This is a genomic window from Pseudomonas sp. CLCA07 (assembly GCF_053615335.1).
The window spans coordinates 686833-802175 of sequence record NZ_CM132131.1 but is presented as its reverse complement, the minus strand read 5'-3'; the positions used below and the strand labels follow the sequence as shown (position 1 = coordinate 802175).

Genomic DNA, 115343 nt, shown 5'->3' with positions numbered 1-115343 from the left:
TGGGTGTGTAAGCGCTGTGAGGCGTTGAGCTAACCAATACTAATTGCCCGTGAGGCTTGACCATATAACACCCAAGCAATTTGCGAACTCGAAAGAGGCCAGATTGCGGTGTGTGAAGACGAAAGAACCGAAAGTTCGAAACGAAACACACAAATCTATTACATACCCATTCGCTGGAGCGTTATGCACATAACGACCTGGCTACCGAATTTCTTGACGACCATAGAGCATTGGAACCACCTGATCCCATCCCGAACTCAGCAGTGAAACGATGCATCGCCGATGGTAGTGTGGGGTTTCCCCATGTGAGAGTAGGTCATCGTCAAGATTAAATTCCGAAACCCCTATCTGCGTATGCAGGTAGGGGTTTTGTTTTGTCCTCGAAAAAAGCATCCGGAAAGTAAGCGTCCGGCGAAGTCACCTACCCTATCCCTGCGATAAGAGCGATGTTCTCCACTTAAAAATACGTGGACACCATCGCCCTTATCGTCAGGATTACCATGCGCCAACGAACCTCTTATCCCAAACCCTTCAAAGCCCAAGTCGTCCAGGAATGCCTGCAACCAGGCGTCTCGATGGCCAGCGTAGCTTTGCGCCACGGCATCAACACCAACCTCGTTCGTAAATGGATACCCGCTTATCGTGATCATTAACCGCCGGCGTTGCCCGCTTTCGTTCCAATGAAGCTTGAGTCCCAAACCCAGCCCGATCAGCAAACATCTGTAAGCATCGAGGTTCCTTTTGGCCAGCAAAAACTCACTGTGAAGTGGCCATCCTCAGATCCTGATGGGTGCGCCCGTTTTATCCGTGAGCTTGCCCAGTGATCCGCATCGACGCCATCTGGCTCGCCACCGAGCCCATGGATATGCGCGCCCGTACCGAGACCGCATTGGCCCGAGTGATTGCCGTATTCGGTGCGGCAAAGCCGCACTGTGCTTATCTTTTCGCCAACCGCCGAGGCAACCGGATGAAAGTCCTGGTGCATGACGGCGTGGGCATCTGGCTGGCGGCGCGACGATTGAATCAAGGCAAGTTTCACTGGCCCGGCATTCGGCACGGATCGGAGGTCGAACTCGATAACGAGCAACTTCAGGCTTTGGTACTGGGCTGCCATGGCAACGGGTCGGTGCTGGCGGCTTGATCACAGTGCTGTAACGCCTGCCATTAGCCCATCGGTTTTTCGCTGCTGACTTCCGGCTCTGGCACAATCAGCGGCATGACTTCCTCGCCCAATCTCGATCAAATGACGCCGGAGCAGCTACGTGCCTTGGCCGAACAGGCCTTGCAGTTGCTGTCCCAGGTCGACTCGATGGGCCAGAAAATCCACCGCCTTGAAACGGTCAACGAGCAACTCGCTCATGAGATCGCCATCCTCAAGCGGCACAAGTTCGCCAAGCGCAGCGAACAGCTAAGCCCTGACCAAGGTAGCTTGCTCGACGACCTGCTCGACACTGATATCGCGGCCATCAAGGCCGAGCTGAAGGCGGTCAATCCGCCACCTGCACCGGCCGAGCTACGTCAGAAACCCAAGCGTGCGCCGCTGCCACCGCAGTTCCCACGTACAGTGATCCGTCACGAGCCAGAAAACACCCAGTGCGTCTGCGGCTGCCAACTTCAGCGCATTGGCGAAGACGTCAGCGAGAAGCTCGATTACACACCCGGCGTGTTCACCGTCGAGCAGCATGTGCGTGGAAAATGGGCCTGCCGCCAGTGCGAAACACTGAGCCAGGTACCAGTACCGGCCCAAGTGATCGACAAAGGCATCCCGACCGCAGGCCTGCTGGCTCATGTGATGGTGGCGAAGTTCGCTGACCACTTGCCGCTGTACCGGCAAGAGAAAATATTTGGCCGCGCTGGACTGATGATCGCCCGCTCGACGCTGGCGCAGTGGGTTGGACAAACCGGCGTGCAGCTTCAGCCTTTGGTCGATGCGCTGCGCGAAGCGGTGCTGTCCGAGGGAGTGATCTACGTCGATGAGACCCCGGTTCAAATGCCGGCCCCGGGTGAGAAGAAAACTCACCGCGCGTATGTTTGGGCCTACAGCACCACGCCGTTTTCGGCGCTCAGGGCCGTGGTTTACGACTTCAGTCCAAGCCGTGCCGGTGAGCATGCGCGTAACTTCCTCGGCTCTTGGAATGGCAAGCTGGTGTGCGACGATTTTGCAGGCTACAAAGCCGGTTTTGAGAAAGGCATGACCGAGATTGGCTGCATGGCTCACGCACGCCGGAAGTTTTTCGATCTGCACGTGGCGAACAAAAGCCAGTTGGCCGAACAGGCGCTGCACTCGATTGGCGGCTTGTACGAAGTTGAACGCCTGGCACGAGACATGAGCAATGAGGATCGTTGGCGAATACGCCAGGAAAAGGCAGCACCGATAATCAAAACGCTGCATGACTGGATGTTGGCCCAGCGTGATCTGGTGCCCAACGGATCAGCAACAGCCAAAGCCCTGGATTACAGCCTTAAACGCTGGGTAGCGCTGACGCGCTACCTGGACGGCGGGGCTGTGCCCATTGACAACAACCAAGTCGAAAACCAGATCAGACCGTGGGCACTTGGGCGCTCCAACTGGTTGTTCGCCGGATCGCTACGCAGCGGCAAACGGGCGGCAGTAATCATGAGCTTGATCCAGTCTGCGTGCATGAATGGGCATGATCCGTATGCGTACCTGAAGGACGTTTTTACTCGCCTGCCAATGCAGCGGGCGAGTGAGATCGCTCGACTGCTGCCGCATCAGTGGGGCACTGTTAATTTATCGGGGATGGCAAACTCGTTTTAGAGTGGCTGAAAGCGAAATGACAAAAGAGACGGCACGTTACATCTTGATCACAGGCGCGGCAGGTACCGGCACCTCGACCTTAGCGGATGCTTTAGCAAAGGAACTGAGCACAACTCACCTGGAAGCAGATGATTTTTTGTGGCTACCGAGTAACCCGCCATATCAGCATCTGGCAGACAAAACGCAGCGAGGAGAGCGCTTGCTACAAGAAATGCGCTCTCATAGCCGTGCCGTGGTTGCCGGATCAGTAATGGGCTGGGGTCAACCGCTTGAGAATGAATTTGATCTTGTGGTGTTCCTTTATCTTCCTGTTGAACTCAGGTTAGAGAGACTAAAAGGTCGAGAGGTAAAACGCTTCGGTCAAGCAAAGCCGGAGTTTCTGGCTTGGGCAGCTCAGTATGATGAGGGAGGCGTCCCTGGACGGAGCTTGGCCAGGCATCAGGAGTGGCTGTCTGTGCTTACTTGTGCTGTCTTAAAGCTTGAGGGGGACATGTCCGTTACAGATCGGGTACGGCAAATACTGGATGCAGTCGACGGGCTGAACCACATACCGTCGGTCATGTGAACGTGTGTTGGCTATACGCTTACTCCGGAAACTGGTACGAACCCGCTGGGTTTGCGCCAGCTGTTGATTTCTTCTTGCCCGTCTTCCCATCGAAAATCACGGGTTCTTACCAGCTTGGAGATATTATGGCCGACTGATTCGCCCCTGAATCTGTCGACACCCGATGTCTGCTTTTTTGCTGTGGATTCAACCGGTCGATGCAACAGACTGACTAAATCTTTTAGCCGCATATGGCTGCCACGGAACGGCTATCAGGCGCGAGCAATATCGAGCCAGACCAGGCCGTCGGGATATTGATATCGTTCCAGGGATTGAGCGGTCATTTCGATGCTATAGTCCGGGCGCCGCGCAGGCATGTAGCGGCCGTGGCGGATCACGACTGGGTCAAGGAAGTGCTCGTGCAGGTGGTCGACGTGTTTGGGCGGTATCTGTCTTTGCAGGCGCAGGAGCGGGGCATGATCAACCGAACGATGGGAGATGTACTCGCATTCTGCCCATCCTCGATCTCTACAGAGAAGGATATCAACGAAATCCTTGGAACCTTTGAGACGTCTCTGGATGCTACTCAACACTAGTAGTAGTTAACGTCAGGTGCTACAGGCGACGACTGGAACGTAACGTCGTCTGGCCTGTAGCGTTTTACACTCGCTTAGTCCTTGGCCAGATGAGGCTCAGGACGGCATTCCCGGTCAGGATGGAGTCTCATCGGGACAAAGAACCTTTTTTACCCTCTTTGGGCCGCATCACGAATATCAGCACGAATCCGTAAGCGCTGGTCGTAGGCGATCGGGACGATGCGCGGGCGAGGCCAGCGGGCGCAATGGTGGCTACCGCGCCGTGAAACGAGGAGCCGCTGGCGGTCTCCTCATTGATGACACTGCGAGTGTTACTGAGCTTCGCGAGTAGCTTGGCCATTGACCAGGCGGGATATGCCTAGGGGGTTGGCAGCTTTCAAGGCGTCGGGCAGCAGGCTGTCGGGGTAGTTCTGAAAGCACACTGGGCGCAGGAAGCGATCGATCGCAAGGGTGCCCACCGACGTGCCGCGCGCATCCGAAGTCGCTGGGTACGGCCCGCCATGGACCATCGAGTCGCAGACTTCCACACCTGTCGGATAACCGTTGAGCAGAATCCGTCCGACCTTCTGTTCCAGCAACGCCGTCAGCTCGCCGAACCGTTCAAAGTCCGCCGGCTCGCCGATTATGGTCGCCGTCAACTGCCCGTGCAGGGCGTTCAATGCGGCACTGAGTTGTGCATGGTCCGCGACTTCGACGAACACCGTGGTCGGGCCGAAGACTTCTTCCTGCAAGACTTCATCGCCGTCGAGCAACAGGCTGACATCCGCCTTGAATAGCTGCGGTCGGGCCTGATTGCCCTGTTGCGGGCTGCCGGCGAGGTGCTGTATGCCCGGATGAGCGAGCAGTTTTTGCAGACCTTTGCCATAGCTGCTCAAGGTGCCGGCATTGAGCATGGTTTGCGCCGGCTGATCCCCCATCAACCCAGCCACCTGCTGTACGAACACACTGAACTGCGGTGAGCGAATACCGATCACCAAGCCAGGGTTGGTACAGAACTGACCACAGCCTTGTACCACTGAAGCGGTCAGGTCACGGGCCACGCTTTCGGCGCGCACTTCCAGGGCTTCGGGTAACAGGATTACCGGATTGATGCTCGACATTTCAGCGAACACCGGAATTGGCTGAGGACGGGCAGCGGCCATGTCACACAGCGCGCGGCCACCCTTGAGCGAGCCGGTGAAACCCACCGCCTGGATGGCCGGATGCTTGACCAGCGCCTCACCGACACCGCCGCCGTAGATCATGTTGAACACACCGGCGGGCATCGCGGTTTTTTCTGCGGCGCGGATGATCGAGTCGGCAACGAGTTCGGCCGTGGCCATGTGACCACTGTGCGCCTTGAACACCACCGGGCAGCCAGCCGCCAATGCCGAGGCGGTGTCGCCGCCCGCTGTGGAGAATGCCAAAGGAAAGTTGCTCGCACCAAATACCGCGACTGGCCCAAGGCCTATGCGGTATTGGCGCAGGTCCGGACGTGGCAGTGGTTGGCGATCCGGCAGTGCCTGATCAATCCGCGCACCGTAGAAATCACCGCGACGCAGCACTTTGGCGAACAGGCGCATCTGGCCGCTGGTGCGACCGCGTTCGCCTTGAATCCGTGCCGCCGGCAACGCGGTTTCGCGGCAGACCAGCGCTACAAAGGCATCACCCAACAGGTCCAGCTCATCGGCAATGGCATCGAGAAATTGCGCCCGGCGTTCGGCACTCAGGTTGCGATAGGTCGGGTAGACGGCAGCGGCAGCCTTGGCTGCGGCATCGACTTCTTCCAGGGTGGCCTGATAGAAGCTGTAAGGCAGGTTTTCGCCAGTGCTGGCATCAACGCTGTTGACGATGATATTGCCGGCAGCGCTGCGCTGACCGGCGATGTAGTTGTGGCCGATGATCGTGGGCATTTCTGGCTCCAGAAAAGAATGTTCGAATCCCCCTTGCGGGGATTTCAGGCAATAGGGGAGGAGAGAGGGATTCAGGTGACTGCGCCGATCTGCCAGGGCACGAATTCGTTCTGCCCGTAACCGTGCTGCTCACTCATGCTGCGTTCGCCCGAAGCGATGCGTAGCATGAGTTTGAAGATGGCTTCACCGCATTCTTCGATGGTCATGGTGTCTTCGGCGATCTCGCCGCAGTTGATGTCCATGTCTTCGCGCTGGCGGTTCCACAGGGCGCTGTTGGTCGCCAGTTTGATCGATGGTGTGGGGGCGCAACCGTAGGCCGAGCCACGTCCGGTGGTGAAGGCGATCAGGTTGGCGCCGCCGGCGACCTGGCCTGTGGCCGATACAGGGTCGTAGCCGGGGGTGTCCATAAACACCAGACCTTTGGCGCTGACCACCTGGGCATACTCATAGACATCAACCAGATTGCTGGAACCTGCCTTGGCCACGGCACCCAGGGACTTCTCCAGGATGGTGGTCAATCCTCCGACTTTGTTACCGGCCGAAGGGTTGTTGTTCAGCTCTGCGCCCATGCGCTCGCAGTAGGCCTCCCACCAACGGATCCTGGCGATGAGCTTTTCGCCCACGGCGCGGTTGACGGCCCGACGGGTCAGCAGGTGTTCGGCACCGTAGATTTCCGGGGTTTCGGAAAGGATGGCCGTACCGCCACAGGCGACCAGTCGGTCCACGGCATTGCCTAGCGCCGGGTTGGCCGTGATACCGGAATAACCGTCCGAGCCGCCACATTGCAATCCAATCACGAGATGCCTGGCACTCACGGGTTCGCGCGTGACCTGGTTGGCCTCCTCAAGCAACGCCTTAACCTGGGCGATGCCGCTGGCGACCGCTTTGGAGGTACCGCCACTGTCCTGGATGCTGAAAGTACGTAGCGTATCGCTTCGGCTCAGGCCCTGGGTGCTGAGCAGCCCTTCGATCTGGTTGGTTTCGCAGCCCAGTCCGATTACCAGTACCGCGGCGAAGTTGGCATGGGTGGCGTAGCCGGCCAATGTTCGACGCAGCAAGGCCAGGCCTTCGCCGGCGGGGTCCACGGCGCAACCGGCGGAATGGGTGAGGGCGACCACGCCATCGACGTTGGGGTACGCCAGCAACGCGGCAGGATTGATGTCCCGGCGGAAGTGGTCGGCAACGGCGCGGGCCACGGTGGCCGAGCAATTGACCGAGGTCAGGATGCCGATGTAGTTGCGCGTCGCCACTCGGCCATCCTGGCGCACGATCCCCATGAACACGGCCTCGTCGTTCAAGGGTTTGTCGGGTTTCACATCGACGCTGAAGGCATAGTCACGGGCGAAATCGCCCATGGTCAGGTTGTGCACATGCACGTGATCGCCGGCTTCGATAACCCCGGTGGAAAAACCGATGATCTGTCCGTAACGACGCAAGGGCTGGCCGGCTTCGACACGGCGTGCGGCGATCTTGTGGCCGGCGGGTATCGGCTGGCGCACGGTCAGGCCTTCCTGCTCGAGTACTTCACCCCCCAGCAACGGCCGACGGGCGATCAATACATCGTCCAGAGGATTGAGGCGCAGTACGGCGGCTGCACCGGTTTTCATGATCAATTCCATCGCAAACTCTCTGGCTATGAAGCGTTGGAGGTCGCTGGCGAACAGGCCGCGCCTTACCTTTGTTGCTGCACTATAAGAGCCGCCGCGGTGGCTGCCTAATGAGACCTTTGGATTGATCGATAACCTTTTCTCATTGGTTCAGGGTTTTTTGAGTGAAACATCGCTCAACGATCGCCAGCTTCCCGTCGCAGCCTGGCGAATTCCAGCAAGGTATCGGCGAATTCCCGGGCAGCTTCGCTCAGCGGTTCGTCCTTGCGCGTGATGATGCCGTAGTCCTGGGGCTCGACCTTGAACGGCGTGTTAAGCACTTTGAGCAAGCCGCTCTGAACCTGCGACTGGACCATGGATTCGGGCAGCATCGCGAGCATCGGTCCCGATTGCAGCAGTTGCAAGAAGGTTGGCATCGAGATGGTCTCGACCGTATTGGTGGGCGTGCGCACATTGAACTCGGCGAAGGCACTTTCCATTCGTCGCCGTATGGGGGCATTGAAGGGGTACATGACCCAGGGCCAATCGCCGAGCTGATCGGTCGCCACTTCATCGAACTGCGCCAGGGGATGGCGACTGTTGACCACCAGACAAAAGGGCTCGGGCCCGAGCGCACGAAACTCGAAGGGCTGCTGATAACGCTCATCGGTGAAGCGGGCAATGATCAGATCGAGTTTTTTATGTTCGAGCATTTCCAGCAGTTGATTGCTGGTTTGCTCGATCACTTCGATGGACAACATCGGGCGGTCCAGCTTGATCCGGGTGATGGCCTCGGGCAGCACGACCGAGGTCGCGGCGAAAATTGCGCCGACTTTCAAATGGCCATGTCCACCTTTGCGCAGCTTATTGAGCTGATCGACGAAAGATTGCGTGTCATCCAGGGTCATCCGCGCATAGCGGACCACGAACTCGCCGAGCTCGGTCAGGACCATGCTGCGGGTCTGCCGTTCGAACAAGGCAAAGCCGAGCAACAGTTCGATGTCGCGCAACATCTTGCTGATGGCGGGCTGGGTCAGGTTCATCAGCTCGGCGGTGGTATGCATATTGCGGGTCCGAGCCAGGGTATCGACCAGCATCAGGTGCTTGATCTTGAGCCATTTGCTGACGCTGGCGTAGGAAATCTCGTCGTTTTCCATAAGTCGCTCAAATCTGATTGATAACGAAACGATATCAAATGCTGAAAATATGTCATTGGGATTTATCGACCCAGTCCACTAGTTTTGCCCGGTCGTTACCGAATTGACCTGGATCTGCATATGCCGAAGCTGAATTTGACTGGTAAAAACACCCTCCCGATCGACGGCCTGGAAGGCACGCTGATTGGTCGCGCCTGGGTGCCGGGGGAGACCGCAGGCCCGTCACCGGTGGTATTGCGCGCCGATGGCGTGTTTGATGTGTCGCAGGAGTTTGCGACATTGAGCGATCTGCTTGAGAGCCCGTCGCCGCTCGAGGCTGTTCGCAGCGCTCGGGGTCGATACATTGGCAGTGTTGACGAATTGTTGGCCAATACGGGGATGGGCGCCGACCCCACCAAGGCTTTCTTGTTGCCACCGGCTGACCTGCAAGTGATCAAAGCCGCCGGCGTAACATTCGCCTCCAGCATGATCGAGCGCGTGATTGAAGAGCAGGCCGGTGGTGATGCGGTCAAGGCCGAGAGCGTGCGCAACGTGGTCAAGGTGGCTATCGGCGACAACCTGCGCTCGATCAAACCCGGTTCGACCGAAGCCGCCCGGCTAAAGGGCGTATTAATCGAGCAGGGGCTGTGGTCACAATACCTGGAAGTGGGGATCGGCCCTGATGCCGAGATATTCACCAAGGCGCCGGTTCTCGCTTCCGTCGGCAGCGGCAACGAGGTCGGTATTCATCCTCAATCCAAATGGAACAACCCTGAACCGGAAATCGTCCTGGCGGTGAGTAGTCGTGGCCAGATACTTGGTGCAACCCTGGGTAACGACGTTAATCTTCGCGACTTCGAGGGCCGTAGTGCCTTACTGCTGAGCAAGGCCAAGGACAACAACGCGTCTTGCGCGATCGGCCCGTTTATTCGCCTGTTCGACGAAGGCTTTTCTCTGGATGATGTGCGCTGCTGCGTGGTCGACCTGATCGTCGAAGGTGATGACGGTTTCATCCTGCGCGGCAGCAGTTCGATGGAGCAGATCAGTCGCGACCCGCTGGAGCTGGTAGCCCAGACTGTGGGCAGCAATCACCAGTACCCGGATGGCTTCATGCTGTTTCTGGGTACCCTGTTTGCTCCGACACAGGATCGTGAAGAGCAGGGCAGCGGTTTCACCCACAAGCAGGGCGATAGCGTCAGCATCGGCAGCCCATTGCTGGGCACGCTGCACAATCGCGTCACCTACAGCAATCAAGCCACGCCATGGACGTTTGGCCTGCGTGCATTGATGGGCAACCTGGCTGCTCGCGGCCTTGAGGCAGGTAAATCACTCCACTGATTTGCCTGCCAGAGGTTCCTGGCAGATAAAAACAGTGGTCGCTGGACAATAATAATAAGGCCCCCAAATGATGACCAAAAATACAAAAAGACCGGATCACGCGGCAGCCATCGAGAGCGCCATCGCCAAATGCAGATGGAAGCTGTTGCCGTTCCTGGCATTGATGTTCGCGCTGGCAATGATTGATCGCTCCAACGTGGGCTTCGCCAAGGCGGCACTGCAAACCGATATTGGCTTGAGCAATGCTGCCTTCGCCTTGGGCGCGGGTATTTTCTTTATCGGTTATGCGATCTTCGAAGTCCCCAGCAACCTGATGTTGCACCGGGTCGGCGCGAGAGTCTGGCTCAGCCGAATCATGATCACCTGGGGGCTGGTTTCCGCCGCCATGATGTTCACCCGGGATGAAACAACGTTTTACGTACTGCGTTTTCTCCTCGGCGTGGCCGAAGCCGGGTTTTCCCCGGGTGTCATCCTGTACCTGACCTACTGGTTTCCGGCCCAGCGTCGCGGCCAGGCCATCGGCATCTACTATTTCGGCTTGCCAATGGCCCTGATGCTGGGCAGTCCGCTGTCGGGCTGGTTGCTGGAAATGCATGGCATGTTCAACCTGACCAACTGGCAGTGGATGTTCCTGGTGGAAGGCCTGGCGGCTGTTGTCGTGGGGATCATTGCGCTGTTCTACCTCAAGAGTAAGCCACAGGATGCCAACTGGCTTACAGCAGAGGAGAAAGCCGCGCTGACTCAGGAACTCAAGGCTGAAGATAAGCTCAAGCTTGCCCATGGACCGAACAGCCTGCTGGACCTGGTCCGCAACAAGCGAGTGCTGAAGTTCATCCTGATCTACTTCAGCGTTCAGGTCAGTGTGTACGGGGTCATCTTTTATCTGCCAACCCGAATTGCAGAGCTTCTGGGGACCAAGGTCGGCCTCGAAGTTGGCATGTTCATCTCGCTGCCGTGGCTGTGTGCAGCCATCGCCATGTACTTTGTGACGCGTTATGCCGACCGACATGGGGCGCACCTGAAGATGGCTATGTGCATGCTCGGCATGGCGGCCCTTGGTATTGCTGCTTCGGCGTTGCTCAACAGCTTTGCCCCGGTACTGCTGGCTTTCTGTTTTGCAGCGGCTGGTTTCGTGACTGTTCAACCGCTGTTCTGGACGCTGCCGACCGGCTACCTCGGCGGGGTCGCCGCGGCAGGTGGTATAGCCCTGATTGGCTCCATGGGCAACATCGGCGGCTTCGTCGCGCCAATGCTCAAGGCCAATATGGAAGTCTGGTTCACCGATCCACGGGCGGGGATGTTGTCGCTGTCGGCAGCCGGACTGGTCGGGGTTTACCTGCTATGGACGTTGCGCGTGCCGAAGTTGCAACCGTTGGTCAATCAAAGTCCACTGGAAGGGGGGGCGGGTAATTCCCAGGCACCTTCGAACCCTTGAGATCACAGCGTCGAAAATAGACCGAGACCAACAGCCGAAGCCTGGTAAAGGCTTCGGTTTTTTTTTGCCCGTTAATCCTGCCAACAGCATCTAGCTTCGTGATGGGTTGTGAAAACACGCTGGACGCATTTAAAACAGGGTTTTGCTCGGCTCGTCAGCGGCTACGGCATCACAGGGATGTCGGCAACACTGATTGCTCAGGTTGAGCGTGGGCGTTTTGAGGGTTGAGCCAGCGCCTTCGAGCAACCCTGCGGTCGCTCAAAGGCGCTCTTGTTACTTCAGGTTGCCGCTGAGGAATTGCTGCAGGCGCTCGCTTTTGGGGTTGCCCAATACGTCCTCGGGCGCACCCTGCTCTTCGACTCGCCCCTGGTGCAGGAACAGCACCTGGTTCGACACTTTGCGCGCAAAGCTCATTTCGTGGGTCACCATGATCATGGTGCGACCTTCTTCGGCCAGCCCCTGGATCACCTTGAGCACTTCGCCCACCAGTTCCGGGTCCAGGGCCGAAGTCGGCTCGTCGAACAGCATGATCTCCGGTTCCATGCTCAGGGCACGGGCAATGGCGACCCGTTGCTGCTGACCACCCGAGAGAAACGCCGGGTACTGATCGGCGACCCGTGCCGGCAAACCGACCTTGTCCAGGTAGCGCCGGGCGCGATCCTCTGCGTCCTTCTTGCTGACGCCCAGCACCCGGCGTGGGGCCATGGTGATGTTTTCCAGCACGGTCATGTGGCTCCACAGGTTGAAGTGCTGGAACACCATCGCCAGGCGAGTGCGGATGCGTTGCAGTTCATTGGCGTCGGCCACGCGCATGCCGTGGCGATCATGGACCATTTGAATCGGCTGGTTGTCCAGGCTCATGGCGCCATCGTTGGGCGTTTCCAGGAAGTTGATGCAACGCAGAAAGGTGCTCTTGCCCGAACCACTGGCGCCAATCAGGCTGATCACATCGCCGGTCTTGGCGTTTAGCGAAACGCCCTTGAGGACTTCATGGTTGCCATAACTTTTGTGCAGGTTTTCAACGGTCAGTTTGTACATGAACAAGCATCCTGAATTAGTGAGCTGGGCCGAGGAAAGACAACCAGCGGCGTTCAGCCAGGCGGAACAGGCCGACCAGGGAGAAAGTGACTGCCAGGTAGATCAACGCGGCGATGCCGAACGACTGGAAGGTCAGGAAGGTTGCCGAGTTGGCGTCTCGCGCGACTTTCAGGATGTCCGGGATGGTCGCGGTGAAGGCCACGGTGGTTGAGTGCAGCATCAGAATCACTTCGTTGCTGTAGTAAGGCAGCGAGCGACGCAGGGCGGACGGCATGATCACGTAGGTGTACAGCTTCCAGCCGGTCAGTCCGTAGGCTTTGGCCGCTTCGACTTCACCGTGGTTCATGCTGCGAATGGCCCCGGCGAAGATCTCCGTGGTGTAGGCGCAGGTGTTCAGGGCGAAGGCGAGGATGGTGCAGTTCATCGCATCGCGAAAGAACGCATCCAGTACTGGCTGAGCACGCACCGCGGCCAGGCTGTAAATTCCGGTGTAACAAATCAGCAGCTGAATATAGAGAGGCGTACCCCGAAACAGATAGGTGTAGAACTGCACCGGCCAGCGCACCCAGACATTGGTCGAGACCCGGGCAATCGACAGCGGGATCGACATCACGAAGCCGAAGAAGATCGAGGCACTGAGCAGCCAGAGGGTCATGGCCAGCCCGGTGATGTGATTGCCGTCCTGGAACAGGAAAGGTTTCCAGTACTCCTGTAGAAGTTCGATCATCGCACGGCCTCCCGGGTGCCTGCGGCGTAGAAGATTTCCATCCTGCGCAAGACGTAGTTCGAAACGGTGGTTATCACCAGATAGATCAAGGCGGCCAGAATCAGGAAGAAGAACAGCTGATAGGAGCTCTTGCCCGCGTCCTGGGCCACCTTGACCAGATCGGCCAGGCCAATGATCGACACCAGCGCGGTGGCCTTGAGAATCACCATCCAGTTATTACCGATGCCAGGCAGGGCAAAGCGCATCATTTGCGGGAACACCACGATGCGAAAGCGCTGAGCGCGGGTCAGGCCGTAGGCGGTAGCCGCTTCCATCTGCCCTCGCGGTACGGCGAGGATCGCGCCACGGAAGGTTTCGGTGAAATACGCTCCATAGATGAAGCCAAGGGTGATGACCCCGGCGCTGAACGGGTTGATCTCGATGTATTCCCATTCCATGAAGTCGGTGAACGACGTCAGCCAGGTTTGCAGGCTGTAGAAGATCAACAGCATCAGCACCAAGTCCGGCACGCCGCGAATCAGCGTGGTGTAGGCCTGCGCAGGGACGCGCAGCAGTGATGATTTCGAAAGCTTGGCGCTGGCGCCGATCAGTCCCAGGCCAACGCTCACCAGCAAGCACAGAAAGGATAATTTGACAGTCATCCACGAGCCTTGCAGCAACAGCGGGCCGAAACCCTTAAGGCTGAAGCCTGACAGCCCAAGAATCTGCAATAGGTTTTCTAGCATTGAGCAGCCCTACGTCAATCAATAAAGTGCCCATCCGGAAATGGGCGCAGGGTCATTATTTGCCGCTGTAGAGATTCAGATCGCCAAAGTGCTTCTGCTGGACGGCCGCATAGGTGCCATTGTCGTGCAGCGCCTTGATACCTTTATTCAGTAAGGCCTGGAGCTCGGCGTTGCCTTTGGTGAGACCCACGGCGGTTTTGGCTGGCAGCAGGGGGCTTTCGACTGGCTCGCTGACTTGGAAGTCGGCGCCTGGTGGCGACTTCAGGAAGCCCAGTTCGGCTTGCAGCATGTCCTGGATTGAGGCATCGAGGCGTCCGGAGATCAGGTCAGCGTACACCTGGTCCTGGTTGGCGTAGGCCTGGGTCTCTACCCCGGCTTTGTCCAGCACGGCCTTGGCGTAGGCTTCCTGGATGGTGCCTTGCTCGTAGCCGACTTTCTTGCCCTTGAGGGAGGCCGGATCGGCGCCGATGGCCGCGCCTTTCTTGAATACCAGCGCGGTCGGGCCAGAGAACAGCTCGCTCGAGAAATCGATAACTTTCTCACGCGCTGGCGTGGCGGTCATGGAAGAAATCACGCCGTCGAACTTGTTGGCCTTGAGGCCTGGAATCATGCCGTCGAAGTCACTTTCGACCCATTTGCACTTGACCTTCAGCTCAGCGCAGATCGCGTTGCCCAAGTCGATATCGAAGCCCACCAGGCTGCCATCGGCGGCCTTGGATTCGAACGGTGCATAAGACGGGTCGACGCCAAAACGCAACTCCTTGTACTCCTTGGCCAGCGCAGAACCGGCAGCCACACACAAAGCCAATGCAGAAAGGGTGAGAAATGCTTTTTTCATTATTTTATTCCCAAGGACCATCGAAAGCGCTTGTGCCACAAGAGCGCGTGTACTGCGTGGCGAAATGTCTTATGCACACGCAGATACTTGTACAGACAAGCATATGCAATCACCCGGCCAATTCGCCGATTGGGCGTTTGAGAAAGCGCGTACAGCGCTCTGGGATGGGCTTTACAGGCAGATGAGCGCAGGGGGGAGGCAGCCTGCGCGGCTGTTACCAACGCAGGTTTTTTACACCCCGCTGGGGTATGTGGTAACAAAGTGTGTGATTAAGTGCGCCGACTTTCCTGGCATCAATCCTTGATCTTCATCTTGAGAGTGGAGTATTAGGCGGATCACAGGTAGCGATCCGCGAGAATGCTTACTCTGGCATTGTCCAGGAATGTAGCTTGTAGCCCTCCTGGCTCAACTCGGCGCGCACCTCTTCCAGCAGGCTTTCCAGCTGAGCCGGGTCGGAATAGGCACTGCTTGGAATCTGTTTGCGACAAATACGAGTGTTGGCCCGGTCGATGACGGTCAGGCTCAGTTCGCCATTACCGTCTTGCGGAGCCCAGGCGACGCATTGAAAAGGTTCGAATGCGTGGCCGGCAATCAAAAGTGCTTCGTTGATACGGAACGGGGTGCTCATGGGTCGTCTTTCCTTGTACCCAAACAAATGATGTGCCGTCGGTTGGGCCTACCGGTCGGCTGTTTATTGGTAGGGGTTAGGCGGGTCACACGTAATAAGAAGTTGGCGCTGATTGAAAACTGACCCAGGGCGGATTGCTGATTTTGCAGCAGCAATAGTGGATAAACTTTGCAGCGTGCCGATCATATGAGCCGCAGTAGACCTGCTGCATGCAGTCATGCAGCAGGGTATTTCAGTCTTTCATTGCTTTACATAACTGCCTGGCGCCGGCTCCAGAGGTGGGAATTTGTCATTCCCTATGCGCGCAACCGCTGGTTGGCGCTCGCCGGAGTGTCCCTCCAGCCAGTTGAACCAATCATTCCACCAGCTACCGGGTTGCTGCTCAGCATTCTTGAACCAGGTCTCCGGGTTTTTCGTGACCCGATTATTGGTCCAGTAATGGCGCTTCTGCTTGGCCGGTGGATTGATGACGCCGGCAATATGCCCTGAAGCTCCTAATACAAAACGCTTGGCCCCGGAGAGCAGGTTGGTGCTGGCGTAGGCGCTTTTCCAGGGCACGATGTGATCGTCATGGGTGGCGAGGATGTAAGCGGGAGCGTCAATTGCACGCAAATCCAGCTTGACCCCACAGCACTCCAGCTCGCCTGATTTCAAATCGTTCTGCAGATAGGTGTGGCGCAGATACCAGCAGTACATCGGCCCCGGAAGGTTGGTGCTGTCGTTGTTCCAGAACAGCAGATCAAGCGGGATCGGCTTCTGCCCCTTGAGGTATTTGTCGACGTTGTAGTTCCACCACAGCTCGTTGGGGCGCAGTAGGGAAAAGGTATTGCCCATGTCCTCACCACGAAACAGACCGATGGGACCATTCATGCCGCCGATGGTGCGCTCTCGATAGGCCACCAGTTCTTCGTCGACGAATATGTCGATGGGACCGGTATCCAGGTAGTCAAGGAACGTGGTGAACAGGCTCACGCTGGCGATCTCTCGGTCGCCGCGTGCAGCAAGTACTGCCAGCGCCGTGCTCAGCAGGGTGCCGCCAATGCAGAAACCCACGCAATTGAGTCGCTGCTCGCCACTGATCTCGCGGGTTACTTGCAGGGCGTCGATCACCCCGTGCTCAATCAGATCATCCCAGGTGGTGCCAGCGTGTTCCTCGTCAAAGTTGCGCCAGGACATCAGGAATACGGGATGTCCCTGTTCCAACAGGTGGCGGACCATCGAGTTGTCCGGGCGCAGATCAAGGATGTAGTACTTGTTGATCGACGGAGGTACGACGAATACCGGGTGTCGGTACTGGGTTTCGCTTTGCGGGTAGTACTGAATTAGCTGGAATAGGTGATTCTCAAAGACGATTTCGCCGGGGGTGTTGGCCAGATCGACGCCAACCTTGAAGGCGCCGCTATCGCACTGGCGCATTTTGCCTTCGTTCATGTCGCTGGCCAGATGCTGCATACCTGTTAGCAGGCTGGCACCTTGAGTCTCAACCACACGCTGGAGCGCATCAGGGTTACTGACCAGGAAATTGCTTGGCGCACTCGCGGCAATGGCTTGCTCCACCAGATAGCGCAGGCGTTGGCGCGGTTTTTTTTCGTCGATCAGCAGTTTGTCGAGCAGTTTCAGGAGAAAGCTGGAGTTGAGCAGGTAAAACGCAGCCAGGGAGCCGAACAGTGGCTCGCTCCAGTTACCGCTAGAGAAGCGTCGATCATCGAAACTGAAGGGTTGGCCGGTCAGAAGTTTTTGGCCAAGTTGGCTCCATTGAACCTGGTAGTCCGCTTGAAGGCTGTCCAGGGTTTCGCGAGGCAGATCGAACCAGGTGCCGTGCTCATGCCCGGAAAACCAGGGATTAGTGCTGACCCATAGGCGTAATTGTTGCACTGCAAAGGAAGCAATGAACGGAACCTGGCCTGACCAATAGGTTTTGAATGTATGCGCGTTGTTGTCCATAAAGTTCCTTGCCCATACAGATGAGCCGGGCAGAAAAAAAAGCCGCGCTTTGCCGGACTCCGGCGTAGCGACGGCAGGAATGCGGGCAGCGTTGTTTGACGCCAATCTGATGCGCGGAACAAGGGTCCCAAGTCCGCGCATGGGCTACTCAGATGCCGTTGGTTAGCGCTCGATAGCCAGGCCGACGCCTTGTCCGCCGCCGATGCACAAAGTGGCCAGCCCCTTCTTGCCGTCGCGACGGATCAGTTCGTGCACCAGCGACACCAGAATCCGTGCCCCCGACGCGCCAATCGGATGGCCAAGGGCGATCGCGCCGCCGTTGACGTTGACCTTGCTGGTGTCCCAACCCAACTCTTTACCAACCGCCAGCGACTGGGCAGCGAAGGCTTCATTGGCTTCAATCAGGTCCAGGTCCTCGACACTCCAGCCGGCCTTTTGCAGGGTCAGACGTGTAGCCGGGACTGGGCCGATGCCCATGATCGACGGGTCCACGCCGGCGCTGGCATAGGCTTTGATCCGTGCCAGTACCGGAAGGCCCAGTGCTTGTGCTTTAGCGGCGCTGGCCAGCAACAGCACGGCCGCACCATCGTTGAGGGTCGAAGAGTTGCCGGCGGTCACGCTGCCGTCTTTCTGGAATGCCGGTTTGAGTTTCGCCAACGCTTGCGCAGTGCTGTCGATACGCGGCTGTTCGTCGGTGTCGAAGACTAGCGGTTCGCCCTTGCGCTGAGGAATCAGGATCGGGGTGATTTCGCTCTGGAAACGCCCGCCCTCAATGGCTGCGGCGGCCTTCTGTTGCGAGGCGGCAGCGAAGGTATCCTGTGCTTCACGAGAGATCTCGTACTTCTGCGCCAGATTCTCGGCGGTGATACCCATGTGATAGTCGTTGAAGGCGTCCCACAGGCCATCCTGGATCATGCTGTCTTGCAGTTGCGCATGGCCCATACGCAGGCCGGTGCGTGCCTTGGGCAGAACATAGGGCGCCAGACTCATATTTTCCTGACCGCCAGCGATTACCAGTTCCGCGTCGCCACAACGGATTGCCTGGACGGCGAGATGGACCGCCTTGAGACCGGAGCCGCAGACCTTGTTCAAGGTCAGGGCAGCCGTGGTGTGTGGCAAGCCAGCCTTGATCGCTGTCTGGCGTGCCGGGTTTTGCCCAGCGCCGGCAGTGAGTACCTGGCCGAGTATCACTTCATCAATCTGAGCAGCATCGATACCCGTCTGCTCCAGCAAGCGGCGAATCACTGCGGCACCCAGTTCGGTCGCGGGAATTGCAGACAAAGCACCCTGGAAACTGCCAATGGCGGTACGAGTAGCGGCAACGATTACGACTTCGTTCATGCGTGACCTCATCGAAAAGACAAAATTCGTCGAGCAAACCAGGGCATTCCTGCCCTGATCGGGGTTATTGCATGTTCATGCCGCCGTTTACCGAGAAATCGGCACCGGTGCTGTAGGCGGACTCATCGGAAGCCAGCCAGGCCACGATTGAGGCGATCTCTTCGGGTTGGCCAAGGCGACCAACCGGAGTTGCAGCGATCATGCCTTCGAGAATGTCCGGGCGAATTGCCGCGGTCATGGAGGTCTGGATGTAGCCTGGGGATACGGTATTGACGGTCACGCCCTTGCCGGAGACTTCCCGGGCCAGTGCCATGGTGAAACCATGAATGCCAGCCTTGGCGGCGGAGTAGTTGGTCTGACCGAACTGGCCACGCTGACCGTTGATCGAGGAGATATTGATGATCCGCCCCCAACCGTTGGCCAACATGCCTTCAATGACTTGCTTGGTAGTGTTGAACAAGCCCGTCAGGTTAGTCCCGATCACGCTGTTCCAGTCTTCCGGGGTGAGCTTGCGAAAAGAGGCGTCGCGAGTGATGCCGGCGTTGTTGACCAGCACATCGATCGGGCCGAATTGTTCACGAGCCATCTCGAAAGACTTGCGGGTCGTCTCCCAATCGGTGACGTCGCCATAGATGCATTCGAATTGATAACCCGCTTCCAGCTGGCTGGCAATCCAGTCGTTCTTGCGGCTGGAATCAGAGCTGCAGCCGACGATTACCTTGAATCCTTCCTTGTATAGACGTTGGCTGATTGCCGTACCAATGCCGCCCATACCACCCGTTACCACAGCAATACGACTACGCGACTCCATACTTCTACTCCATTTTCTTTTGCGCTGCAGGAGAGAAGATTGTTGGTTATCGACGGTCCGTGCGGAAGTGTTTGAAGGTGACGTTCTCCTGTCCTTCGGTGCCACGCGGGGGAGGTACCCGCTGCAAAAAGTGAGGAATACCTATACTGGGATCAATACTTAAAACTGAATGGATAGTTAATATTTCTGCAACACAGTTGAAATATGTTCAACGCATGTCAGTATCGGCTCCGGACAGGACGTTCGGTTCCACTGGTCATTGAGGACGCCATGTATAGAATGAGTTCAGGTTATGCCAGCATGCTGGCGAATACGTTTTTGGCCCAAGGACTGGACCTTGCCGGTCTGTGCCAAGAGGCGGGACTGGATGTCGAGTTCGTGAATAAACCAGGAGCATTCTGCGAGCGAAGCGTTATCTATCGTCTTTGGGACCTGGCTGCTCAGGCTTCGGATGATCTGAATATCGGTTTGAAAGCCTACGGGGAGTTCCATCCCAGTAGTTTTCAGATCGTGGGCTACACGATGATGTCCAGTTCGAACCTGAAAAGGGCGCTTGAACGTCTGGTTCGTTTCAGCCCGTTGATCGGTACCGGATTCAGCCTTTTCCTTGTCCAGGAGCAGCAGCATTACCGATTGGCCAGTCTCGATCATCAGCAACATGACTCTGTCAAACCCCGGCAATACACGGATGCAGCCTTGGCTTCGCTGCTGGGTTTCTGCCGTTGGCTGGCAGGTGGCAAGTCACCGCAACCGTTGAGTGTGGAGTTCACTTATCCCGAACCTGAAGACACGTCGGAGCATCAGCGACTTTTTGGTTGTCCGCTGAGTTTCGGGGCGGCATATGACAGCATCTTGTTCGATGGCCAGGAGCTTCTGAGTCCGTTGAGTATGGCCAACGAGGCATTGGCCACACTCCATGACAGTTTTGCCATGGCTCAATTGGACCTGTTGTCCGGTTACTCCATTGTTGGCAGGATTCGCGCGCTGGTTACCGAGCGCTTGAGCCAGGGACAAGGCCAAGGGCAATGTGATATGGAATCGATTGCGGCAGCACTGAACATCAGCAAGCGAACGCTTCAACGAGGACTTGAGAAGGACGGCACGCAATTCAAGGATGTCCTGAACGATGTGCGCCGGCAGATGGCCGACTTCTATTTGCGCCATTCTCATTTCAACCTGAAGCATGTGACTCACCTGCTCGGCTTTCATGATCACAGCAGCTTCCATAAGGCATGCACCCGTTGGTTCGGTATGACCCCAGGTCAATATCGAGCCCACGAGTTGTTGCTTGTGCACAAGGAAGTCGCGCCGGTCCGAACCATGAACCTCGTCGGTCTGCGCAGAGATCATAAGATCGCAGGTTTCGCCAACGACTACGCCGAACGGATGCACCGCTAATCCCTTGTGAAGGGTCATTGAGGCTTGGGGCCTGTTGTCCCTTTGCTCGCTTTGCGCTTCGGGGCTTTAACTACGATGGCGGGAGCGGGCAGTGGTGTGATCTGCGGCGACAGCGTTACTGCAAGCGGAGATGGCTCCAAAGGGGTCTCCTGCGGGATGACAACTGTTTCACTGGGTGGTTGGGTCAGGCTGAAGCCCGGCAGGGGGACTTCGAGCAACGCGTGCAGTTCACGCCAGAATTCGCCTTCAGCTCCAACGGTCGCTAGCAGTTCAGGCATCAATTGCCCAACGGCTGTCAGTACCTGGTGGCGTTCCTTTGCCTCTGGTAGCAACAAGGGCAGGCTGTGCAAGCTTTCTTGTGGGTAGGCAAAAACCAGCAGGTTCTGCAATCGGATGGCTTCGCGCAGCGCCGTGGGCTCATTGCTGTAGTCCTGGACCAGCAGATGCACCTGCTGGATCAATTTTTCGATGCTTTCCTTGCCCGCCTTGTCGCTGTCGCGGCCCAGCAAAAACAGAATCCGCACCAACGCTTCCAGGGGGCCACCATGGGGCAGCGAATCCTGCAGGCGTTCGATCAGGGCCTGGTCCTGCTGGTCGGCATGTGCCTGGAGATTTCGCGCAGGCTTGTTGCTGGTGAGGGTGCTCAGTGCGCCGTAAATACCGTAAAAACATATTTCTTGAGTGGCGTCACGCGCATCGCGGTACGCATTCAGGGTGTCTTGCATCTGGTTGGAGAACAGCTCCTGCCAGGCCAGCAACGGGTTGTCTTTGCGTGCGGGACGACGATCACTGCTGACTTTTGATTTGGTCCCGGCTAACCACCACAGCGCCGGATTCAGGCTACTCCATAGCAATTGCTGCTGGTGGAAGGGGTGCGTCCTGCGCATCAATTCGGCAATGGGCTCGTTGACTATCTGACGCAGCCACGGACGTATCAATTCGTCGTAAAACGCGCTGTTGATTTCAGAGGCGCGCTCTACCAGAGAGAATTCGCGATCGTCATCACGGGCCGGTTCGATGTCATCATGGATATCGGCAATTAGCCTTGATTCGAAACGCACTCGATATTGCACGTCACTGCTGCCTGAAGGGGTCGGCAGATCGTCAATCAGCATTTCATACAACCCCGCCGGCAGCGCATTGATGGCTTCGACCGCGCCGAGCAACCCTCGGTGTTCGCGCCGCGCCACCTGGCCGGAGACAAAAATACCTAAATGGCCGATGCTGGCGTGCCGAAGGTAGACGATGGTACGTCCTGCCTCATGCAAAGCGAGATCGCTGGGATAGACATCGGCGATCCAGTTCAATGCTTGCTGGGGAGGGGTGATGTTGTCTCCGTAGGAACAGAACACCACCACCGGTACTTCGATCCGTTTCAGGTCAATACCGCTGCTCTTGCGGTCGAGACCGCCGGACAATTGGTTGCCGATGAAAAGATCATCGACAATCATCTCGATCTCTTCGCCATTGAGCAGGGTCGGGCTACCCCACCAGCGTTCGAAGTCGAGGAAGCGCGCAGCCTCGCTGTCGACCTGGCTGAACAACTGGTAGTACTTGCCCCAATAGGTGTTGGCCGGGTCCAGGTTTTCGAAGTTGCTGACCAGCCAGGTACCGTCAAAACGGCCATTGCCCAAGTCGCTGCCAAGGTGAGCCATCCAGCCGCCACCGAGCAGGCCACCGGTATAGCGCATCGGATTGCGTCCATTGACACCGGCCCAGTATGACAGGGGGGCGCCATTGATAATGATCAATCCCGGCAGTTCCGGTCGTGTTGCCGCCAGTCCCATCAAGGCCCAGCCGGCTTGGCAGTTACCGATGATGATCGGCTTGCTGTTGGCCGGGTGAAGGGCGCTGACGGCTTCGATGAACCGGGCCTGGGCTTCGACGATATCGGCCAGGGTTTGCCCAGGCTGTGGCGAGTGACTGAAAGAGATGAAATAGGTGGGGTGGCCGGCTCTGAGGCTTTCACCTAATACCGAATCCTGTTTGAAGCCGCCGATTCCCGAGCCATGGCCGCCGCGTGGATCAATGATGACCACCGGCTGGCTGTTGCTGTCGATTTTTTGCTCTGGTCCGGGGAGGATTCGCAGCAGTGAAAAGTTGACCGGGCGTGGAAGATCAGAGCCTGCGATCAAGGTTTCATGATCGAACTTGAGCAGCAGCGGATACCCGGCGCGCTCATGGGCCAGCATATTGTCGCCGCGCTGGCGCAGGGTGTCCCAGAACAGTAGGCAGCGTTGGCCGAAGTCGATGACATATTCCTGCCATTCAGCGGGTGTAGGTTGTCTGAGTTGACCTCGTTTCAGAGGCGCGAGGGTTTTTTTCTGGCGCTGGCGCAAAGCATCAAGGAGGTTCAGCGTGTTGAGGCGTTGCAGGTGACTCAGGTGTTCCCATAGGCCGCGTTGTGAGGAAGGCTTTTCATGTTGCGATGCAATAATGTCTTCCTGGCCCATGGTGATCTCCTGATGATATGCATGAGAAGCAGGTGCCTGCAGCTCATTAACAAACAGAGCTTTGGCTGTCCGTTCGATGTCAGGAGTCTATAGCGAATATTGGCAGGAGGGGAAAGTCTTTTGTGCGCTGCACAAAAAATCATTGCCAAAATGATTTGTGCACTGCAATATCAAGTCTAGCGCGATGATCGGCAGGATCGCTATCGCGTCCTCAGGCCCATGTCGGCCTTCCAGTATCAGGAGATTCAAGCATGTCTTTTTTCAACTCGGAAAAATTGCAAGACGCTCAGAAAGCCAATCTCGACCTCCTGCAGCAAATCAGCGGCAAAATCTTCTCCAGTGTTGAACAGCTGAGCCAGTTGCAGTTCAAGACCCTGCAAGCCTCCACCGAGGAGCAGTTCGACGGCTTTCGCAAGCTGCTTGCGGTACGTGATCCACAAGGATTCGCAGAGCTGCAGGCTTCTTTCACCCAGCCAAATGTGCAAGCCGAACGCCTGGCTGAGTTCAATCGCCAAGTGCAAGCGTTGATTGTCGGCACTCACTCGGAAATCGCCAAACTGACCTCGCGTCAGATCGAGGCGGGCACCCAGCAGGTGCAAGAGTTCGTTGAAGTGATCAGCAAGAATGCACCGGCTGGCTCCGAGCCTGTTGTGGCCGCGTTCAAGTCGTCGCTGGCGAATGCCGGTACCGTTTTTGAAAGCGCACAGAAAGCCGTAAAACAGGCTGCTGACGTTGCCCAGAGCGGTTTTGACGCAGCGACCGCCGAAGCCGGCAAAACCGCTCCTGGTGCCAAGGCTACAAGCGGTAACAAGTAAGTCACATTAGAGCAGTTACGCTGATGGCGATGGGTTTACTCCCCATCGCCATTTTTTTTCGGCCCGTCACCGGCACCTGGCTTGCCTGGAGGCATGCCGCCGAACAGGCCGAAGAGGTTCTGAGTGTTCAGGTAGAGGGCTTTTGACTGGTCGACATACTGGCGCATCAAATCCTGCATGACAGGTGCCTGCTGGTGCATGAACTCGCTCCAGGTTTCGGAGGACTGAGCGCCGGTCTGGGACTGGATGTCGATGACCGTCTGGATGCTTTTATCCAGGTAGCTGCCGAGGACGCTCTGGTAGGGACCGTAGAACTGGATAATCCCCATCAGCATCTCACTGGAGAATATCGGCTCACCGCCACTTTCGGCTTCCAGAATGACCTGCAGCAAAATACTTCGGGTCAGATCCTCGCCAGTCTTGGCGTCGACCACCTCGAACGGGATTCTATCGACGACCAATTGGCGTATATCCGCAAGGGTCAAATGACTGCTGGTGTGCGTGTCATACAGACGGCGATTCGGGTACTTCTTGATCAGACGGGTGGTGTTCCGACTGTTATCTGTCATGCGGGGCTACTCACAGCGAGCCTGATTTGCAGGCATCTTATCCTACTCTGACCACTGCCACTCCAATGCGTCGCCTCACGCGGCACGCGCTGGGTGGTCAGCGTAAGAACTTTCGGATGCTTTGTGCGCAGTGCCGGGTCGGCAGCTTCGCCAAGGCCGCTTGATGCATGAGCGATATCAACTGCGGGGCAAAGAGTGTCGCCAAGCTGGAGGTTTGCTTCAGAATGCGGCTGTTCAGCGCAGCACCGCGAAAATTCCTCTAGCAATGGCACGACATCACGACATAAAACATTTTACACACGGCGCCCATGCTGGCCTTTAACGTTCCCGTGACATGGCTGGCTATGGCTGGCTGATTCCATTCTTAATGAAAAGAATTCCAATCGAAGTGAAAACTCATGAAAAAACCCTTTGTGCACAGGAGGGCCCATGCGCGCCCTTGCCAAGGGCTGCTGCACATTTCGATCATTAAGTTGTCAGTTTCGGTCATTGAGTGACAACGACGCGACTCTTAGTCTGTGCCACATGACTGACAGGGGCCAAAGAGCTCCTGCATTTTTTCCGTGAACGCTCGATGTGGAGTTACAAATGGCCGCCGCTCATTACCCGCACCTCTTGGCCCCGCTGGACCTGGGTTTTACCACGCTGCGCAACCGCACCCTGATGGGTTCGATGCACACCGGTCTTGAGGAGAAACCCGGCGGTTTCGAACGCATGGCGGCGTACTTTGCCGAACGTGCGCGCGGCGGGGTTGGCCTGATGGTTACCGGCGGCATTGGCCCTAACGATGAAGGCGGGGTGTATTCCGGGGCGGCCAAGCTGACCACTGAGGAAGAAGCACTCAAGCACCAGATCGTGACTCGTGCCGTGCATGAAGCGGGCGGTAAGATCTGCATGCAGATCCTCCACGCCGGGCGTTATGCCTACAGTCCGAAACAGGTCGCGCCGAGCGCCATCCAGGCGCCGATCAACCCGTTCAAGCCTAAAGAGCTGGACGAGGAAGGCATCGAGAAGCAAATCAGCGATTTCGTGACTTGTTCGACCCTGGCGCAACAAGCCGAGTATGACGGCGTCGAGATTATGGGCTCCGAAGGTTATTTCATTAACCAGTTCCTCGCGGCCCACACCAACCACCGCACCGACCGTTGGGGTGGCAGCTACGAAAACCGTATGCGCCTGCCGGTGGAAATCGTCCGTCGCGTGCGAGATGCGGTGGGGCCGAACTTCATTATTATCTTCCGCCTGTCGATGCTCGACCTCGTGGAAGGTGGCAGCACCTGGGAAGAAATCGTCACCCTGGCCAAGGCCATCGAGCAGGCCGGCGCGACCATCATTAACACCGGTATCGGCTGGCACGAAGCGCGGATTCCGACCATCGCCACCAAAGTACCCCGTGCGGCGTTCAGCAAAGTCACCGCCAAACTGCGTGGCTCGGTGAGCATTCCGCTGATCACCACCAACCGCATCAACACCCCGGAAGTGGCCGAACAAATTCTGGCTGAAGGTGACGCCGACATGGTGTCGATGGCGCGGCCGTTCCTCGCCGATCCGGACTTCGTCAACAAGGCCGCTGAAGGGCGTGCCGATGAAATCAACACCTGCATCGGCTGCAACCAAGCGTGCCTGGATCACACCTTCGGCGGCAAGTTGACCAGTTGCCTGGTCAACCCGCGCGCTTGCCATGAAACCGAGCTCAACTACTTGCCGGTGCAGCAGATCAAGAAAATCGCCGTGGTCGGTGCCGGTCCTGCGGGGCTTTCCGCTGCGACGGTGGCCGCCGAGCGTGGGCATCAAGTGACGCTGTTTGATTCGGCCAGCGAAATCGGCGGTCAGTTCAACGTTGCCAAGCGCGTGCCGGGCAAGGAAGAGTTCTTTGAAACCCTGCGCTATTTCAACCGCAAATTGCAGACCACCAACGTTGAGGTGTGCCTGAACACCCGCGTTGACGTGGCGCAACTGGTCGAGGGCGGTTACGACGAGATCATCCTCGCCACCGGCATCGCGCCAAGAACCCCGGCGATTCCCGGCGTGGAAAACGCCAAGGTGTTGAGCTACCTGGACGTGATCCTTGAGCGCAAACCGGTGGGCAAGCGCGTCGCGGTGATCGGCGCTGGCGGTATCGGTTTCGACGTGTCGGAATTCCTGGTGCACCAGGGCGTGGCCACCAGTCAGGACCGCGAAGCGTTCTGGAAGGAGTGGGGCATCGATACTCACCTTGAAGCGCGCGGTGGCGTGGCGGGCATCAAGGCTGTGCCGCATGCACCGGCCCGTGACGTGTTCCTGCTGCAACGCAAAAAATCCAAGGTCGGCGACGGTCTGGGTAAAACCACTGGCTGGATTCACCGTACCGGGCTGAAGAACAAGCAAGTGCAGATGCTTAACAGCGTCGAGTACCTGAAGATTGACGACGAAGGCCTGCACATTCGTATCGGCGAAACCGGCGAGCCGCAAGTGCTGCCAGTGGACAACATCGTGATCTGCGCCGGGCAGGATCCGCTGCGCGAATTGCAGGACGGGTTGGTGGCGGCGGGGCAGAACGTGCATTTGATTGGCGGCGCGGACGTGGCGGCGGAGCTGGATGCCAAGCGCGCGATCAACCAAGGGTCGCGGTTGGCTGCTGAGTTGTAATCAACCCCTGTGGCGAGGGGGCTTGTCGGAACGCCGCATCGCCCCGTTGGGCAGCGCAGCGGCCCCAAAAACATCCAGAGCGGTGTTTCAGAAGTATTGTGTTGAATGATTTACGGCTGCTTCGCAACCGAACGGGGGCAAGCCCCCTCACCACAAGTTGACTGCTAAGATGCCAGCTCTTTACCCAGAGCCGGCATCGATGCTTCTCCCTCCCAACGACTGGCTACCCCAAGCCCCCCTCGAACCCCTCAAGCTCGACTGGCTCACCGCCGCCGGTATCGAAGTCGCCACCCTGCGCCTCGACCAGATCGACCCGCTGATCAGCGGCAACAAGTGGTTCAAGCTCATCGAACACCTCCACGCCGCTGACCTCGCCGGTGCCAACGGCATCATCAGCCTGGGCGGTGCGCACTCCAATCATCTGCACGCATTGGCTGCTGCCGGCAAACGTTTCGGTTTCCGCACCGTCGGCCTTTTGCGCGGTCACCCTCAAGAAACCCCGACGGTGAAGGACTTGCAGGCATTCGGCATGCAATTGCACTGGTTGGGTTACGGCGGCTACCGGGCGCGGAATGAGCCAGGTTTCTGGCAACCCTGGCAGGCGCAATACCCCGATCTGCATCCGGTACCCGAAGGGGGCGGCGGCCTACGAGGTGCGCGCGGCTGCATACCGTTGAAGGCAATGGTTGACGATCAACTGAGTCATTTGGATTGGAGCGACTACGACGGCTGGTGGCTGGCCTGCGGAACCGGCACCACCCTGGCCGGCCTGGTGCTGGCCGAGGCTGGCGAACGCAAGGTGTACGGTGCGATGGCGGTGCCCGACGATCACGGTGTTGCGCAACACGTCGAATCGATTCTGCAAGAAGCGGGTGTAGCGCTGCGCAACTACGAACTGCTGGACGCCAGCCGTGGTGGCTTTGCCAAAGTCGATCAGCCGTTACTCGACTTGATCGATCAAACCGAACACGTCAGCGGTATGCCACTGGAGCCGTTGTACACCGGGAAAGCGCTGCTGATGCTCAAGCAGCAAATCGAGGCTGTAAATTTCAAAAAGGGTACACGCTTGATCTTCATCCACACTGGCGGCTTGCAGGGCCGCCGGGGATTTCAATAACTACGCCACCGTGGCGCAAAGACGCCTCGGCTTGGGCGAGTCCATCCAATTACAGGACCGCGTTCAACCGTGCTCATTTGCTTTTAGGCATCATCCGCAGCAAGGTGTTATCCCCCACCACATAGTGGTGATAGATCCCGGCCACGGCGTGCAGGCCGATCAGCCAGTAGCCGATGGTGCCACCGAGCACGTGCCAGCCCTGGAGCTGTTTGGCGAAGTCCTTGTCTTCCGCCACCAGCATCGGGAGGTCAAAGCCGTAAAACATCACTTGATTACCCTTGGCGCTGGTCACCAGCCACCCGAGAATCGGCATTGCGATCATAAAAATGTACAACGCCCAGTGCATCAACTTCGCGAGTGTGGTTTGCCAGTGAGGCGAGGCGGGGAAGATCTGCGGTGCGGGCCCCAGGCTGCGGGCGAATAACCTGAACCAGACCAACACGAACACGGTCAGGCCCAGCATGAAGTGCGATTCGACGATCAGCGTTCGGCTGCCACTGCCTTTGGGAAAGAGCCCGCGAAACTCGATAGAGGCGTACACCAGCGCCAGCAAGACCAGCATCAACCAATGCAGCGTGATCGATACGGTGCTGTAGCGTGATTCCGAATTCTTCCAGGGCATACGGTGTTCCTCACAGGTCTGGTCTAAAGCCACCGTTCTTGTCCGACGGTGTTCCATTACTGTAATCCGATTTGGTGGATTTGCCTGTGGCTATTTAAGTGTTCAAGGCTCTGGATCAAGTGATTGGCAATAAAAAAGCGCCCGTTCCTTTGGGGGACGGGCGCTTTTTATGCGCAGAGAATCGCGATCAACTGCTTTGCGGCATCTCACCATTGGCCAGGCGCTTGTTGATGTCGGCAATCACTTCCGGCAAGTCGGTGATGGTGTCGATCATGTAGTGCGGGCGTGAGCTTTCGAACATCGCATGGATGCGCTTGCGTTCGCTGTCCAGTCTATCGCTGCCGAGGGCGCGATAGCCTTCGTAGTCCAGGCCCAGCGCGTTGCCCGAGCAGATCAGCGCCACGGTCCACATGCCGGCACGACGACCTTCAAGAATGCCCGGTACGGTGTCGTCGATCTTCACGCAGGCGGCGACATCGTCAATGCCCAGCGCAATCACATTCGCTAAAGCCTGAGCAGGCCACGGACGACCGTTGGGGACTTCATCGGTGGCGACGACGTGGTCGGCAACGTAACCATTGGTGGCGGCCAGCTCGACCACTTTATCCATGACCTGTTTCGGGTAACCGGAGCACGAGCCGATCTTGATCCCTTGTTGGCGCAGGTTGGCGATGGTCTCCAGTGCGCCCGGAATCAGGGCCGAGTGTTCGGCGATTTTTTCGATTTGCAGCGGCATGAAGCGTTTGTAGATGGCGGTGACATCGTCGTCGGTCGGTGCGCGGCCGAACACGGCGCGATAACGCTCGGCGACTTGCGGCTGATCGCACAGGGTGCGGATGTGGTCCCACTTGCCCATGCCCATCGGCCCGCGGGCTTCTTCGATGGAGACCTGAACGTCGAACTCGGCGAAGGCTTCGACAAAAATCTGAGTGGGCGCGAAGGAACCGAAGTCAACGACGGTGCCGGCCCAGTCGAGGATGGCGGCTTGCAGTTTGGTTGGGTTTGCGTAGTTCATGTCTCAAATCCTGTCTGTTGGAATGATGAGCAAATCTGTGTAGCAGCTGTCGAGCCTGCGAGGCTGCGTTCGGCTGCGAAGCGGTCGTGAATTCGGGCGCTGCGGTCTTTCAGGTAAACCCTGTGTAAAGGGTTTACGACTGCTTCGCAGCCGAACGCAGCCTCGCAGGCTCGGCAGCTGCTACAGATTGTTGCGAGTCAGATTTCGAGGACTTCCATCTCGCGCAGTACTTCGGCAACCGCCGCCACGGCCGCGTGCATCTCGGCCTGATTGACGTGGCCGATGCAGCCGACACGAAAGGTTTCAACCTGAGTCAATTTGCCGGGGTAGAGAATGAAACCCTTGGCCTTGACCCGTTCGTAGAATTCCTTGAACTGGTAACGCGGATCTTTCGGTGCGTGGAACGTGACGATGATCGGCGCCTGAATCGCGGCGGGCAGGAAGCTGCGAAGACCGAGCTTGGCCATGTCATCGAGCAGCACTTTGCAGTTGTCGGCGTAGCGTTGATGCCGCGCCGGCAAGCCACCTTCTTCGTTGTATTGCAGCAAGGCTTCGTGCAGCGCCGCGACCACATGGGTCGGCGGAGTGAAGCGCCATTGGCCGGTCTTGGCCATGTAGGTGTGCTGGTCGAACAGGTCCATCGCCAGCGAGTGCGAGTTGCCGGCGGCGTTGGCCAGGGATTCTTTTCGAGCGAAGACGAAACCCATGCCTGGTACGCCTTCCAGGCATTTGCCGGATGCGGCGATCAGGGCGTCGAACGGCACCTGTTGCGCATCCACCGGCAGCGCGCCGAAAGAACTCATGGCGTCGATGATCAGGCGTTTGCCGTGTTGCGCAATGACATGGGCAATTTCCGGCAGCGGGTTGAGGATGCCTGTGCTGGTTTCGCAGTGAATCAGTGCGACATGCGTGATGCCGGGGTCGGCGTGCAGCAGGCGGTCGACGTCGGCAGCGGTGGTCGGTTCGTCTTCAGCGGTCTCGAAAGTGCTGAAGGAGCGGTCCAGGACTTCGCAGATTTTCGCCAGGCGTTTGCCGTAGGCGCCGTTGATCAACACCAGCACTTTGCCGTCGCGGGGCACCAGCGTGCCGATCGCTGCCTCGACCGCGAAGGTGCCGCTGCCTTGCAGGGGCACGCAGTGGTGGCTGGCGCCGCCGTTGAGGATGGCCAGCAATTGCTCGCACAGGCTGGCGGTCAGTTGATTGAAGCGGTCATCCCATGAACCCCAGTCGACCATCATCGCCTGACGGGTGCGGCTCGAAGTGGTCAGTGGGCCGGGGGTGAGCAGGATGGGTTCGGCAGTACTCATTCTCGTGTCCTCGCATTTGATGGGATGAAGCTACGGGACATAAATTGCAATTTGCCGTGCTATCAATCAAATTGTTTGTTGTTATGCCAACCATCAGTGAGAGTTATTCATGAACCTGTTCCAGCTTCGAGCCTTTGACGCCGTGGCCCGCGAAGGCAGCTTCACCCGAGCTGCGACGCGGTTGTTCATCAGCCAGCCGGCGGTGACCGGGCACATCAAGGCCTTGGAGGAGCATTACCAAATCACCTTGTTGCGCCGTACCGCACGGCGAGTGGAGCTGACGGAAGAAGGCACCAAACTGGCCGCGATCACCCGGGCCATGTTCGGCCTGGCGGAAGAGGCGCAGGTGATGCTTGAAGCGAACCGGCAGTTGCTGACCGGGCGCCTGGAAGTGGCGGCAGACGGACCGCACATGGTCATGCCGATGTTGGCCAGCTTGCGGGCACGTTATCCGGGCATCACCGTGAACCTGCGGCTGGGCAATGCCCAGGAAACCCTGGCGGCGTTGTTGTCCGAGCATGCTGACGTGGCGGTACTGACCGAGGTTGAACCGCGCAAAGGCCTGCATTTGCAGGCGCTGAGTGAATCGCGGATTTGTGCGTTGGTGCCTGAAAGCCATCCTTGGGCCAAGGCGAACAGCGTGAAGCTCAAGGAACTGGATCAGGTGATCATGGTGTTGCGTGAACCGAGTTCGATCACCCGACGCACGTTCGATGAAGCCTGCGCGGCGGCGGTGGTCAATCCACGGGTGTTGCTGGAGCTGGACAGTCGGGAAGCGGTGACCGAGGCAGTGGCGGCGGAATTGGGGGTGGGCGTGGTGTCGTCGGTAGAAGTCAGCCATGACCCACGGGTGGCGGCGGTGCCGATTGTGGGGGAAGGACTGGTGAACCGACACATGATCGGGTGCATGGAGCGGCGGCGGGATTTGCGCTTGATACGGGCGTTTTTTGATTTGGCGCCAGTCGGCTAGACCGAGGTGCAGCCTTCGCGAGCAGGCTCGCTCCCACAGGGTTATGTGAACACCGCAGATCCAATGTGGGAGCGAGCCTGCTCGCGATGGGGCCAGACCTGCCTACACAAGACTCTCGCGAACCATCTCCAGAAACGTCGCCACCACCCGCCGCGAGCTCTGCTCGCGCAAGCACACCAGTGTCTCGGTCAATCGCCGTGTGCAATCGGTAATCGGCAACGCACACACCCGCGAGTCAGCACCAAACTCCGCCGCCGACACCACCCCAACGCCAATCCCGACCACCACCGCCTCCCGCGCCGCTTCCCGTCCTTCCACCTGGATCGCCGGGCGAATGCGAAACCCCGCCCGGGCCATTTCCTCTTCCAGTGTCTGGCGCGTCACCGAACCGATTTCCCGCAGCACCAACGGCGTGTCATCCAGGTCCGCGAGACAGATCGACTCGCGATCCGCCCACGGATGATGGCGTGAAACAAACGCCACCATCGGGTCATTGCGCAGTGGCAATGAGATCAGCCGTTCATCGCTGACATCCCGCCCCAGCAAAGCGAGGTCAGCCTGATAGTTGAACAGGCGAAACAGCGACTCATCGGTGTTGCCGGTTTCAATCTTCACACTGATGCCCGGATAGCGTTCGCAGAACCGCGCGATCTGCGGAAGCACGTGCACCGGTGCATCCACCGCGAGGATCAGGCTGCCGGTCTGCAGCGCCTGGGAGTCCTGCAACAGCTCCTGCGCTTCGGCCTCAATCACGAACAGTCGCTGCGTGATGGCGAGCAAGCGCTCGCCTAGATCCGTCAGGCGCACCGAGCGTTTGTTGCGGTGGAACAGCAACACACCGAAGCGCTCTTCGAGTTTGCGTACCTGGTCGGAAATGGCCGGTTGCGTGAGGAACAACCGCTCGGCGGCTTTGGTAAAGCTTCCGTGGACGGCCACGGCGTGGAAGGCTTTGAGTTGGGCGTGGGAAACCGACATCGAAACCTCCAGTAACAAGTTGAGCTTATTTTTGAAATACGATAAATCGATTTCACTTATTAATCAGTAATTGTTTTTATCCACCTCAGCCCCGGTGACTGGTCAGTCGAACAGCATCGGTGGCCATGAGCCTGTGCGCGCAACAGCAGGACTCATCTGACCGGTATCGCCACAGGGAAACAGCGATATCGCAGTGCTCAACAATAAAAACACAGGCGTTTCTACCCATTCTGCCGGCACACTCACACCCTGAGGTCAGAACCACAATGAACAATCCCATCGGCACCATCAAGCGTTGGCGCGTGCAGATCTTTGCGATCACCTGGCTCGCCTACGCCGCTTTCTACTTCACCCGCAAAGCGTTTTCCGTGGCAAAACTGGGGATCGCCGAAGACCCCACCTTCATGCTCGACAAAATGGCCATGGCCAACCTCGACGCGATCTACCTTGCGGCGTACGCCTTTGGGCAGTTCACCTGGGGCATGCTCGCCGACCGCTTTGGCCCGCGGGTCGTGGTGCTCGGCGGGTTACTGATTTCGGCGGCGGCAGCACTGGTGATGGGCACTTACGCGACACTGCCGATCTTCGCGACCTGCATGTTGATTCAAGGTTTGGCGCAGTCCACTGGCTGGTCCGGGCTGTGTAAGAACCTCGGCAGTTTCTTCCCCGCGCAACAGCGCGGCAGAGTGCTGGGGTTATGGAGTTCCTGCTATGCCTTTGGTGGGCTGGTGGCATCGCCGTTTGCGGGCTGGTGGGCGTATACGCTGATCGGCACCTGGCATGCGGCGTTCATTTCCAGTGCGGCGGTGGTTGGGCTGGTCGCCGTGCTGTTTTTTATTTTTCAACGCAACAAGCCGCAAGACGTGGGTCTACCGGCGGTAGACCTCGAACCCGAGTTGACGGCTGAAGAGGCTGACGCCCAAAGCAAGATCAGCATTCTGGAGCCCTTGAAGGAAATCCTGCGCAACCGGACGGTGCTGGTGCTGGGCCTGGCGTACTTTCTGCTGAAACCGGCGCGCTACGCGATTTTGCTCTGGGGCCCGGTGATCGTCTTCGAGCAAATGCCGTCGGTGGGCAAGGTTGGCGCGGCGATCATCCCGACCGCGTTTGAACTGGCCGGGCTGCTCGGACCCATTCTGCTCGGTCTGGCCTCGGACAAGGTGTTCGGTGCCCGACGCATGCCGGCCTGCGTCCTCAGTCTGTTGGCGCTGACGGTGACCCTGGCCTTGTTCATGGGCGCCTTGCACACCGGCAGCGTCTTGTTGGTGGTCGTGCTGTTGTTTGTCATGGGCCTGACGCTGTACGGACCGGACTCGATGATCAGCGGTGCGGCAGCGATTGATTTCGGCACCGCCAAGGCGGGCGCGACGGCGGCGGGTTTCGTTAATGGTTGCGGTTCGGTCGGGGCGATTCTCGGCGGATTGCTGCCGGGTTACTTCGACTCGGTCACCGTGTTCATTGTCTTCGCCGGCTGCGCCTTGTTCTCGGCCCTGGTGTTGATCCCCCACTGGAACAGCCGCCCGGCTGGCCTGCGTACCAACTATCCATTCGTGCCCAATCGGGCGATGGCCATCAAACCCCTGCGTACCTGAATCCTGTCCCTCGCAGCCTGCTGCACTGGCGGCGGGCTAGCGTGTGGGCTTCTGACTGGAGATTTTCCCCATGAGACCCTTTTGGCTGGACCAGGCCTTAAAGGCTGAGACGTCTGACACCTGCCCGGCGCTGGACGGCGACACCCGCGCGGATGTGTGCATCGTCGGTGGCGGCTACACCGGTTTGTGGACCGCGATCATGCTCAAGGAGCAGAACCCCGAACTCGATGTGGTGCTGATCGAGGCCGACATCTGCGGTGCCGGCGCCAGTGGCCGCAACGGCGGTTGCGCGTTGTCGTGGTCGGCCAAGTATTTCACCCTGGAGCGGCTGTTCGGCGTCGAGGACGCGGTGCGCCTGGTCAAGGAATCCGAGCGCAGCATTTACGCGATTGGCACCTTCTGCGAACAGTACGGCGTGGATGCCGATTACCGTCTCGATGGCACGCTCTACACCGCGACCAATCGCGCCCAGTGTGGCTCGACCGATGCAGTGATTGCCGCGCTGGAGCGCAACGGCATCAACTCGTTCACCCAGCGTCCGGTCGCCGACGTGCAACGCATGGCCGGTTCCAGCAAGCATTTGGAGGGCTGGTTTTCCCCGGCGGCAGCCAGTGTGCAGCCGGGCAAACTGGTGCGCGGCTTGCGGCGGGTGGCGTTGCAGCTGGGCGTGAGAGTTTACGAGAACACCGCGATGACCGGGTTGGAGGAGGGCAAGCCGGCGGGGATTCAAACCCCCAACGGCACGGTTCGCGCGGATCGGGTGGTACTGGCGATGAACGCCTGGATGGCCCGGGCGTTCCCGCAGTTCGAGCGCAGCGTGGCGATTGTCTCCAGCGACATGCTGATCACCGAACCACGCCCTGATCTGCTTAACGAAATCGGCCTGACCAGCGGCGTCACCGTGCTCGATTCACGGATTTTCGTGCACTACTACCACAACACCCCGGACGGCCGGATCATGCTCGGCAAGGGCGGTAACACCTTCGCCTATGGCGGACGGATGTTGCCGGTGTTCGATCAGCCGTCGCCGTACGCCGGGTTGTTGAAAGACAGCCTGAGCGAGTTCTTTCCAGCGTTCGCCGACGCCAAGGTCGAGGCGACCTGGAACGGCCCGTCGGATCGCTCGGTCACCGGTCTGCCGTTCTTTGGCCAGATGAGCGCCAGCGGGAATGTGTTCTACGGGTTCGGCTATTCCGGCAGCGGCGTTGGCCCGTGCCACATGGGTGGGCAGATTCTGGCTTCGATGGTCTTGGGGCTGGACAACGCCTGGACCCGTTCGCCGTTGGTGAACGGCCCCTTGGGGTTTTTTCCGCCGGAGCCGATTCGTTACCTCGGCTCCTTGATGGTGCGCAACGCTATCCGCCGCAAGGAGCGCGCCGAAGATCACGGGCGCCGGCCGCGGCACCTGGACGTGCGTCTGGCCAAATTTGCCGCAGCGGCCGGCAAGGCTGACAAGGGCTAGCGATTGATCAGCCAATCGAGCAACAAACGCCCATCACGGCGTGATGGGTAAGCGGCTGGAGGCTTTGGCGGGCTGCCTGCGGCGGCACACAACACCGGGCGGTCCGGGTCGCTGTCGAGAAAGCTGATGAGCACCTCGGTGCCGGCGATAGGCAGCCTGGAGTGATCAATCCGACCGTCCGCCGTGGCGAGGGCCACGGGAAGCCATAGGCCGGTGGATTTATCCGCGTCATCTTCCAGTGTTGGCCACAGCCGCACGTGTATTCGATTGTGTTCATCCAGCGCTGCCGGTTGCCCGACCGCGCCCAGCACTAACGCTGTCTGATAGCCCGGAATGTTCGGCCGGGGCTGTGTCAGTGCGGGCCTGAATTCCGTTGACCATGGAATGGCGGTGAATCGGTTGCTGTAGCGCCGAGGTCGTTGGTCGATGAGGATTGAAGGCTGTTGCCCCTCGTGTTGAACATCGGTGATCAGCCACTGATCGTTGAAATCCGAAAGTGGATGCTCCGCCACTTGTACGATGCTTCCACTGCGCAAGTCAGCTTGATTGCTTCGACCTTCAATCTGCCGATGATGGCAGCGCAACCGCTCCAGTCCCCGACGACTGAGCTGCTCGCGGTGTGCCTGCTCGGGGATGGGGCGTGTGGTCGAAACGGATGATTTGGCGAAGGTGTGGTTGGCTGCGCCGTCACCAGTGGCTTGAGGGCAGCGATTGTGGGCGATTCGGCGTTCAGGTCGGGCGAGCGCGTCATGACGTTGGAACAGCTCATGGATGACTGGCAACAAAGTCTCGTGACTGGTATCGGCCTGAAAGGGCAGCAACAGCGGCTCCCCGGGGAATTTCTGAGTGTCATCGGCCAGCACCATCACATGCCCGTCTTGCCGATGTTCGAAGTGAAAGTGGATGCCTTCTTCCTCGCAGAGTCGCTGCATCAGCGTCAGGTCGGTCTCTTCGTATTGAATGCAAAACGGCCGGGGCGGGTAGTGCACGGAGGCCAGTTCCAGGCGATAGCTGGCCTCAGGCAGCGCATGTTCCTGGAACAATTGACGCAGGATTGCCGGCACGCTGAGGCGATGAAACACCCGACGGCAACGGTGACGATCGAGGTTTTGAACGTAAGGCACCAGTACCAGGTTGTAGCCGATGCGATGCAAGCCGCGATGTTCACGGCTGGCGCTATGAACAATGCCGTGAATGCCGGTGTAATCGCCCATGCTCAGATAAGCCGGTTGTTGCAGCAGGGGGGCGAGGTTCATCGCCGGCACCAGGCCAATCACTTCAATGTCGAATCGATAGGGCTGGTTCAGGCCTTCAGCGCCACTGAACTGCAATACCTGCAGGCTCAATCCGCTGTCGAGGAGGGTCAGGGTGTAGAGACTTTCCTTGTCGTTGTGCATCGAACGCGCTTCTGCCATGGAGTACGGACGCGAAGGGTACGAAACCACGCCCCTCAATAGTCACCGCAAATCGGCGTTTCAGAATCGCCCTACGAGTACTGGCGAAAATGTCGATCCGTGAGGCCGGTGAGTCAGTCCGCATTTTTTGGTCGATTGCCAACTTTAGGCCGTATAAACTTGCGCAACGCGTCGGCCAATAGATGTCTCGGCGCCACAGATCAAGAGAGTGAGTAATGGGCGCACAGTGGAAGGTTAAACACAAAGAAGCGGCATCCAACGCCAAGGGCAAGATTTTCGGCAAACTGGTGAAAGAAATCACCATTGCTGCGCGCAACGGCGCCGATACCGCCACCAACGCACACCTGCGACTTGTGGTTGAACAGGCCAAGAAAGCCTCGATGCCCAAGGAAACCCTCGATCGTGCGATCAAGAAAGGCGCGGGCCTGTTGGGCGAAACCGTGCAATACCATCGCGTGACTTACGAAGGCTTCGCACCGCACCAAGTGCCGCTGATCGTTGAATGCGTGACCGACAACATCAACCGCACCGTGGCTGAAATCCGCGTGGCGTTCCGTAAGGGCCAATTGGGCGCTTCGGGTTCGGTGTCGTGGGACTTCAACCATGTCGGCATGATCGAGGCGTCCCCGGACAGCCCGGACGCCGATCCGGAAATGGCCGCCATTGAAGCCGGCGCCCAGGATTTCGAGCCAGGTGAAGAAGAGGGCACAACCCTGTTCCTGACCGAGCCAGCGGACCTGGATGCGGTGCAAAAAGCACTGCCAGAGCAAGGTTTCACCGTGTTGGCGGCGAAACTGGGTTATCAGCCGAAGAACCCGGTCAGCGGTTTGAGCGATGAACAAATGGCTGAAGTCGAAGCGTTCCTGGAAGGCCTCGACAACCATGATGATGTGCAGGATATGTTTGTGGGTCTGGCGGGTTAAGCATTCCAGCTGGGACGAATTTGTCGTCTGACAGACCGCCTTCGCTGGCAAGTCGAATCGTCGCACCGCAGCTCCTACAGTTGAATGTAGGAGCTGCGGTGCGACGATTCGACTTGCCAGCGAATGGCCGCGCAGCGGTCACCGATCTTGCAGCTCCCGCACAATCTCGCTAAACCCCGGTCGCTTCAATACCTCTGGCTGACAGCAACGCTCCTGCAACACTTCCAGCTCCTCGCGCGCAACATCGCTCAGCCCCGAGTCGATACGTTCCAGCAATTCCCCCAGCAACACACCAAATGCCCGCACCTCGATCCGTTGCAGCGCTCGGCTTTCAGGGCTGTCGCAGGTTGCGTGGAAAGACGCCGCGCCAAAATCCCCCAGCAGGCAATCACCGTGCTCGTTCCACAGAATATTGTGGCCATAGAGGTCGCCGTGGGTAATGCCTTGGCGGTGCAAGTGTTTGGCCACCGAGGCGACGCCATGGGCAATGCGCAATGCCACGCCCGCGCTGAAACGGGTGTCATCGGTGTAGATGTCGCGGGTGCAGGAGGCCAGGCTCGGCAGCGCGGCCAGGTTGCGATAACTCGGATCGATCAATTGCATGACTAGCCCGGCTTGCTGGTCGGGATGATCGACGATTCGGCCTTCGACCCGGATCAGGTTAGGGTGAAGACCGGCGGTGATGCAGGCGTTCATTTCGTGCAGGGGTGAACCGTCGCTGGTCATTTCGCCCTTGTAGAGCTTGACCGCGACCGGCATGGCCGGTTGCCCCGGTTGTTGCCATGTGGCCCGATGAATCACCCCCGAAGCGCCTTCGCCCAGTTGCTGCTCCAGACGCAATTGATCCCAGGGAATCTGGGCCGTGGCTTCCAGTGCAGCCGCATCGGCTTCGGTTTCCAGCGGGTTACCGGCATACGCCAGCCAAGTCAGGCTGGGCAAGGCCAGCAGCCATTCGGGCAGTTCACTGAGCTGATTGGCGGCGATGCGAATCAGTTCGAGCCGATGGCACTGACTCAGGCTGCGGGGCAGGCGCTGCAAGCGGTTGCCGGCGAGCATGAGTTTTTGCAGGTACGGTCGGTCGCCCAGTTCGGTTGGCAGTTCGGTGATGCGGTTGTCGGTCAGGATCAACCAGCGCAGCAACGGCGGCAGCGCGGCAGCAGGGACGGTTTCGATGGCATTGGCCTTGAAACCGATCATCGTCAACGCGGCGCATTGGCCCAGGCACGCAGGCAGTTCGGTGAACAGGTTGTCCGAACAGAACAGCACCCGTAAGCGGGTCAGGCGATGGAGGTCATCCGGCAGGCTGCGCAAGGCGTTGCCGCTGAGGTTGAGCACTTCCAGCGAGTCTGCCAGGTCGAAGATTTCCCGGGGGAATTCTGTCAGGCCGCAAGCCAGGTCCAGGCGGGTGATGCCAGTCAATTGGCCGGCGCGCAGTTGGGCGAGGGTATCCATGAGCGAGTTCGCTTTTGATCAAGGGAAGGCGCAGGGGCCTGGAAATGGGCGACATGATAGCGGTAAAGCAGACTCGCCTGTCAGGTGGGTACGCGTACCTCCAGCAACTGCCCCAAACGGCTGCGCGTACGCGCCAGATCGATGGCATCGCCACCCAGGCTTTCACGCAACGACTGTTGGCCGAGCAGTGTCAGGTGCTTGTCCTGATCGTATAAAACGTCGATCAAATTGATAAAACGCTGCTGCGCGGCGATCGAACAGTCGGCCAGGTTGGGCAGTTCGTCAATGATCCAGTGATCGAAGCGCCGGCACAGCTCCAGATAATCCATGACCGCCGTGGGGTGATCGCACAGATCGCCAAAGGTGAAGCCAATGGTCCTTGCTTCACAGTGCCGCGCTTGAAAATGCCGGGTGCCGACCGGCAGTTGCAACGGCAGGGCGTCGCGTTCGGGCAGGTTCAACGCCTGGCGTTGCGTCACGCTACCCGGCCAGACATAGCGCCCTTGAGTAAACACCTGCTGCGCATGCGTTCTCACCTGACTGCGGTAGTCATGCGGGCCGCCGACCTCCATCACGTGCATGCGGGCATGGATCAACTCGATGACCGGTTTGAAACGCGCGTGGTAGAGCGGGTTGGGTAACAACCCTTCCGGCGGATAGTTGGACGTCACCATCAGCAGAATGCCGCGACGGAACAGCGCCTTGAACAACCGCGTGATGAGCATCGCATCGCCGATGTCATGGACGTGAAACTCGTCGAAACACAACACCTGGCAATCGCTCAGCAGTTCATCGAGGGTGACTGCCAGCGCATCGGGTTGATCGCGATGGGTGAACATGCCCTGATGCAACCGGGCAAAGAACTCGTGGAAGTGCAGCCGCTGTTTTTTCTCGATCGGGATCGCCTGGAAGAAGCCGTCGAGCAACCAGCTCTTGCCGCGTCCAACCGCGCCATGCAGGTAAAGACCGGGGAGCGTTTTCGCCGACTCGCCGAGCAGTGCGGTGGCGTGCTGCGCCATGCAGTCGATCACTCGCTGCTGGCTGTGGCTGAGGGTGTAGCCCTGGGCATGGGCCTTTTGACGGAAGTAATCGTGGACGACTTTGCCCGCCGAGATGCCGCTGGCCGGCGCCGCAAGCGCTTTGCGCAAAAGGCTGCGCAAGGAAGGCAAGCGTGATGTCAGTCGCGAACGGTTGGGCGGTCGAGCGGCCATGGTCATAACATCCAGAAATCGTCAGGCCGGCTCCCCCGAGCAGCAGCGGCGGCGTAGTGTAACCAGATGGGTAGTTTTCCTTCTAGTCGTGTCGACGGACAAAGCAGGTTTGATCGGGCTGCCGGCCTTCGCAGGTGTTTGGGCAAGGCTGAACACAATCGCCAAGACACAACAGATCCCCTGTGGGAGCTGGCTTGCTCGCGAAGGCGATGTGTCAGACACATCAAACCGACTGATACACCGCTTTCGCGAGCAAGCCCGCTCCCACAAGGGGTTGTGGGTGATCAAAACTGTGCGGTTTGCTTGAGCATCTGCGCCGCCGGCGTGTCGCTCGGGCTGACCATCGCATAGTTGTAGCCGCTGCCGGACCAGTACTCGGCCTGCAACTCGCCATCGCTGCGACTTCCCCGTGGCAGCAAGTTGTTTTTCGGTCCCGGTGGGCGCACGTAGAAGCTGATCTTGTGCCCGCCCTGATCTTCATAAACCACCATCGCCGCCGGCCCTTGTTCGGTGCTGAGTAAACGGCCGCTGACCGGTTTGAAGCCCGCGCCCGACAGGTCCGGCAGGCGATTGGCGCGGGTGAAATAACGGTCGAGCCACCCTTGCATGTCGCCGTCGGCGCTGACTTTGTAGTCGGCCGGCAGGATGCCTTGCTGGGCGATCAGGCGATAAGCCTGTATGGCATCGGTCATCGGCGGCGGGGCGCCGGGCAGGGTCATCTCGCGCGCTTGCCAGCCGCTCAACCCACCGACACTGACGGCGATCAACAGCACGGCAGCGCTGGCCAGATGACGACGGGATTGGTGTTTAAGGCGCTGGCGAATCAGCGCCGGGTCAAGCTCCTGATTGAGGGGTTGTTGCAGGGCTCCGCTCAGGGCTGCCCGCAATTGTTGGGCGTCGTGCTGCCAGGCGCGCACTTGCGCGGCCATTTGCGGGTTGCTGGCCAGATAGGTCTCGACCAGACGTCGGTCGGCGTCGTCGAGTTGGTGATCGACGTAACCGTGCAGGTCACGCTCGCTTGGGGGCATGCTGATCATTTGAGTATCCGCAAAGAAGGGCTGGTGATTTCGCCGTCGCTGAGCTGGCGCAAGGCCTGGCGGGCGCGGGACAGGCGGGACATCACGGTGCCGGTAGGGACGTCGAGAATCTCGGCGACCTCTTTATAACTCAAACCTTCCACCGACACCCAGAGCAGCAGCGCGCGCTGTTCGGTGGTGAGTTGATCGAAGGCGTGCAGCGTCGATTGGGCAATCACCGTGCGTTCGACCGACGGCTGTGCGTCGTCGCGCCCGGTAAAGAATTCGAGCATTCGCGCATAACGCCGGGTGCGGCGATGGGCATCCAGAAACTGCCGATACAGAATCGAAAACAACCAGGCGCGCAAGTCACCCCCTGGGCGTTTGTCACCCCAACTCGACAGCGCTCGCTCCAGGCTCGACTGCACCAGATCGTCGGCGCTGCTGGGATTGCGCGTCAGTGAAACGGCGAAACGCCGCAACCTGGGAATGATTTCTCTGAGTTGTTCGTCGATATCGTTCATGTGTTTCTGACTAGTCACTACGCTTTGGACTAGGAAGACGCCCGGCATTCGAGGTTATTCCACGCCTGAAAAAATAAACACCGGGCGATGGAATAAAGCACGGTGGGGTACGTCTGCTTGATTCTTCTCACTTGTGGCCGATGGCCCTGGAGTTATTCATGGTAGATCGCTCATCACCGCCCACCCGGCCACCGCTGAGTGCCGCAAGCCTGACGCTGCGTTTGACTGGCATTGCGGTGGTGGTCGCCGCGCTGGCCGGTGCCTTTGCCTACGTCAACGGCACACTCGACCCACAGCGACTGACGCCAAAAGTGCTGATCAACGTGCTGGAAAAGAACAACGGCGTACACCCGGGTTTCCGCCGTAACCACGCCAAAGGTGTGTGCGTGATCGGCCATTTCGAAAGCACCGCTGAAGCACGCAGTTATTCCCGTGCGCAGGTGTTCGGTGAAGCACGGACCCCGGTGGTCGGGCGATTCGCACTGCCCGCCGGCAACCCTTACGCACCGGACAGCGCCGTACCGATTCGCAGCATGGCGTTGCGTTTCACCCAGGCAAACGGTCAGCAGTGGCGCACCGGGATGAACAGCATGCCGGTGTTCCCGGTGGGCACCCCTGAGGCGTTCTATCAATTTCAGCAAGCCCAGTCACCGGATCCTGCCACCGGTAAACCCAACCCGACGGCGGTCCCGGCATTCTTCGGTTCTCATCCGGAATCTGCGCCGTTCCTGGCCTGGATCAAAACCGCCAAACCGTCGGCCAGTTATGCGACGGAGACTTACAACAGCGTCAACGCGTTTTACCTGGTGAACGCGGCCGGTCAACGCCAGGCAGTACGTTGGAACATGGTGCCAGTGGCGCAGGATGCGGCGGGTGCCACAGCGCCTGAAGGCAGTGATTTTCTTGAGAAAGACCTGGTTCAGCGCTTGTCGGCCGGGCCGCTGCGTTGGCAGTTGAGGATCACGCTGGCAAACCCGGAGGATCCGGTCGACGACGCCAGCAAGGCCTGGCCCGAGGGTCGCAAAGTCCTGAATGCCGGCACCTTGGTCCTTGAAAGTACGCAGCCACAACTCAATGGCGAGTGCCGCGACATCAACTACGATCCGCTCGTGCTGCCCAGCGGTATCGAAGGTTCCAACGACCCGTTGCTCGCTGCTCGTTCAGCCGGTTACGCCAATTCCTACTTGCGCCGCACCAGTGAAGTCAGTCAGTTGCCCGCCGCTAAACAGGAGGCTCAACAATGAGCGCTCAACCGAACCATTTCGCGCCGTTGGCGCGGCTGCTGCATTGGCTGATGGCGCTGATGATCATTGCAATGCTGTTTATCGGCGCGGGGATGGTGGCCTCGGTGTCCGAGCGTCATGAGTGGTTGATTCATCTGCACAAGCCGTTGGGCGTTGCGATTTTGCTGCTGGTGATCGTGCGTTTGTTCGTGCGCTTTTCCACGCAACAGCCACCGTTGCCGGCGGATCTACCGGGTTGGCAGGTACTGGCGGCCAAGGCCTCGCACGTGTTGCTGTACGTCTTGATGTTGGTATTGCCGTTGCTCGGTTGGGCAATGATTTCGGCGGCGGGTGACCCGGTGATGCTTGGCAATTCGATCCAGTTGCCGTCGATCCTGCCGGCCAATGCACAGGTGTTTGCGTTCCTGCGCAAGGCGCATGGGTATCTGGCGTATCTGCTGTTTCTCACCGTACTGCTGCACTTGGCGGCGGCGTTGTTTCACGGTTGGGTGCGGCGTGATGATGTGCTGGACAGCATGTTGCGCGGCAAGGATCGCGGCTGACCTCGTAGCAGCTGGCGAAGCCTGCGTTTGGCTCATGTAGCAGCTGCCGAAGGCTGCGTCCGGCTGCACAGCAGTCGTAAAAACGAACACCGCGGTGTTTCAGATCGACCGCGGTGTTTTTGATGACGACTGCTTCGCAGCCGGACGCAGCCTTCGGCAGCTGCTACAGGGGTCGGGCGATCAGCGCAGGGTGTCGACCATGTCGGTGATGGTGGTCAACACGTCTTTGCCCAATTGCTTCGAGCGCTTGCCGGACCAGCCCGTGAGCGCATTCGGTGCATCGTTGTTGTCCTTGAACGGCATCTCCAGGGTCAACGACAGGCAGTCGAATTTCTGACCGACGCTGTTGCAGGCCAGGGTCATGTTGGCTTTTCCCGGTTCGTCGCGGGTGTAGCCGTGCTTGGTCTGGAAATCCTTGGTCAGGTGTTTCAGATGGCTGCGGAAATGCTCTTCGAGTTTTTCGATTCGGGGCGTATAGCCTGGATTGCCTTCGCAGCCGGCGGTGAACACATAAGGGATTTCTTCATCGCCGTGGACGTCGAGGAACAGGTCGACGCCATATTTTTCCATCTGCTGTTGAGCGAACAGCACTTCCGGGCTGAGGTCCTGGCTGGCGCTCTGCCAGGCGCGGTTCAGGTCTTGGCCCATGGCGTTGGTGCGCAGATGACCAAGGAAGGCTCCGTCCGGGTTCATGTTCGGGATCAGGTACAGGTCGGCGCTGGCCAGCAGTTTGTTCAACACTGGGTCGTCGTGTTTTTCCAGGCGTTCGATCACGCCTTCCATGAACCACTCGGCCATGTGTTCGCCGGGGTGTTGCTGAGCGATCATCCAGACTTTGCGCCGACCTTCGGCACCCGTGCCCTTACGCAGCAGCTGGATGTCTCGACCTTCAACACTCTTGCCCATGGCCAGCAGCTCGGTGCCGGCCTTGGTCAGTGCCTGTTCGATCAGCCAGTCGTGACGGCCACGACCGTAAGGTTCGAAATAAGCAAACCAGGCGTGAGTGGCGGTGGCTTCGAGGCTGAAGCGCAGGCAGTCGCCTTCAAAAATGGTGGGTACGCGGAACCAGTTGACGTGATCGTAGGATGCAACGGCCTGATAACCGTCCCAGGCTTTGTTGTATGAGGACTTGCTGGCGTTGTTCAGGCGAAACCAATGTTCCTGACCGACGTGCAGGCCGCTGGCCTTGAAGTGGAACCATTGAAAATGCTGGCTGCGAGTGTCGGGTTTGATCGCCAGCAACGCTTGAAGCGGATTGCTGATATCCAGCACTTCAATGTTGCCGCTGTCAAAGTTTGCGCTGATGTCGAAGGAAGATTTGGCCACGCTCATAGTCGGTTCCTGAATATGATTTTTATGGCTGCTACTTTACACGTTGGAAAGGATCAGGCGGCTGGAAAAAATCGCCAAGTCCTATAGGTCGCCATTGTTTTTCCTCAGAATCCGGGCTGTGGATTGGCGCATGGTTCCTGGGGAGGGCTGGATTGCTGGACGGCTACCGTTGCGCCATTCACCCCGAACATCGCCCTGCGGTGAAGTGAAACCTTCATCGGCGCGTATAGATCACCATCAGGATGGCCCCCTGCACCGAGCCCGCGCTGTGTGCCGCGTTCGGTGCGCGGCAACAGTAGTCGCCGACGTTCAGTGTTCGGTTCTGATCGTAGAATGAGCCTTGGAGTACGAACAGTTGCTCCAACTCCCCTTCATGGGTATGGCTGGCGACATGGGCGCCAGGGTCGACTTTCATCAACAGGGTTTTTTCTCCGCGCTCGCTGTCCTCAAACAGCGGTTTGAACCAGAAGCCTGCAGCCTTTGTCGGCAACCAGTCATCCATTGAGGACGAGTAATAAATAGAGCCTTCGACCGGTCCCTGGATGCCGTTTTTCCCGGCAATGCTCCACGAGGGTGTTTCATCGCTTTGCATGTTTTTCACCTGAGTTCGTTTACAAGTCCTTGACCAGTCTCAAGGCATCGTAGATCGCGGCGTGGGTGTTGCGCGCAGCCACCGCGTCGCCGATGCGAAATAACTGAAATCTGCCGTCCGGGTTGGTCACAACCTGTTGTGGGTTGCCGACGATCAGGTCCTGATGTTCGACCACACCGCCGTTGCTGGAAGCGGATTTCAATTCGAAATACAGATCGTCCAGCGGTCGGGTGCCGTGGTTGACCACCACTTGATCGACGCGTCGAACTTTGCGCGCACTGCCGTAATCGCTGTCGATCGTGGCCAGCAAATCCTGACCCTCGCGCTCGACGGCGAGCAGCCGGTAGGTGACGGTGAAGGTGGTATCCAATGCTTGCAGCGAGCGCATGTAGGGCACCAGATTCATCGCCATGACTTCCGGCGCGAAGGTCCGGTCCGGCGTCATGATCTCGACTTTTGCGCCACTTCTGGCGATGAACTCGGCAGCCTGCAGCGCCGCATGATCACCGGCGTCGTCGAACAGCAGGACATTGCGCCCGGGTTTCACATCTCCGGCAATAATGTCCCAGGTAGAGACCACCAGCTCATTGCCAGCCGAGAGAATTTCGGTATGGGGCAGGCCGCCGGTGGCGATGATCACCACGTCCGGGTTTTCGTCGTGGATGGTGCTGGCCTCGGCCCATGTATTGAAACGAAAGCTGACGCCGCGCGCCAGGCACTGGGCCATGCGCCACTCGACGATGCTGATCATTTCCCGCCGGCGTTCCGATTGCGCGGTGAGCCGAACCTGACCGCCGGCCTGGTTGGCGGCTTCGAACACCACCACCTCATGGCCGCGTTCGGCCGCCACTCGCGCCGCTTCCAGCCCGGCGACACCGGCCCCGACAATCACAATCTTGCGTTTGCTCGCCGCCTTGGGAATGTCATGGGGCATGCTGGTTTCACGGCCGGTGGCCGGGTTGTGAATGCAATAGGCAGCACCGCCCTGATAGATCCGGTCCAGGCAATAGTTGGCGCCGACACAGGGGCGAATATCTTCTTCGCGACCCTCGATAATCTTGCGCACGATATGCGGATCGGTCATGTGCGCGCGAGTCATGCCGACCATGTCGATCTTGCCCGAGGCGATGGCATGGCGAGCGGTGGCCACGTCCGGAATCTTCGCCGCGTGAAAGGTCGGGAAGTCGGTGGCGGCGCGAATCTCTCCCGCGAAGTCCAGGTGCGGTGAATTACGCATGCCCTGGATCGGAATCAGGTCGGTCAATCCCGCGTCGGTGTCGATGTGGCCGCGGACAACGTTGAGAAAGTCCACCATGCCGCTGTCTTTCAAGCGCCTGGAGATGTCCAGGCCGTCGGCCGCGGTCAGCCCGCCGGGCATTAACTCGTCGCCTGTATAGCGCACGCCGACGATGAACTCGTGGCCGACGCGCTGGCGAATGGCGCTGAGGATGTCGAAGGTAAAGCGCAGCCGGTTATCGATGGAACCGCCATACGGGGCATCGAGGTCGTTGGTCAGTGGCGACCAGAATTGATCCATCAGATGCCCGTAGGCTTGCAGTTCGATGCCGTCCAGGCCCGCAAACTTCATCCGTTCGGCAGCGTCGGCATAGTCCTTGATGATGCGTTCCACATCCCAGTCTTCCATCTTCTTCGGGAAGGAGCGATGGGAGGCTTCGCGCTCGAATGAGGGTGACACCACGGGCAGCCAGTCGCCCTTGTCCCAACGCGTGCGCCGGCCCAGGTGCGTCAACTGGATCATGACGGCCGCGCCATGTTCGTGGCAGGCGTCGCTCAGGTCGCGCATCCAGCCGACCACCTCATCCTTGTAGGCCAGAATGTTGTTGAACACCGGCGGGCTGTCTCGGGAAACGGCAGCGGACCCGGCAGTCATGGTCAAGGCCACGCCGGCCTTCGCCCGTTCTACGTGGTAGGCGCGATAGAGCTCCTTGGGCATGCCGTCCACGGGATAAGCCGGTTCGTGGGCGGTGGTCATGATGCGGTTTCGCAAAGTCAGGTGCTTCAACTGATAGGGCTGGAGGAGCGGATCATTCAGCATCGTCAAGACTCTCCGAAAGAGGGCAAGGACCTACGTTGAAATTACGTTAGGGTGAAATGTACACCTGTGTCAACACTGTGGACACAGGTGTACATTTTGCTTGCGTGGCGTTGTTTCAGCGACTAGGATCGAGCCATGAACGAACAAACCAAAGCAGTAGAAACCGGCTGGAGAGGGTCACTGGAAGGGTGGCTCGATGCAGCCTATGAAAGCCTGACCGAGTGCGGGGTCGACACGGTGCGGGTGATGCCGCTGGCGAAAAAGCTGGGGTTGTCGAGAACCAGCTTTTACTGGTTTTTCAAGGACCGCGAAGAGCTGCTCGCCGCTCTGATCGAGCGCTGGCGGGTGAAGAACACCGGTAATCTGGTCGCCCAGACCGAGTGTTATGCCGAGAGCATTGCCGAAGCGATGCTTAACGTTTTCGACTGTTGGCTGAACCCCGATCTGTTCGATTCACAATTCGAATTTGCCATGCGCAGTTGGGCCTTGCAGTCCGCTGAAGTGTCCGAGCATATCCGCGTTGCCGACATTGCCCGACGCGAAGCCTTGATCCGGATGTTCATGCGCTTCGACTACACATACGAGGGTGCCGATGTGCGGGCCCGGACGATTTACCTGACACAGATTGGCTACATCAGCACCAACACCCGAGAGGATATCGGGGAGCGAATGCGGCGGATTCCCGAGTACGTGAAGATATTCACCGGCCAGGAACCCCTGGAGCGCGAATTGAAACGCTTCTACTCCCGCCATGGGTATGTGATGGATGAGGTTTCATCGTCTACCCAAGACTGATCGCAACGTCTGACTGACGAAGGCAGGTTCACATGTACGAAAAACCCACGATAGGCATTATCGGTGGATCGGGATGGCTTGGCCGTTCGATTGCCCTGGCGATGCTCGACAAGGCTTTTGTCCAGCCCGCTGCGTTGGTGCTTTCGAACCGCAGCGCGAGCAACCCGCTGTCGAGTGCCAAGTGGTCGCAGGTGACAGTAACGCGCGACAACCAGGAACTGGTGGCGCGCTGTAAGGTGGTCATCGTGTCCGTGCGTCCCGAGCAGTTTGCCGAGGTGGAAATCTTTGCTGAAAACCGGTTGGTGATTTCCTTGATGGCAGGCGTTTCTCTGGAAGACGTAGCGCAGCGTACCGGCAGTCGGCAGGTGATTCGCGCCATGGCCAATGCCGCCGCCGAAATCGGCAAATCCTATACGCCCTGGCTGGCTACTCAAGAGGTCAGCGAAGAACAGAAAGCGCTCGCCCAGCGGTTGTTCGAAACCTTTGGTGGTGCCGATGAAGTCTTCAGCGAAAGTCATTTGAACTACCTGACGGCATTGGTGGGAACAGGGCCTGCTTACCCGGCGTTGCTGGCTCGCAGTCTGTTTCAGCATGCCGTGAGCAGCGGCTTGCCACCGGCGATCGCCCAGCGCGCCTCCCATGCAGTGGTGGTGCAAGCCAGCCAGTTGATTGGCAATGGACACTCAGTCGACGAACTCTTGCAGGCGCTCATCAGTTATCGCGGTGTCACGGCGGCGGGGCTCGACGCCATGCTCGCCAGCGGATTTGAAAAAACAATAAAAACAGGGCTGGATGCAGCGGCCTCGGTCGCCAATTCCATGAGTCCCTTTGCCCATTCTGCTGACACGAAAGAAGGTCCAATGACGCGGTAGTTGGCCCTCCTTAACTCCGGCCGCAATCGAGGTTAGCGTTTATGAATTTAAAGTCTTTCTCGAAGACGGGACTTGCACTCGGCATCGTCGCCTTCAGTGGTTGGGTGTCAGCCTCCGAGTGTGGTGATGTGACGATTGCCAATATGAACTGGCAATCGGCTGAAGTAATGGCCAACGTCGACAAGCTGATTCTCAATGCGGGTTATGGTTGCAATGCCGATCTGGTCACTGGGGATACGGTTCCGACCATCACCTCCATGGTCGAGAAGAGCCGGCCTGACATAGCGCCCGAAGGCTGGATCGACCTGGTTCCGGAAGTCGCCAGGACCGGCATTCAGAGCGGCAACCTGATCCAGGCGGCGAACTCGTTATCCGACGGCGGCTCGCAAGGTTGGTGGATTCCGAAGTACATCGCCGACGCCCATCCGGACATCAAAAGCTTCGAGGATGTGAAAAAGCATCCCGAACTGTTCCCGGCCCCTGACGACAAGAAAAAAGGCGCGATCTACAACGGCCCGCAAGGTTGGGGCGGCACTGTGGTCACCAGTCAGTTCTATAAGGCATACGACTTCGAGAAGGCCGGTTTCGTGCTGGTGGACACCGGTTCGGCCGCCGCGCTGGATGGCTCCATCGCCAAGGCCTACGAGCGCAAGGCGCCCTGGCTGGGGTTTTATTGGGAACCGACCGCTTTATTGGGCAAGTACCCGATGGTGAAACTGGACAATGGCCATCCGATCGATGCCGCGGAGTGGAAGCGTTGCAATACTGTCGCCGACTGTCCTGATCCAAAACCGAATGGCTGGCCGATTGATCGGGTCTACACCCTCACCACCAAATCCTTCGCCGCTCGCTCGCCAACGGTCATGGCGTACCTGAACAAACGCGCCTGGTCCAACGAGACGGTGAACAAACTGATTGCCTGGATGACCGACAACCAGGCCACCGGTGAAGAGGGCGCCAAGTATTTCCTGAAAAACAACGAAGCGCTCTGGACTAAATGGGTCACCCCTGAAGCGAGCGGCAAGATCAAGGCTGCGCTTTAATCCACTTGGGTCGATGCAGCTCGCCTGAGCGCGCTGCATTGAACCTCGCGCCTTGATAAAAATAAAAACACCCACGTATTGAAATGACCTGCCGGCTTTTTACGGTCTTCTACAAAAGGGGAATGTCATGGAGTGGTTACTCAGCTTTCCACACATGGAGGACGAAAGACTCCGGGCCTTGAAAAAGGTCATCGATGGAGCCTTTCGTAACTTCACCAGCACCTACGGCGACAGCTTCGAAACCTTTTTCCAGCCATTGCAGATTTTCCTCAATCAGTCCGAAAGGTTCATGACCACGACGCCATGGCCGATCATCATCGTGCTGGTCGCCTTGATTGCCTGGTTCGCCAGCCGCAGTTGGAGAATCGTCCTGGGGTGCGTGTTCACGCTGATGGCGATCGGGTATCTGGACATGTGGTCCGACACGATGAAAACCCTGTCGATGATCTTCGTCTGCACGGTGATATCCGTCGTCATCGGTTTGCCGACCGGGATCGCGATGGCCCGCTCCAATCGTCTGCAGAACCTGGTCAGCCCGGTACTGGATGTGATGCAAACCCTGCCGAGCTTTGTCTACTTGATTCCGGTGGTGATGTTGCTGGGGATCGGCAAGGTTGCGGGGCTGATAGCGGTTGTGATCTACGCCTTGCCGCCGATGATCCGCTTGACCAATCTCGGCATCCGTCACGTTGACGCCGAGATGCTGGAGTGCGCCGACGCCTTTGGTTCGTCCAGTTGGCAGAAACTGAAAAACGTCCAGTTACCCTTGGCGTTGCCCTCGATCATGGCCGGCATCAACCAGACGATCATGATGGCGCTGGCCATGGTGGTCATCGCGTCGATGATCGGGGTTCAAGGCTTGGGCCAACCGGTGCTCAAGGCTATTTCCAATCAATATTTCACCCTGGGCATTTTCAACGGGCTGGCCATTGTCGGTATTGCGGTGATCTTTGACCGAGTCAGCCAAGCCTATGGCCGAAGACTGCAAAAGCATTTGGAGAGGGTTCATGGCCACTAATCTGACCAACGATTTCGGCATCGAAATCAGGCATCTCTACAAGATCTTCGGTTACCAGGCGCAGGCCAGTATCGAGCGGGTCAAACAGGGCATGAGCAAGGCTGAACTGTTGAGCAATCACAGTCATGTGCTGGGGTTGAAGGACATCAATATCAGCATGCCGTCCGGGGGGATTCAGGTGATCATGGGGCTTTCCGGTTCGGGTAAGTCGACCTTGATCCGCCATATCAACCGATTGATCGAACCTACCGCCGGCGAAGTCATCGTCGGTGGCGTGGATGTGCTCAAGATGAGCCAGAATGATCTGCGAGAGTTTCGCCGACATAAAATTTCCATGGTGTTTCAGAAGTTCGCGCTGCTGCCAAACCGCACCGTGCTCGACAATGCGGTTTATGGGCTGGAGATCCAGGGAATGTCCCGTGACAGGCAAGTAGAGATCGCCACAGGCTGGTTGGACCGGGTAGGTCTTCAGGGGTATGCGAGTCACTATCCCAATCAGCTGTCCGGAGGCATGCAGCAGCGCGTCGGCCTGGCCCGGGCATTGGCCAGTGATGCGCCGATTCTGTTGATGGATGAAGCGTTCTCGGCCCTGGATCCGCTAATCCGCATGGACATGCAGTCGGTGCTGCTGGACCTGCAAAAAGAGATCAAGAAGACCATCGTATTCATTACCCATGATCTTGATGAGGCACTGCGCATTGGTGATCGCATCGCAATCTTGCGTGATGGCGAGGTGGTGCAACAAGGCACCCGACAGGAAATCGTCATGAATCCTGCCGATGATTACATTGCCAACTTCGTCAAAGAAGTGAATCGGGGGCGGGTGATCGGCGTCGAGGCAATCATGCGGCCCATTGTTCAGGTGAAAGTCGGAGCGACGTTGGCCGTACCCATGGGGACATCATTGGAGTCAGCAGTCAAAAAACTGGTTGAGGCGGGGCTTGATGAATTGGTGGTCACAGACAGTCAGGGTCAGCCAGTGGGGCAGTTGGCGCTGAAGTCGATTATAGCGACGATGGTCACCTCGACAGTGAGTGAGGAGTCACAGGTAGTTCAGCCAAGAGTGACGTCGAAAGCGTGACGGCTTACCGAAGGAAAACCAGGAGAAATTGCGGGTTGCAGAGGGGGGCGTCCTCCATGACGCAGGCGCAGCTTAGAGACTGTGCGATTGATTCTCAAGTGCTATTTGTACATTAGTTTGGCCCAATGCTACCGGGGCTTCTTTGGCCGACTGATATTCTTTTGATATTATCCGCGCCATCGAATTTGCAGCACCAAAAAGACTTCATTAGCCTGAAGGTAAAGCCAGAATAACTGGCAAAAAAAACCCGGCAAAAAGCCGGGTCAAAAACCGTGATTAGCCTGATGAGGAGATAGTCCAGGAGACCGACCTAAGGTCACTTGGACAATCGACTGATCTCGCGACCAGCTGCATGCAATAATAATCATTCTCGTTTGCAAGTCAAATGATTTTATTTGCACGATTGGAAAATTCTTTCCTGTCCTCCCTGAAAGCACGTCCGCTTCACACGTTCTGATGCCCTTGCAAAGACCGATCGATCATCGCCTTGGCCATGTCGATCATGTGCACCGTCGAAAAGGCCAGGTCGCGGCTCGCACCGTGCAGGTTACTGGCTGATTCATGTGCCGTCGCCGCAGCGCATCGCAACAAATCCGAGGCATGAACCAGCGCCTCTTCTGCGCTGATGTCCGGGTTCACGTCAAAAAACCGCTCCACAGCAGCGGGTTCGGACACAGTTGGTTTCAAGTAATAATCCAGCGCTCGCTGTGCGGCGGCATTGCCTTTTGGCGAGGTCAGGGTGGTATCGATTTGCATATCTGGCAGGTCATTGCTGGGTAACGTCATGACGATGGCAAGCTCCGTGATAGATTCAGATCCGTAAATCCATCCTAGTACGAACTGTATTTGTGACTGGAATTTAAATACTACAATTTGTGTTTTGTTGGTCGGAGTACCCCACGTATCGTGCCGCACATGGATAAATGGATTGAGTTAGTCAAAGCCAAGATGAGTGACCTCAAAGTCACTCAAGAGGTCCTCGCCGACCGCCTCGGGATGTCCCAGGGTGGCGTGGGTCACTGGCTGAATAAGCGCCGTCAGCCGAGCATCGAAGACATGAATCGTGTCTTGCGCGCGCTCGGGATGGATTTTCTGGAAGTGGCGACGGTGATTCGCGAGCGTCTGGTCTTGCAGGACGACGAGCCTTGCCTGGCCCACAAGTACAACCCGTACTTCCGTTACCCGGTCAGTGACTGGCGTGAGCCCGCGCAAGTGCGTGACGGTGAGTTATCGGTCTACGGCAAACCGCGTTTCGAGCTGACGGATTACCACGCGCAGGGCGCGGCTTTCTGGCTGGTGGTGGTGGGGGATGCGATGACCGCACCCACAGGCGTGAGCATCGCCGAGGGTATGATGATTCTGGTGGACCCGGCCATTGTGCCGGAGCCTGGAAAGCTGGTGATCGCGCAGTGGTCGGACAGCACCGAGGCGACTTTTCGCAAACTGATCGAAGAGGGCGGGCAGCGTTACCTGGTCCCGCTCAATCCGACGTATCCGAAGGCCCTTTACACCGATGAATGTCGAATTCTCGGGGTAGTGGTTCAGGCAACGGCCAAATTCTAATCAGATCGGTCCTCGTAAAATGTAGGACCGATCTTCATTTCACGCTTCTTCCAGCTCGACCAACGCACTGCCTTCGCTGACCATTTCGCCTTCCTGGCAATACAAGGCCTTGATCACGCCCGCGTGGGGCGCGCGAATGCTGTGTTCCATTTTCATCGCTTCCAACACCACCAATTGTGCCCCGGCTTCGACCGTTTGCCCGGCCTCCACCAGCACTCGCACGATGCTGCCGTTCATCGGCGCGGTAAGCCCACCATGATGGCTGTGGCTGGCTTCGACGGCGCTGATCGGGTCGTAGGACTCGATGCGGCGCAGTTCACCTTCCCATTGCAGATAGACATGGTCACCACGACGGATTGCCCGGTGCTGGCGGCGTACGCCGTTGTACTCAGTCAGCAATTGCTCACCTTGAAGGTGGGCTGTGCGGATGTCGCCCAAGGTTAGCGCGCGGTCCTGGCCTTCGCAGCTCAAGTGCAGGGTGATTTCTTTCGGCAAACCGGCACGGAAACCATTGCCGATAGCCCATGGCGAACTCACGTCATCCGCACGCGGTGAGTCTGGCTGACTCTGGGCAACCGCCTGAGCGGCAGCCTGCCAAAACGCGTCGCTGAGGTCCGAAGGCGCTGGCAACAATTGCTCCTGAAAACGCGGGATAAACCCGGTGTCCAGTTCTGCAGCAGCAAACGCAGGGTGCGCGATGATCCGGCGCAGGAAGTTGATGTTGGTCTTGAGTCCGCCAATCGCAAACTCATCGAGCATGCTCAGCAACCGCAGGCGCGCCTGTTCACGGTCTTCGCCCCAGGCAATCAACTTGCCCAGCATCGGGTCATAGAACGGTGAAATTTCGTCGCCTTCTTCAACACCGCTGTCGACCCTGCGTCCCGGGCCTTCGGCTGATTCACGATACAGCTCCAGGCGACCGGTGGCCGGCAGGAAATCATTGGCCGGGTCCTCTGCGTACAGTCGCACTTCAATCGCGTGACCGATCAGCGGCACTTCGGCCTGGGTCATCGGCAGCGCTTCGCCACGGGCCACGCGAATCTGCCAGGCCACCAGGTCCAGGCCAGTGATGGCTTCGGTGACCGGGTGCTCAACCTGCAGGCGCGTGTTCATTTCCATAAAGAAGAATTCGCCGCGCGAATCCAGCAAGAACTCCACGGTGCCGGCACCGACATAACCGATGGCTTGTGCCGAGCGAACAGCGGCTTCGCCCATGGCACGACGCAGCTCCGGGCTCAAGCCTGGCGCGGGTGCTTCTTCGACGACTTTCTGGTGGCGACGCTGGATCGAGCAGTCACGTTCATTCAGGTACAGGCAATTGCCATGCTGATCGGCAAAGACCTGGATTTCCACGTGGCGCGGTTTGAGCAGGTACTTCTCCACCAGCATCCGTGAATCGCCAAACGAGGATTTCGCTTCTCGCTGGGCCGAAGCCAGGGCTTCGGCCAACTGGCTGACGTCCTCGACCACTTTCATGCCTTTGCCGCCACCGCCGGCGGTGGCCTTGAGCAGCACTGGATAGCCGATGCGCTCACAGGCATCGCGGAAGGTGTCGAAGTCCTGAGCTTCACCGTGATAACCCGGCACTAACGGCACACCGGCAGTTTCCATCAGCGCTTTGGCGGCGGATTTGCTGCCCATGGCGTCAATGGCTGAGGCGGGCGGGCCGAGGAAGATCAGACCGGCGTCTTCAATCGCGCGGGCGAACCCGGCGTTCTCCGACAAAAAGCCGTAACCCGGATGGATCGCCTGAGCGCCGCTGGCCTTGGCTGCCGCAATCAGTTTGTCGATTTGCAGGTAACTGTCGGCGGCTTTGCTGCCACCGAGGTCGACGCGGATATCCGCTTCGCGGCTGTGTCGCGCTTCACGATCAGTAGCGCTGTGCACGGCCACGGTGGTCAGGCCCAGGGCTTTGGCGGTGCGCATGACGCGGCAGGCGATTTCGCCACGGTTGGCCACCAGCAGGGTGGTGAGAACAGGTGCGCTCATCAACGCGGCTCCTTGGTGGTGGGGGCTTGCCAGCTCGGCGGACGCTTTTGCAAAAAGGCGCGCAAGCCTTCCTGACCTTCGGGGCTGACGCGGATGCGGGCGATGGCGTTTTCGGTGTAGCGGCGTAGTGCCGGGGTCAACGCGCCATGGCTGACTTCACGCAACAAGTCTTTGCTGACGCGCATGGCGGCGGGGCTGTTGAGCAGCAGGTTGTCGATCCACTGGTCGACCTTTTGCTCCAGCTCGGCGGCCGGATAGCTTTCCGACAACAAACCGATTTCCCGCGCCCGTTGCCCGCCGAAACGTTCGGCGGTCAGCGCATAACGGCGTGCCGCGCGTTCACCGATGGCCTGCACCACGAACGGGCTGATCACCGCTGGCGCCAGGCCGATGCGCACTTCCGACAGGCAGAACTGCGCGTCGTCGGCGCCAATGGCCATGTCGCAGCAACTGATCAGGCCCAGCGCACCGCCGAAGGCCGCGCCTTGCACCACGGCCAGGGTCGGGACTTTCAACTTGGCGAGGTTGTACATCAACTCCGCCAGTTCCCGGGCGTCGTCGAGGTTGGTGCCGTAATCGAGTTCGGCTGATTGCTGCATCCACGCCAGGTCCGCGCCAGCGCTGAAATGTTTGCCGCGTCCGCGCACCAGCAAAAAGCGCAGGCTGGTGTCGCTCGCCACGGCGTCCAGCGCGAGGATCAGTTCGCGGATCATTTGCGCATTGAACGCGTTGTTCTTTTCTTCACGGCTGAGCCACAGGGTGGCGAAACCCCGTGGGTCGGTCAGCAGTTCGAGGGTATTGAAGTCGCTCATGGTTTTCTCCCGATCACATCCGGAACACGCCGAAGCGGCTCGGTTCGATAGGCGCGTTCAACGACGCGGACAAGGCCAGGGCCAACACATCGCGGGTTTGTGCCGGGTCGATGACGCCGTCGTCCCATAGCCGTGCGCTGGAGTAGTAGGGGTGACCCTGTTCTTCGTATTGATCGAGGATCGGTTGCTTGATCTCCGCTTCTTGCTCGGCGCTGAAGCCCTGGCCACTGCGCTCGGCCTGCTCGCGCTTGACCTGCACCAACACCCCGGCAGCCTGCTCAGCGCCCATCACACCAATGCGTGCGTTTGGCCACATCCACAGGAAGCGCGGGTCGTAAGCCCGACCGCACATGCCGTAGTTACCGGCACCAAAACTGCCACCGATGATCACGGTGAACTTCGGCACTTTGGCGCAGGCCACGGCGGTCACCAGTTTCGCGCCATGCTTGGCGATACCGCCGGCCTCGTATTTCTGGCCGACCATGAAGCCGGTGATGTTTTGCAGGAACAGCAACGGGATGCCGCGCTGGCAGGCCAGTTCGATAAAGTGCGCGCCTTTCTGCGCAGCTTCCGCGAACAGGATGCCGTTGTTGGCGAGGATCGCGATCGGGTAGCCGTGCAAGTGGGCAAAGCCGCACACCAGCGTGGTCCCGAACAGCGCTTTGAATTCATCGAACACCGAACCGTCGACCAGACGCGCGATCACTTCGCGCACATCGAACGGTTGCTTAGCGTCCGCCGAGACCACGCCGTACAACTCGTCGCTACTGTACAGCGGCACAATAGGTGCGCGTTGTTGCAGTTCGCCGAGCTTGCGCCAGTTGAGGTTGGCGACGCTGCGTCGGGCAATGGCCAGGGCGTGTTCATCGCTCTCGGCGTAATGGTCGGCGACCCCGGAAATCTTGCAATGTACATCGGCCCCACCGAGGTCTTCGGCGCTGACCACTTCACCGGTCGCGGCTTTCACCAGCGGCGGGCCGGCGAGGAAAATCGTCGCTTGCTGGCGCACCATGATCGCTTCGTCAGCCATCGCTGGCACATACGCACCACCGGCAGTGCACGAGCCCATCACCACCGCGATTTGCGGAATGCCCATGGCACTCATGTTGGCCTGGTTGAAGAAGATCCGCCCGAAGTGCTCGCGATCCGGGAACACTTCATCCTGACGTGGCAGGTTGGCGCCGCCGGAGTCCACAAGATAGATGCACGGCAGGCGATTCTGCTGGGCGATGGTCTGGGCGCGCAGGTGTTTTTTCACGGTCAGCGGGTAGTACGAGCCACCTTTTACCGTGGCGTCGTTGGCGACGATCATGCATTCGACGCCTTCCACGCGGCCGATCCCGGCAATCACGCCAGCGGCCGGAACGTCTTCACCGTAAACCTCATAGGCCGCCAGTTGGCTGATTTCCAGAAACGGCGAACCCGGATCGAGCAGACGATTGATCCGCTCGCGGGGCAGCAGTTTGCCTCGCGAGGTGTGGCGTTCTTGAGCCTTCGGGCCGCCACCCAGCTGCACTTGGGCGAGCAGGGTGTGCAGGTCGTCGACCTGTTTAAGCATCGCCGCGCTGTTGGCCGAGAACTCCGCCGAACGGGGGTTGAGCTGGGTATGCAGGATAGCCATGGACAGCTCCGATTAGCGGGTTTCGTTGAACAGTTCGCGACCGATGAGCATGCGACGGATCTCACTGGTGCCGGCGCCGATTTCGTACAGCTTGGCGTCACGCAGCAGACGACCGGCTGGAAATTCGTTGATGTAACCGTTGCCACCCAGAATCTGGATCGCGTCGAGGGCCATTTGCGTGGCGCGTTCGGCGCTGTACAGGATCACGCCGGCAGCGTCCTTGCGCGTGGTTTCGCCACGTTCGCAGGCCTGGGCCACTGCGTAGAGGTAGGCGCGGCTGGCGTTGAGTTGGGTGTACATGTCGGCAACCTTGCCCTGGATCAGCTGGAATTCGCCGATGCTTTGGCCGAATTGCTTGCGGTCGTGAATGTACGGAACGATCAGGTCCATGCACGCCTGCATGATCCCGGTCGGGCCGCCGGAGAGCACAACGCGCTCGTAGTCGAGGCCGCTCATCAAGACTTTCACGCCGCCGTTGAGCACGCCGAGGATGTTTTCTTCCGGCACTTCGACGTCGTCGAAAAACAGCTCGCAGGTGTTCGAACCACGCATGCCGAGCTTGTCGAACTTGTTGCTGCGGCTGAAGCCTTTCCAGTCGCGTTCAACGATGAATGCAGTGATGCCGTGGGGACCTTTTTCGAGGTCGGTCTTGGCATAGATCACGTAGGTGTTGGCGTCAGGGCCGTTGGTGATCCAGGTCTTGCTGCCGTTGAGCACGTAGTGATCGCCACGTTTGTCGGCGCGCAGCTTCATCGAGACCACGTCGGAACCGGCATTCGGCTCGCTCATGGCCAGGGCGCCGATGTGCTCGCCGCTGATCAGTTTTGGCAGGTACTTGGATTTTTGCTCGTGGTTGCCGTTGCGGTTGATCTGGTTGACGCAGAGGTTGGAGTGGGCGCCGTAGGACAAGGCGACCGACGCCGAACCGCGGCTGATTTCTTCCATGGCCACGACGTGCGCCAGGTAACCCAGGCCAGCACCGCCGTACTCTTCCGGCACGGTAATACCCAGCAGGCCCATGTCGCCGAATTTGCGCCACAGGTCGGCGGGGAACAGGTTGTCGATATCGATCTGAGCCGCGCGCGGGGCGATCTCTTTGGCGACGAAGGACTGAACCTGATCGCGCAGCATGTCGATGGTTTCACCGAGGGCAAAATTCAGGGATGGGTAGCTCATGGGTCACCTTTTGGCTTTTTTGTAGGGCGGGGAGGGCAGTGATTCGCTTCTCACCTTTACGTTAACGTAAGCCTGTGACGAATGGCTGTCAATCACCCTTTACGTTAACGTCAACTTGAGCGAGAGTAGAGACAGTTCAAGATAGAACGCGGACACCCCTGAGGGAGCGCCGCCAGCCCATTAATAAAGACAATAGGGGTCATCATGGATCAACCCAGTGCAAGCCTGCAGCGCAGCTATACCCGTGGTTCCCAGGACAAAGCCTTGCTGGCGATGACCATCGGCCAAGCATTCGATAACACCGTTGCGCAGCACGCGACCGGGGAGGCGCTGGTCGTGCGCCATCAGCAGTTGCGCTACACCTGGCAGCAATTGGCCGACGCCGTAGACCTTCATGCCAGAGCGCTGCTCGCGCTGGGCTTGCAGGCCGGTGATCGTCTCGGCGTCTGGGCGCCGAACTGTGCCCAGTGGTGCATCAGCCAGTTCGCCAGTGCGAAAATCGGCGTGATTCTGGTCAATATCAACCCGGCATACCGCAGTTCCGAACTCGAATACGTGTTGAAGCAATCCGGTTGCCAATGGCTGGTCTGCGCCGGCGCGTTCAAAACCTCCGATTATCACGGGATGCTGCTAGGTCTCGTTCCTGAACTGGCCGAGCAATCCATCGGAAAATTGCACAGCGAACGTCTGCCCGACCTGCGCGGTGTCATCAGTCTGGATGCGCAGCCGCCTTCAGGTTTTCTGCCCTGGTCGCAATTGGCGGACCTGGCTGCCAGCGTTTCGATTGAACAGCTGCGCGAGCGCCAGGACAGTCTACATTTCGATCAGCCGGTGAACATCCAGTACACCTCTGGCACTACCGGATTCCCGAAGGGCGCGACCCTCAGTCATTACAATATTCTGAACAACGGTTACATGGTCGGCGAAAGCCTCGGCCTGACCGCCGATGATCGCTTGGTGATCCCGGTGCCGCTGTATCACTGCTTCGGCATGGTCATGGGCAATCTGGGCTGCATGACCCACGGTAGCACCATGATTTATCCGAATGATGCTTTCGATCCGCTGCTGACCCTGACCACCGTCGCCGAAGAAAAAGCCACGGCGCTTTATGGCGTACCCACCATGTTCATCGCCATGCTCGATCAGCCCAAGCGTACCGAGTTTGATCTGTCGAGCCTGCGCACCGGGATCATGGCCGGTGCCACGTGCCCCATCGAGGTGATGCGCCGGGTCATCAACGAAATGCACATGAACGAAGTGCAGATTGCCTACGGCATGACGGAAACAAGCCCTGTGTCGTTACAGACCGGTCCGTCAGACGAGCTGGAATTACGCGTGACTACTGTCGGTCGCACCCAGCCGCAGCTGGAAAGCAAAATCATCGACGAGGCCGGTAACCTCGTGCCGCGCGGCACCATTGGCGAGCTGTGCACCCGCGGTTACAGCGTGATGCTCGGTTACTGGAACAACCCGCAAAGCACGGCCGAGGCCATTGATCAGGCCGGCTGGATGCACACCGGCGACTTGGCCAGCATGAATGACGACGGCTACGTGTGCATTGCCGGGCGCAACAAGGACATGATCATCCGGGGCGGTGAGAACGTTTATCCGCGGGAGCTGGAGGAGTTCTTCTTCACCCATCCTGCGGTGGCTGACGTACAAGTGATCGGCATCCCGTGCTCGCGTTATGGTGAAGAGATCGTCGCCTGGATCAAATTCCACCCGGGCCACAGTGCCACCGAGCAAGAACTCCAAGCGTGGTGCAAGGAGCGCATCGCGCACTTCAAGACGCCGCGTTACTTCAAGTTTGTGGAGGAGTTCCCGATGACCGTGACCGGCAAGATCCAGAAATTCCGGATGCGCGAGATCAGTATCGAGGAGTTACGTAGTAAGCAGGGCTAATGAAGAGCAGTGTGGGAGCGGGCTTGCCCGCGATGATGGCGGCACATCCGACATAATTGACGGCTGACCCACCGCTATCGCGAGCAAGCTCGCTCCCACAGGGGGCAGTGAAAACTTGAACGCCAGAAAGCACAAAGGGGAGCCGAAGCTCCCCTTTAATTTTGTCGTTGCGCGTGCTCTTTTTTTGTTATTGAGGGGCGGTCTGTTTTTGTTTTTGGAAACCGTGACCCTTTACTGCTGTTTTTGTCGATCCCCATCCGGGATCAAGAGCAAACGTATTTTTTTGAGCGCTGATCTACTTTTTCGCTGAGCGATCCAACCAGTTCGGGAGCTACCTGAAGGTAGTTTTATTGTTCTCTGCCCGGTTGCGGGTAACTCCGAAAAGCACCCTGAAAAGCACATCCTCTCCAAAAAAATCTGTTAGCTGCGTCTCTGCCGTGTTGTTTTTGTTATGTCAGAGTCGTTACGTCTTATTTTTATTAGTGTTTGCTGCTTTTTTTGTTCTTGTTATGCAGTAGAGATAGCAGGAGCCGTGCCAACTTTTTAAAGTCCTTTAAAATCAATGATTTAGCATTTTGTAGGGTTTTTCTATCGGTCGAATCCCGACAATTTGTTTCCGTGTTACTCGCTTGTGCCCACGTTTCAGACGTCGCGGTAACACCCAAAGGCCTCACTGTGCACTGCGAGCCTTGGCCACACGTGAACCGGTCGGACGCCCCAGCACCGTGCAAATCTGTTGACCGGCCAGGATCAACGCATCCAGGTCGATACCGGTCTCTATACCCAAACCGTTGAGCAGGTACACCACGTCTTCGGTGGCGACGTTACCGCTGGCGCCCTTGGCGTACGGGCAACCGCCGAGGCCGGCGATGGAGCTGTCGAACACCGAGATCCCTTCCAGCAGGCTGGCGTAGATGTTGGTCATGGCCTGGCCGTAGGTGTCGTGGAAGTGCCCGGCGAGTTTTTCACGGGGCACGTCGGCCGCGACCACCTCGAACATCTTGCGCGTGGCGCCAGCGGTGCCCGTGCCGATGGTGTCGCCCAGCGACACTTCGTAACAGCCCATGGCGTAGAGTTCGCGCGCAACCCGGGCGACTTGCTCGGGGGCGACGTTACCTTCGTAAGGGCAGCCCAGCACGCAGGACACATAACCGCGTACGCTCACGCCATGTTGTTTGGCGGCGTCCATGATCGGTACGAAACGCTCCAGGCTTTCGCTGATCGAGCAGTTGATGTTGCGCTGGGAAAACGCTTCAGACGCGGCGGCGAATACCGCTACTTCTTTCACACCCGCCGCCATCGCGTCTTCAAACCCACGCAGGTTGGGAGCGAGCGCGCCATAGGTCACGCCGGGTTTGCGCTGGATCTGCGCGAAGACCTCGGCGGAGCCGGCCATTTGCGGCACCCATTTGGGCGAGACGAAACTGCCGACTTCTATATATCCGAGGCCGGCGGCGGTCAGCGCGTTGACCAGCTGCACCTTGTCGGCAACGCTGATCGGTTGGGCTTCGTTTTGCAGGCCGTCGCGGGGGCCGACTTCGACAATGCGTACGTGGGTGGGAAGGGACATGGCGTTGGACCTGTTGTAATTGTCTGAATGTTCACAGAACCCTGTAGGAGCTCAGCTCCTACACGACCTGCTGGCTCTTGATGGTTTGTTCCAGCGCCTGAGTACAGCGCTCCTGCGCGGTGTCCAGTTCCAGCTTCATCTGCTCGATGTCGAGCATCTGCTGCTCCAGCTGTTCGCGGCGCTCGGCGATCTTGTTCAACATGGTTTGCAGTTGTTTCTGATTGCCGCCGGTGGGGTCATACAGCTCGATCAGCTCGCGGCACTCGGCCAGGGAGAAGCCAATGCGCTTGCCCCGCAGGATCAGCTTCAGGCTGACCTTGTCGCGAGGTGAGTAGATGCGCTCCTGACCGCGACGCTCGGGGCTGAGCAGGCCTTGTTCTTCATAAAAGCGGATGGCCCGCGTGGTGATATCGAGCTCGCGGGCGAGGTCGGAAATGCTGTAGGTCTGGCTGCTCATGGAAGCGCTCGAAAAAGGTCATGGCGCTAAGCTAATGGCAGGTTGACGTTTACGTCAAGGGGCAGGAGTTTTCAGTGTTCTTGCAGGCCTCATCGCGAGCAGGCTCGCTCCCACAGGGGTTATCAGCAATGTCACAGATTTTGTGTTCACCGCCGATCCCATGTGGGAGCGAGCCTGCTCGCGATGGAGGCGCCTCGGTATCAAGTCCTACACCTTTTCGAGCTTCTTTTCATGCGCAGTCACCTGCTGGCACAACTCGATCATTTGCTCGCGCATCCAGCGGTTCGCCGGGTCCTGGTCGGTGCTTTCGTGCCAGTAGAGGTGAGTTTCCACCGGTGGCACGTCGTTGACCGGCAGGCTGAAGGCGTGCAAATCATTGCGACGGGCAAAGCGCTCCGGCACGGTCATGACCATGTCGGTCTGTTGCAACACTTGCGAGGCCATCAGGTAATGCTGGGACCGCAGGGCGATCTTGCGCTGGATGCCCATTTTTCCCAGGGCCAGATCAACATGGCCCAGGCCGCTGCGGCGGCTGGAGATGTGGATGTGGGTCATCGACAGATAATCATCCAGGGTGAATTTCTCTTTGCCCGCCAGCGGATGGCCCTTGCGCATGGCGCACACGTAACGGTCTTCCATCAATTTGACGTGACGCACTTGCGGGTCGGTGTTGAGCGGTGCATCCACCGCGAAGTCGAGACGTCCGGCCGCCAGTTCCTTGGTAGTTTCGCGGCGCTTTGACAGGAAGCTTTCGATGATCACCGTTGGTGCCAGGCGGCGCAGGCGCTGGAACAGCGGCGGCAGGATCACCGCTTCGGTGAGGTCGGTCATGCTGATGCGATAAGTCTTGACCGCCTGCAGCGGGTTGAAAATGCGGCTTTCCTGCACCGACACGCGCAACAGGGAGAGGGCGTTTCGCACTGGCCCGATGATGTTCTGGGCCATGGGCGTGGGCACCATGCCTTGGGCGGTACGCACAAACAACGGATCGTTGAAGGTCTCGCGCAAGCGAGCCAGAGCGTTCGAGACCGCAGGCTGGGTAATGCCGACAATCTGCCCGGCGCGGGTCAGATTGGCCTCGGTGTAGATCGCGTCGAAGACGATGAAAAGGTTGAGGTCGACCTTGCTCAGATTCATTGCGCTGCACTCTTATTGTTTGGGGCTTTTTGTTGTGGCCGGAGGCCTTGGCGATCAGTCGATCATATATCGGTGATGAATGTTAATACACGCCGAGAATAGGCTAGGTAAATTTTCATAGCTGTTCTAGCATCGATTGCATGACCTAAACAACCTCTGCCCAAGAAGGTAATGCTCATGGATTTCGCTTATTCGCCCAAGGTTCAGGAACTGCGTGAGCGCGTAACCGCGTTCATGGACACTTACGTTTATCCCGCTGAGGCGGTGTTCGAACGCCAGGTTGCCGAAGGCGATCGCTGGCAGCCGACCGCGATCATGGAAGAGCTCAAACTCAAGGCCAAGGCTGAAGGCCTGTGGAATCTGTTTTTGCCTGAATCCGAACTCGGGGCCGGTCTGACCAACCTCGAATACGCACCTTTGGCCGAGATCATGGGCCGCTCGTTGCTGGGACCTGAGCCGTTCAACTGCTCGGCGCCAGACACCGGCAACATGGAAGTGCTGGTGCGCTACGCCAACGAAGAACAGAAACAACGCTGGCTCGAACCGCTGCTGCGCGGCGAGATCCGCTCGGCGTTCGCCATGACCGAGCCGGATGTTGCCTCTTCCGACGCCACCAACATGGCCGCCCGCGCCGTGCGTGATGGCGACGAGTGGGTCATCAACGGCAAGAAATGGTGGACCTCGGGTGCCTGCGATCCACGCTGCAAGATTCTGATCTTCATGGGCCTGAGCGATCCTGATGCGCCGCGCCACGCCCAGCACTCGATGATTCTGGTGCCGGTGGACACACCGGGCGTGAAGATTGTTCGTCCGCTACCGGTATTCGGTTATGACGACGCCCCTCACGGCCACGCCGAAGTGCTGTTCGAAAACGTCCGAGTGCCGTACGAAAACGTCCTGTTGGGCGAAGGGCGCGGCTTCGAAATCGCTCAGGGGCGCCTTGGCCCAGGCCGGATTCACCACTGCATGCGTTCAATCGGCATGGCTGAGCGGGCGCTGGAATTGATGTGCAAACGCTCGGTCAGCCGTACCGCGTTTGGTAAGCCACTGGCGCGTCTGGGCGGCAACATCGACAAGATCGCCGACTCGCGGATGGAAATCGACATGGCACGCCTGCTGACGTTGAAGGCGGCGTACATGATGGACACCGTGGGCAACAAGGTGGCGAAGAGCGAGATCGCGCAGATCAAGGTGGTCGCGCCGAACGTAGCCTTGCGGGTCATCGACCGGGCGATTCAGATCCATGGCGGGGCAGGGGTTTCCAACGATTTCCCGCTGGCCTACATGTATGCGATGCAGCGCACCCTGCGCCTGGCCGACGGCCCGGACGAAGTGCACCGCGCGGCCATCGGCAAATTCGAAATCGGCAAGTATGTGCCGAAAGAGATGATGCGTAGCGGGCAGTAAGACCGCGGCGCCTGCCATTCGCGAGCAGGCTCGCTCCCACAAGGTCAAGGTGAACCCTGTGGGAGCGAGCCTGCTCGCGAAGGCATCAACCAATTCAACACGGCAACATCAGATTCAATACACCCAAACCTCAACCCGCCGATTCTTGATTCGCCCCTCATCCGCACTATTGGCCGCCACCGGCATTTCGGCGCCAAAGCCGCGAATTTCGCGAAACACCACGCCGCTTTTCACCAGTTCACGCCGCACCGTCATGGCCCGCAACTTCGACAGCAAATCGGCGCGCGCCGGGTCACTCTTGGCATCGCCAAACCCTACCAGCGTGACTTGGCGATTGGTTTTATCACGCTGCTTTATATAGTCGAGCACCCGCGACAGGTCTTGCAGTGCCTTGTTGTCGAGCGTCGCGCTGCCTTCTTCAAAGCGGAAATTCACCGACAGCCGCTGAGCATGACGACTGAGTGCCTGATAACCCTCCGGCATCATCGCATTCGGCGTGACCGTGATGGCCTGGACGGTCTGGGCGATAAAACCGTTAGCCGCGACAATCGCCTGACCTTGGTTGCTTTGCGCGAACGCCGCCAAGGCCTCGGCCCAAGGGTTTTTTCCATGCGGGGGCAAGTAAAAGAACAGTCGGCGGGACAAGGGATAGTCTTCCGTGGCGATCAGGCTATTGAGCGGCGGCATTGCCTGGGATTGGCCATCGACGATCGCCACGGCTTTGGCCTGGCGCACATAAGGCAGGCCGATGAACCCGATGCCCTGCGGGTCGAGGCTGACGGCGTCGGACAATTGCTCGCTGGATTCGAAGCGTTTCGCGGCGCTGTTCAGCGTTTTCCCACGATGACTGAGGACTACTTCGTTAAACGTGTCGTAGGTGCCCGATTGGTCATCCCGCGCATAGAGATGAATCGCTCCACCGCTGCCGCCGAGTTCTTCCCAGGTTTTTGCTTCGCCGCTGAAAATTCTCGCCAGTTGTTCGGTGTCGAGTTGATTCAGCGGGTTCTGCGGGTGAAGGATGATTGCCAGCCCGTCGATGGCGATTACTTGCTCGGCCTCGGGGCTTTTGAAGTCGCCCAAGGGTTCGAGGTCTACCAGTTCGCTGTCTTTAATTGGGCGAGAGGACGCGGCGAGGTCGGCGCTGGCGTTTTTCAGGGCCGTGAACCCGGTGCTGGAGCCATGGGCCGCGACTTCAACCACGACTCGGCGGCCCTGTGCGGTTTCGCCGACAATGCGTTGTTCGTTAGCTTTATCCGCACGTTCACTGTGAACCTTGATCAGACCCTGCTCGCGCATCAGGCCTTCGACCAGCGCCGGGCCCAGGGCCGCGCCGATGGTGTTGGATCCCTGGATGCTCATCACCGCGCCATTGGCGGGTATCGGTAAATCAGCGGCCGATGCCGTCAATGACAGGCCGGCGCACAGCATCAACACAAACAAAACGCGCAGCGTCATGCCGGCACCTTAAAAAATCATAGAAAGTGCGGGGAGAATAAGTCAGTCAGGTTTCCGAAAGATGACAGTTACCCCTGTAGGAGTGAGCCTGCTCGCGATAGCGGCTGTACATTCAGCATTTATGCTGACTGACATACCGCTATCGCGAGCAGGCTCACTCCCACAGGGTTTTGTGTTGAGCTTTAGATATCAGCTCAACTCAAGCCAGATCGGTGCATGATCGGATGGTTTTTCCATCCCGCGCAGTTCGTAATCCACGCCTGCGTCCTTGATCCGTGGCAACAGGCCATGGGAGGCCATGATCAAGTCAATTCGCAGCCCGCGCTTGGGCTCGTCTTCAAAGCCGCGGCTGCGGTAATCGAACCAGCTGAAACGGTCGGTCACGTCCGGGTTCAGGTGGCGGAAACTGTCCACCAGGCCCCAGTTTTTCAGGCGGGCCATCCACTCGCGTTCTTCCGGCAGGAAGCTGCACTTGCCGGTTTTCAGCCAGCGTTTCATGTTGTCCGGGCCGATGCCGATGTCGCAGTCTTCCGGTGAAATGTTGACGTCGCCCATGACCACCAGCGGCTGATCGTTGCTGAACTGGCTTTCCAGCAGTTGTTGCAGGTCGCTGTAGAAGCGTTGCTTGGCTGGGAACTTGGTCGGGTGGTCGCGGCTTTCGCCCTGTGGGAAATAGCCGTTCATGATCGTCACCGGCACGCCATTGGCGTCGGCGAACGTGCCCCAGATGAAGCGGCGTTGAGCGTCTTCTTCATCGGTGGCGAAGCCTTTGTGCAGGGCCAGTGGTTCTTTACGCGAGAGCAGGGCGACGCCGTAATGGCCTTTCTGCCCATGGAAATTCACGTGGTAGCCCAGCGCCTGAACCTCGGCCAGCGGGAACTGGTCGTCGTGAACTTTGGTTTCCTGCAAGCCGATTACGTCTGGCTGGTGTTTTTCAATCAGCGCCGCCAGCTGATGCGGGCGAGCGCGCAGCCCGTTGATGTTGAAGGAGACGATCTTCATGGTCGGCAGTCCTGGCAAAAGGGCGATGCTAGCTGACATGTAGGAATCGGGCCAGCGTGGGGTGAGGGGATTCGTGTTCGGCGGTAGGTCTTCAATCGCTCATGCGGGCCTCATCGCGAGCAGGCTCACTCCCACAGTGGATCGGTGTAGGGCCTACTGAATTCGCCAGTCTGGTCTATAACTGTGGGAGCGAACCTGCTCGCGATGGCGTCAGCACTGATTTCGATCAGTAAGGAACTGTGTCAGCACCGATAGGCTCGTAACAACAAGAGCACAGCCATTTGAGCTGTACCGGGGAGATCAACCGTTATGCCTGAAACCTCGACCGCCATCGCCGACATTCACATGCTCGACAGTGGTTATGCCCACGAAGCGCGATCCCTGCTTTACCACGCTTACCGGCACGAACCGACCTTCGGTTACCTGTTCGAGGCCGAACGCCCCGGCTATGAACATCGCGTGCGGGCGACCGTGCGCGAACTGGTTAAACAGCACTTTCTTCAGGACTTGCCGGCGATTGGCCTGCTGGTCAACGACCGTTTGATCGGCATAGCGCTGATCGCGCCGCCGCTACGACGCCTGGGAATTACCGAAAGTTGGGCCTGGCGTTTGCGCATGGTGCTCAGCGCGGGTTTTCGCAGCACCCGCCGCTATCTCGACTACCACGCCGCGGTTGCCGCTTGCGTGCCGAGTGACTCGGTCCATGTGCTGCCACTGCTGGGCATTCACCCGCAATTTCAGGGCAAACACTTCGGCGAACAACTGCTGCAAGCGGTGCATAACTGGTGCGCAGTGGATGAAACCTCCGAAGGTGTGATCCTCGACACCGGGAATTCTCGCTATCTGGAGTTCTATAAGCGTCAGGGGTACGAGGAAATCGGCGAGGTTGCCGTAGGGCCGATTCGCGAGCATGTTTTTTTCCACGCCAATCCGCAGGTGTTACAAACCTCAACGGCATAAACGGTAGAACTTTAACGCCATGCGAGGCTCTATCACGCTCCCAAGCTCGTGATAGCATCCGCGCCTATGAAGTTTCCAGGAAGATTTACCAGTGGCGTGCTGATGCTGTTCACCAGCTGCGCGGCGCTGGCCCAAAGTGAATTGGATGTTCGGATCAAACCGTCCAACGATGAGCTGAAAGCCAATATAGAGGGCTATATCGGCAGCCTCGGCGATCGAGACGAAGAAGCATTGCAACGCTTCAGTCGTGGCGCCGAAGAGCAGGCGCGCAAGGCCGCCCAGGCCTTGGGTTATTACCAGCCGCAGATTGAAAGCGATGTGACGGGCGGCAAAACGCCGCGCCTGGTGCTCAACATCGACCCCGGCGAACCGGTGCACCTGCGCAATGTCACGATTCGCATCGACGGCCCGGCCGCATCACTCAAGTCTTTTCGTGTGCCCAAAAGCGCTTCGCTGAAAACCGGCGCGGTGCTCAATCATGGTCATTACGAAGACGCCAAACGCCTGATTCAGAATCAAGCCTCGCGCTTCGGCTTTTTCAGCGGTCACTTCACCAGTCAAAAACTGTTGGTGGACCCGCGCGCTGGCGTGGCCGATATCGAACTGATCTACAGCAGCGGCCCGCGTTACGCGCTGGGCAAGGTCACCTTTGAGGGCGATACACCCTTCGACGATGACCTGCTGCAACGCATGGTGCCGTTCAAGCAAGGCGCACCTTACGACTCCGAACTGATCGCTGAACTCAATCAGGCCATGCAATCGAGTGGTTATTTCGAAAGTGTTCGAGTGGATGCGACGCCGACGGCGTCCAAAAATGATGTGATCCCGGTTGACGTCAAACTCGAAACCCGCAAACCACGGACCATGGGCCTGGGGCTGGGTTATTCCACCGACGTCGGTCCCCGGATCAAGGCCAACTGGACCCGGCACTGGGTCAATCCGCAGGGGCACAGTTATGGCTGGGAGGCCGAAGTCTCGGCGCCTCGGCAAAACGTCGGGCTGTTCTACGACATTCCCCTGGACCCGCCGCTGACCGACAAACTGCGCTTTGCCGGTGGTTATCAGAATGAAGAAATTGACGGCACCGACACCCGCAGCAAACTGCTGACCATCGGCCCGGAATGGCACAGCAAACTGCCCAGTGGCTGGCAGCGCGTGGTGTCGCTGAAATGGCAGCACGAGGATTACAAACTGGGTGACGACTCGGGGTTGAGTAATTTGCTGATGCCCGGCGTCAACTATTCCTACCTTAAAAGCGACAATCGCATCGACCCGCACAACGGCTACCGCCTGCAATTCGAGTCCAAAGTGGCAAAAGAAGGCCTGGGTTCGGACAATAACCTGTTGTACGGCACCGCGTTGGTGAAAGGCTTGACCACGGTTTTCGAGAAACACCGGTTGCTTGGCCGGGTACAGGTCGGCGGCAGCGCTACCAATGGCTTCAAGTCAGTGCCGCCGTCGTTACGGTTTTTCGCCGGTGGCGATCAGAGCGTGCGCGGTTACGACTATCAGAGCCTGTCCCCGGAAAACTCCGAGGGTGACCGCATCGGAGGTCGTTACATGGTGGCGGCGAGCGCAGAATACCAATATTCCATCGCCGAAAAATGGCGGGTCGCGACCTTCGTTGACCAAGGCAACGCCTTTAATACACTCGATCTGCCGAGCCTCAAGACTGGGGTGGGTATCGGCCTGCGCTGGGTCTCGCCGGTGGGGCCGTTGCGCCTCGATCTGGCTCATGCGCTGGACGACGACGGCGGCATTCGACTGCACTTCTCCATGGGGCCTGAGCTGTGAATCGTGGTTTGAAAATAACGCTGTTGGCGATTCTGGCGCTGCTCATGCTGGTCGTTGTCGCCGTCACCACAGTGTTGAGCACCGCTGGGGGCAGCCGTTGGGCGCTCGGTTTTGTGCCGGGTCTGACCCTTGAAAATTTCCAGGGGCGTCTGGGTGGACAATGGAGTGCCGATCATCTGGTGTGGCAGCAGGACACTAGCCGGGTCGAGCTGAGCAAAATAATTTTTGCTTGGTCGCCGCTGTGCCTGACACGTATGGCGTTGTGCATCGAGCAACTGAAAGCCGATCAGGTCAGCCTGCAATTTCCCCCCGGCACCGATGAGGCAAGCAGCGGGCCGATCATCCTTCCGGACCTGACATTGCCCTTGGCGATTGAACTGGGTGATGTCCAGGTTGGTAGTCTGCTGTTCAACGGCAGCGAAGCGCTCAAAGGCCTGCAACTGGCGGCGCACTGGACGGTGCAAGGCTTGCAGATTGATTCGGTGAAGTTGCAACGCGATGACCTGAGCCTGAACCTCTCCGGCCTGCTGCAACCCACCGGCAACTGGCCGCTCAAGGCTGAAGGCAACCTGACCCTGCCGGCTCCCGAGCCTTGGGCGCTGGCGCTGAAAGTGGACGGCGACCTGCTGAAAACCCTGAACCTGAAAGCCGACAGCAGCGGTTACTTGAACGGGCAACTGACCGGTGAATTGCAACCGCTGGCGGACAACCTGCCGGCCAAGGTACGAATCACCGCCGACGGCTTCAAACCCGCCGCTGACTTGCCAGACACCTTGCAACTCAATCAACTGGAACTCACCGGCGACGGCGACCTTAAAAACGGTTACCAGTTGCTCGGCAAAGCCACGCTCCCTGCCGAACAAGGCCCGGTCGCGTTGCTGCTGCAAGGCAAGGTCGATGCCAAGGGCGCGCAAATCGCTGGCCTCGACCTCACCGCTAACGACAAACAAAGCCTCAAGCTCAGCGGCTCCCTCGACTGGAGCAAAGGCCTGAGCGCCGACGCGAAAATCGACTGGCTGGATTTTCCGTGGCACCGCCTCTATCCGTTGATTGACGAACCGGAAGTGGCATTGCGCAGTTTCAATGGCGACATCTCCTACACCGACGGCAAGTACCTCGGCAGCTTCACAGCAGCGCTGGATGGCCCGGCCGGTGCCTTCACCCTGATCAGCCCGTTCAGTGGCGACCTAACCAAAATTTACCTGCAACAAATTCAACTCCAGGCCGGACAGGGCAAGGCCGAAGGGCACCTGAACCTGCAATTTGCCGACGGCATTGCCTGGGACACCGCGCTCGACCTGTCAGCGATCAACCCGGCGTACTGGGTGTCGGAATTGCCCGGCACACTGGCCGGGCCGCTACGCAGCAAAGGCGAGATGAAGAATGACAAACTCAGCCTCAATGCCGACCTCGACCTGAAAGGCAAACTGCGCGGGCAACCTGCCATGATCCAGGCCATAGCGGATGGCGGCGGCGAGCAGTGGAACCTCAATGCACTGCAAATCCGTCTCGGCGACAACAGCATCAACGGCAAGGGCAGCCTGCAACAGAAACTCGCCGGCCAGATCGACATCAAGATGCCGCGTCTGGCCCAGCTCTGGCCGCAACTGCGCGGTCAACTGAACGGCCGCATCGATGTCGCCGGCACGCTCAAGGCGCCGCAAGGCAAGCTCGGACTGCAAGGCACGCAACTGGCTTTCGACGACAATCGCCTGCAAAGCCTGAACCTCGACGCGACCCTCGACAGTGCGCAACGGGCGAAAATCGACCTCAAGGGCAGTGGCATTCAGGCCGGTGACACATCGCTGGGCACACTGACCGCCAGCGGTCAGGGCGACATCAAAAACCAGAAGCTCAGCCTCGACTTGCAAGGCCCGAAACTAAAGCTGGCCCTCGGCCTCGACGGTGCGCTGGACCAAGGCAACTGGCGCGGGCGCCTGGCCAGCGGCGATATCCAGACCGGCGGGCAAGACTGGAGGCTGCAAGGCCCGGCGAAACTGGAGCGGCTGGCGGACGGCAAAATCAACCTGGGCGCTCACTGCTGGATGTCCGGCCCGGCCAGCCTGTGCGGTGAAGACCAGCGTTTAATGCCAGAGCCGAAGCTGCGTTTTCACCTCAAGCAATTCCCGATTGAAAGCCTGGCGCAGTGGCTGCCCAAAGATCTCGCCTGGAAGGGCCGGCTCAACGCCGACCTGCAACTGGACCTGCCCGCCAGCGGCCCGAACGGTCTGATCAGCATCGACGCCAGCGGCGGTACGTTACGCATGAAGGAGAAGGACCAGTGGCTGGACTTCCCGTACCAGACGCTGAAACTCACCAGCAAACTCACGCCAAAACGTATCGATACGGACCTCAACTTCGTCGGCGGCAAGCTCGGCGAGTTGATGGTTCAGGCGCAGCTCAACCCGTTGCCGAAGAACAAACCGCTAACCGGTTCGTTCCGCTTGAGCGGGCTCGACCTGTCGGTGGCGCGGCCGTTTGTGCCAATGGTCGAGAAAATCACCGGGCGCTTGAATGGCAGTGGCACGATCTCCGGTGGCCTGTTGGCGCCGCAGGTCAACGGCAGCCTGTTGCTTAGCGACGGCGAAGTCTCCGGGCCGGAGTTGCCGATGGCGCTGCAAGCCTTGCAGCTGCGAGCGGTGATTGCCGGTGAAACCGTGCAATTGAATGGTGACTGGAAAAGCGGCAAGACCGGGCAGGGCACCCTCAACGGCAACATCGCCTGGGGACAGGCGCTGGTGGTGGACCTGGCGCTCAAGGGCTCGCAGTTGCCGGTCACCGTCGAGCCGTACGCCAAGCTGGAAGTCGCGCCGGACCTGAAGATCTCGATGAAGGGTGACGAACTGGCAATCGCTGGCAAAGTGCTGGTGCCCAAAGGCGAGATCACCATCCGCGAGTTGCCGCCTTCCACGGTCAAGGTATCCGATGACGTGGTGATCGTTGGCCAGCAGACCGAAGAGGGCAAACCGCCCTTGGCCATGAAGATGGACATTGATGTGGTGGTCGGCGCTGACAAGCTGAGCTTTGCCGGGTTTGGCCTGACCGCGAATGTGCAGGGCCAGGTGCACATCGGCGACAACCTGGACACGCGTGGCGAGCTATGGCTCAACGACGGGCGTTATCGCGCCTACGGTCAGCGCCTGACCGTGCGCCGGGCGCGCTTGTTGTTTGCCGGCCCCCTTGACCAGCCGTACCTGGACATCGAGGCAATTCGCCAGACCGACGACGTGATCGCCGGCATTCGCCTGAGCGGGAGCGCCGAGCAACCGACCACGCAGATCTTCTCCGAACCGTCCATGAGCCAGGAACAGGCGTTGTCCTATCTGGTGTTGGGGCGTCCGCTGAGCAGCAACGGCGAAGACAACAACATGCTTGCCCAGGCAGCGCTCGGCTTGGGTTTGATGGGCAGTTCGGGGGTGACCGGCGGATTGGCCAAAAACCTCGGGATCCAGGATTTCCAACTGGATACCCAGGGCAGCGGCACCACTACCGCCGTCGTGGCCAGTGGCAATATCTCCGAGAAACTCAGCCTGCGTTATGGCGTGGGCGTGTTTGAACCGGCCAACACCATTGCCCTGCGCTACAAGCTGAGCAAGAAGGTCTTCCTCGAAGCGGCAAGCGGCGTGGCGAGTTCGCTGGACATCTTCTACAAACGGGATTTCTAGATCCTGCTCCTTCCCTGTGGCGAGGGGGCTTCTGTGGTGAGGGGGGCTTGTCGGAACGCCGCACCGCCCCGTTGGGCTGCGCAGCGGCCCTAAAACCTGCACCGCCTATCCTTCTGAAGCCTGCAAATCAACAGCGACGACTGCTTCGCAGCCGAACGGGGGCAAGCCCCCTCGCCACAATACCCGACACCATTGGTCAACTAATTGCTAAGCGACCTAACTACTGCGTTGACATTGGCTGCCTAGGCAGTAATATTTGGACATATATTCACTGCCTAGGCAGCTAATGGGTGTCCTGATGAAACATTTCTCACCAGATGATTTCCACAATTGCCATCTCGGCCTCCTGCTCGGGCGCGCCGCGCTGCTCAAGGACCGGCTCATTGACACTCACATGGAACCCTATGGCATCACCGCCGCGCAGTTCAAAGTGATGATCATCGTCGCCCAGTTCGGCGTCGATACCCCGGCCGAGCTGTGCCGTCACCTGTCGCTGGACAGCGGTTCGATGACCCGCATGCTCGATCGTCTGGAACAGAAAGGTTTTCTCATCCGCCAACGCTCGGAGGCGGATCGCCGCCAGGTTCAACTGGTGCTGACCGAAGAAGGCCAGCACCTCGCCGACCGTCTGCCGCATATCGGCGCCGACGCGATGAACGAACTGGCCAGCGCCATCACCCCGGATGAATTGAAAACGCTGGAACAAATCCTGAAGAAAATTCTGGTGGCAGCCGGCGATTCGATCACGCTGCTGCGGGTAGGCGACAAATGAGCAGTAAAACCCTGCGTATCGGCCTCAGTCTGGTGCTTGCCGCCATGACCCTGGCCGGTTGCGCCAGCTACAGCGGCCTGACCACCGAAGGTAAAAGCCTCGACGCGAAAACCCTCAAGGCCGGTCAATCCCTCAGTGGCGTAACCCTGTCGCCGGCGGCCTGGCCGAAAACCGACTGGTGGAAAAGCCTCGGCGACCCGCAGCTGGACGGTCTGATCCGCGAAGCCCTGCAAGACAGCCCAGACATGCAAATTGCCGACGCCCGCACGCATCAGGCCAGCGCCGCTGCCTACGCCGCCGACGCCGCGCGCATGCCGACCCTCGATGCCGGCGCCGGCGTCAGCCGTTCGCGACTGTCCCGTGACCAGGACCCGACCGGGCAGGGCGGCACTTACGCCACCGTGCGCAACATCGGTGCCAGTTTCAATTACAACTTCGATCTCTGGGGCGGTCAACGCGACGCCTGGGAAGCAGCGTTGGGCCAAGCTCGTGCTGCTGAAGTCGATCAACAGGCTGCGCAGTTGACCTTGGCCGCCGACGTCGCGCGCGCCTATAGCGATTTGGGTCAGGCGCACATCGTCTATGACCTGGCTAATGAAGACCTGACACGCACCCGCAAAATGCTCGACTTGAGCCAGCGTCGCCTGAGTTCGGGCATCGACAGCGAGTACCAGCTCCAGCAAACCCAAAGCCTGGAAGCCACGTCCGAGGCCAGCCTGATTGACGCCGAAAAACGCCTGAACAGCGCAAAAATCGCCCTAGCCGTGCTGTTAGGCAAAGGCCCGGATCGCGGCAAAGAAATCGCCCGGCCGAAAATCCTTCAGGCCAGCGCTGTCGCTCTGCCGTCGGTGTTGCCCGCCGAGTTGCTCGGTCGTCGTCCCGACCTGGTGGCCGCACGCTGGCGAGTCGAGGCGGCGAGCAAGAACATCGCCGCCGGCAAAACCCAGTTCTATCCCAACTTGAACCTCAGCGCCGCCGCCGGTGCCGAATCGTTGTTGGGCGACGCAATGTTTGGTTCGGCGAGCCGCTTCTTCAATATCGCCCCCACGATTTCAGTGCCGATTTTCGATGGCGGCCGCCTGCGCGCCGACCTCGATTCGCGAGACGCCGATTACGACCTCGCGGTGGCGCAGTACAACAAAAGCCTGGTGAAAGCGCTCGGTGACGTCAGCGACACCATTAATCAGTTACGCGATATCGGCCGGCAGATCGGTGCTCAGCAGCACGCCACCGACATTGCCCAGGATTCTTACAACACCGCGCTCCAACGGTACGGTTCCGGCATCGGTAACTACCTGGACGTGCTCAGCATCGAGCAGCAGTTGCTCCAGGCCCAGCGTCAGCTGGCGAACCTGAATGCCGAGCAGATCGACCTGTCGATCCAATTGATGCAAGCGCTGGGCGGCGGTTTTCAGGGAGAAACCCTGACCGCAGCCAACGCAACCCCAGCCACGCAGTACAACTAATTCAAGGTATTGGTCATGGCCACTGTCGATGCACCTCAAGCTCCGGACAACGCGCAAGACACAAACAATCCGCGTAAACGCAAAGTCATGCTGGTCGCGCTGGCGATCCTGGTCGTCCTCGCCGGTGTCGGCGTCTGGGGTTATCACGAACTCTACGGGCGCTGGAAAGAAAGCACCGACGACGCCTACGTCAATGGCAACGTGGTGGAAATCACCCCGCTGGTCACCGGCACCGTGGTCAGCATCGGCGCCGATGACGGTGACCTGGTCCACGAAGGTCAGGTGCTGATCAACTTCGACCCGAACGACGCTGAAGTCGGGCTGCAAAGTGCCCAGGCCAATCTGGCCCGTACCGTGCGTCAGGTCCGCGGCTTGTACAGCAACGTCGACGGCATGAAAGCCCAGGTCAATGCCCAGCAGGCTGAGGTGCAGAAGGCGCAGGACAACTTCAATCGCCGGAAAAACCTCGCCATCGGCGGCGCGATTTCCCAGGAAGAACTGTCCCACGCTCGCGACGACCTGACCTCGGCGCAAAACGCCCTGGCCAACGCCAAACAGCAACTGAACACCACCAGTGCGCTGGTCGATGACACCGTTGTCTCGTCGCACCCGGACGTAATGGCCGCCGCCGCGCAACTGCGTCAGGCCTACCTGAACAACTCGCGCAGTACCTTGATCGCGCCGGTCACCGGTTACGTGGCCAAGCGTTCCGTGCAATTGGGTCAACGGGTTCAGCCGGGCACCGCGCTGATGGCGGTGATTCCGCTGGATCAGCTGTGGATCGACGCCAACTTCAAGGAAACCCAACTGCGTGACATGCGCATCGGTCAGCCGGTGGACATCGAAGCCGACCTCTACGGCAGCGACGTGAAATACAGCGGCACCATCGACAGCCTCGGCGCCGGCACCGGCAGCGCGTTTGCCCTGCTGCCTGCGCAAAACGCTACCGGTAACTGGATAAAAATCGTCCAGCGCGTACCCGTGCGGATTCACATAAACGCCGAAGAACTGGCCAAGCATCCATTGCGCGTGGGGCTGTCGACTCAAGTCGATGTGAACCTGCGAGACCAGAGCGGCCCGGTACTGGCGCAACAGCCGCCGCAAAAGGCCTCGTTTAGCACCAGCATCTATGACCGTCAGTTGGCCGAGGCCGACGCGATGATCACCCAGTTAATCCACGACAACAGCGCCGTGGTCAGCAAGACCGCGCAACGCTGATTCGCCATCACACCGACCTTGTGGGAGCGAGCCTTTGTGGCGAGGGGGCTTGCCCCCGTTGGGTCGCGAAGCGGCCCTAGAAGATGGGACTGCTGCGCAGTCCAACGGGGGCAAGCCCCCTCGCCACAAAGGCTCGCTCCCACAAGGGCGGCTGCGTCTGTAACAGGCGCAGCGCCAATCAGGTTTCAAAGGATTCGCGATGAGCAATAACGCCTCTTTCACGCCGCCCAGCCTGCTGCTCAGCACTATCGGCCTGTCGCTGGCGACCTTCATGCAAGTGCTCGACACGACCATTGCCAACGTGGCGCTGCCGACCATTTCCGGCAACCTTGGCGTGAGTTCGGAGCAGGGCACGTGGGTGATTACTTCATTTGCCGTGAGCAACGCCATTGCGCTGCCGCTGACCGGTTGGCTCAGCCGCCGTTTCGGTGAAGTGAAGCTGTTTCTCTGGGCCACGGTGCTGTTTGTGTTGGCCTCGTTTCTCTGCGGTATCTCGACCTCGATGCCGGAGCTGATCGGTTTTCGGGTGCTACAAGGACTGGTGGCCGGCCCGTTATACCCAATGACCCAGACGTTGCTGATCGCGGTCTATCCCCCCGCGAGGCGTGGCATGGCCCTGGCATTGCTGGCGATGGTCACGGTAGTGGCGCCGATTGCGGGGCCCATCCTCGGCGGCTGGATTACAGACAGTTATAGCTGGCCGTGGATTTTCTTCATCAACGTACCGATCGGGGTCTTTGCGGTGATGGTGGTGCGCCAGCAACTCAAGGCGCGCCCGGTGGAAACCAGTCGCCAGCCGATGGATTACGTGGGGCTGATCACGTTGATCATTGGCGTCGGTGCGTTGCAGATTATCCTCGACAAAGGCAATGACCTGGACTGGTTCGAGTCGAATTTCATCCTGATTGGCGCGGCCATTTCCGTGATAGCGCTGGCGGTGTTCGTGATTTGGGAAATGACCGACCAGCACCCGGTGGTGAACCTGCGGCTGTTCGCCTATCGCAACTTCCGCATCGGCACGCTGGTGCTGGTGTTGGGTTATGCCGGGTTCTTCGGCATCAACCTGATCCTGCCGCAATGGCTGCAAACTCAGATGGGCTATACCGCGACTTGGGCGGGGCTGGCAGTGGCGCCGATCGGGATTCTGCCGGTGCTGATGTCGCCGTTTGTCGGCAAGTATGCGCACAAGTTCGACCTGAGACTGCTGGCCGGGCTGGCGTTTTTGGCCATTGGCCTGAGCTGCTTCATGCGCGCCGGGTTCAACAATGAAGTGGACTTCCAGCACATCGCCCTGGTGCAACTGTTCATGGGTATTGGCGTGGCGCTGTTCTTCATGCCGACCCTGAGCATTTTGATGTCGGACCTGCCACCGAGCCAGATCGCCGACGGCGCGGGCCTGGCGACGTTCCTGCGCACGTTGGGCGGTAGTTTTGCGGCGTCGCTGACCACGTGGATCTGGATTCGCCGGGCGGATCAGCATCACGCGTATTTGAGCGAAAGCATCACCACATTCGATCCGGCAACCCGCGATGTACTTAACACGCTGGGCGGGGCGGGGAATCCGGCATATGCGCAGCTCGATCATGTGCTGACCAGTCAGGCGTACATGCTCTCCACCGTGGATTACTTCACGTTGCTGGGGTGGGGGTTCATTGGGTTGATTCTGATTGTATGGCTGGCGAAACCGCCGTTTGCGGCGAAGGCGGGACCGGCTGCCTCTGGTCACTAAGCCAGACACCTCGGGTCAGTGCCTGGCTCAAAACTTGAGAAAACACTGACCCCCTGTGGGAGCGAGCCTGCTCGCGATAGCGGTGGACCAGTCAGTAAAGATGTTGAATGTGAATCCGCTTTCGCGAGCAGGCTCGCTCCCACAAGGGGTTTTGTGTTCGGCAGTTAGCTAGTGGGGGCTGCAAGTTGCGGTGGCGGGGCAAAGTCGAACGGTGCCAGGGCAAATCCTTGCTCATCCACCTGCAACGCCCAGCCCTGACGATCCCAATCCCCCAGCACAATGCGCTTGGCCGCCTGCTCACCCAACTGCAACTTATGGATGGCCGGGCGATGGGTATGGCCGTGGATCAAGGTTTTCACGCCGTATTCCTGCATGATCCGCGGAATTTCTTCCGGCGTGACATCGACGATGTCATTGGCCTTCATCCGCGTTTGGGCGCGGCTTTCACTGCGCAGCTTGCGCGCCAGTTTGTGCCGGGTGCGCAGCGGCAAGTTCCGCAGGATGAACAGGCTAATCGGGTTGCGCAGGTAGCGACGCAGCTTCATATAGGCTTCGTCGCGGGTGCAGAGGCTGTCGCCGTGCATCAGCAGCACCGGCTCGTCGTAAAACTGCACGACACTCGGGTCCTTCAATAAGCTGCAGCCGGCCTGTTTACAGAAGGCCTGGCCGAGCATGAAGTCACGATTGCCGTGCATCAAAAAGATGGCCGTGCCACTGTCGCTAAGTTCGCGCAGGGCTTGGCAGATGGAACGTTGAAAGGGCGTCATGGCATCGTCGCCAATCCACGCCTCGAAAAAGTCGCCCAGGATATACAACGCACTCGCCGAGCGGGCGCGTCCGGCGAGCAAATCCAGAAACGCCCGGGTAATGTCCGGGCGCTCCTCTTCCAGATGCAAGTCTGAAATCAGCAGTATCACTCAATGATCTCGGCTTTCTCGATGATCACGTCTTCTGCTGGTACGTCCTGATGGCCGGCCTTCATAGTGGTGGAAACACCTTTGATCTTGTCGACAACTTCTTCGCCTGCAACCACTTTAGCGAACACGGCGTAGCCCCAGCCCTGAGTGGTCTTGGCGCTGTGGTTCAGGAAGCTGTTGTCAGCCACGTTAATGAAGAACTGGGCGGACGCCGAATGCGGCTCCATGGTGCGCGCCATGGCAACGCTGTATTTCACGTTCGGCAGGCCGTTGTCAGCTTCGTTCTGGATGCTTGGGCGCTTGTCTTTCTTTTCTTTCATGCCTGGCTCGAAACCGCCGCCCTGGATCATGAAGTTGCCGATGACGCGGTGGAAAACGGTGTTTTCGTAGTGACCGGCTTTGACGTACTCGATGAAGTTGGCCACGGTGATCGGGGCCTTTTCAGCGTTCAGTTCCAGGACGATGTCGCCATGGTTGGTGGTCAGTTTGACTTGGGTCATGATTACTACTCTTTCAAGGAATTCGTGGATGTTGGGACATTAAGGCCCATCACCTGTTCAGCCTTTTTTGGCCAAGGAGGGCAGTTTAGCGTGACAGGCGCGAATTTCGAGGCTGTTTTTCATTTGCGACCGATTAAATACGACCGTTTGCAGGCGCGCTCTGTCAGCTGCTTGACAGCATCGGCTATGATAGCGGCTTTGTTTTATCTGGCCCTTCTTCCGGCCGCGCACTTGTACGTTCAAGGATCCTATGAGCAAGCCCACTGTCGACCCTACCTCGAATGCCAAGACCGGCCCTGCCGTGCCGGTCAATTTCCTGCGCCCGATCATCCAGGCGGACCTGGACTCGGGTAAGCACACGCAGATCGTCACCCGTTTCCCGCCTGAGCCCAATGGCTACCTGCACATCGGTCACGCCAAGTCGATCTGTGTGAACTTCGGCTTGGCCCAGGAATTCGGCGGCGTCACGCACCTGCGTTTCGACGACACCAACCCGGCCAAGGAAGACCAGGAATACATCGACGCGATCGAAAGCGACGTCAAATGGCTGGGCTTCGAATGGTCCGGTGAAGTGCGCTACGCCTCGCAGTATTTCGACCAGCTGCACGACTGGGCCGTTGAACTGATCAAGGCCGGCAAGGCCTACGTCGACGATCTGAGCCCGGAGCAGGCCAAGGAATACCGTGGCAGCCTGACCGAGCCGGGCAAAAACAGCCCGTTCCGTGATCGCTCCGTGGAAGAAAACCTCGACTGGTTCGCTCGCATGCGTGCTGGCGAGTTCCCGGACGGCGCACGTGTGCTGCGGGCCAAGATCGATATGGCCTCGCCGAACATGAACCTGCGCGACCCGATCATGTATCGCATCCGTCACGCTCACCACCACCAGACCGGCGACAAGTGGTGCATCTACCCGAACTACGACTTCACCCACGGTCAGTCGGACGCCATCGAAGGCATCACTCACTCGATCTGCACCCTGGAATTCGAAAGCCATCGTCCGCTGTATGACTGGTTCCTCGACAGCCTGCCCGTGCCAGCGCACCCGCGTCAGTACGAGTTCAGCCGCCTGAACCTGAACTACACGATCACCAGCAAGCGCAAGCTCAAGCAGCTGGTGGACGAGAAGCACGTCAATGGCTGGGACGACCCGCGCATGTCCACGCTGTCGGGCTTCCGTCGCCGTGGCTACACGCCGAAATCGATCCGCAACTTCTGCGAAATGATCGGCACCAATCGGTCCGACGGCGTAGTTGACTTCGGCATGCTCGAATTCAGCATCCGTGACGACCTCGACCACAGCGCCCCGCGTGCCATGTGCGTGCTGCGTCCGCTGAAAGTCGTGATCACCAACTACCCGGAAGGCCAGGTCGAAAACCTCGAACTGCCGTGCCACCCGAAAGAAGACATGGGCATGCGCGCTCTGCCGTTCGCCCGTGAAATCTACATCGACCGTGAAGACTTCATGGAAGAGCCGCCAAAAGGCTACAAGCGCCTGGAACCGGCCGGTGAAGTGCGTTTGCGCGGCAGCTACGTGATTCGTGCCGACGAAGCAATCAAGGACGCCGATGGCAACATCGTCGAACTGCGTTGCTCCTACGACCCGGAAACCCTGGGCAAGAACCCTGAAGGCCGCAAGGTCAAAGGCGTAGTGCACTGGGTGCCGGCCGCTGCCAGCGTCGAGTGCGAAGTGCGCCTGTACGATCGCCTGTTCCGTTCGGCCAACCCTGAGAAGGCCGAAGACAGCGCCAGTTTCCTGGACAACATCAACCCTGACTCGCTGCAGGTGCTCACCGGTTGTCGTGCTGAGCCTTCGCTTGGCAATGCACAGCCGGAAGACCGTTTCCAGTTCGAGCGCGAAGGCTACTTCGTCGCGGATATCAAGGACTCGAAACCGGGCGCTCCGGTATTCAACCGTACCGTGACCCTGCGTGACTCCTGGGGCCAGTGATTCAAGGATTTAACGTGCTTACGATCTACAACACGCTCACCAAGAGCAAAGAAGTTTTCAAACCCTTGGATGGCAACAAGGTGCGCATGTACGTCTGCGGGATGACCGTGTACGACTACTGCCACCTGGGCCACGGCCGCAGCATGGTCGCGTTCGACCTGGTGACCCGCTGGTTGCGGTTCAGCGGTTATGACCTGACCTACGTGCGCAACATCACCGACATTGACGACAAGATCATCAATCGGGCCAACGAGAACGGCGAGTCGTTCGAAGCCTTGACCGAGCGCATGATCGCGGCGATGCACGAAGATGAAGCACGCCTGAACATCAAAAAGCCGGACATGGAACCGCGCGCCACCGGGCATATCCCCGGCATGCACGCGATGATCCAGACCCTGATCGACAAGGGTTACGCCTACGCCCCTGGCAATGGCGACGTGTACTACCGCGTCGCCAAGTTCATGGGTTACGGCAAGCTGTCGCGCAAGAAAATCGAAGACCTGCGCATCGGCGCGCGGATCGAAGTCGACGAGTCCAAACAGGACCCGCTGGACTTCGTGCTCTGGAAGGGCGCCAAGCCGGGCGAGCCGAGCTGGGCGTCGCCGTGGGGCGACGGACGGCCGGGCTGGCACATCGAGTGCTCGGTGATGTCGACCTGCTGCCTGGGCGAGACCTTCGACATTCATGGCGGCGGCAGTGATCTCGAGTTCCCGCACCACGAAAACGAAATCGCCCAGAGCGAAGCGGCCACCGGCAAGACCTACGCCAACGCGTGGATGCATTGCGGCATGATTCGCATCAATGGCGAGAAGATGTCCAAGTCCTTGAACAACTTCTTCACCATTCGCGACGTGCTGGAAAAGTACCACCCGGAAGTCGTGCGTTACCTGCTGGTGTCGAGCCACTACCGCAGCGCGATCAACTACTCGGAAGACAACCTCAAGGACGCCAAAGGCGCACTCGAGCGTTTCTACCACGCGTTGAAAGGCCTGCCGAACGTGGCCCCGGCTGGCGGCGAAGCCTTTGTCGAGCGCTTCACCCAAGTGATGAACGACGACTTCGGTACGCCGGAAGCCTGTGCAGTGCTGTTCGAGATGGTGCGCGAGATCAACCGCCTGCGCGAGAGCGATCTGGATGCAGCGGCGGGTCTGGCAGCGCGCTTGAAAGAACTGGCTAGCGTGCTGGGTGTGTTGCAGCTTGAGGCCGATGACTTCTTGCAGGCCGGCGCTGAAGGCCGTGTTGATGCGGCTGAAGTTGATGCGCTGATTGCAGCACGTCTGGCGGCGCGTGCGGCTAAAGACTGGGCTGAATCCGACCGCATCCGCGACCAGCTCACCGCCATGGGCGTGGTGCTGGAAGATGGGAAGGGTGGCACGACCTGGCGTTTGGCTGACTGATAGATGTAATGCTTAAAAACAAAACCCGCCAAGTGCGGGTTTTGTTTTTAAGGGCTGTTCGCTAATTCTGCGGTGACAGGGCTGGCGTCTTCGCTGGCAAGCCAGCTCCTACAAGGTCGCGCCGTTCGCCAAAATTACGTACACCACGGACACTGTAGGAGCTGGCTTGCCAGCGAAGGGGCCCGTCCGGCCAACCCATCATTCAGTCTGGCGTAACCGCTTGTAAAGGGTATTACGGCTAACCCCTAACCGCCGCGCCAGATACGAAATATTCCCCCCAGCCGCCCGCAACTGCCGATTCAAATCCTCAACATCATTCAAATCCACCGCCAAAGTCTCCGGCGAATCCACCGGTTCCATCTCCAGATCGACAAAAAAATCATCCGGCAAATGCTCAGGTCGCACCGGTTGCTCCTCGGCCATGGCCAGCGCCACCTGCATCACGCTGCTGACCTGACGCAAATTCCCCGGCCACGGGTGACGGCCGAACAACTCCAACACTTCACGACTCAACCCGGCCCACTGCGTCGGCTCGCGGTGTTGCTCCCACAAGCGTTTGAACAACGCCTGCTTGTCGCTACGTTCCCGTAGCGGCGGCAATTCCAGGGTCAAGCCGCCAATGCGGTAATACAAGTCTTCACGAAAGCGGCCAAGTTGCACCTGCTCGCGCAACGCACGATTAGTCGCCGAAATAATCCGGATATCGACCGGGAACAGCTCGCTACTGCCCACCGGCTGCACACAGCGTTCCTGCAAGACCCTCAATAACCGAGCCTGAGTCGGCAACGGCATGTCGCCGATTTCATCCAGGAACAGGGTGCCTTTGTCGGCCTTGCGGATCAGGCCGATGCTGCCTTTCTGATTGGCGCCGGTGAACGCGCCTTTCTCGTAGCCGAACAACTCAGATTCCACCAGTTCGGCGGGGATCGCTGCACAGTTAACGGCAATGAACGGTTTTTTGCTGCGGGAGCTGGCCTGGTGCAAGGCTTTGACGAACACTTCCTTGCCGACCCCGGTTTCCCCGTGGATCAACAGCGGAATGTCCTTTTCCAGTAGACGTTCGGCCTGACGCACGGCTTTTTCCACGCGGCTGTCGCCGAAGTGCAAGGTGTTGAGGCTGATTGCTTCGGGTGCCGCCACGGCCGGCTCGGCGCTCTTGGGTTCAGAAAACAGTCGCGCCTGAATCGGCACTAGTTTCGGCCGCCTCAACAGGCATTGAAAGCGGTTGCGCCCCGAAGCTTGCAGGGCGAACGGCAGGCCGTCGGGCTGGTTCAGGAGTTCCAGTAACGAGACCTTGAACAGGCTCTCGATGCTGACTCGCGACAGGCTGATGCCCAATAGATTGTCGGCCCGACGGTTGGCGGACAGCACCTGGCCGGTCTCATCGAAGATCAACAGCCCGGCCCATTGGCTGTCGAGGTTGTTCAACCCGGTGTTGAAGGTCAATTGAAAATGCTGGCCATGGAACAGGTTGAGAATCAGCCGGTTTTCCACGGTCTGGCTCATCATTTTGACCATGCCCAAGGTGTGCGACGGCGGCAGGTAGCTGTCGCTGGACACATCCAGCACCGCGATGACTTTGCGCTCGGCATCGAAAATCGGCGCGGCGGAACCGGTCATGAAACGGTTGGCTTTCAGAAAGTGTTCATCGTGTTCGATGTGCACGGCTTGCTCGCAGGCCAATGCGGTGCCGATAGCATTGGTACCGCTGCAACGCTCCATCCAGCTGGCGCCGGCGCTGAAACCTCGGGTCAGACTCGGCTCGATAAACCGCTGGGTGCCCCATGACGTCAGGACCTGGCCTTGATTGTCGGCGAGCATGATCAGGCAGTTGGAATTGCTCAGGATGTTTTCGTAATACGGCAGCACTTCCTGGTGTGTGGTCTGCACCAGCGAATGTTGGCTCTCCAGCAATTGCGCGATGCCTTCGGCCGGCAGTTGATCGAACGCAGGGACGCTCTGATGGTTGAGGCCGAACGCACGGCAGCGGGACCAGGAGTCCTGAATGACGGCGTCGTGGGAGAGCGGCGAGGCGGGTGCGGCCATGGCAGTCGATCTCTGAGCAAGCTTTTATTGTTTTTATGGGGGGTACCCACCACGTCGAAACTCTCACGTGATGTTTCTGACACGCCACAGGCCTGTAGGAGCCCGGCTTGCCGGCGATGGCGATTTTGATGACGCCATCGCCGGCAAGCCGGGCTCCTACAGGGCGCGTGAACAGTCCGTAGAGTGTTGTTCACTATTGTTCATTGTCAACGGCTGGATTGTTCAGTTGTTCAGTCGCGGTTGTTCATTTCTGTTCAGCAACGAAAGCGATGACTCCGTTCACTTACGGATTTTCAAGCCAGATCAAAGGCTTGCAATTTTTGGCACGAAAGTCGCTCTGTAGCTCCGGTCGCTTGACTCCAAATAATAAAAAAGGCCGAGCCATGTCATTAACCCTGGAACACGTCAGCCGCACCGTCGAGGGCCAGACCTGGATCGACGATGCCTGCCTGAGTTTTGAACCCGGTTCCTTCAACGTCTTGCTCGGGCGCACGCTGTCCGGCAAAACCAGTCTGATGCGCCTGATGGCCGGTCTGGACAAGCCCGACAGCGGCCGCATCCTGATGAATGGCGTCGACGTCACCCAGCGCCCGGTGCGGCTGCGTAACGTGTCGATGGTCTATCAACAGTTCATCAATTACCCGACCATGACCGTCTTCGAAAACATTGCCTCGCCATTGCGCCAGAGCGGTGTTTCCAATGAAGTGATCCAGAGCAAAGTGCTGGAAACCGCGAAGATGCTGCGCATCGAGAAGTTCCTCCAGCGTCATCCCCTCGAACTCTCCGGTGGCCAGCAACAGCGCACGGCCATGGCACGCGCGCTGGTCAAAGATGCCGAGCTGATTCTGTTCGACGAGCCGCTGGTCAACCTCGATTACAAGCTGCGCGAAGAACTGCGCCAGGAAATGCGCGAGCTGTTCAAGGCGCGGCACACCATCGCGATTTACGCCACCACCGAACCCAACGAAGCCCTGGCGCTGGGCGGCACCACGACCATTCTTCACGAAGGCCGGGTGATCCAGAGCGGCAAGTCGTCCGAGGTGTATCACCAGCCGCAAAGCGTGCTGGCGGCGGAACTGTTTTCCGAGCCGCCGATCAACCTGATGCCGGGGCGCATTGCCGGTAACGAAGTCAGCTTCGCCAATTTCGTGCACTTCCCGTTGAACGTCGACCTGCGGCCGGTGGGTGAAGGCGAGTTCCGCTTTGGCGTGCGTCCGAGCCACATCTCGCTGGTGCCGAGCAACGACGATGATCTGGAGTTGGCCGTGACCGTAGAGGTCGCAGAGATCAGCGGTTCGGAAACCTTCCTGCATGTGCGTAACGAGCATTTTTTGCTGGTACTGCACTTGCCCGGCGTTCACGAATACGACGTTGATGCGCCAATTCGCATTTATATCCCGACCCATAAACTGTTTGTGTTCGATGCGCAGGGGCGTTTGATCCAGGCGCCCGGCCGCCGTATTGCGAGGGTTGCCTGATGGCCGAAATCCGTTTGCAGAACCTCGCCCACAGCTACACCAAAACCCCGGCCGGACCCGAGGATTATGCGATCCGCGAGATGGACCACGTTTGGGAACAAGGCGGCGCCTATGCGTTGCTCGGGCCTTCGGGGTGTGGCAAGTCAACCTTGCTCAACATCATTTCCGGACTGCTCAGTCCCTCTCAGGGGCATGTGTTGTTCGACGGCAAAGCGGTCAACAACCTGACGCCGGAGAAGCGCAACATCGCCCAGGTTTTTCAGTTCCCGGTGGTCTACGACACCATGACGGTGTTCGATAACCTGGCGTTTCCACTGCGCAATCAGGGCATGGCCGAAGCGAGAATTCACAGCAAGGTGCAAGAAATTGCCGAGGTCCTGGACCTTCAGGCGCTGCTGAGCAAAAAGGCCAGTAACCTCACCGCCGATGAAAAGCAAAAAGTCTCCATGGGCCGTGGGCTGGTGCGCGATGACGTCTCGGCGATCCTGTTCGACGAACCGCTGACCGTGATCGACCCGCACCTGAAGTGGAAGCTGCGGCGCAAGCTCAAGCAGATCCACGAGCAGTTCAACATCACCATGGTCTACGTCACTCACGATCAGCTGGAGGCCTCGACCTTCGCTGACAAAATTGCCGTGATGTACGGCGGGCAAATCGTGCAATTCGGTACGCCGCGAGAATTATTCGAACGGCCGAGCCACACCTTTGTCGGCTATTTCATCGGCAGCCCGGGGATGAACCTGATCGAGGTCAAGCCGCAACCGGGGGGCGTGGGTTTCGCCTCGACGCATCTACCGTTGTCTGAAGCTCAACAGAAACGCATCGCTGAATCCGAGTGCAAAACCCTGAAGGTTGGCATCCGTCCGGAGTTCGTGCACGTGTGGGAAGAGCCCTTTGATGACGCGATGAAGGCACAGGTCGTGCACATCGAAGACCTCGGCACCTACAAGATCCTGACCCTGAACCTCGACGGCGCGCCGTTGAAAGTGCGCCTGGCCGAAGACAAACCGGTGCCCGAAGGCACGGCGTACATCAGTTTTCCGGCGCAGTGGTTGATGGTGTATGCCGATGAATACCTGCTGGAGACACTGCCATGAACAAGGTGCAAAACAACAAGGCCTGGTGGCTGGTGTTGCCGGTGTTCCTGCTGGTGGCCTTCAGCGCTGTGGTCCCGATGATGACGGTGGTCAACTATTCGGTGCAGGACATCTTCGACCAGTCCAGCCGCTACTTCGTCGGCGCCGACTGGTACAGGCAAGTGCTGCTCGATCCGCGCCTGCATGACTCGCTGTTGCGGCAATTCATCTACTCCGGTTGCGTGCTGCTGATCGAAATCCCGCTGGGTATTGCCATCGCCCTGACGATGCCAACCAAGGGGCGCTGGTCGTCGCTGGTGCTGATCATTCTGGCGATTCCGTTGCTGATTCCATGGAACGTGGTCGGCACGATCTGGCAGATTTTTGGCCGCGCCGATATCGGCCTGCTGGGGGCAAGCCTCAAAGCCATGGGCATCAGCTACAACTATGCGGCGAACACCATGGACGCCTGGGTCACGGTGCTGGTGATGGACGTGTGGCACTGGACGTCGTTGGTGGCGCTGTTGTGCTTCTCCGGATTGCGGGCGATTCCCGACGTGTATTACCAGGCGGCGCGGATTGATCGGGCCTCGGCCTGGGCGGTGTTCCGGCACATCCAGTTGCCCAAGCTGAAAAGCGTGCTGTTGATCGCGGTGATGCTGCGGTTCATGGACAGTTTCATGATTTACACCGAGCCGTTCGTGCTGACCGGTGGCGGCCCGGGGAATGCCACGACGTTCCTGAGTCAGACGCTGACCCAGATGGCGATAGGGCAATTCGACCTGGGGCCGGCAGCGGCGTTTTCGCTGGTGTACTTCCTGATCATCCTGTTGGTGTCCTGGCTGTTCTACACCGCCATGACTCACTCTGACGCCAACCGCTGAGGCCCGCCATGAGCAAGAGAAAGCTTATTCCGCTGCTGATCTACATCCTGTTCCTGCTGGTGCCGATCTACTGGTTGCTGAACATGTCGTTCAAGAGCAACACCGAAATTCTCGGCGGACTGACGTTGTTCCCCGCGGATTTCACCTTGCATAACTACAAGGTGATTTTCACTGATCCGGCCTGGTACACCGGTTACCTCAACTCGCTGTATTACGTGAGCCTGAACACGGTGATTGCCTTGAGCGTGGCACTGCCGGCGGCGTATGCGTTTTCACGCTATCGCTTCCTCGGCGACAAGCACCTGTTCTTCTGGCTGCTGACCAACCGCATGGCGCCGCCGGCGGTGTTCCTGTTGCCGTTCTTCCAGCTGTATTCCTCAATCGGCCTGTTTGACACTCACATCGCGGTGGCCTTGGCTCACTGCCTGTTTAACGTGCCGTTGGCGGTGTGGATTCTTGAGGGCTTCATGTCCGGTGTTCCCAAGGAAATCGACGAAACCGCCTACATCGACGGCTATAGTTTTCCCAAGTTTTTCGTGAAGATTTTTATCCCGCTGATCGGCTCCGGCATCGGCGTCACGGCATTTTTCTGCTTCATGTTTTCCTGGGTTGAATTGCTCTTGGCGCGCACGCTGACGTCGGTCAATGCCAAGCCGATTGCTGCGGTGATGACCCGCACGGTTTCGGCGTCGGGCATCGATTGGGGCGTGCTGGCGGCGGCAGGGGTGTTGACCATCCTGCCGGGCATGCTGGTGATCTGGTTTGTTCGCAACCACGTGGCCAAGGGCTTTGCCTTGGGTCGGGTATGAGGAGCTGATGATGGAATGGATGAGTTGGACCGGCCCTACGGCAGCGTTCTTCTGCGTCATTGGCCTGATTCTGGTGGGCATGACGACCTGGGAGTTGCGCTCGCCGAGCATTCTCAAGCGAGGTTTCTTGCCGATTGCCACCACCCGTGGCGATCGGCTGTTTATCGGTCTTCTCGGCAGCGCCTACCTGCATTTGCTGGTAATTGGCGTCACCGACTGGAGCATCTGGGTAGCGTCCGCGTTGTCCCTGGTGTGGCTGTTGGCTGTGATGCGTTGGGGCTAGTCGAATCGCTCGGCAATGTTGCTCCGAAATTCAAACAGGAGGTCTCTATGTTCGACAAAAACAATAAGCTGCGACATAGCATTTCATTGGCAGCCATGCTGGCACTCAGTGGGTTGAGCGCTGCGGCCTGGGCCGACGCCTATGAAGACGCTGCGAAGAAATGGATCGGCAGTGAATTCAAGCCATCCACGTTGACAGCCGATCAACAGTTGGAAGAACTGAAGTGGTTCATCAAGGCGGCGCAGCCGTTTCGCGGGATGAGTATCAAAGTGGTTTCGGAAACCATCGCCACCCACGAATATGAGTCAAAGGTCCTGGCCAAGGCCTTCACCGAGATCACTGGCATCAAGCTGACCCACGACTTGCTGCAGGAAGGCGACGTGGTGGAAAAGCTGCAGACCGTGATGCAATCGGACAAGAGCATCTATGACGGCTGGGTCAACGACTCGGACTTGATCGGTACTCACTTCCGCTACGGCAAGACTGAATCGATCACCGACCTGATGGCCAACGAAGGCAAGGACTTCACCTCGCCGACGCTGGACATCAAGGACTTCATTGGCACCTCCTTTACCACGGCCCCGGACGGCAAGCTCTATCAGCTGCCTGACCAGCAATTCGCCAACCTCTACTGGTTCCGCGCCGACTGGTTCGAGCGGCCGGAGCTGAAAGCCAAGTTCAAGGAAAAGTACGGCTACGAATTGGGCGTGCCGGTGAACTGGTCAGCCTATGAAGACATCGCCAAATTCTTCAGCGAAGACGTCAAGGAAATCGACGGCAAGCGGGTCTACGGGCACATGGACTATGGCAAGAAAGACCCGTCCCTGGGCTGGCGCTTCACCGATGCCTGGTTCTCCATGGCCGGTGCCGGCGACAAGGGCATTCCCAACGGCTTGCCGGTGGACGAGTGGGGCATTCGGGTCGAGGACTGCCACCCGGTGGGCTCCAGCGTGACCCGCGGCGGCGACACCAACGGGCCGGCGGCGGTCTTTGCCACCCAGAAATACGTCGACTGGCTCAAGGCCTATGCGCCACCGGAAGCGGCGGGCATGACCTTCTCCGAGGCCGGTCCGGTGCCGGCCCAAGGCAACATTGCCCAACAGATTTTCTGGTACACCGCGTTCACCGCCGACATGACCAAGCCGGGCCTGCCCGTCGTGAATGCCGATGGCACACCGAAATGGCGCATGGCGCCGTCGCCGCGCGGTCCCTACTGGGAAGAGGGCATGAAGCTTGGGTATCAGGACGTGGGTTCCTGGACGTTCCTGAAGTCCACACCTGAGAAACAGAAACTCGCCGCTTGGCTCTATGCGCAGTTCGTGACCTCGAAAACCGTGTCTCTGAAGAAAACCATCGTCGGCCTGACACCGATTCGCGAGTCGGACATCAACTCGCAAGCGATGACCGACCTGGCACCGAAACTCGGTGGCCTGGTGGAGTTCTACCGCAGCCCGGCCCGCGTGCAATGGACCCCGACCGGGACCAACGTGCCGGACTATCCGCGTCTGGCGCAACTGTGGTGGAGCCATATCGCCGAAGCGGCCAGCGGCGAGAAAACCCCGCAACAGGCGCTGGACGGTCTGGCCAAGGATCAGGACGCGATCATGTCCCGCCTGGAACGTTCGAAAGCGCAAACCACCTGCGCACCGAAAATGAACCCCGAGCGCGATGCGCAATACTGGTTCGATCAACCGGGTGCACCGAAGCCGAAACTGGCGAACGAGAAGCCTAAGGGTGAAACCGTGAACTACAACGAGCTGCTGAAGTCGTGGGCGAACGCGCCTAAGTAAGCTTCTGCACTGAGAAAGGCGAACGGCACCGAAAGGTGCCGTTTTTATTTGTACCTGATAGTCCGTCATCGCGGGCAAGCCACGCTCCCACAGGTTTCAGTGGTGTTCACACATTCTGCGGACGACGGTGATCACTGTGGGAGCGGCGGTGCGACGATTCGACTTGCCCGCGAAGAGGCCGGCCCCGACAGCGGAAATCTCAAGTCTGATACCTCAGTGCACCGCCCCCTCAATCGCAGGAAACCCCAACCGAAACACCGTCATCGCCCCCGGCATGCTCTTAACCTCCGCCACCCCCTGATGCAAACTCATGATCGAACGCACAATAGCCAGCCCCAGCCCGGTGCTGCCCTGCGCGCGCGAGCGGCTGTGGTCGACGCGGTAAAAGCGGTCGAACAGATGCGGCAGATGCTGCGCTTCGATGCCTGCACCGGGGTTGCCGACCAGCAGTGAAACCTCTGTCGCCCCTTGTTCAATCAGCAGCGAAACCGTTTGCCCGGCCGGGCAGTGACGCAGGGCGTTGGACATCAGGTTCGAGATCGCCCGCTGGATCATCAACCGGTCGCCTTTCACCCGAGCACTGCCCACCACAGTCAAATGAATCTGCTTGTCCTGCGCCGAAAGGGAAAACAGGTCGGCGACTTTCAGGGCTTCATCTTCCAGCGCAATCAGCTCGAAAGGCGTAAGCGCCGCGGGCTGGCTGACTTGCGCCAGAAACAGCATGTCCGAGACTATTCGCGCGACGCGTTCCAGTTCTTCGGTACACGACACCAAAATATCTTTGTATTCCTGAGTCGTGCGTTCCCGAGACAGTGTTACCTGTGCCTTGCCCATCAAATTGTTGATCGGCGAGCGCAGCTCATGGGCCAGATCATCGGAGAACTGCGACAACTGCTGCACGCCGTTGTCGAGGCGGTGCAGCATGAAATTGATACCTTGCGCCAGTTCACTGAGTTCCTGTGGCATGTTCACCACCGAGAGTCGATGGTCGAGGTCCTGCGTCGAAACCATCGCCGCCACCTGGCGAAACTCGCGCATCGGTGCCAGACCTCGCAGCACCGCCACCCAGGCACTGAGACCGATGAAAATCAGCAGTAACGGCAAAGCCATCAGCGTCGAACGCAGATAAGCGCTGAGCAACGCCTGATCGTGAGCATTGTCCATCGACAACAGCACCGGGACACGGGTGCCGTCCTTGATGCGGATCAGTCTGGAGGCTGTTAGGAACTTCGTGCCCTGAGCGTCGGTGCTGGTGGAGTAAGCCAACTGATCGGTGGCCGCCCGCACCGCCTTCAGTTCGAGGCGCGGATCGGCCATGCCGGTGCCGGACTTCAATAGCGGTGCGCGCAGATTGCTGCGCTCGTAAATGGTCAGAGTGAGGTTGTCATGCCCCATGACCTGGTCGAGCAAGATGTGCGGCTTCGAACTGATGTCTCCGGGATCGGAGTACAGCGCCAGGCTGTGTTCAACTTGCTCCATCTTCTTTTCCAGGCCGTCTCTGGATACTGCGTTCAGCTCGTGGGTCAGGGTGAAATAAGCGAGGATCGCCAGGAACACCACCAGCAGCGCCCCGACAATGCTGACCGTCAGACCGAGGCGCAGCGACAGGCTCGCCGGCTTCATTCCCGCGCTTCCAGCACGTAACCGACACCGCGCAGGGTGTGAATCAACTTGTTGTCGAACGGGTCGTCGATTTTCGCCCGCAAACGCCGGATCGAGACTTCGACCACGTTGGTGTCGCAGTCGAAGTTCATGTCCCACACCAGCGAAATGATTTGGGTGCGGGTGAGCACCTCGCCGGACTGGCGCATCAGCAGATGCAGCAGGGCGAACTCCTTGGTGGTCAGGTCGATGCGCTGCTCGCCACGAAAGGCGCGATGACGCCCCGGATCGAGTTCCAGATCGGCAACTTTGAGTACTTGCGGCACCGGGATGTTTTCGCTGCGGCGCATCAGGCTACGCACCCGTGCCAGCAATTCGGGGAACTCGAACGGTTTGACCAGATAATCGTCGGCGCCCAGATCCAGGCCGCGAATCTTGTCAGCCAAACGACCGCGTGCGGTCAACATCATCACGCGAGTAGAGCGGGTGCGGCGCAGTTGTTCCAGTACGCCCCAACCGTCCAGTTCCGGCAGATTGGCGTCGAGTATTACCAGGTCGTAAACCTGGTGTTGTGCCAGATGCAGTCCATCGGTTCCATTGGCCGCGTGATCAACGATATAACCACTTTCTGTCAGTCCCTGATGTAAGTATTCGGCAGTTTTAAGCTCGTCCTCGACGACAAGGATTCGCATGATCAATCACCACTTTTATTTAAAGGATATGTAATTAAGGTGGTCGGGAAAGTTGTTGTTTTTGTAAGGGCTTCCGGACGGTTTTTATAGAGATTAGTTAATTGCTTTTTGGTGTCCTACAGTGATTTCTCCGGATCAAGGCGTGCAGGGTAAAGTCTGTAGTAGCTACAGAGTCAACTGAAACCCGCCATCTTGGGCCATGAAAGCGGCGCTCTGCGACAGCCAGTCGCAGAGAGTCGTGTCAAAAATGTTACATCCTCATGGAATTTAAATAGGCAACTACTGTTCGGCGGATAAACAAGGGTATTTGTTTCGTTGTATTGCTGTTTTGATTTTCATACTTTGCATGTTAGAGCAAAATAACTTGCTGGAGTGCTGGATAACGCATTTGTAATGTTTCAGTCACCTTGTCGATAAGTTCAAAGCTCTACCGTGACGACATTGAATTTTCTTGATTTAAAAAGGAAGTATTCCATTGCCCGGTTTAAGAGAACTGACGGCGTGCTCACGCCTGAAAAAAACAGCAAACGTGGTAACGGCCACCTGCTTTTTGTTACTGGCCGGCCCATGTCTGGCGGCTGTTTCGTCCGGCTCGACACTGACACTGGATCAGGCCCTGAAAACGGCATTTGCCGGTAACCCTGAGTTGGCGGCCGCCCAATGGGAGATCGGAATAGCCGAAGGGGATCGACAGCAGGCCGGTTTGATTCCCAACCCCGAAGTGTCGTGGGAGGCCGAAGACACGCGGAGTGAGTCGCGAACCACCACGGTGATGCTCAGCCAGCCAATTGAACTGGGCGGCAAACGCGGTGCGCGGATCGATGTCGCCAGCCGTGCGCAGGATGCCGCCGGAATCGAGTTGGAGCGCAGGAGCAACGCTTTGCGCGCCGATGTGATTCAGGCGTTCTCCAGCGCACAAACGGCGCAGCAGCGCTTGCAGTTGTCCCGCCAGTCACTGGAGCTGGCCGAGCAGGGGCTGCGGGTGGCGCAAGGCCGCATCCAGGCGGGCAAATCATCGCCGGTCGAAGGCACGCGAGCGCAGGTGCAACTGTCGGAAGTGCGTCTGGAAATGAGCCGCGCCGAGCGCGATCAGGCTAACGCGTACCAGCAATTGGCGCAGGTCATGGGCGCACCGTTGCCGACGTTGACCATTGTGCAAACGGCCACTCAAGGCATGCCCGCCATGCCGCCGCCTACCCGTTTGCTGGAGCGGCTGAAGGAGACCGCCGAGATGCGTCTGGCCAAATTGCAGATCGACCAGCGTGAAGCCTCATTGGCGCTGGAGAAGACGCAGCGGATTCCTGATGTGACTGTGAGTGTCGGCAGCCAGTACAGCGAACTGGATCGCGAGCGAGTGAATGTGGTCGGGCTATCGATGCCGATCCCACTGTTCAATCGCAATCAGGGCAACGTGCTGGCGGCGGCGCGGCGCACCGACCAGGCGCGGGATCTGCGCAACGCCACCGAACTGCGCTTGCGCACGGAAATCCAGACCACGCTTGCGCAATGGCAGACCGCCAACGGCGAAGTCAAAGCGTTCCACCAGACCATTCTGCCCGCCGCGCAAAGTGCGGTCGACAGCGCTACGCGCGGTTTCGAAATGGGCAAGTTCGGGTTCCTCGACGTGCTCGACGCCCAGCGCACCCTGATCAGTGCTCGCACCCAATACATCCAGGCCGTTGCCGAAGCGACAGACGCGCGGGTGCGCATCGAACGCATTTTCGGCGATCTCGGCGCGTTCGGCGTCAGCCCCTGAATTTCATCTTTTAAATCACTGCGCGATGGCCTGACGCAGAGGAGTTTCCATGGATAAAAAACTGATCGTGGTCGCAGTGGCGACATTGACCCTGGGCATTGGTATCGGCTCGTTGTGGGTGGGTAACTCGCCCATTGACGCCCATGCCGATGAAGCGTCGGAGCATGCCGACCATGCTGAAGAAGGCGCATCAGCCGACGGCGGACATGCCGAAGGTGAAAGCGAAGAAGGACACCTCACACTCAGCAACGAACAGATCACGGCGGCCGGCATTCAACTGGCCGAAGCACAGGCGCAGAACATCAGTCTTGGCCTGCCGTTCCCCGGCGAAGTGCGCTTTGACGAAGACCGCACCGCGCACCTGGTGCCTCGCGTGCCGGGGGTGGTCGAGTCGGTGTCGGTCAGCCTCGGGCAGTCGGTGAAGAAGGGGCAGTTGCTGGCGGTGATCGCCAGCCAGCAGATTTCCGATCAGCGCAGCGAGCAGACGGCCGCACAGCGGCGTCTGGCGTTGGCGCGCACCACGTTCGAGCGTGAGCGGCAGTTGTGGCAGGACAAGATTTCCCCCGAGCAGGATTTCCTCCAGGCCCGTCAGGCGTTGGAAGAGGCCGAAATCGCCCTGAGCAATGCCCGACAGAAAATTAGCGTACTCAGTGGTAGCGTGGTCGCCAGCGGCGGCAATCGGTACGAATTGCGTGCGCCCTTTGACGGCGTAGTGGTGGAAAAACATCTGACACCCGGGGAGGTGGTCGATGAAACCACGGCTGCTTACACGCTCTCGGACTTGTCCCGGGTGTGGGTGACGTTCGGCGTTTCGCCCAAGGATTTGAACAAGGTACAGGTCGGTAAACCGGTCTCTGTCAGCGCTCCGGAGCTGGGGGCAGAAGTCGTCGGCACCGTGGCTTACGTCGGCAGTTTACTGGGCGAACAGACGCGCACCGCAACGGTTCGCGTCACCCTGGAAAATCCGCAAGGTTCGTGGCGTCCGGGGTTGTTCGTGAATGCGTTGGTCGCCACTGACAGCCGACAAGCCAAAGTCGCCGTGCCCGAAACCGCGATCCAGACGGTCGAGGACAAACCCACAGTGTTCGTGCGCACCGACGACGGCTTCAAGGCGCAAGCAGTGGAGCTGGGCAGTCGCGCGGCCGGTCAGGTGGAAATCACCCAGGGGTTGGAGCCTGGCGTGCAAGTCGCCAGTGTCGGCAGCTTTGTTCTCAAATCGGAATTGGGCAAAGCCTCGGCTGAGCACTCCCACTGATCCGCCCCCTCGACGAGAAGGTTCTCATGTTCGAACGCCTGATCCAGTTTGCCATCGAGCAGCGCATCATCGTGCTGCTCGCCGTTTTGCTCATGGCCGGCCTCGGCATCGCCAGTTATCAAAAGCTGCCGATTGACGCCGTGCCGGATATCACCAACGTCCAGGTGCAAATCAACACCGGCGCCGCCGGGTTCTCGCCGCTGGAAACCGAGCAGCGCATCACCTTCCCGATTGAAACCGCGATGGCCGGCCTGCCGTCGCTGGAGCAGACCCGTTCGCTGTCGCGCTCGGGATTGTCGCAGGTCACGGTGATTTTCAAGGACGGCACCGATCTGTTCTTCGCCCGGCAGTTGGTCAACGAGCGACTGCAGATCGCCAAGGAGCATTTGCCCGAGGGAGTGGATGCGATGATGGGGCCGATTTCCACCGGTCTTGGCGAGATTTTCCTGTGGACAGTGGAGGCGCAGGACGGTGCGCTCAAGGACGACGGCACGGCCTATACGCCGACCGATCTGCGGGTGATTCAGGACTGGATCATCAAGCCGCAGTTGCGCAACGTCCAAGGTGTCGCCGAGATCAACACTATCGGCGGGTTTGCCAAGGAGTATCAGATTGCCCCCGATCCGAAACTGCTGGCGGCGTACAAACTGACCCTTACCGATCTGGTCACGGCGCTGGAACGCAACAACGCCAACGTCGGCGCCGGCTACATCGAGCGCAGCGGCGAGCAATTGCTGATTCGTGCGCCGGGGCAAGTGGCGAGCACCGAAGACATCGCCAATATCGTGATGGCCAACGTCGACGGCACGCCGATCCGGGTCAAGAACGTCGCCACCGTGGACATCGGCCGTGAACTTCGCACGGGTGCAGCCACCGAAAACGGTCGCGAAGTGGTGCTCGGTACGGTGTTCATGCTGATCGGTGAAAACAGTCGCACCGTGTCCCAGGCTGTCGCCAACAAGCTTGAACAGATCAACCGCTCCTTGCCCAAAGGCGTGATCGCCGTGCCGGTGTACGACCGCACGCACCTGGTGGACAAAGCCATCGCCACGGTGAAGAAGAACCTGGTGGAAGGCGCGATTCTGGTGATCGCGATTCTGTTCCTGTTCCTTGGCAACATCCGCGCGGCGCTGATCACTGCAATGGTGATTCCGCTGTCGATGCTGTTTACCTTCACCGGGATGTTCAGTAACAAAGTCAGCGCCAACCTGATGAGCCTCGGTGCGCTGGACTTTGGCATCATCGTCGACGGCGCGGTGGTGATCGTTGAGAACACCCTGCGACGGCTGGCCCATTCGCAGCAACATCACGGGCGTTTATTGACCCGTTCCGAGCGTTTTCACGAAGTATTTGCGGCCGCCAAAGAAGCGCGTCGTCCGCTGATTTTCGGCCAGTTGATCATCATGGTCGTGTACTTGCCGATCTTCGCCTTGAGCGGTGTCGAAGGGAAAATGTTCCACCCGATGGCGTTCACAGTGGTCATCGCGTTGTTGGGCGCCATGCTGTTGTCGGTGACCTTTGTGCCGGCGGCCATTGCGCTGTTTGTCACCGGCAAGGTCAAGGAAGAGGAGGGCGTGGTCATGCGCGGCGCGCGGCGGGTGTATGCACCGGCGCTGGCCTGGGTGATGAACCACCGGGCGTTGGCCGTAAGCATGGCATTGGGCGTGATTGTGCTCAGCGGTGCGGTAACCAGCCGTATGGGCAGCGAGTTTGTACCGAGCCTCAGCGAAGGTGATTTTGCCCTGCAAGCCTTGCGCGTGCCGGGCACCAGCCTGACCCAGTCGGTGGACATGCAGCAGCGTCTGGAAACCCTGATCCTCGCCAAAGTGCCGGAAGTCGAGCGCATGTTCGCCCGCACCGGCACCGCCGAAATCGCCTCCGACCCGATGCCGCCGAACATCTCCGACAGTTACGTGATGCTCAAGCCAAAAGATCAGTGGCCGGACCCGGGCAAGTCCCGTGAAACCCTGATGACTGAACTGCAACAAGCCGCCGCGACGTTGCCGGGCAGCAACTATGAGCTGTCGCAGCCGATCCAGTTGCGCTTCAACGAACTGATCTCCGGCGTGCGCAGCGACGTGGCGGTTAAGGTGTTCGGAGATGACATGGCCGTGCTCAATGCCACGGCGGCAAAAATCGCTACCGCCATGCAGAAGGTCAACGGCGCGTCCGAGGTCAAAGTCGAGCAAACCACCGGCCTGCCGGTGCTGACCATCAACATCGACCGCGACAAGGCGGCGCGCTACGGGCTCAACGTCGGTGATGTGCAAGACACTATTGCGGTGGCGGTGGGTGGGCGTCAGGCCGGCACGTTGTATGAAGGGGACCGACGTTTTGACATGGTGGTGCGTCTGTCCGATGCCATGCGCAAGGACATCGAAGGCTTGTCGGCGCTGCTGATTCCGGTGCCGGCGCCGCTCAATGGTGCTGCCAATCAGATTGGCTTCATCGCCCTCAAGGATGTCGCCAGCCTCGATCTGGTGCTGGGGCCGAATCAGGTCAGCCGCGAAAACGGCAAGCGCCTGGTCATCGTCAGCGCCAACGTGCGTGGGCGCGATATTGGCTCCTTTGTTAAAGAAGCGGGCGAGGTGATCGAGCGCGATGTTCAGGTTCCGGCGGGTTACTGGACCAATTGGGGCGGGCAGTTCGAACAGTTGCAGTCGGCGGCCAAGCGCTTGCAAATCGTGGTACCGGTAGCTCTGCTACTGGTGTTCGGGTTGCTGTTCATGATGTTCAACAACCTCAAGGACGGGCTGCTGGTGTTTACCGGGATTCCGTTTGCCTTGACCGGCGGCGTCTTGGCGTTGTGGTTGCGGGACATCCCGTTGTCGATCTCGGCGGGCGTCGGTTTTATTGCACTGTCGGGAGTGGCGGTGCTCAACGGTCTGGTGATGATCGCGTTCATCCGCAACCTGCGTGAGGAGGGGCGCTCTCTCAGTGACGCGATCAACGAAGGTGCGCTGACCCGCTTGCGGCCGGTGTTGATGACGGCGCTGGTGGCGTCTCTGGGCTTTATTCCGATGGCACTGGCGACTGGCACCGGGGCGGAGGTGCAGCGTCCGCTGGCGACGGTGGTGATTGGCGGGATTCTGTCTTCGACCATCCTCACATTGCTGATCTTGCCGGCGCTGTATCAGCTCGCCCATCGACGAGACGAAGACACTATCCCAACCCAATAAGTGACCCCATGTGGGAGCGAGCCTGCTCGCGAATGCGGCCTATCAGTCGGTAATGATGCTGACTGATCCACCGCTTTCGCGAGCAGGCTCGCTCCCACATTTTTTTGGCACATAACGGATATGTAATTTCGGCGCCACCGTCACGAAAGGTTCGAATTGTTACCTTGATCCCGTTAGTTAATTAAACGAGGAATCAAACATGAAACTTGTACAAATCGGTGCGTTTGCGGTGGCGTTGATGATGTCTTCTCTGGTCATGGCTGCCGGTGGCGGCGACAGGACATTCGCAAGAATGATGGCGGCCAATGACCGCGTGATGGCACTGAATGTGGCCAAAGAACAGGCGCGTGACCCCGTCGTAGTCAATGAAAAGAAGGACGAAAAGTCTAAAGACTTGTAAGCGTGTCGCACTTGATCAAGCCCGTCATCGAAGGTCCATGGCGGGCTTTTTTTATGAGCCCGGATCTGAAGGTATCGGATATGAAAATTTTCAAATGGATTGCGTTCGCCGGCGTGATGGCGATGTCCCTGAATGTGCTGGCTGAAGGCGGCGGTGACCGGACGTTCGAGAAAATGCTGAGCGCCAACACCAAAGCAATGGAGCAATACGCTGCCAGCCAGGGCAAACCGGCGCCGGTGGTGAAGGACTATGAATACGGGATGAAGCTGGATGTGGTGAAAGTGGTCAGCGTAGTGCGCCCGCAGACTGCTTGCGCCGTGGTGCCTGCCGCCATGACCTACGAAGACTCGCAAGGCCAGCTCAACACCCTCAAATACACAGTGGCAGGCGATTGCCGTAAGGGCGGAGGATGAGGCCTACATCGCGTATTTCAATTCGCGATGTTTAAGACTGTGGCTGAATAGCAGAAGCTTCCCACAATGTTTTCAGGTTGTCCGTCGGACGTCCGGTCTCTAGCCTGTGCTGGTCGCTGCCAATTCAGCGATCGGGATTGGAACCCCGAGGGCAATACAGCGCCAAGGCGCCTTTCATAACGTATGCTTGCACACCTTCAATGTGTGCACTCCGTTTATGGCGGCTGTGCGCGGGAGACTTTCGGGTCTGCCGGGTTCTTTGCCCCCGGGTTCCAACCTGCGTACAGCTGCCACCCTTCGCGTGGAACCGAAAGGGGCAGCTACAACCTTCAGGCAAAGGAAACACTCTATGAAAAAGCCAACACCCAACCCTCCCGAAGCAGACGCCGTTGCGGACGCCGACTCAACATCCCCGTACGCCTCCGTCGACACCCGAAAACTCCACGAAGCCGCCGACCGCGCACTCGACTACTACCTCAATCCCACTGCCCAAATCATGGCCACGCCATACACCCCCAATAAGATGTTCTTCGTCAATCCCAAGGCTGACACCGAATCCCTGCTGGCCAACGCCTGCGAATCCCTGGCTTCGGCCACGGTCATGCTCGGTGACTTTGCCGCGCTGCTGGAAGGCACCCACCGCAGGACGCTGCTGGGTATTGCACAGGTCGTCATGCTCGGCGAGCTGGCGGTGAACAAGGCGCTGGATAATGTCGATCCGGCCGGCTAATCACCGCGGTCCCAAACACCACTAAACCCTGTGGTAGCCGGGCTTACCCGCGATAGCGGTGGATCAGTCGATGACGATGGTGGATGGGCCGACCTCATCGCGGGCAAGCCCGCTCCCACAGTATGTCGGGGTACCTGCAGACTTTGCGTACACCGCTAAACCTGTAGGAGCCGGGCTTGCCCGCGATAGCGGTGGATCAGTCGATGACGATGGTGGATGGGCCGACCTCATCGCGAGCAGGCTCGCTCCCACAGTATTTCGGGGGTACCTGCAGAATTTGTGTACACCGCTTGAAGAGGGTGGATGGGCTGACCTCATCGCGGGCAAGCCCGCTCCCACAGTATGTCGGGGTACCTGCAGACTTTGCGTACACCGCTAAACCTGTAGGAGCCGGGCTTGCCCGCGATAGCGGTTGGTCAGTCGAAGAAGATGCTGGATGGGTCGGCTAAGTCCGGGACCAAAAAAGACGCCCCGAAGGACGCCAAAAAATTCACCTCTTTCCAAAGGAGCAAGGAGCTTCTAAAGGTGAATGGTGGAGACGCGGTAAACCTAGAGAATCGCCAATGGATACTCGACAATCACCCGCACTTCATCCAGGTCCGATTCAAACGCTGTCGCGCGGGTAGTGGCTTGACGCAGACGTAGCGACATATCTTTCAGCGAGCCGCTCTGCACCACGTATTTGACTTCTACGTCGCGCTCCCAGCGTTTCTGGTCCGTGAGCGGGTTGCCGTCAGCATCGCGGCGCATGTACACGTCGTTGGCGTTGGTATAGTCGGCGTCGGTGCCGCGGGCATAACGGGTCATGAACGACAGCCCCGGCACGCCATAGGTCGTCATGTCGAGGTCGTAACGCGCCATCCACGAACGCTCCTTGGGCGCGTTGAAGTCGCTGTACTGGATGGAGTTGTCGAGGAAGATCGAATCGGACTGACGCAGATAATCGAAGTCGTCATTGCCGTTGTTGCGCTGGTGCGATAACGCGACAGAGTGGGCGCCGAGTTTCACGCCGACCCGGCCGCTCCAGATGTTGTTGTCAAACTTGCCGAGCAACTGTTTGCCTTCATCGACCGCCTTGTAATAGTTAAGGCCGCCAAACAGCGACAGCTCATCCGACAGCGGGTAAGTCCATGCGGTGCCTGCGTAGTGTTGATTCCAGGCATCCTTGAGGCGGCTGGAATACAAGCTGAAACTGAGGTTGTTGTTCAACGCGTAGTCGCCGCCGTAGTAACTGGCCCACGGTGAGTTAACCGGACCGGCGTAGAAGGTCTCAAAGTTTTCGCGCATGTCGCTGGACACCGGTTGGCTCATGGCATGCAAGCGACCGCCCTGAACCGTCAGATCTTCGATGCTGGTGTTAGTGGCCGTGACGCCTCGGAAACTTTCCGGAAGCAATCGAGAGTCACCTGCCGCAACCACCGGGGTGGCGGGGAACACGTCGCCGACTTTTATCACCGTGTCAAAGGCCCGGATTTTGGCGGCGCCACCCACTTTGGTGTATTCGTCTTGCGCCTGGCCGTCACTGTCTACCGGAAGCATGTCGAACGAACTGTTGCCACCGTTGCGACCGTCACCGGTATCGAGTTTTAAGCCGATCATCGCAAACGCATCGACACCGACCCCGACGGTGCCTTGGGTAAATCCGGACTCGTATTTGCTGATGATGGCGTGGGCCCATGTTTCGGAATACCCATTGCCGGTCGGGCTGGACTGGCCTTTGCGGTAATCACGATTGAAGTAGAAGTTACGGTTTAGCACCGTCAGACTGCTGCCTTCGATAAACCCCTCGGCTTTATCTTCCGCAAAGACCATGGACGGCCCTGAGCCGACCACTACAGCCAAAGCGGCCATCGACATTTTTATAGTATTAACCATCAATCACTCCTTGGGTTCCGGCAGAACGGCAACGTGCTTCGGCTTGGTTTTTTCGTTCGGCGGGCAAGGGCCCGCCGGCAGGGTTGCCGGGTGACATCGTTGCAATCTGCGGATAACGCGAAGGTGATGGGGTAATTACAATTTCGTCATGTGGGTGGAACGGTCGTAGCGCATGAGGGAATAAGCGGCTGCGATCCTTCGAAGGTATCCAGTATTTCGTCCGAGAGCTGGGCATCGAAGTCAGCGGTAAGCGCGAGCTTGTCCTTCATGGTTCCGATTCGTTTTTCTATGGACGCCTGACAGGCGAGTGGCACAGAGGCAGGTTCAGTCTTGAAGCATCGAGTCGAAAATCCGTTCTGACGCCCAGCGGTCAGAGCGGTTACCAACTCATAAAAGACATCACGTTTCATTGTTCATCCTCGCCTCGGTTTGTCTTTCCAACATGCATTCAAGATAGAGGCATTGCCCCAATTCTGGCTGTAGGACGAACCTGACAATCCCGCGTGAGCTTTCGGTAATTGCAGAAGGAGGGCAGGGCAACCGTAACAAATCCCACAAACGCAAAAACGGCACCCGAAGGTGCCGTTTCTGTTTTTCTACCGAGTGTCGCCTAAGCGATCAACCCGCCAACCCGGCCTGCTGAACCAGGACCAGCAATGGCTGCGGATACAGACCCAGGAAGAACGCCAGTGCCGCGATGGCCAGCAGCATCACGCCGCCTGCACGTTGTTCCCAGTGCAGTTGCGCATCGTGGCGACGCAGGTTCGGTTCGATCAGGAACAGAGTGACCATCACACGCAAGTAGTAGAAAACGCCGATGGCGCTGCCCAGTACCAGGGAACCGACCAGCCACCACTGATGGGACTCGACGCCGGTTGCGATGATGTAGAACTTGCCGATGAAGCCCGCAGTCAGCGGGATACCGGCCAGGGACAGCATCATCACGGTCAGCACGGCGGTCAGGTACGGGCGACGCCAGAACAGGCCGCGGTATTCGTACAGGGCATCGGCGTCACGGCCGTTGTACGGCGAGGACATCAGGGTAATCACGCCGAAAGCGCCGAGGCTGGTGATCACGTAGGTGACCAGGTACACGCCGATGGCTTCCACGGCCAGACCCTTGCTCGCCACCAGGGCGATCAGCAGGTAACCAAAGTGCGCGATGGACGAGTAACCCAGCAGACGCTTGAGGTTGCTTTGGGTCAGAGCCAGCAGGTTACCGAACAGGATCGACGCAATGGCGATGATGGTCAGTACGTCACTCAGCACACCGCTGCTTGCCGCTGGCGAGATCTGGAACAGACGCACCATCACCGCGAACACGGCCACTTTCGAAGCGGTGGCCAGGAACGCGGCCACCGGTGCCGGAGCACCTTCGTAAACGTCCGGGGTCCAGAGGTGGAACGGCACCAGCGACAGCTTGAACGCCAGACCGATCAGCATCATGCCCAGGCCCAGTTGCGCCAGCGAGCTTGGCAGACCAGTAGCCGCCAGCGCCTGGCCGATACCGACGAAGCTCAGGCTGCCCGAATCGGCGTACAGCAGCGCCATACCGAACAAGATGAACGCGGAACCGGCGGCCGACAGCACCATGTACTTGATACCGGCTTCCAGCGAACGCTTGTTGAAGAAGGCATAGGCCACCAGACCATAGACCGGCACCGACAGCAGTTCCAGACCAACGAACAACCCGGCCAGGTGCTGCGCGCTGACCAGAACCAGGCCACCGGCGGCGGACATCAGGATCAGCAGGTACAGTTCTTCACGGTTGCCCGGGTAACCCGAACCGCCATCGCCGAGGTAGGCGTGGGCGAGGGTCACACAAGCGAGGGTGGCGACCAGGATCAGCGCCATGTACAAGCAAGCGAAGCTATCGATTTGCAGCAGCGGGGTCACGGCCAATGGCGCGACTTTCAGGGCTGGCAGGATCGACAGCAACGCCAGGTTCAGACCTGCCACCGAAATCAGGAAGGTCTGCGAGTGGTTGCGGCGCCAGGCAATCGCCAGCATCACCACGATGATCGTGGCGCTGGTGATCAACAACGGCGCTAGCGCGATAAAGTGTTGAGTCGTGAATTCCATAGCGCTCTTACCGGGCCGAAGCGAGTTGAGTGAAGGCGGTGCCGATCCACTGCTGCACGCCATGCATCGTCGCGGCAGAGGTATCGAGGAACGGTTGTGGGTACACGCCGATGTAAATCAGCAGCGCCGCCAGCCCGACCACCATGATCAGTTCGCGACCATCCATGCCATGCATCACCGCGTCCGACTTGGACGCGCCGAAGTAGGCACGGTGAATCATGATCAGCGAGTAGACCGAACCGAACACCAGGCCGGACGTCGCGATCACGGTGATCCACGGCGCAGTGGGGAAGGTGCCGATCAGGATCAGGAACTCACCGACGAAGTTACCGGTCGCCGGCAAGCCCAGGGAGGCCGCCGCGAAGAACAGGCTGACGCCTGGCAGGTAGGCGATTTTCGACCACAGGCCACCCATTTCACGCATGTCGCGAGTGTGGGTGCGCTCGTAGAGCTGGCCACACAGGATAAAGAGTGCCGCGGCCGACAGGCCGTGCGCGAGCATCTGCATCACCGCGCCCTGCAGCGCCAGTTGGCTGCCGGAGTAGATGCCGATCAGCACGAAGCCCATGTGCGAAACGCTGGAGTACGCGACCAGACGCTTGATGTCAGTTTGCGCGAACGCCAGGAACGCACCGTAGAAGATCCCGATCAGACCCAGGGCCATGGCGAACGGCGCGAACTCGGCCGAAGCATTCGGGAACAGCGGCAGGGCGAAACGCAGCAGACCGTAAGCCGCCGTTTTCAACAAGATACCGGCCAGGTCGACCGAACCTGCGGTTGGCGCCTGGGCGTGAGCGTCAGGCAACCAGGAGTGGAACGGTACGACAGGCAGCTTGACCGCGAAGGCGATGAAGAAGCCGAGCATCAGGATGTACTCGGTGGTCATCGACATCTTGGTTTTCAACAGGTCGGCGTAGTTGAAGGTAATCACGCCGGTGTCGTTGAAGTTGACCAGGACCAGACCCAGGATCGCCACCAACATGATCAGGCCGGACGCCTGAGTGAAGATGAAGAACTTGGTCGCCGCGTAGATCCGGGTTTTCTTGCCGTCCGAAGAACTGTGACCCCAGAGCGCGATGAGGAAGTACATCGGCACCAGCATCATTTCCCAGAAGAAGAAGAACATGAACAGGTCGAGGGCGAGGAACACGCCGACGACACCGCCCAGGATCCACATCAGGTTCAGGTGGAAGAAGCCAACGTGACGTTGAATTTCTTTCCACGAGCAGAGGACCGAGAGCACGCCCAGCAGACCGGTCAGCATGATCATCAGCAGCGACAGGCCGTCGAGGGCCAGGTGCACGCTGATGCCAAAGCGCTCGATCCAGATGTGCTTGAACTCAAGCGCCCAGGTCGGATCGGCGCCAGGCGCCGGGGCAAATGAATAGTCACCGTTGGCCCACAGCCAAAGGCCGAGGGAGAGCAACAGGGACATGGTGATCAGCGCAATCCAGCGGGGGAGGGTGGCGCCGAAGCGCTCACCCATCCAGCACAGCAGGCCGCCGATAAAGGGGATCAGGATTAGCCAAGGCAGAATCATGACGGGCTCAATTCCTTTCGCAAGTTCGCAAGGTTCATATTCAGACCGCTACCAGCACGATGGCGCCGATGACCAGCACGGAGCCGGCTGCCATCGATGCCGCGTACCAACGCAGTTGACCGGTTTCGGTACGGCTCAGGGCGGTGTGACCACCTTTGGCCATACGCGGAATCAGACCGATGGTCTGGTCGAGCGGGTCTCTGCGCAGTGCGTGGCTGATCGCCAGGTATGGCTTGACGAACAGTTTGTCGTAGATCCAGTCGAAGCCCCAGGCAGCGAACCACCAGGCCGAAAGGAAGCGACCGATGCCGCTGTTGGCGATTGCAGTGACGAAGCGACGCTTGCCAAGGAACAGCAGCGCGGCCAGCAGGATACCGGCCAGGGCGATGGCGCCCGAAGCGATTTCCAGACTGTGCTTGGCTTCGCCGCCGGCATGGCCGACGCTTTCTGGCAACACACCGTGCAGTGGCGGAACGATCATGGCGCCGACGAAGGTCGACAGCACAATCAGCACCGACAGCGGCAGCCAGTGAGCGATGCCGTGACCTGCGTGCGCTTCGGTCTTCGCTTCACCGTGGAACGCGATGAAGATCAGGCGGAAGGTGTACAGCGAAGTCATGAACGCACCGACCAGACCTGCGTACAGCAGACCGTGGTTGCCGCTGGCGAACGCTTCCCAGAGGATTTCGTCCTTGGAGTAAAAGCCTGCGGTCACCAGTGGCAAGGCAGACAGTGCCGCGCCGCCGACGATGAAGCTGGTGTAGGCCAGCGGCAGCTTCTTCCACAGACCGCCCATCTTGAAGATGTTCTGCTCGTGGTGGCAGGCAACGATCACCGAACCGGATGCAAGGAACAGCAGCGCCTTGAAGAAGGCGTGGGTCATCAGGTGGAAGATCGCGCCGTCCCAGGCACCCACGCCCAGGGCCAGGAACATGTAGCCGATCTGGCTCATGGTCGAGTAGGCGAGGATACGTTTGATGTCGGTTTGAACCAGTGCCGCGAAACCAGCCAGGACCAGGGTCACACCGCCGACCAGGCCAACCAGTTGCAGGATGTCCGGCGCCAACGCAAACAGGCCGTGGGTACGGGCGATCAGATAAACACCGGCGGTCACCATGGTTGCGGCGTGGATCAGTGCCGAAACCGGGGTAGGACCGGCCATCGCATCCGCCAGCCAGGTTTGCAGTGGCAGTTGCGCGGATTTACCGACAGCGCCGCCCAGCAGCATCAGGGTGGCCATGACCATCCAGAAGTCGCCGGCCTGGAATTTCTGCGGTGCCAGCACCAGCAGTTCCTGGACGTTCAGCGTGCCCAGTTGGGTGAACAGGATGAACAGGCCGATGGCCATGAATACGTCGCCGATACGGGTCACGATGAAAGCCTTGAGTGCCGCGTTACCGTTGTTGCGGTTGCTGTAGTAGAAACCGATCAACAGGTACGAGCACAGGCCTACGCCTTCCCAGCCGAAGTACAGGAACAACAGGTTATCGCCCAGGACCAGGAACAGCATGCTGGCGATAAACAGGTTGGTGTAGGCGAAGAAGCGCGAGTAACCGGCTTCACCGCGCATGTACCAGGACGCGAACAGGTGGATCAGGAAGCCGACGCCGACCACCACACCGAGCATGGTCACGGACAGGCCATCCAGGTACAGCGCGAAGTTCGGCGTAAAGCCTTCCACCGCCATCCACTGCCACAACACCTGGGTGTAGTGACCGCCTTCCGGCGGGGCGACGTTGAACTGCCAGATCACGTAAGTCGCGACGATGGCCGACAGACCGATGGAACCGACGCCGATCAGCGCCGACAGGTTTTCCGAGAGGCGGCCGCGTGAGAACGCCAGCAGCAGAAAACCTATGAGTGGGAATACGAAAGTCAGATAGAGAAGATTCATCCGCGCATCTCGCTGGCAGCGTCGATATCGAGAGTGTGGAAGCGGCGGTACAGCTGCAACAGAATCGCCAGGCCAATACTGGCCTCGGCGGCTGCCAGGCTGATCACCAGGATGAACATGATCTGTCCATCCGGCTGCGCCCAGCGGCTACCGGCAACGATGAACGCCAGTGCGGAGGCATTCATCATGACCTCCAGGCTCATCAGCACGAAGAGAATGTTGCGGCGGACCATCAGGCCGACCAGACCGAGGCAGAACAGGATGCCGGCGACCGCCAGACCATGCTCCATAGGGATAGCAGGCATCGTCATTGCTCCTTGGCTTCGTTGCGGCCCAAGTGGAACGCCGTGACGGCTGCAGCGAGCAGCAACATCGAGGCGAGTTCGACCACCAGCAGATACGGACCGAACAGGCTGATGCCCACGGCCTTGGCGTCTACGGTGGTGTGGCCGACGGCCTGACCGCTGGAATGGCTGAACAGCACATACAGCAGTTCACCCAGTAGCAATGCGCCGAGAATCACCGGGCCGAGCCAGATACCGGGCTTGAGCCAGACGCGCTCTTGCTGAGCCGAGGCCGGGCCCAGGTTCAGCATCATCACCACGAACACGAACAGCACCATGATGGCGCCAGCGTAGGCGATCACTTCCAGTACACCGGCAAACGGTGCGCCGAGGGCGAAGAACGTCATGGCCACGGCGATCAGCGAAATGATCAGGTAGAGCAGGGCGTGCACAGGGTTGGTGTTGGTGATCACGCGAAGCGTGGACACCACAGCGATACCCGATGCGAAATAGAAAGCGAATTCCATCTTTCTTCCTTAAGGCAGCAAGCTCTTCACGTTGATCGGCTGGGCTTCGTTTTGCGCGGAGCCTTTCGGCTTCCCGGCAATCGCCATACCTGCAACACGATAGAAGTTGTAATCAGGGTTTTTGCCGGGGCCGGAGATCAGCAGATCTTCTTTCTCGTACACCAGGTCCTGACGTTTGAACTCGGCCATCTCGAAATCCGGTGTCAGCTGGATCGCGGTGGTCGGGCAGGCTTCCTCGCAGAGGCCGCAGAAAATGCAGCGCGAGAAGTTGATGCGGAAGAAGTCCGGGTACCAGCGACCGTCTTCGGTTTCAGCTTTCTGCAGCGAGATACAGCCAACCGGGCACGCCACGGCGCACAGGTTGCAGGCTACACAACGCTCTTCGCCATCAGGGTCGCGGGTCAGGACGATGCGGCCACGGTAGCGCGGCGGCAGGTACACCGCTTCTTCCGGGTATTGCAGCGTGTCGCGCTTGCGGAAGGCGTGGCCAAAAATCATCACCAGGCTGCGAAGCTGGGTGAAGAAGCCATGCACGATGTCAAATATGTACTTCATGATTCTCTATCCTCACTGAGCCGCGACGGCGGGCGTGTTGAGCAACACGATCGCAGCGGTCACCAGCATGTTGACGAGGGTCAGCGGCAGGCAGAACTTCCAGCTGAAATCCATCACTTGGTCATACCGTGGGCGCGGAATCGAGGCGCGCAGCAGGATGAAGAACATGATGAAAAACGCGGTTTTCAGTGCGAACCAGATGAACGGGATCTGCGGCAGAATGCCGAACGGACCGTGCCAGCCACCGAAGAACAACGTCACCAGCAGTGCCGAAATCAACACGATGCCGATGTACTCACCGACGAAGAACATGCCCCATTTCATGCCGGCGTATTCAATGTGGTAACCGTCGGCCAGTTCCTGCTCCGCTTCCGGCTGGTCGAACGGGTGACGGTGAGTCACGGCGACACCGGCAATGAAGAAGGTCAGGAAACCGAAGATCTGCGGAATGATGAACCACAGGTTCTGCGCTTGGTATTCAACGATGTCGCGCATGTTGAACGAGCCGACCTGGATCACGATGCCCATCAACGACAGGCCCATGAACACTTCGTACGACACGGTTTGTGCCGAGGCCCGCAAGCTGCCTAGCAGGGCGAACTTGTTGTTACTCGACCAGCCGGCGAACAGTACCGCGTAGACCGACAGACCGGCCATGGCGAAGAAGAACAGGATGCCGATGTTGATGTCCGCCACACCCCAGGTCGGGGTGATCGGGATGATCGCGAAGGCAATCAGCAAGGCGCTCATGGCCACGACCGGCGCCAAGGTGAAGATCACTTTGTCGGCGAACGGTGGGGTCCAGTCTTCCTTGAAGAACATCTTGATCATGTCGGCTGCGATCTGGAACGCGCCGAACGGGCCGACGCGGTTCGGACCGTAACGGTCCTGCCAGAGGGCGAGCAAACGACGCTCGACCCAGCTCAACAGCGCGCCGCACACCACCACGGCGAGCAGAATCACGATGGCCTGAATGACTGCGATGATCACGTCGATCACTTCAGGAGTGAACCAAGTCATTGCGCTGCCTCCTGCAGACCGTCAACGGATTTGCCAAAGATCGCTGGCGGAATGCCGGCGATGCCCGCAGGCAATGCAACCAGACCGACACCCAGCTCTTCATTGATGCGCAGCGGCAGACGCAGGGTCTGACCAGCAACGTTCAAGCTCAGCATAGCGCCGTCATTGACCCCCAGACGATCAGCTTCGGATTTGGCCAAAGCGACATAAGCGGCCGGGATGCGTTCCTGAACCGGCGCGGCTTTCGAAGAGTTCTCTTCGCTGCCCAGCAGGTGGAAGAACGGCACAACCTGCCAGGTGCCCGGAGCCGGGTTGAACGCACGCGGAACAGCGGCGAACCAGTTCAGCGAGTCACCGGTGCTTTCGATCAGGCGGGTGCCCGGGTCGCCAGCGCGGATGTGACCACCGACTTCGTCCTGGAACTTGTTCCAGGCTTGCGGCGAGTTCCAGCCCGGAGACCAGGCGAATGGCACTTGCTGACGTGGTTCGACCGAGCCCGAGTAACCTTCCATCGAGAAGTTGAACGCGGTGTCGTTGTCTTGCGGGGTACGCGGTTCGTGCACGTTGATGTCGGCACGCATGGCGGTACGGCCGGAGTAACGCAGCGGTTCGCGGGCCAGTTTCATGCCCTTGATGCGGAACGAGGCGGACGGTGCGGCATCAACGATACGCGCCAGTTGCGGCGTGCTCGAAGCGACGGCAGCGGTGACGTGGTCCAGCTGGGTCCAGTTGATCGGCTGGTTCAGCAGGGTCGCGCGCAGGGCATGCAGCCAGCGCCAGCCTTCGTGAACCAGGATGCTGGCGTCCATGTATTTCGGATCGAAGACCTGGAAGAAGCGCTGGGCGCGGCCTTCCTGGCTGACCAACGTACCGTCGCCTTCGGCGAAGCTGGCGGCTGGCAGGACCAGGTGCGCGCGATCGCTGGTGGCGGTTTTCTGATGGTCGGCAACGATCACCACTTTCGCGGCGGTCAGGGCTGCATCAACCTTGGCTTTGTCGGTGCGGGTGTACAGATCGTTTTCCAGCACGACGATGGCGTCGGCACGGCCGTCGATCACCGCTTGCAGAGCTGCGTCGACCGAGTCACCACCGAGCATGGCCAGGCCGAGGCTGTTGGCCTCTGGCACGATCAGGCTGATGGAACCGTTCTTCTCGCGCAGCTTCAAGGCTTTGGCGATGTTTGCAGCCGCTTCGATCAGCGCCTTGGAACCCAACGAGGTACCGGCAATGATCAATGGACGCTTGGCCGCGAGCAGGGCGTCGGCGATGCGCTTGGCCAATTCGAGGGCTTCAGCATCCAGGCCTTCAACCGCTGGGGC

General features: G+C 59.0%; 96 protein-coding genes, 2 rRNA genes and 1 pseudogene (2 of these 99 only partly in view). 49 read left to right on the top strand and 50 right to left on the bottom strand.

The annotated features are described in order from the left end of the window. The 7 genes from ACWGZX_RS03705 to ACWGZX_RS03675 all read left to right on the top strand — a co-directional run. Positions 1-64: ribosomal RNA gene (locus tag ACWGZX_RS03705) — 23S ribosomal RNA — on the top strand (it extends 2827 nt beyond the left edge of the window). A gap of 148 nt (positions 65-212) precedes the next feature. Further along, positions 213-328: ribosomal RNA gene (gene rrf / locus ACWGZX_RS03700) — 5S ribosomal RNA — on the top strand. Between the two features lie 172 nt (positions 329-500). Beyond that, on the top strand, positions 501-653 hold the full coding sequence (locus ACWGZX_RS03695) for a transposase (protein ID WP_452627339.1): 153 nt from the start codon (positions 501-503) through the stop codon (positions 651-653). Positions 654-820: 167 nt separating this feature from the next. Continuing rightward, the gene (gene tnpB / locus ACWGZX_RS03690; RefSeq protein ID WP_452627338.1) at positions 821-1141 is read left to right on the top strand and encodes an IS66 family insertion sequence element accessory protein TnpB; all 321 of its coding nucleotides are present in this window, start codon (positions 821-823) and stop codon (positions 1139-1141) included. Positions 1142-1216: 75 nt separating this feature from the next. Further along, positions 1217-2779, top strand: a complete 1563-nt coding sequence (gene tnpC, locus ACWGZX_RS03685; protein WP_452627337.1) for an IS66 family transposase — start codon at positions 1217-1219, stop codon at positions 2777-2779. Between the two features lie 16 nt (positions 2780-2795). Then, positions 2796-3344, top strand: coding sequence for an AAA family ATPase (locus ACWGZX_RS03680; protein ID WP_452627336.1), 549 nt, complete (start codon positions 2796-2798; stop codon positions 3342-3344). Positions 3345-3574: 230 nt separating this feature from the next. Next, positions 3575-3919, top strand: a complete 345-nt coding sequence (locus ACWGZX_RS03675) for a hypothetical protein (RefSeq protein WP_452627335.1) — start codon at positions 3575-3577, stop codon at positions 3917-3919. 311 nt (positions 3920-4230) lie between these two features. Here ACWGZX_RS03675 and ACWGZX_RS03670 read toward each other — a convergent pair whose 3' ends face one another. The 3 genes from ACWGZX_RS03670 to ACWGZX_RS03660 form a co-directional block, all read right to left on the bottom strand. After that, positions 4231-5811 (bottom strand): aldehyde dehydrogenase (NADP(+)), encoded by a 1581-nt coding sequence (locus ACWGZX_RS03670; protein WP_452627334.1) that lies wholly within the window; start codon positions 5809-5811, stop codon positions 4231-4233. Between the two features lie 71 nt (positions 5812-5882). Then, on the bottom strand, positions 5883-7430 hold the full coding sequence (locus tag ACWGZX_RS03665; protein ID WP_452627333.1) for a UxaA family hydrolase: 1548 nt from the start codon (positions 7428-7430) through the stop codon (positions 5883-5885). A 164-nt stretch (positions 7431-7594) separates the two neighbouring features. After that, entirely contained in the window at positions 7595-8554 is a 960-nt protein-coding gene (locus ACWGZX_RS03660) for a LysR family transcriptional regulator (RefSeq protein WP_056741656.1), read from the bottom strand. 120 nt (positions 8555-8674) lie between these two features. Here ACWGZX_RS03660 and ACWGZX_RS03655 point away from each other — a divergent pair, with 120 nt between their 5' ends. Both ACWGZX_RS03655 and ACWGZX_RS03650 read left to right on the top strand, forming a co-directional pair. Then, positions 8675-9871, top strand: a complete 1197-nt coding sequence (locus ACWGZX_RS03655) for a fumarylacetoacetate hydrolase family protein (RefSeq protein ID WP_452627332.1) — start codon at positions 8675-8677, stop codon at positions 9869-9871. 67 nt (positions 9872-9938) lie between these two features. Continuing rightward, positions 9939-11306: an MFS transporter gene (locus tag ACWGZX_RS03650; RefSeq protein ID WP_452627331.1), complete on the top strand. Its 1368-nt coding sequence runs from the start codon at positions 9939-9941 to the stop codon at positions 11304-11306. 273 nt (positions 11307-11579) lie between these two features. On the opposite strand, the gene ACWGZX_RS03645 is transcribed toward ACWGZX_RS03650, so the two are convergent. From ACWGZX_RS03645 to phbB, 8 genes are all read right to left on the bottom strand, one after another. Further along, on the bottom strand, positions 11580-12344 hold the full coding sequence (locus tag ACWGZX_RS03645) for an ABC transporter ATP-binding protein (protein WP_046031503.1): 765 nt from the start codon (positions 12342-12344) through the stop codon (positions 11580-11582). A gap of 16 nt (positions 12345-12360) precedes the next feature. Next, entirely contained in the window at positions 12361-13071 is a 711-nt protein-coding gene (locus ACWGZX_RS03640; RefSeq protein ID WP_046031502.1) for an ABC transporter permease, read from the bottom strand. Next, positions 13068-13796: an ABC transporter permease gene (locus tag ACWGZX_RS03635; protein WP_452627330.1), complete on the bottom strand. Its 729-nt coding sequence runs from the start codon at positions 13794-13796 to the stop codon at positions 13068-13070. Before ACWGZX_RS03635 ends, ACWGZX_RS03640 begins: the two co-directional genes overlap by 4 nt. A gap of 55 nt (positions 13797-13851) precedes the next feature. Then, positions 13852-14634, bottom strand: a complete 783-nt coding sequence (locus ACWGZX_RS03630; protein WP_452627329.1) for a transporter substrate-binding domain-containing protein — start codon at positions 14632-14634, stop codon at positions 13852-13854. Positions 14635-14995: 361 nt separating this feature from the next. Then, positions 14996-15262, bottom strand: a complete 267-nt coding sequence (locus ACWGZX_RS03625) for a hypothetical protein (protein ID WP_452627328.1) — start codon at positions 15260-15262, stop codon at positions 14996-14998. A 240-nt stretch (positions 15263-15502) separates the two neighbouring features. Further along, entirely contained in the window at positions 15503-17206 is a 1704-nt protein-coding gene (phaC, locus tag ACWGZX_RS03620) for a class I poly(R)-hydroxyalkanoic acid synthase (RefSeq protein WP_452627327.1), read from the bottom strand. Between the two features lie 162 nt (positions 17207-17368). Further along, positions 17369-18547 carry an acetyl-CoA C-acetyltransferase gene (locus ACWGZX_RS03615; protein ID WP_452627326.1) on the bottom strand — a complete coding sequence of 393 codons (1179 nt, stop codon included), beginning with the start codon at positions 18545-18547 and terminating at the stop codon, positions 17369-17371. A 64-nt stretch (positions 18548-18611) separates the two neighbouring features. Further along, on the bottom strand, positions 18612-19358 hold the full coding sequence (gene phbB / locus ACWGZX_RS03610) for an acetoacetyl-CoA reductase (protein ID WP_452627325.1): 747 nt from the start codon (positions 19356-19358) through the stop codon (positions 18612-18614). Between the two features lie 270 nt (positions 19359-19628). Here phbB and ACWGZX_RS03605 point away from each other — a divergent pair, with 270 nt between their 5' ends. Beyond that, positions 19629-20756, top strand: coding sequence for an AraC family transcriptional regulator (locus ACWGZX_RS03605; protein ID WP_452628960.1), 1128 nt, complete (start codon positions 19629-19631; stop codon positions 20754-20756). Between the two features lie 14 nt (positions 20757-20770). Here the strand turns inward: ACWGZX_RS03605 and ACWGZX_RS03600 are convergent, their stop codons facing one another. Beyond that, positions 20771-23209: a DUF3141 domain-containing protein gene (locus tag ACWGZX_RS03600; RefSeq protein WP_452627324.1), complete on the bottom strand. Its 2439-nt coding sequence runs from the start codon at positions 23207-23209 to the stop codon at positions 20771-20773. Positions 23210-23460: 251 nt separating this feature from the next. Between ACWGZX_RS03600 and phaP the strand changes: the two genes are divergently transcribed. Next, a complete protein-coding gene (phaP, locus tag ACWGZX_RS03595; RefSeq protein WP_452627323.1) occupies positions 23461-24024 on the top strand; it encodes a TIGR01841 family phasin in 564 nt (187 codons plus the stop codon). Positions 24025-24059: 35 nt separating this feature from the next. On the opposite strand, the gene phaR is transcribed toward phaP, so the two are convergent. Then, positions 24060-24593 carry a polyhydroxyalkanoate synthesis repressor PhaR gene (gene phaR / locus ACWGZX_RS03590; RefSeq protein WP_452627322.1) on the bottom strand — a complete coding sequence of 178 codons (534 nt, stop codon included), beginning with the start codon at positions 24591-24593 and terminating at the stop codon, positions 24060-24062. Between the two features lie 588 nt (positions 24594-25181). On the opposite strand from phaR, the gene ACWGZX_RS03585 reads away from it, so the two are divergent. Both ACWGZX_RS03585 and ACWGZX_RS03580 read left to right on the top strand, forming a co-directional pair. Then, positions 25182-27221: an oxidoreductase gene (locus ACWGZX_RS03585; protein WP_452627321.1), complete on the top strand. Its 2040-nt coding sequence runs from the start codon at positions 25182-25184 to the stop codon at positions 27219-27221. A 199-nt stretch (positions 27222-27420) separates the two neighbouring features. Further along, positions 27421-28338, top strand: a complete 918-nt coding sequence (locus ACWGZX_RS03580; RefSeq protein ID WP_452627320.1) for a 1-aminocyclopropane-1-carboxylate deaminase/D-cysteine desulfhydrase — start codon at positions 27421-27423, stop codon at positions 28336-28338. A 73-nt stretch (positions 28339-28411) separates the two neighbouring features. Here the strand turns inward: ACWGZX_RS03580 and ACWGZX_RS03575 are convergent, their stop codons facing one another. The 3 genes from ACWGZX_RS03575 to ACWGZX_RS03565 form a co-directional block, all read right to left on the bottom strand. Then, the gene (locus tag ACWGZX_RS03575; RefSeq protein WP_452627319.1) at positions 28412-28960 is read right to left on the bottom strand and encodes a cytochrome b; all 549 of its coding nucleotides are present in this window, start codon (positions 28958-28960) and stop codon (positions 28412-28414) included. A 187-nt stretch (positions 28961-29147) separates the two neighbouring features. After that, positions 29148-29975: a phosphonoacetaldehyde hydrolase gene (gene phnX / locus ACWGZX_RS03570; protein ID WP_452627318.1), complete on the bottom strand. Its 828-nt coding sequence runs from the start codon at positions 29973-29975 to the stop codon at positions 29148-29150. 197 nt (positions 29976-30172) lie between these two features. Beyond that, entirely contained in the window at positions 30173-31282 is a 1110-nt protein-coding gene (locus ACWGZX_RS03565; RefSeq protein WP_452627317.1) for a 2-aminoethylphosphonate--pyruvate transaminase, read from the bottom strand. Positions 31283-31391: 109 nt separating this feature from the next. On the opposite strand from ACWGZX_RS03565, the gene ACWGZX_RS03560 reads away from it, so the two are divergent. Further along, positions 31392-32252, top strand: coding sequence for a LysR substrate-binding domain-containing protein (locus ACWGZX_RS03560; RefSeq protein WP_452627316.1), 861 nt, complete (start codon positions 31392-31394; stop codon positions 32250-32252). Between the two features lie 102 nt (positions 32253-32354). Here ACWGZX_RS03560 and ACWGZX_RS03555 read toward each other — a convergent pair whose 3' ends face one another. Then, the gene (locus ACWGZX_RS03555; protein WP_123432317.1) at positions 32355-33227 is read right to left on the bottom strand and encodes a LysR family transcriptional regulator; all 873 of its coding nucleotides are present in this window, start codon (positions 33225-33227) and stop codon (positions 32355-32357) included. Positions 33228-33493: 266 nt separating this feature from the next. Between ACWGZX_RS03555 and ACWGZX_RS03550 the strand changes: the two genes are divergently transcribed. Together ACWGZX_RS03550 and ACWGZX_RS03545 are read left to right on the top strand one after the other, a co-directional pair. Next, positions 33494-34819 carry an MFS transporter gene (locus ACWGZX_RS03550; protein ID WP_452627315.1) on the top strand — a complete coding sequence of 442 codons (1326 nt, stop codon included), beginning with the start codon at positions 33494-33496 and terminating at the stop codon, positions 34817-34819. 70 nt (positions 34820-34889) lie between these two features. Further along, positions 34890-36281, top strand: coding sequence for an FAD-dependent oxidoreductase (locus ACWGZX_RS03545; protein ID WP_452627314.1), 1392 nt, complete (start codon positions 34890-34892; stop codon positions 36279-36281). Here ACWGZX_RS03545 and ACWGZX_RS03540 read toward each other — a convergent pair. Then, a complete protein-coding gene (locus ACWGZX_RS03540) occupies positions 36278-37678 on the bottom strand; it encodes a type VI secretion system Vgr family protein (protein ID WP_452627313.1) in 1401 nt (466 codons plus the stop codon). The genes ACWGZX_RS03545 and ACWGZX_RS03540 overlap by 4 nt on opposite strands. Positions 37679-37911: 233 nt before the next feature. Here ACWGZX_RS03540 and ACWGZX_RS03535 point away from each other — a divergent pair, with 233 nt between their 5' ends. Continuing rightward, a complete protein-coding gene (locus ACWGZX_RS03535) occupies positions 37912-38619 on the top strand; it encodes a YebC/PmpR family DNA-binding transcriptional regulator (protein ID WP_223517210.1) in 708 nt (235 codons plus the stop codon). Positions 38620-38757: 138 nt separating this feature from the next. On the opposite strand, the gene ACWGZX_RS03530 is transcribed toward ACWGZX_RS03535, so the two are convergent. From ACWGZX_RS03530 to ACWGZX_RS03515, 4 genes are all read right to left on the bottom strand, one after another. Next, positions 38758-40071, bottom strand: a complete 1314-nt coding sequence (locus tag ACWGZX_RS03530; protein ID WP_452627312.1) for a leucine-rich repeat-containing protein kinase family protein — start codon at positions 40069-40071, stop codon at positions 38758-38760. A gap of 80 nt (positions 40072-40151) precedes the next feature. Continuing rightward, positions 40152-41282 (bottom strand): cell division protein ZapE, encoded by a 1131-nt coding sequence (gene zapE, locus ACWGZX_RS03525; protein WP_452627311.1) that lies wholly within the window; start codon positions 41280-41282, stop codon positions 40152-40154. 284 nt (positions 41283-41566) lie between these two features. Beyond that, entirely contained in the window at positions 41567-42319 is a 753-nt protein-coding gene (locus tag ACWGZX_RS03520) for an anti-sigma factor family protein (protein WP_452627310.1), read from the bottom strand. Continuing rightward, complete coding sequence (locus ACWGZX_RS03515; protein WP_223517188.1) at positions 42316-42822, bottom strand: sigma-70 family RNA polymerase sigma factor; 507 nt, start codon at positions 42820-42822, stop codon at positions 42316-42318. Before ACWGZX_RS03515 ends, ACWGZX_RS03520 begins: the two co-directional genes overlap by 4 nt. 158 nt (positions 42823-42980) lie before the next feature. Between ACWGZX_RS03515 and ACWGZX_RS03510 the strand changes: the two genes are divergently transcribed. Together ACWGZX_RS03510 and ACWGZX_RS03505 are read left to right on the top strand one after the other, a co-directional pair. Then, positions 42981-44066: a catalase family peroxidase gene (locus tag ACWGZX_RS03510; protein WP_452627309.1), complete on the top strand. Its 1086-nt coding sequence runs from the start codon at positions 42981-42983 to the stop codon at positions 44064-44066. After that, complete coding sequence (locus tag ACWGZX_RS03505; protein ID WP_452627308.1) at positions 44063-44608, top strand: cytochrome b; 546 nt, start codon at positions 44063-44065, stop codon at positions 44606-44608. The genes ACWGZX_RS03510 and ACWGZX_RS03505 overlap by 4 nt, the downstream gene beginning before the upstream one ends. Positions 44609-44788: 180 nt before the next feature. Here ACWGZX_RS03505 and ACWGZX_RS03500 read toward each other — a convergent pair whose 3' ends face one another. Further along, positions 44789-45940 (bottom strand): M14 family metallopeptidase, encoded by a 1152-nt coding sequence (locus ACWGZX_RS03500; protein WP_452627307.1) that lies wholly within the window; start codon positions 45938-45940, stop codon positions 44789-44791. A gap of 110 nt (positions 45941-46050) precedes the next feature. Between ACWGZX_RS03500 and ACWGZX_RS03495 the strand changes: the two are divergent. Then, positions 46051-46143: pseudogene (locus tag ACWGZX_RS03495) on the top strand (GlxA family transcriptional regulator); the annotation flags it as partial. Between the two features lie 11 nt (positions 46144-46154). Here the strand turns inward: ACWGZX_RS03495 and ACWGZX_RS03490 are convergent. Together ACWGZX_RS03490 and ACWGZX_RS03485 are read right to left on the bottom strand one after the other, a co-directional pair. After that, positions 46155-46532 (bottom strand): cupin domain-containing protein, encoded by a 378-nt coding sequence (locus tag ACWGZX_RS03490; RefSeq protein WP_452627306.1) that lies wholly within the window; start codon positions 46530-46532, stop codon positions 46155-46157. 19 nt (positions 46533-46551) lie between these two features. Next, a complete protein-coding gene (locus tag ACWGZX_RS03485) occupies positions 46552-48588 on the bottom strand; it encodes an oxidoreductase (protein WP_452627305.1) in 2037 nt (678 codons plus the stop codon). A 135-nt stretch (positions 48589-48723) separates the two neighbouring features. Between ACWGZX_RS03485 and ACWGZX_RS03480 the strand changes: the two genes are divergently transcribed. The 5 genes from ACWGZX_RS03480 (at position 48724) to ACWGZX_RS03460 (ending at position 53397) form a co-directional block, all read left to right on the top strand. Then, complete coding sequence (locus ACWGZX_RS03480) at positions 48724-49383, top strand: TetR/AcrR family transcriptional regulator (RefSeq protein WP_032833623.1); 660 nt, start codon at positions 48724-48726, stop codon at positions 49381-49383. A gap of 32 nt (positions 49384-49415) precedes the next feature. After that, positions 49416-50255 carry a pyrroline-5-carboxylate reductase family protein gene (locus ACWGZX_RS03475; RefSeq protein WP_452627304.1) on the top strand — a complete coding sequence of 280 codons (840 nt, stop codon included), beginning with the start codon at positions 49416-49418 and terminating at the stop codon, positions 50253-50255. A 41-nt stretch (positions 50256-50296) separates the two neighbouring features. Continuing rightward, positions 50297-51298, top strand: a complete 1002-nt coding sequence (locus ACWGZX_RS03470) for an ABC transporter substrate-binding protein (RefSeq protein WP_452627303.1) — start codon at positions 50297-50299, stop codon at positions 51296-51298. Between the two features lie 154 nt (positions 51299-51452). Further along, positions 51453-52316 carry an ABC transporter permease gene (locus ACWGZX_RS03465; RefSeq protein ID WP_452628959.1) on the top strand — a complete coding sequence of 288 codons (864 nt, stop codon included), beginning with the start codon at positions 51453-51455 and terminating at the stop codon, positions 52314-52316. Next, positions 52306-53397, top strand: coding sequence for a quaternary amine ABC transporter ATP-binding protein (locus ACWGZX_RS03460; protein ID WP_452627302.1), 1092 nt, complete (start codon positions 52306-52308; stop codon positions 53395-53397). The genes ACWGZX_RS03465 and ACWGZX_RS03460 overlap by 11 nt, the downstream gene beginning before the upstream one ends. A 444-nt stretch (positions 53398-53841) precedes the next feature. Here ACWGZX_RS03460 and ACWGZX_RS03455 read toward each other — a convergent pair whose 3' ends face one another. After that, entirely contained in the window at positions 53842-54183 is a 342-nt protein-coding gene (locus ACWGZX_RS03455) for a DUF6124 family protein (protein ID WP_223517174.1), read from the bottom strand. 129 nt (positions 54184-54312) lie between these two features. On the opposite strand from ACWGZX_RS03455, the gene ACWGZX_RS03450 reads away from it, so the two are divergent. Continuing rightward, the gene (locus ACWGZX_RS03450) at positions 54313-54960 is read left to right on the top strand and encodes a LexA family protein (RefSeq protein WP_223517172.1); all 648 of its coding nucleotides are present in this window, start codon (positions 54313-54315) and stop codon (positions 54958-54960) included. 39 nt (positions 54961-54999) lie between these two features. Here the strand turns inward: ACWGZX_RS03450 and ACWGZX_RS03445 are convergent, their stop codons facing one another. From ACWGZX_RS03445 to ACWGZX_RS03430, 4 genes are read right to left on the bottom strand one after another with little or no spacing between them, the layout of a single operon-like run. Further along, complete coding sequence (locus ACWGZX_RS03445; RefSeq protein WP_452627301.1) at positions 55000-56949, bottom strand: acetyl/propionyl/methylcrotonyl-CoA carboxylase subunit alpha; 1950 nt, start codon at positions 56947-56949, stop codon at positions 55000-55002. Next, positions 56949-57761, bottom strand: coding sequence for a gamma-carboxygeranoyl-CoA hydratase (locus ACWGZX_RS03440; protein ID WP_452627300.1), 813 nt, complete (start codon positions 57759-57761; stop codon positions 56949-56951). Before ACWGZX_RS03440 ends, ACWGZX_RS03445 begins: the two co-directional genes overlap by 1 nt. Positions 57762-57774: 13 nt before the next feature. Continuing rightward, the gene (locus tag ACWGZX_RS03435; protein WP_452627299.1) at positions 57775-59382 is read right to left on the bottom strand and encodes a carboxyl transferase domain-containing protein; all 1608 of its coding nucleotides are present in this window, start codon (positions 59380-59382) and stop codon (positions 57775-57777) included. 12 nt (positions 59383-59394) lie between these two features. Next, positions 59395-60558: an isovaleryl-CoA dehydrogenase gene (locus ACWGZX_RS03430; protein WP_008031893.1), complete on the bottom strand. Its 1164-nt coding sequence runs from the start codon at positions 60556-60558 to the stop codon at positions 59395-59397. Positions 60559-60762: 204 nt separating this feature from the next. On the opposite strand from ACWGZX_RS03430, the gene ACWGZX_RS03425 reads away from it, so the two are divergent. Then, positions 60763-62460 carry an AMP-binding protein gene (locus ACWGZX_RS03425; protein WP_452627298.1) on the top strand — a complete coding sequence of 566 codons (1698 nt, stop codon included), beginning with the start codon at positions 60763-60765 and terminating at the stop codon, positions 62458-62460. Positions 62461-63130: 670 nt separating this feature from the next. Here the strand turns inward: ACWGZX_RS03425 and ACWGZX_RS03420 are convergent. The 3 genes from ACWGZX_RS03420 to ACWGZX_RS03410 all read right to left on the bottom strand — a co-directional run bounded on the left by ACWGZX_RS03420 (position 63131) and on the right by ACWGZX_RS03410 (position 65624). After that, complete coding sequence (locus ACWGZX_RS03420) at positions 63131-64030, bottom strand: hydroxymethylglutaryl-CoA lyase (protein ID WP_452627297.1); 900 nt, start codon at positions 64028-64030, stop codon at positions 63131-63133. Positions 64031-64088: 58 nt separating this feature from the next. Further along, a complete protein-coding gene (locus tag ACWGZX_RS03415; protein WP_452627296.1) occupies positions 64089-64487 on the bottom strand; it encodes a MerR family transcriptional regulator in 399 nt (132 codons plus the stop codon). A 207-nt stretch (positions 64488-64694) separates the two neighbouring features. Next, positions 64695-65624, bottom strand: coding sequence for a LysR family transcriptional regulator (locus tag ACWGZX_RS03410; RefSeq protein WP_223517159.1), 930 nt, complete (start codon positions 65622-65624; stop codon positions 64695-64697). Positions 65625-65801: 177 nt separating this feature from the next. On the opposite strand from ACWGZX_RS03410, the gene ACWGZX_RS03405 reads away from it, so the two are divergent. Beyond that, positions 65802-67031: an acyl-CoA dehydrogenase gene (locus ACWGZX_RS03405; protein ID WP_452627295.1), complete on the top strand. Its 1230-nt coding sequence runs from the start codon at positions 65802-65804 to the stop codon at positions 67029-67031. A gap of 114 nt (positions 67032-67145) precedes the next feature. Here ACWGZX_RS03405 and ACWGZX_RS03400 read toward each other — a convergent pair whose 3' ends face one another. Continuing rightward, positions 67146-68486: a substrate-binding domain-containing protein gene (locus ACWGZX_RS03400; RefSeq protein ID WP_452627294.1), complete on the bottom strand. Its 1341-nt coding sequence runs from the start codon at positions 68484-68486 to the stop codon at positions 67146-67148. 189 nt (positions 68487-68675) lie between these two features. Then, complete coding sequence (gene xthA / locus ACWGZX_RS03395; RefSeq protein WP_452627293.1) at positions 68676-69488, bottom strand: exodeoxyribonuclease III; 813 nt, start codon at positions 69486-69488, stop codon at positions 68676-68678. A 309-nt stretch (positions 69489-69797) separates the two neighbouring features. Here xthA and ACWGZX_RS03390 point away from each other — a divergent pair, with 309 nt between their 5' ends. The 7 genes from ACWGZX_RS03390 to ACWGZX_RS03360 all read left to right on the top strand — a co-directional run bounded on the left by ACWGZX_RS03390 (position 69798) and on the right by ACWGZX_RS03360 (position 81092). After that, positions 69798-70448 (top strand): GNAT family N-acetyltransferase, encoded by a 651-nt coding sequence (locus ACWGZX_RS03390; protein WP_223521170.1) that lies wholly within the window; start codon positions 69798-69800, stop codon positions 70446-70448. Between the two features lie 66 nt (positions 70449-70514). Next, complete coding sequence (locus ACWGZX_RS03385) at positions 70515-72242, top strand: autotransporter assembly complex protein TamA (protein ID WP_452627292.1); 1728 nt, start codon at positions 70515-70517, stop codon at positions 72240-72242. Further along, a complete protein-coding gene (locus ACWGZX_RS03380) occupies positions 72239-75907 on the top strand; it encodes a translocation/assembly module TamB domain-containing protein (RefSeq protein ID WP_452627291.1) in 3669 nt (1222 codons plus the stop codon). The genes ACWGZX_RS03385 and ACWGZX_RS03380 overlap by 4 nt, the downstream gene beginning before the upstream one ends. Before the next feature lie 298 nt (positions 75908-76205). Continuing rightward, positions 76206-76679, top strand: coding sequence for a MarR family winged helix-turn-helix transcriptional regulator (locus tag ACWGZX_RS03375; protein WP_452627290.1), 474 nt, complete (start codon positions 76206-76208; stop codon positions 76677-76679). Beyond that, positions 76676-78145 (top strand): efflux transporter outer membrane subunit, encoded by a 1470-nt coding sequence (locus ACWGZX_RS03370; RefSeq protein ID WP_452627289.1) that lies wholly within the window; start codon positions 76676-76678, stop codon positions 78143-78145. The genes ACWGZX_RS03375 and ACWGZX_RS03370 overlap by 4 nt, the downstream gene beginning before the upstream one ends. Before the next feature lie 15 nt (positions 78146-78160). Continuing rightward, positions 78161-79363 (top strand): HlyD family secretion protein, encoded by a 1203-nt coding sequence (locus ACWGZX_RS03365; protein WP_452627288.1) that lies wholly within the window; start codon positions 78161-78163, stop codon positions 79361-79363. Positions 79364-79562: 199 nt separating this feature from the next. Further along, positions 79563-81092, top strand: coding sequence for a DHA2 family efflux MFS transporter permease subunit (locus ACWGZX_RS03360; RefSeq protein ID WP_452627287.1), 1530 nt, complete (start codon positions 79563-79565; stop codon positions 81090-81092). 164 nt (positions 81093-81256) lie between these two features. Here the strand turns inward: ACWGZX_RS03360 and lpxH are convergent, their stop codons facing one another. Both lpxH and ACWGZX_RS03350 read right to left on the bottom strand, forming a co-directional pair. Further along, positions 81257-82009, bottom strand: coding sequence for a UDP-2,3-diacylglucosamine diphosphatase (gene lpxH, locus ACWGZX_RS03355; protein ID WP_452627286.1), 753 nt, complete (start codon positions 82007-82009; stop codon positions 81257-81259). Further along, a complete protein-coding gene (locus tag ACWGZX_RS03350; RefSeq protein ID WP_223520393.1) occupies positions 82006-82509 on the bottom strand; it encodes a peptidylprolyl isomerase in 504 nt (167 codons plus the stop codon). Before ACWGZX_RS03350 ends, lpxH begins: the two co-directional genes overlap by 4 nt. 250 nt (positions 82510-82759) lie before the next feature. On the opposite strand from ACWGZX_RS03350, the gene ACWGZX_RS03345 reads away from it, so the two are divergent. Continuing rightward, positions 82760-84457, top strand: a complete 1698-nt coding sequence (locus tag ACWGZX_RS03345; RefSeq protein ID WP_452627285.1) for a glutamine--tRNA ligase/YqeY domain fusion protein — start codon at positions 82760-82762, stop codon at positions 84455-84457. Between the two features lie 14 nt (positions 84458-84471). After that, the gene (cysS, locus tag ACWGZX_RS03340) at positions 84472-85854 is read left to right on the top strand and encodes a cysteine--tRNA ligase (protein ID WP_452627284.1); all 1383 of its coding nucleotides are present in this window, start codon (positions 84472-84474) and stop codon (positions 85852-85854) included. Positions 85855-86052: 198 nt separating this feature from the next. Here cysS and ACWGZX_RS03335 read toward each other — a convergent pair whose 3' ends face one another. After that, a complete protein-coding gene (locus ACWGZX_RS03335) occupies positions 86053-87900 on the bottom strand; it encodes a sigma-54-dependent Fis family transcriptional regulator (RefSeq protein WP_452627283.1) in 1848 nt (615 codons plus the stop codon). Positions 87901-88283: 383 nt separating this feature from the next. On the opposite strand from ACWGZX_RS03335, the gene ACWGZX_RS03330 reads away from it, so the two are divergent. Genes ACWGZX_RS03330 through ACWGZX_RS03305 form a run of 6 tightly spaced genes read left to right on the top strand, consistent with a single transcriptional unit; the run spans position 88284 to position 94220 of the window. After that, a complete protein-coding gene (locus ACWGZX_RS03330; RefSeq protein WP_452627282.1) occupies positions 88284-89378 on the top strand; it encodes an ABC transporter ATP-binding protein in 1095 nt (364 codons plus the stop codon). Next, complete coding sequence (locus tag ACWGZX_RS03325; protein ID WP_452627281.1) at positions 89378-90475, top strand: ABC transporter ATP-binding protein; 1098 nt, start codon at positions 89378-89380, stop codon at positions 90473-90475. Before ACWGZX_RS03330 ends, ACWGZX_RS03325 begins: the two co-directional genes overlap by 1 nt. Next, complete coding sequence (locus tag ACWGZX_RS03320; protein WP_452627280.1) at positions 90472-91338, top strand: carbohydrate ABC transporter permease; 867 nt, start codon at positions 90472-90474, stop codon at positions 91336-91338. Before ACWGZX_RS03325 ends, ACWGZX_RS03320 begins: the two co-directional genes overlap by 4 nt. Positions 91339-91346: 8 nt before the next feature. Continuing rightward, on the top strand, positions 91347-92147 hold the full coding sequence (locus ACWGZX_RS03315; protein ID WP_007946968.1) for a carbohydrate ABC transporter permease: 801 nt from the start codon (positions 91347-91349) through the stop codon (positions 92145-92147). Between the two features lie 10 nt (positions 92148-92157). Then, complete coding sequence (locus tag ACWGZX_RS03310; protein WP_452627279.1) at positions 92158-92430, top strand: DUF2160 domain-containing protein; 273 nt, start codon at positions 92158-92160, stop codon at positions 92428-92430. Between the two features lie 47 nt (positions 92431-92477). Next, the gene (locus ACWGZX_RS03305; protein ID WP_223520377.1) at positions 92478-94220 is read left to right on the top strand and encodes an ABC transporter substrate-binding protein; all 1743 of its coding nucleotides are present in this window, start codon (positions 92478-92480) and stop codon (positions 94218-94220) included. 213 nt (positions 94221-94433) lie between these two features. On the opposite strand, the gene ACWGZX_RS03300 is transcribed toward ACWGZX_RS03305, so the two are convergent. Further along, complete coding sequence (locus ACWGZX_RS03300; RefSeq protein WP_452627278.1) at positions 94434-95843, bottom strand: heavy metal sensor histidine kinase; 1410 nt, start codon at positions 95841-95843, stop codon at positions 94434-94436. Further along, on the bottom strand, positions 95840-96514 hold the full coding sequence (locus tag ACWGZX_RS03295) for a heavy metal response regulator transcription factor (protein WP_452627277.1): 675 nt from the start codon (positions 96512-96514) through the stop codon (positions 95840-95842). The genes ACWGZX_RS03300 and ACWGZX_RS03295 overlap by 4 nt, the downstream gene beginning before the upstream one ends. A gap of 475 nt (positions 96515-96989) precedes the next feature. Here ACWGZX_RS03295 and ACWGZX_RS03290 point away from each other — a divergent pair, with 475 nt between their 5' ends. From ACWGZX_RS03290 to ACWGZX_RS03265, 6 genes are all read left to right on the top strand, one after another. Continuing rightward, positions 96990-98270: a TolC family protein gene (locus ACWGZX_RS03290; RefSeq protein WP_452627276.1), complete on the top strand. Its 1281-nt coding sequence runs from the start codon at positions 96990-96992 to the stop codon at positions 98268-98270. Positions 98271-98319: 49 nt separating this feature from the next. Continuing rightward, positions 98320-99525 carry an efflux RND transporter periplasmic adaptor subunit gene (locus tag ACWGZX_RS03285; RefSeq protein WP_452627275.1) on the top strand — a complete coding sequence of 402 codons (1206 nt, stop codon included), beginning with the start codon at positions 98320-98322 and terminating at the stop codon, positions 99523-99525. 26 nt (positions 99526-99551) lie between these two features. After that, complete coding sequence (locus ACWGZX_RS03280) at positions 99552-102704, top strand: CusA/CzcA family heavy metal efflux RND transporter (protein ID WP_452627274.1); 3153 nt, start codon at positions 99552-99554, stop codon at positions 102702-102704. A 199-nt stretch (positions 102705-102903) separates the two neighbouring features. Further along, the gene (locus ACWGZX_RS03275; protein WP_223520366.1) at positions 102904-103104 is read left to right on the top strand and encodes a co-regulatory protein PtrA N-terminal domain-containing protein; all 201 of its coding nucleotides are present in this window, start codon (positions 102904-102906) and stop codon (positions 103102-103104) included. Between the two features lie 80 nt (positions 103105-103184). Beyond that, on the top strand, positions 103185-103517 hold the full coding sequence (locus tag ACWGZX_RS03270) for a DUF2790 domain-containing protein (RefSeq protein WP_223520365.1): 333 nt from the start codon (positions 103185-103187) through the stop codon (positions 103515-103517). Positions 103518-103866: 349 nt separating this feature from the next. Next, on the top strand, positions 103867-104247 hold the full coding sequence (locus ACWGZX_RS03265) for a DUF6124 family protein (protein WP_452627273.1): 381 nt from the start codon (positions 103867-103869) through the stop codon (positions 104245-104247). Between the two features lie 549 nt (positions 104248-104796). Here the strand turns inward: ACWGZX_RS03265 and ACWGZX_RS03260 are convergent. The 10 genes from ACWGZX_RS03260 to nuoG form a co-directional block, all read right to left on the bottom strand. Further along, complete coding sequence (locus ACWGZX_RS03260; RefSeq protein ID WP_452627272.1) at positions 104797-106122, bottom strand: OprD family porin; 1326 nt, start codon at positions 106120-106122, stop codon at positions 104797-104799. A 146-nt stretch (positions 106123-106268) separates the two neighbouring features. Further along, positions 106269-106532 carry a hypothetical protein gene (locus ACWGZX_RS03255; RefSeq protein ID WP_452627271.1) on the bottom strand — a complete coding sequence of 88 codons (264 nt, stop codon included), beginning with the start codon at positions 106530-106532 and terminating at the stop codon, positions 106269-106271. A 208-nt stretch (positions 106533-106740) separates the two neighbouring features. After that, positions 106741-108204, bottom strand: coding sequence for an NADH-quinone oxidoreductase subunit NuoN (gene nuoN / locus ACWGZX_RS03250; RefSeq protein WP_223518214.1), 1464 nt, complete (start codon positions 108202-108204; stop codon positions 106741-106743). Positions 108205-108211: 7 nt separating this feature from the next. Next, positions 108212-109744 carry an NADH-quinone oxidoreductase subunit M gene (gene nuoM / locus ACWGZX_RS03245; RefSeq protein ID WP_452627270.1) on the bottom strand — a complete coding sequence of 511 codons (1533 nt, stop codon included), beginning with the start codon at positions 109742-109744 and terminating at the stop codon, positions 108212-108214. Positions 109745-109784: 40 nt separating this feature from the next. Continuing rightward, positions 109785-111638, bottom strand: coding sequence for an NADH-quinone oxidoreductase subunit L (nuoL, locus tag ACWGZX_RS03240; RefSeq protein ID WP_452627269.1), 1854 nt, complete (start codon positions 111636-111638; stop codon positions 109785-109787). Beyond that, the gene (gene nuoK / locus ACWGZX_RS03235; protein ID WP_007946416.1) at positions 111635-111943 is read right to left on the bottom strand and encodes an NADH-quinone oxidoreductase subunit NuoK; all 309 of its coding nucleotides are present in this window, start codon (positions 111941-111943) and stop codon (positions 111635-111637) included. Before nuoK ends, nuoL begins: the two co-directional genes overlap by 4 nt. A 2-nt stretch (positions 111944-111945) precedes the next feature. Continuing rightward, entirely contained in the window at positions 111946-112449 is a 504-nt protein-coding gene (gene nuoJ / locus ACWGZX_RS03230; RefSeq protein WP_452627268.1) for an NADH-quinone oxidoreductase subunit J, read from the bottom strand. Positions 112450-112458: 9 nt separating this feature from the next. Continuing rightward, on the bottom strand, positions 112459-113004 hold the full coding sequence (nuoI, locus tag ACWGZX_RS03225; RefSeq protein WP_007946418.1) for an NADH-quinone oxidoreductase subunit NuoI: 546 nt from the start codon (positions 113002-113004) through the stop codon (positions 112459-112461). Positions 113005-113016: 12 nt separating this feature from the next. Then, entirely contained in the window at positions 113017-114024 is a 1008-nt protein-coding gene (nuoH, locus tag ACWGZX_RS03220; protein ID WP_452627267.1) for an NADH-quinone oxidoreductase subunit NuoH, read from the bottom strand. Continuing rightward, positions 114021-115343, bottom strand: partial view of an NADH-quinone oxidoreductase subunit NuoG gene (gene nuoG / locus ACWGZX_RS03215; protein WP_452627266.1) — the 3' portion only. The gene runs 1392 nt beyond the window's last position; 1323 of the gene's 2715 nt are visible here — the last part of the coding sequence; its start codon lies off the right edge, out of view — the gene reads right to left on this strand; it ends in the stop codon at positions 114021-114023. Before nuoG ends, nuoH begins: the two co-directional genes overlap by 4 nt.

Bases quoted from the DNA above. Each gene is read 5' to 3' on its own strand.
- ACWGZX_RS03460 (WP_452627302.1), top strand. From the start codon at position 52,306: ATGGCCACTAATCTGACCAACGATTTCGGCATCGAAATCAGGCATCTC.
- ACWGZX_RS03665 (WP_452627333.1), bottom strand. From the start codon at position 7,430: ATGGAATTGATCATGAAAACCGGTGCAGCCGCCGTACTGCGCCTCAAT.
- ACWGZX_RS03335 (WP_452627283.1), bottom strand. From the start codon at position 87,900: ATGGCCGCACCCGCCTCGCCGCTCTCCCACGACGCCGTCATTCAGGAC.
- ACWGZX_RS03645 (WP_046031503.1), bottom strand. From the start codon at position 12,344: ATGTACAAACTGACCGTTGAAAACCTGCACAAAAGTTATGGCAACCAT.
- ACWGZX_RS03255 (WP_452627271.1), bottom strand. From the start codon at position 106,532: ATGAAACGTGATGTCTTTTATGAGTTGGTAACCGCTCTGACCGCTGGG.
- ACWGZX_RS03660 (WP_056741656.1), bottom strand. From the start codon at position 8,554: ATGGAAAACGACGAGATTTCCTACGCCAGCGTCAGCAAATGGCTCAAG.
- ACWGZX_RS03540 (WP_452627313.1), bottom strand. From the start codon at position 37,678: ATGCACAACGACAAGGAAAGTCTCTACACCCTGACCCTCCTCGACAGC.
- ACWGZX_RS03330 (WP_452627282.1), top strand. From the start codon at position 88,284: ATGTCATTAACCCTGGAACACGTCAGCCGCACCGTCGAGGGCCAGACC.
- ACWGZX_RS03465 (WP_452628959.1), top strand. From the start codon at position 51,453: ATGGAGGACGAAAGACTCCGGGCCTTGAAAAAGGTCATCGATGGAGCC.
- ACWGZX_RS03675 (WP_452627335.1), top strand. From the start codon at position 3,575: ATGGCTGCCACGGAACGGCTATCAGGCGCGAGCAATATCGAGCCAGAC.
- ACWGZX_RS03390 (WP_223521170.1), top strand. From the start codon at position 69,798: ATGCCTGAAACCTCGACCGCCATCGCCGACATTCACATGCTCGACAGT.
- ACWGZX_RS03600 (WP_452627324.1), bottom strand. From the start codon at position 23,209: ATGGGCCAGGAAGACATTATTGCATCGCAACATGAAAAGCCTTCCTCA.
- ACWGZX_RS03365 (WP_452627288.1), top strand. From the start codon at position 78,161: ATGGCCACTGTCGATGCACCTCAAGCTCCGGACAACGCGCAAGACACA.
- ACWGZX_RS03535 (WP_223517210.1), top strand. From the start codon at position 37,912: ATGGGCGCACAGTGGAAGGTTAAACACAAAGAAGCGGCATCCAACGCC.
- ACWGZX_RS03655 (WP_452627332.1), top strand. From the start codon at position 8,675: ATGCCGAAGCTGAATTTGACTGGTAAAAACACCCTCCCGATCGACGGC.
- phnX (WP_452627318.1), bottom strand. From the start codon at position 29,975: ATGAACTACGCAAACCCAACCAAACTGCAAGCCGCCATCCTCGACTGG.
- ACWGZX_RS03480 (WP_032833623.1), top strand. From the start codon at position 48,724: ATGAACGAACAAACCAAAGCAGTAGAAACCGGCTGGAGAGGGTCACTG.
- ACWGZX_RS03555 (WP_123432317.1), bottom strand. From the start codon at position 33,227: ATGTCGGTTTCCCACGCCCAACTCAAAGCCTTCCACGCCGTGGCCGTC.
- xthA (WP_452627293.1), bottom strand. From the start codon at position 69,488: ATGAAGATCGTCTCCTTCAACATCAACGGGCTGCGCGCTCGCCCGCAT.
- ACWGZX_RS03265 (WP_452627273.1), top strand. From the start codon at position 103,867: ATGAAAAAGCCAACACCCAACCCTCCCGAAGCAGACGCCGTTGCGGAC.
- phbB (WP_452627325.1), bottom strand. From the start codon at position 19,358: ATGGAGTCGCGTAGTCGTATTGCTGTGGTAACGGGTGGTATGGGCGGC.
- ACWGZX_RS03405 (WP_452627295.1), top strand. From the start codon at position 65,802: ATGGATTTCGCTTATTCGCCCAAGGTTCAGGAACTGCGTGAGCGCGTA.
- ACWGZX_RS03640 (WP_046031502.1), bottom strand. From the start codon at position 13,071: ATGATCGAACTTCTACAGGAGTACTGGAAACCTTTCCTGTTCCAGGAC.
- nuoJ (WP_452627268.1), bottom strand. From the start codon at position 112,449: ATGGAATTCGCTTTCTATTTCGCATCGGGTATCGCTGTGGTGTCCACG.
- ACWGZX_RS03650 (WP_452627331.1), top strand. From the start codon at position 9,939: ATGATGACCAAAAATACAAAAAGACCGGATCACGCGGCAGCCATCGAG.
- ACWGZX_RS03580 (WP_452627320.1), top strand. From the start codon at position 27,421: ATGCTTCTCCCTCCCAACGACTGGCTACCCCAAGCCCCCCTCGAACCC.
- ACWGZX_RS03585 (WP_452627321.1), top strand. From the start codon at position 25,182: ATGGCCGCCGCTCATTACCCGCACCTCTTGGCCCCGCTGGACCTGGGT.
- ACWGZX_RS03635 (WP_452627330.1), bottom strand. From the start codon at position 13,796: ATGCTAGAAAACCTATTGCAGATTCTTGGGCTGTCAGGCTTCAGCCTT.
- ACWGZX_RS03285 (WP_452627275.1), top strand. From the start codon at position 98,320: ATGGATAAAAAACTGATCGTGGTCGCAGTGGCGACATTGACCCTGGGC.
- ACWGZX_RS03565 (WP_452627317.1), bottom strand. From the start codon at position 31,282: ATGAGTACTGCCGAACCCATCCTGCTCACCCCCGGCCCACTGACCACT.
- ACWGZX_RS03420 (WP_452627297.1), bottom strand. From the start codon at position 64,030: ATGTCCCTTCCCACCCACGTACGCATTGTCGAAGTCGGCCCCCGCGAC.
- ACWGZX_RS03605 (WP_452628960.1), top strand. From the start codon at position 19,629: ATGTATAGAATGAGTTCAGGTTATGCCAGCATGCTGGCGAATACGTTT.
- nuoL (WP_452627269.1), bottom strand. From the start codon at position 111,638: ATGAATCTTCTCTATCTGACTTTCGTATTCCCACTCATAGGTTTTCTG.
- ACWGZX_RS03360 (WP_452627287.1), top strand. From the start codon at position 79,563: ATGAGCAATAACGCCTCTTTCACGCCGCCCAGCCTGCTGCTCAGCACT.
- ACWGZX_RS03490 (WP_452627306.1), bottom strand. From the start codon at position 46,532: ATGCAAAGCGATGAAACACCCTCGTGGAGCATTGCCGGGAAAAACGGC.
- ACWGZX_RS03445 (WP_452627301.1), bottom strand. From the start codon at position 56,949: ATGAGCGCACCTGTTCTCACCACCCTGCTGGTGGCCAACCGTGGCGAA.
- ACWGZX_RS03485 (WP_452627305.1), bottom strand. From the start codon at position 48,588: ATGCTGAATGATCCGCTCCTCCAGCCCTATCAGTTGAAGCACCTGACT.
- nuoK (WP_007946416.1), bottom strand. From the start codon at position 111,943: ATGCCTGCTATCCCTATGGAGCATGGTCTGGCGGTCGCCGGCATCCTG.
- ACWGZX_RS03630 (WP_452627329.1), bottom strand. From the start codon at position 14,634: ATGAAAAAAGCATTTCTCACCCTTTCTGCATTGGCTTTGTGTGTGGCT.
- ACWGZX_RS03625 (WP_452627328.1), bottom strand. From the start codon at position 15,262: ATGAGCACCCCGTTCCGTATCAACGAAGCACTTTTGATTGCCGGCCAC.
- ACWGZX_RS03310 (WP_452627279.1), top strand. From the start codon at position 92,158: ATGGAATGGATGAGTTGGACCGGCCCTACGGCAGCGTTCTTCTGCGTC.
- nuoI (WP_007946418.1), bottom strand. From the start codon at position 113,004: ATGAAGTACATATTTGACATCGTGCATGGCTTCTTCACCCAGCTTCGC.
- ACWGZX_RS03425 (WP_452627298.1), top strand. From the start codon at position 60,763: ATGGATCAACCCAGTGCAAGCCTGCAGCGCAGCTATACCCGTGGTTCC.
- ACWGZX_RS03415 (WP_452627296.1), bottom strand. From the start codon at position 64,487: ATGAGCAGCCAGACCTACAGCATTTCCGACCTCGCCCGCGAGCTCGAT.
- ACWGZX_RS03695 (WP_452627339.1), top strand. From the start codon at position 501: ATGCGCCAACGAACCTCTTATCCCAAACCCTTCAAAGCCCAAGTCGTC.
- ACWGZX_RS03545 (WP_452627314.1), top strand. From the start codon at position 34,890: ATGAGACCCTTTTGGCTGGACCAGGCCTTAAAGGCTGAGACGTCTGAC.
- ACWGZX_RS03370 (WP_452627289.1), top strand. From the start codon at position 76,676: ATGAGCAGTAAAACCCTGCGTATCGGCCTCAGTCTGGTGCTTGCCGCC.
- ACWGZX_RS03470 (WP_452627303.1), top strand. From the start codon at position 50,297: ATGAATTTAAAGTCTTTCTCGAAGACGGGACTTGCACTCGGCATCGTC.
- ACWGZX_RS03400 (WP_452627294.1), bottom strand. From the start codon at position 68,486: ATGACGCTGCGCGTTTTGTTTGTGTTGATGCTGTGCGCCGGCCTGTCA.
- ACWGZX_RS03320 (WP_452627280.1), top strand. From the start codon at position 90,472: ATGAACAAGGTGCAAAACAACAAGGCCTGGTGGCTGGTGTTGCCGGTG.
- ACWGZX_RS03295 (WP_452627277.1), bottom strand. From the start codon at position 96,514: ATGCGAATCCTTGTCGTCGAGGACGAGCTTAAAACTGCCGAATACTTA.
- ACWGZX_RS03450 (WP_223517172.1), top strand. From the start codon at position 54,313: ATGGATAAATGGATTGAGTTAGTCAAAGCCAAGATGAGTGACCTCAAA.
- ACWGZX_RS03350 (WP_223520393.1), bottom strand. From the start codon at position 82,509: ATGACCCAAGTCAAACTGACCACCAACCATGGCGACATCGTCCTGGAA.
- ACWGZX_RS03315 (WP_007946968.1), top strand. From the start codon at position 91,347: ATGAGCAAGAGAAAGCTTATTCCGCTGCTGATCTACATCCTGTTCCTG.
- ACWGZX_RS03670 (WP_452627334.1), bottom strand. From the start codon at position 5,811: ATGCCCACGATCATCGGCCACAACTACATCGCCGGTCAGCGCAGCGCT.
- nuoN (WP_223518214.1), bottom strand. From the start codon at position 108,204: ATGGAATTCACGACTCAACACTTTATCGCGCTAGCGCCGTTGTTGATC.
- ACWGZX_RS03515 (WP_223517188.1), bottom strand. From the start codon at position 42,822: ATGAACGATATCGACGAACAACTCAGAGAAATCATTCCCAGGTTGCGG.
- tnpC (WP_452627337.1), top strand. From the start codon at position 1,217: ATGACTTCCTCGCCCAATCTCGATCAAATGACGCCGGAGCAGCTACGT.
- ACWGZX_RS03505 (WP_452627308.1), top strand. From the start codon at position 44,063: ATGAGCGCTCAACCGAACCATTTCGCGCCGTTGGCGCGGCTGCTGCAT.
- ACWGZX_RS03300 (WP_452627278.1), bottom strand. From the start codon at position 95,843: ATGAAGCCGGCGAGCCTGTCGCTGCGCCTCGGTCTGACGGTCAGCATT.
- ACWGZX_RS03325 (WP_452627281.1), top strand. From the start codon at position 89,378: ATGGCCGAAATCCGTTTGCAGAACCTCGCCCACAGCTACACCAAAACC.
- ACWGZX_RS03275 (WP_223520366.1), top strand. From the start codon at position 102,904: ATGAAACTTGTACAAATCGGTGCGTTTGCGGTGGCGTTGATGATGTCT.
- ACWGZX_RS03375 (WP_452627290.1), top strand. From the start codon at position 76,206: ATGAAACATTTCTCACCAGATGATTTCCACAATTGCCATCTCGGCCTC.
- ACWGZX_RS03385 (WP_452627292.1), top strand. From the start codon at position 70,515: ATGAAGTTTCCAGGAAGATTTACCAGTGGCGTGCTGATGCTGTTCACC.
- zapE (WP_452627311.1), bottom strand. From the start codon at position 41,282: ATGGCCGCTCGACCGCCCAACCGTTCGCGACTGACATCACGCTTGCCT.
- ACWGZX_RS03280 (WP_452627274.1), top strand. From the start codon at position 99,552: ATGTTCGAACGCCTGATCCAGTTTGCCATCGAGCAGCGCATCATCGTG.
- phaR (WP_452627322.1), bottom strand. From the start codon at position 24,593: ATGACAGATAACAGTCGGAACACCACCCGTCTGATCAAGAAGTACCCG.
- ACWGZX_RS03680 (WP_452627336.1), top strand. From the start codon at position 2,796: ATGACAAAAGAGACGGCACGTTACATCTTGATCACAGGCGCGGCAGGT.
- ACWGZX_RS03455 (WP_223517174.1), bottom strand. From the start codon at position 54,183: ATGACGTTACCCAGCAATGACCTGCCAGATATGCAAATCGATACCACC.
- ACWGZX_RS03510 (WP_452627309.1), top strand. From the start codon at position 42,981: ATGGTAGATCGCTCATCACCGCCCACCCGGCCACCGCTGAGTGCCGCA.
- ACWGZX_RS03615 (WP_452627326.1), bottom strand. From the start codon at position 18,547: ATGAACGAAGTCGTAATCGTTGCCGCTACTCGTACCGCCATTGGCAGT.
- ACWGZX_RS03440 (WP_452627300.1), bottom strand. From the start codon at position 57,761: ATGAGCGACTTCAATACCCTCGAACTGCTGACCGACCCACGGGGTTTC.
- ACWGZX_RS03410 (WP_223517159.1), bottom strand. From the start codon at position 65,624: ATGAATCTGAGCAAGGTCGACCTCAACCTTTTCATCGTCTTCGACGCG.
- nuoH (WP_452627267.1), bottom strand. From the start codon at position 114,024: ATGACTTGGTTCACTCCTGAAGTGATCGACGTGATCATCGCAGTCATT.
- ACWGZX_RS03530 (WP_452627312.1), bottom strand. From the start codon at position 40,071: ATGGATACCCTCGCCCAACTGCGCGCCGGCCAATTGACTGGCATCACC.
- ACWGZX_RS03435 (WP_452627299.1), bottom strand. From the start codon at position 59,382: ATGGCTATCCTGCATACCCAGCTCAACCCCCGTTCGGCGGAGTTCTCG.
- ACWGZX_RS03345 (WP_452627285.1), top strand. From the start codon at position 82,760: ATGAGCAAGCCCACTGTCGACCCTACCTCGAATGCCAAGACCGGCCCT.
- ACWGZX_RS03500 (WP_452627307.1), bottom strand. From the start codon at position 45,940: ATGAGCGTGGCCAAATCTTCCTTCGACATCAGCGCAAACTTTGACAGC.
- ACWGZX_RS03270 (WP_223520365.1), top strand. From the start codon at position 103,185: ATGAAAATTTTCAAATGGATTGCGTTCGCCGGCGTGATGGCGATGTCC.
- ACWGZX_RS03305 (WP_223520377.1), top strand. From the start codon at position 92,478: ATGTTCGACAAAAACAATAAGCTGCGACATAGCATTTCATTGGCAGCC.
- nuoM (WP_452627270.1), bottom strand. From the start codon at position 109,744: ATGATTCTGCCTTGGCTAATCCTGATCCCCTTTATCGGCGGCCTGCTG.
- phaP (WP_452627323.1), top strand. From the start codon at position 23,461: ATGTCTTTTTTCAACTCGGAAAAATTGCAAGACGCTCAGAAAGCCAAT.
- ACWGZX_RS03560 (WP_452627316.1), top strand. From the start codon at position 31,392: ATGAACCTGTTCCAGCTTCGAGCCTTTGACGCCGTGGCCCGCGAAGGC.
- phaC (WP_452627327.1), bottom strand. From the start codon at position 17,206: ATGGACAACAACGCGCATACATTCAAAACCTATTGGTCAGGCCAGGTT.
- ACWGZX_RS03260 (WP_452627272.1), bottom strand. From the start codon at position 106,122: ATGGTTAATACTATAAAAATGTCGATGGCCGCTTTGGCTGTAGTGGTC.
- ACWGZX_RS03550 (WP_452627315.1), top strand. From the start codon at position 33,494: ATGAACAATCCCATCGGCACCATCAAGCGTTGGCGCGTGCAGATCTTT.
- ACWGZX_RS03520 (WP_452627310.1), bottom strand. From the start codon at position 42,319: ATGATCAGCATGCCCCCAAGCGAGCGTGACCTGCACGGTTACGTCGAT.
- ACWGZX_RS03575 (WP_452627319.1), bottom strand. From the start codon at position 28,960: ATGCCCTGGAAGAATTCGGAATCACGCTACAGCACCGTATCGATCACG.
- ACWGZX_RS03475 (WP_452627304.1), top strand. From the start codon at position 49,416: ATGTACGAAAAACCCACGATAGGCATTATCGGTGGATCGGGATGGCTT.
- ACWGZX_RS03430 (WP_008031893.1), bottom strand. From the start codon at position 60,558: ATGAGCTACCCATCCCTGAATTTTGCCCTCGGTGAAACCATCGACATG.